The following is a 113,796-nucleotide window of genomic DNA, read 5'->3' as shown; positions in this document are numbered from 1 at the left end:
CCCTGTGGCGGGAGGCGCGTTCCCGCGGCATTGACGGCGTCTGGCTCACGACGACGGACGACGAGGCCCGCGATGCCGAGAACGCCGGGATCCCTCATGTGCCGAAGATGTCATGGCGCGGATTCTGGGCCACGGCCCGCGCCCGCGTCGTTGTCGTCACGCACGGCTTCGGTGACGTTCATCCTTATGCCGTCTCGGGTGCCTTCGTCGCGCAGCTGTGGCACGGCATCCCCCTCAAGCGCATCGGCCTCGACGCGCCCGAGACGGTCCGCAGCGCCGTCCTTCCGAACTCCGGCGCCGTTCGGGCGCTCCTCGCGTGGATGTACCGGCGGGCAGCGCAGCGCATCAGTCTGCTGCCGGCAGCGAGCCACCTCGTGCGCGGGCGTCTCGAATCGGCATTCGGGATCCCCGATGCGCGCATCGCGGTGACGGGTGAGCCGCGCGTCGACGTGCTCTCCCGTGGCACGGCGGAGCAGCGTCGTGACGCGGCGCGGGCGCTGCTCGAGCAGGTCGCGCCGGATCTCGACACCGATCGCCGCCTGCTTCTCTACGCGCCGACCTGGCGCGACGGGGATCCGGATCCGGCCGTTCCGAGCGACTCCGAATGGCGCGAGATCCTCGACCTGCTCGAGGACCGCGACGCCCTGTTGATCGTCCGCTCGCACCGCCTGGGCGAGGGAGAGTACGTGGCGCCGGCCGACACAGATCGCGTCGTGCGGCTCGGTGCTGATCGGCTCGCCGACGTCACGCCCGCGCTCCCTGCTTTCGATGCGCTCATCACCGACTACTCATCGCTCGTGTACGACGCGGCGCTTGTGCCGCTTCCGGCGCTGTTTCTCGCGCCCGACATCGACGAGTACGACCGCCGACGCGGGTTCTACGGCGCGTACGCCGACGTCGCTGGGCGGGACGTGCCGACGACATGGGGCGCACTGCTCCCCGAGATCGACCGTCTCCTCGGGCAGGATGAGGTGCGCGAACGGCGCATCGCGCGTGCACATGCCCTGAGTGAGCGCGTGCACGCCTTCCGCGACGGGCAGAATACCCGTCGGGTGCTCGATGAGATCCTCCGACGGATCGGGGAGACGAGGCCATGAGAACCGCAACTGTCCTGGAGATCGACCCGGACACCTCCGACCTCCTCATCCGGGGGAGGGGCGAGCGGCCGGGCAGTGCAGAACTCGTCGGGGCGCGAGCGCGTGTGTCGGGACGGCTGACGGGCGACGAACGCGAATGGACCGCGCGGGTCCCGCTGCGCGTCGCGCGATGGGGCGGGCCGGAGCTGCCGCTGCCTTCGGGAGAGTATCGGATCGAGATCCCCGGAGTGGAGATCGTCGGGACGTTCCCGATGATCCTCACCGAGCAGGTACGGGTCTCGGCGGAGGGTGCCGTCGTCGCGATCGGGCCGCCCGTGGATCCGTCGCTCGAGACGGGCGAGGCGCGTGCCGCGCTCGAACGCCGGTACGCGATCCACGCCGGTCCCCTCGAGGACGCGGTGTTCTTCGAGAGCTTCTACGGGCGCGTCGCCGGCGACAACCCGCTCGCCCTCGATCGCGAGATCGCGCGCGTGCTTCCTCACACCACCCGATATTGGAGCGTCGTCGATCTCTCCGTCGATGTTCCGGAGGGCGCTGTCCCGATCGTCGAGGGAACGGCCGAGTGGTGGCGTGCGCGAAGCGCCTCGCGTCTGCTCATCGTCAACGACTGGCTGCGGCACCGCTACGTGCCGCGGCCCGGCCAGCACGTCCTGCAGACCTGGCACGGTACGCCGCTGAAGCGCCTCGCTCTGCATCGTCGCGGCTGGGATCCACGCCGGTGGGGAGCGATCCTCAAGGAGTCGCGCCGGTGGGACGTCCTGCTCGCGCAGAATCCGTTCGCGGCTCGGATCCTGTCGAAGGCGTACGCCTTCCTGCGGCGTCCTGTCTGGGTTGAGGGATATCCGCGGAACGACGTGCTTGCGACGGGCGACGCGGGGCTCACGCGCCAGGATCTCGGGATCGGCGCCGACGAGCGCGTCCTGCTCTACGCGCCGACCTGGCGAGATGACCGCGACGAGATCGTCGATTTCGTGGATCCCGTCGCCCTCGCCGAGCAGACGGGATCTGTCGTCCTCGTGCGCGGGCACAGCCGAACACTGCTGCCGGGCGAGAACGCGTCAGGACCGCGCGTCGTCGACGTCACCGGCTACGCCGACGTGTCGCGGCTCATGCTCGCCGCCGACGCACTCATCACCGACTATTCGTCCGTCATGTTCGATTTCAGCATCACGGGCAAGCCCATGCTGTTTCTCGTGCCCGACATCGAGCATTATCGCGGCGAGCTGCGCGGATTCTATTTCGACCTCGCCGAGAGGGCTCCCGGCCCCCTCGTACGTACGCAGGACGAGCTCATCGCGGCGCTCGACGAGGATCCCGCCGCGTATGCGGAGAAGTACGCCTCATGGCGTGCGGTGTTCAACGCCCGCGACGACGGGCGCGCGTCCGAGCGGGTCGTCGCGCGGTTGATCGATCAGCGCCTTCTCGGGCGCTGATCACGGAAGCGGGGTGTTCCGGCCGGAAAGGCGGGACGTGTCGACGGTGTCGCGCGCGCCGCGGGTGACGCCCGCGAGGAAGCCGGCGCCCCACGCAAGATGCATCGTCGGCACGACCGCCGCGATCCACCCGCGTTCGGCGAGGCTCGCGCCGCGACGGGTCGCCGCGAAGACGGCGACGAGCCCCGAATAGGCCGCGACGGGCAGGAAGACGAGGCCCGCGATGGCGGCCGCGGCGCCCGTGAGCGCTCGGGTGCTCCGGAGGATCCCGACGAGCAGAGCAGCGACCAGCGTCGCCACGAGCGCCGGGGGAGCGAAGAAGCGCAGCGAGTTGCGGGTGCCGTAGCGACGCACGAGCTCCCCGCGCCAGCGGCCGGTCGCGAGGAACTGGCGGGCCAGACGGGGCCAGGTCTCGCGGGGCCAGTACGTGACCGACAGGCTCGGGTCGAACATCACCCGGTAACCGGCCTGCCGGATGCGCAGATTGAGCTCCCAGTCCTCGCCGCGGCGGATGGACTCATCGAAAAGTCCGACTTCCTCGAGCACGGCGCGGCGCATGACTCCGAGATAGGCCGACTCGGCCTCTCGCTCTTCCGCACCGCCGTGATATGCCCCGCCGCCGAGGCCGATCTTCGAGTTGTACGCGGTCGCGGCCGCGCGCTGGAACGGCGCGCGGCCCTCCGCGCGCATGATTCCTCCGACGTTCGCGGCACCGGTGCGATCGAGCGTCTCGAGGGCGCGCGCCGTGTAGCCGGCGCTGAGTTCCGAGTGTGCGTCGACGCGCACGATCGTCGGGTGCTGCGCGGCGCGGATCGCGAGATTGAGTCCGACGGGAATGTCGGCCGCGGGATTGTCGACGAGCAGGATGCGCGGATCCTCGGCCGCGAGCTCGCGGGCGAGTTCCGTCGTTCCGTCGGTCGACGGGCCGAGCGCGAGAACGAGTTCGAGAGGGCCGTCGACCTCCTGTGCGAGAGTCGACGAGACGGCGCGTGGAAGATATTTGCGCTCGTTGAGGACGGGCATCACGAAGGAGACGCCGGATCCCGGCGAGACGGCGGGGGCATCCCGGCGGATGTGCCCGGGCCGGACCGAGGCGGGATCGTTACGCATTCGTCGATCATCCCACGGTGACGTGTCAGCTCGCCTGGATAGCCTGGAGCGTGTGGCACTGCTGAACGACGCGAAGAACGCCGTAGCCCTCGTCCGAAGGGCGGCGAAGGCACGCAGCGCTTACCGATCCGTCACGGCGGCCGTCAGGGAACAGGGGCCCCTCGAACGCGGCCGGTTCCAGATCGCCGTCTACTTCGCCGACGGCGATGTCAACATGTATCAGATGCGGCAGTGGTATCGCCCGCTGCAGGAGATCGCGAAAACGTGGCCTGTCGTCGTGATGGCTCGCAACGCCACGGGGGCGCGGGCGCTCCTCGACGATGGCGCGCTGCCGGTCGCGTTCGTCCCCGAGGTGCGGAACATCGAGAAGTTCCTCGCGCGGCAGGACATCCGCATCGTTCTCTACGTGAACCAGAACACGCGCAACTTCCAGATGTTCCGTTATGGCGAGCGGTGGCACGTGTTCATCAACCACGGCGAGTCCGACAAGATGTACATGACCACGAACCAGTACAAGGCGTACGACTACGCGTTCATCGCGGGCCAGGCCGCGCGCGACCGCCTCGAGCGGACGCTGTGGGACGCCGACCTCGACCGGAAGGCGATCGAGATCGGCAGGCCGCAGGCCGACCACTATTCGGGCGACACGCCCTTCGAGGACGATGGACGCATCGTCGTACTGTATGCGCCGACGTGGGAGGGGGATCGCCCTGCCGCCGCGTACGGATCCGTGCTCACGCACGGAGAAGCACTCGTCGAGAAGCTGCTCGCGGATCCCCGTTTTCGCCTCATCTATCGGCCCCATCCGCGCAGCGGCGTCGTCGACCCCGCCTACGGCGAAGGCAACGAGCGGATCATCGCGGCGATCGCGGCGGCGAACGAACGCGAGCCGAGCGCGCAGCACGTCTACGATGACGGCCCCGCTCTCGGATGGCAGCTCGCCGCGGCAGATGTCGCTGTCGTCGACATCTCGGCGATGGTCTACGACCGACTCGCGGCGGGCAAGCCGCTCATGATCACCCGTCCCGCGGATCCCGCCGCCGCCGTCGACGAAGGCGGATACCTCGGCGCTTGCGAGTGGCTGACGAGTTCGAGGGCGCCGGAGATCATCTCGGAGATCACCCGGGTCAGTGAGGATCCCGAGACATCCGCGCGCCTCGCTCACTGGGTTCGACACTACTTCGGCGACACGAGACCTGGATCCTCCAGCGAACGCTTCCAGGCTGCGATCGAGCGCCTCATGTCGCGCTGGGACGAGTGGGCGGGGCGCGGAGCGAGCTGACGCCGGTCTCGAGGGGGAGATGCCGCCTGGTTTCCAGCCGTGGCATATAAGCGACCGTACGCATGCTTGGGGGTTCGAGCGGTGGTCTCGGCACGATCAAGGGATGGCCGCTACGCATTCCGCTGTGTCCGCTGAGGTCGGGAGGCGCATCGCGCAGTTCCGATCGAAGGCGGGGGTCAGTGCACGAGCACTCGCGGAGTGCGCCGACATGGATCTGACGAACTATCAGCGGATCGAACGGGGCAAGGGCAACCCGACCGTGTCGACACTGCTGCAGATCGCGACGGCGCTCGAGGTCGACGTCGGCGAGCTCGTCACGGGGCTCGACTCCGATGATCTGCAGAACGGACGCTATCCGTACGGGTACAGCGAGATCTCGACGCGACGTCGCAGCCGGGCGATCTACTGACGCATCGCCGCGTCAGAGCACGAACTGCCACAGAAGCTCCTCGTCGACACCGGCGCGCCGGAAGCTCAGCGTCACGCACAGATCTGATGTGTCGAGCCCACAGAGACAGACCTCGTTCTCATCGCCCGGCAGGACGATGCCCCAGCGCTCGGTCGTCACGCGGTCGCCGACGCGGATGATGGCGCGGGCGAACTCGAGCGGTTCATCGGAGATGTTCGCGACGACCGGGTGCGTGCCGTCTCGGTGCACGCGCCACGGCGTGGGGCGCACGATGGGAGGGGAGTCGTGAGGGCGGCTCGTCGTCATGCCGCGAAGATACGACGAACCCCCGACATGCGAAGCATGAGCTTCGAATGCCGGGGGCATCGGCGGTGTCGTTACGAGAGAACTTGGTTCGCCCGCTCGAGATCCTCGGCGAAGTCGACCTCGACGGCGTAGAGGTCGCTGATGTCCATCGCTGCGACGCGTACGCCGTTCTCGGCGATCGCGAGCTCGATGCCGCGCTCGAAGTAGTCCTGGTCGTCCACACGCTGCAGCTGCTGTGCGAGGACGCGCTTGTCATGTCGCGAGATGTAGTTGATGCCGACGGCCTCGCCGACGCCGCCTACGACGGTCTTCGACAGCTCTGCGACGAATCCGTTCTCGTCGAGCGTGTACTTGACCTCCTCGTCGCTGACCTGGGCGGTGTTCACCGTGACGAACGACTGCTCGCGCTCGATCATGCTGACCGCGCGTCCGAGCACGCGCGGATCGAACACGACATCACCGTTCATCCAGAGCACTCCGCCGCGTCCCGTTGCCGCGAGGGCGCGGAGGAGGCTCTTGGACGTGTTCGTCTGGTCGTAGCGCTCGTTGTGCACGTAGTCGGCATGCGGGAACGCGTCGATGATCGTCTCGGCGCGGTAGCCGACGACCGACGTGATGCGTGCGTCGGACCCGAACGCGGCACGGATGTTCTCGTGCTGTTGCTGCATGATCGTGCGGCCGTCGGACAGCGTCGTGAGCGACTTGGGGAGGGCGCGACCGAGGCGCGTTCCCATGCCGGCGGCGAGAATGACGGTCTGAATGGTCATGCGGAAGGCTCCTTGATCTGGGTGAGGGCACTGGCCCGAAGAACATTCGTGGACTGGCTGTCAGATACTCCGACGTTGCGTCAGATTCACGAAGAGTTCACCCCTGGTCTCTCGCGATGATACCTGCGCGTGTCGAGAAAGTCTGGGATCTCGGAGCGGATCGGGAGCTAATCGTGACGCTTGCGACGCTCCGGCGCACGAAATCCGGGTCCGTCGTGCGAGGTTGATAAGTTGGGCGGGTGACGATTGCGTCGGGGGAGAAGGAAGCGACCGTGCGCTCGGAGAGCGCAGCGGGCGCGGAAGGCAGCGAGCTGGCGCCTGCGCCGCCGAAGCCGTCCGAGTCGGCGGAAGACGCGGCTCGGCGCCTGGACGCGCCGGAGGGCGCGCCCGCCGGCCGGGATCTCGTGTCCGAGGAAGAAGACGCCCAGACAGTGGCGCTCGAGCTGCGCGGCGTCGCGAAGACCTATCGTGGTGAGCCTGCGGTCGCAGGAATCGACCTCACGGTCCCGGCCGGGGCGTTCTACGGTCTTGTCGGGCCCAACGGTGCGGGCAAGACGACGACGCTGTCGATGATCTCGGGCCTGCTTCGCCCGGATCGCGGCGACATCCGGGTTTTCGACGTCGACGCACGACAGCATCCGCGTGACGCGAAGCGACTCATGGGAGTGCTTCCCGATCGTATGCGGACCTTCGACCGGCTGTCCGGGCGCCAGCTGCTCCACTACGTGGGCTCGCTGCGCGGGCTACGACACGCCGATGTGCGCGAACGAGCCGATGAGCTCGCCGAGTCGTTCGACCTCGTCCCGGCGCTCGGACGGGCCGTGTCCGACTACTCGACGGGCATGACGAAGAAGCTCATGCTCGCGTGCGCCATGATCCACGCCCCCCGATTGCTCGTGCTCGATGAGCCGTTCGAATCGGTCGATCCCGTGTCGTCGCGAAAGCTGCTGGATGTTCTGCGGGCGTATGTCGACGGCGGTGGGACAGTGGTCCTGTCCGGGCACAGCATGAGCCTCATCGAGCGCATGTGCTCGCGCATCTCCGTCCTGGTCACGGGCCAGGTTCTCGCCGAGGGAACAGTCGACGAGGTTCGTGGTGAGATGACGCTCGAACAGCGATTCGTCGATCTCAGCGGCGGAGTCGAAGGGGGCGGCCTCGAGTGGTTGCACACGTCGTCCGACTGAGGCTGGCCGCGGCGTTCAATCCGCTGGTGCGGTCGTGGCGGGGACGCGTACGGGCGATGCTCGTGCTCCTCGCGGTGATCGTGGGCACCGGCTTCGCGAGTTGGGGAGCGCTCTCCCTCGCGGCGGCGCCTGCCGAGACGGCTCGGGTCGCGATCGTCTGCGCCGGTTCGATCCTCGCGGGCGGCTTCTTCATCGCGCCCTTCGCCTCCTCGCGCGCGGATCCTGTGGATCCCGCCGCCTTCGCGCTGCTGCCGGTCTCGCCGTGGCAGGTCGCCGCGTCGACGGTGATCGGAGGCGTCTTCGGGCTGCCGGTGCTGGCGGTGGTCTGCTTCGACATCGCCTGCGCCCTGGCGGGCATCGCGCACGGCGCACCGCCTCCGGCCGCGACGGCCGGTGCCGTGATGCATGTCATCACCTGCGTGCTCGCCGCGCGGCTCGGCTACGCGCTCGCGGTGCGCGTGCGTCTCGGAGGACGGTCTCGCGAAGGCGGGGCGCTCGGGGTGCTCCTCGGGCTCGCGATCGTGGTCCCGGCCACTGCGTACGCGTTCTCGACCTCGTGGCACGCGGGCGCGCCGGCGCTGGCTCTCGCGGTCGCGGATGCGCTGGCCTTCTCGCCTCTGGGGGCGGCATCGGCCGCGATGAGCGGCGCGGATCCGATCGTGCCCATTCTCCTTGCCGCGGTGACCGTCCTCCTCGCCTCTCTTGCCTGGTGGCTCACGGTGCGCCGCGTCTTCGCGACGCAGCCCGAGGGGCGCGTGCAGCAGGAGGCGGGGCTCGGCTGGCTCGCGCTCATGCCGCGCACCGCAGCGGGGGCCATCGGCGCTCGCGGGATCCTGTACTGGGCGACCGATGTGCGCTATCTCGCGAACATCGCCATCATCCCTGTGGCTGGCCTGCTGCCGGTGGTTCCTCTGGTGATCGCGGGAGTTCCGCCCGAGACGGCCGCGCTCATCCCGCTTCCAATCATCGCCGGCTTCCTCGGCTGGGTCGCGCACAACGATCTCGCGTACGATTCCGAGGCTCTCTGGATGCATCTGGTCTCGGGCGTGCGCGGCGTTTCCGATCGTGCCGGACGGCTGGTGCCGGTTGTGCTGGTGGCGATCCCGATGCTGTCGGTCACGATCGCGCTCACGGCCGCGTTCGCGAGTGCATGGGATTACCTGCCCGCGCTCACGGGGGTCGCGCTCGCCCTGTTCCTGTCGGGCCTCGGACTCTCGAGCATCTCGTCGGCGGCCGCGCCGTACGCGGTCGCGCGCCCGGGAGACAGCCCGTTCCGGCAGCCGCAGCGTGTCAGCGCGCGCGGTGCGATCGCTCCCGGCGTCGTGCTGTTCGCGACGTTCGCCGTGGCGATGCCCACGATCCTGTTCGCCTTCTCTACCGTCGCCGGATCCGGTGGCAGCAATGCAGGGACGCTGCTGCTCGGCGCGGCCACGGGCATCGTCGTGCTCGTCGGGGGCGTGCTGATCGGCGCCATCGTGTTCGACCGTCGCGGACACCGACTCGTCGAGGTCGGGCGCGCGGCCTGACCTCACGCGTCCCGAGGGGTGCGAATCCCTTTACACTCGGAGCATGAGCACGCCACTCGACAGCCCCGACCGGGGCGGAACCTCCGTCCTCGACCGCGAACTCGAAGAGCTCCTGGAGCAGGAGACGAGTGACCCGGGGGACCACGAGCGTTTCAGCCACTATGTGCAGAAGGAAAAGATCATGGAGTCGGCGATCACGGGCAAGCCCGTGCGCGCTCTCTGCGGCAAGAAGTGGACGCCGGGTCGCGATCCGGAGAAGTTCCCCGTCTGCCCGACCTGCAAGGAGATCTACGAGTCCCTCACCAAGTGAGGCCTCCCACCCCGTGACGCCGAGGCGGTCCGCACTGCTGCGGGCCGCCTCGACGCGTTTCAGGGCGTCGTCTGGATGGTGGGGATCGCGGGATCCGATTTGCTGAGCGCAAGGGCATGCACCGGCAGTTCGCTGCGGACGCGCAGGTGGTGCTCGCGCGCGGCACGGACGCCCTCGGCGCCCTCGTGGCCGGTGGCGAACTCGCCAGCCGTGACGTACGGAACGACGAGCGGGCGGTCGTCGGCATCGGGGTTCGGCCCGGAGGCGACGCTGTAGGAATCCGAAACGCGTACGATCTCGGCGGTCGCCGTGCCGTCATCGATCCGGCGGTAGGCCGTCTTGCGCCCACCCTGCGACCCCTTGTCCTGCGCCTTCTTGGCGACCGAGACCCAGTCGCCCGCGGCGTCCTCTCGGGCGACGAGCTTGTAGACGAGCCCGGCCGTCGGGTAACCCGATCCCGTCACGAGCGATGTGCCGACGCCGTAGGCGTCGACGGGAGACGCCGCGAGTGCCGCGATGGCGTACTCGTCCAGGTCGCTCGTCACGGTGATCCGGGTGTCGGCATTGCCCAGCTCGTCGAGCTGGTCGCGCACGGCGGCCGCGACGAGAGGCAGATCGCCCGAGTCGATTCGCACGCCGCCGAGTCGGCGTCCGCCGAGCTCGACCGCGTGGCGGACGCCCTCGGGGATGTCGTAGGTGTCGATGAGGAGCGTCGTGTCGTGGCCCATCGCGTCGAGCTGCGCGCGGAAGGCGTCGCGCTCTGTGTCGTGCAGCAGCGTCCACGCGTGCGCGGCCGTGCCCATCGTCGGCACGCCCCAGGCGCGCCCCGCCTCGAGGTTGCTCGTCGCGGTGAAGCCTGCGATGTAGGCGGCGCGCGCGGCCGCGACCGCGCCCTGCTCGTGGGCGCGGCGGGATCCCATCTCGGCGAGGGGACGCTCACCGGCCGCAACGCTCATGCGGGCGGCGGCGGTCGCGATGGCCGAGTCGTGATTGAGGACGCTCAGGGCGAGGGTCTCGAGGATCACGGCGTCGGCGAAGGTTCCTTCGACCGTGAGCAGCGGCGAGCCGGGGAAGTACAGCTCGCCCTCGCGGTACCCCTCGATCGAGCCGCTGAACCGGTAACGCTCGAGGAACGAAACCGTCTCCGGGCTCACGATGTGCTCGTCGCGGAGGAATCGGAGCTCGTCTTCGTCGAACCGGAACTCGCGCAGCAGGCTCATCAGACGGCCCTGACCCGCGACGACGCCGAAGCGACGCCCGCCCGAGAGGCGCCGTCCGAAGAGCTCGAAAACGCAGCGCCGGCGCGCTGTGCCGTCACGCAGGGCGGCGTCGAGCATCGTGAGTTCGTACCGGTCCGTCAGCAGGGCCGTCGAGGCAGACATGCTCGCCACTCTATCGGCGAGCGCGCACACGCGGCGCGTAGGGTGGGGTCGTGGACAACTCGCCGATCGGGATCTTCGATTCGGGCGTCGGCGGACTCACCGTGGCGCGCGCCGTGCGCGATCTGCTGCCGCGGGAGTCCCTCCTGTACGTGGGTGACACGTTGCACTCGCCCTACGGGCCGAAGCCCATCGCCGACGTGCGCCGGTACGGGCTCGAGGTGCTCGACACGCTCGTGGAACAGGGCGTGAAGATGCTCGTCATCGCCTGCAACACGGCCTCGGCTGCATTGCTGCACGACGCGCGCGAGCGCTATGACGTGCCGGTCGTGGAGGTGATCCGCCCCGCCGTGCGCACCGCGATCGCGACGAGTCGCACGGGGCGCATCGGGGTGATCGGCACCGCGGGCACGATCGGCTCGGGGGCCTATCAGGACATGCTCCAGATCAGTCCGGGAATCGAGGTGTTCTCGGCCGCGTGCCCCCGCTTTGTCGAGTTCGTCGAATCGGGTGTGACCGACTCGCCCGAGCTGTTCGCGGTCGCCGCCGAGTACCTCGCGCCCCTGCAGGATGCCGATGTGGACACCGTCGTTCTCGGATGTACCCACTATCCGTTCCTGAAGGGCGCGATCAGCTACATCATGGGTCCGGAGGTGTCGCTCGTCTCGAGCGATACCGAGACGGCGAAGGATGTCTTCCGCGAGCTCGTCGGCGGCGATCTGCTCGCCGGACCCGACTCGACGCCCACGCATACCTATGAGGCGACGGGGGCCGACTCTGCCGGCTTCGTCGCCCTCGCCAACCGCCTCCTGGGCACCGAGGTGCGCGACGTGCGCCTCCTGCGCACGGGGCAGATCGATCTGCGCGAACTGCGCGGCACACCAGACCTCAGCTCCTGAGAAGACCCGAAGGGATCCGATATGACCACGCGCGCCGACGGACGCACCCCCGACCAGCTTCGCCCCGTGACCATCGAACGCGGCTGGAGCGCGCAGGCGGAGGGCTCGGCGCTCATCAGCTTCGGCGAGACGAAGGTGCTGTGCACGGCAAGCTTCACGAACGGCGTGCCGCGCTGGCTCACGGGCAAGGGCAAGGGCTGGGTCACCGCCGAGTACGCGATGCTGCCGCGCGCCACGAACGAGCGCTCGACGCGCGAGAGCATCAAGGGCAAGATCGGCGGTCGGACCCACGAGATCTCGCGCCTGATCGGCCGCGCCCTGCGCGCTGTCGTCGACACGAAGGCCCTCGGCGAGAACACGATCGTCATCGACTGCGACGTGCTGCAGGCCGACGGCGGCACGCGCACCGCCTCGATCACGGGCGCCTACGTGGCGCTCACCGACGCGATCGAGTGGGGTCGGGAGAAGGGCTTCATCGCGAAGAAGGCGACGCCGCTGAGCGACAGCGTGTCCGCGATCTCGGTCGGCATCATCGACGGAGCGCCGATGCTCGATCTGCCCTATGAGGAAGATTCGCGTGCCGAGACCGACATGAACATCGTCATGACGGGATCCGGAAAGTTCATCGAGGTGCAGGGTACGGCAGAGGGTGCGCCGTTCGACAAGGACGAGCTCGACCGCCTGCTCGAGCTCGGCGCGAAGGGCTGCGCCGACCTCACGACGCTGCAGAAGAGCGCGCTCGAGGCTGCTCGATGACCCGAATCGTCCTCGCGACGCACAACGCGCACAAGGTTGCCGAGCTGCAGGGCATCGTCTCGCGCGTGCGCCCTGATATCGAGGTGATCGGATACGACGGGCCCGAGCCCGTCGAGGACGGCACGACGTTCGCCGAGAATGCACTCGTCAAGGCGCGGGCGGCGACGGCGCACACGGGCCTCGTGGCGCTCGCCGACGACTCGGGCGTGTGCGTCGACGTGCTCGGCGGATCGCCCGGCGTGTTCTCGGCCTATTGGGCCGGGCACGCGAAGGACGATGCGGCGAACCTCGCCCTGCTGCTCGACCAGCTCTCGGATCTCACCCGCCCCGAGGATCGCGCCGCCCACTACACGTCGGTCATCGCGCTCGTGACGCCCGACGGCGCCGAGCACACGGTCGAGGGGGTCTGGCCGGGCCGGCTGGCGACCGCGCCGCGCGGCGAGGGCGGCTTCGGATACGACCCGATCTTCGTTCCGGAGGGGTCGGATCGCACGGCCGCCGAGTTCATGGCCGCCGAGAAGAACGCCGTCTCGCACCGCTCGCGTGCCCTCGAGGCGCTCGTCCCGCTTCTCGAGACGCTGTAGCCCGGGCATCGGAGGGGGAGAAGTCTCGGGCCGACGTGCGGGCGGCGGGACTCGAACCCGCACAGCCGAGGCCACAGGAACCTAAATCCTGCGTGTCTACCAGTTTCACCACGCCCGCGCGGTCTCCAGTCTACGAGGGCATGGGAGCGTCGCCGCACCGGTCATAGGGTGGAGGGGTGAGTATCTCGACGATCGCCGTGGTCTGCACCGGAAACATCTGCCGTTCGCCGATGGGGGAGGTCGTGCTGCGCGACCGCTTCGCTGAGGCGGGGCTCGACGTCGATGTGGTGTCGTCGGGCGTGAGCGCCGAGGAGGTCGGGAATCCGATCGATCCGCGCGCGGCCGACGCGCTGTCGTCCCGCGGCTACGACGTTCCGCGGAGGACGGCGCGCTGGGTCGGCGACACGAACGACGTCGATGCCGATCTCGTGCTCGCGATGACGGAGCGGCATCGCGACGCGCTCCTGCGTCGCGGCGCGGATCCCGAGCGCACGCGCCTCTGGATGGAGTTCGTGCCGGGCGCGAGCGGGCGTGATGTCGCAGACCCGTGGTTCGGCGACCGAAACGGATTCGACGAGACGCTCGATCTTGTCGAGGCCGGCGCTGAGCGGATCGTCGAGGCGGTGCGCGACTCGCGATGAGCAATGCCCTGGTTGCGGGTGAGAGATCCGCGGCTGTGGATAACTTCGGGGGTGGATCCGCGAATTCTGCCACGCTGAGCGGGTGAGCCCCGAGCAGCAGAAGATCGTCGATCGCGTCCGCGAGCGGATTCGCAGTGAGCAGGCTGATCTGGGGCGTCGCGATGTGGCGGCGGTGGATGTGCAGCGCCTCGCGAAGGCCGAGATCGGGCGCCACAACGACTACGCCCTTGCGCGCGGTTCGCGGCCGATCGACGACATCGATGCATCGGTCCGGTCGGTCGTCGCTGCGGTGGCTGGCTATGGTCCGCTGCAGCCGCTCCTCGACGATGATGAGATCGAGGAGATCTGGCTCAACGGACCGAGCAGCGCCTTCGTCGCTCGCGCGGGGGTCTCCGAGCGTGTGTCGCTCGGGCTCGCCGACGATCAGGTGCGCGACATTGTCGAGCGCATGCTGCATCAGGCGGGCCGGCGCATCGACGTGAGTCAGCCCTTCGTTGACGCGTCGCTGCCCGACGGGTCGCGTCTGCATGTCGTGCTCGCCGGAATCGCGCGCGGGCATTGGGCTGTGAACATTCGCAAGTTCTTGCCGGGTGTTCGCTCTCTCGACCGTCTCGTCGCTCTCGGGTCCATGCCTGAGTACGTTGCCGAGACGCTGGGGGAGGCGATGCGCGATGGACAGTCGGTGCTCGTCTCGGGTGCGACGCACGCGGGCAAGACGACGCTGCTCGGAGCGCTCGTGTCGGCCTGCCGCCCTGAGCAACGGATCGTCACGGTCGAAGAGACGTTTGAATTGTCGATCGACGCGCCCGACCTCGTCGCGATGCAGGGGCGCCAGCCGAGTCTCGAGGGGACGGGCGAGATCACTCTGCGACGCCTCGTCAAGGAGGCCCTGCGCATGCGGCCAGATCGCCTGGTGGTCGGCGAGGTGCGCGACGCGGAGGCGCTTGATCTGCTGCTCGCGCTCAACACGGGCCTACCTGGTGCCGCGACGATCCACGCGAACTCCGCCGCGGACGCGCTCGTCAAGCTCTCGGCGCTGCCGCTGCTCGCCGGTCGCAACATCGACCGCGACTTCGTGCTGCCGGCGGTCGCGAGCTCGCTCGATCTCGTCGTTCATTGCGCACGCACGCCCGGGGGCGAGCGATTCGTCGAAGAGGTCCTCGCACCGACGGGGGAGATCGTCGCGGGGGCGGCCGTCGTCCGAACACTGTTCCGGGCACCGGAGGAGCGGCACCGTCCCGAGCGACGCGCGCTGCGCCGGTCGGAGCGTGCGGCATGACGGCACTTCTCGGGGTCGTCCTCGGAACGGGCCTCCTGCTCGCGATGTCGCCGTGGCTGTGGCCGCGCGACACCCAGATCCGCCAGGGCCGCGACGCGAAGTCGGGCGCGATCTCCCGGCATGCGGCGGTCGTGCTCGAAGCGGCGGGGTACGCGCACATCGCCCCTCGTGTGCTCGTCGTCGCGATGGCGGCGTGCTCCGCTCTGGCTGCGGCGATGGCGTGGCTCGCGACGAGTTCCGCGCCCCTCGCCGCTCTCGGCGGTGGCGCGGCCGCGCTCGCGCCGATCGTCTGGCTGCGATCGCGAGCCGCCCGGCTCGTCCGGCAGCGCCGCGCCCTCTGGCCCGATGTGTGCGATCTGCTCGTCGGATCCGTGCGCGCCGGCCTATCCCTTCCCGACGCGGTCGCCGTGCTCGGAGAGTCGGCCCCGTCGGCGCTGCGCCCGGCCTTCGGGCAGTTCGACCGCGATATGCGTGCATCCGGGCACTTCCCGTCGAGCATCGACCGGCTCAAACAGACCCTCGCCGATCCGATGGCCGACCGCATCGTCGAGACGCTGCGCATGGCGCGCGAGGTGGGCGGCACGGAGCTTGTCGCCGTTCTGCGTGCGCTGTCGGCGTCGATCCGCTCCGATGCGTCGGTCCGAGGCGAGGTCGAGTCCCGGCAGTCTTGGACACGTGGTGCCGCGGTGCTGGGGGCCGTGGCTCCATGGATCGTCCTCGGCATGCTTTCGCTCCGCCCCGAGGGGGCGGAGGCGTACTCCTCGCCAATGGGTCTCACACTCATCGTCGTCGGGGTCGTCGTCTCGTTCGTGTCGTATCGGGTGATGCTGCGCATCGGCCGTCTGCCGGAGCCGCGGCGGTGGTTCGCGTGATCCCTGCCACCACGGAGCTTGCGCTCGCGATTCTGCTCGGGGGTGGCCTCGGCGCGGGGATGTGGTGCATTTCGGCGACGCTTCCGTCCTGGCGCACGCGGACGCTCATCCAACGCATCGCCCCGTACATTCGGGACGTCACAGACCGGGGTGGAACGACGCTGCCGAACCTGGTCGGCGACCCGACTGCGGCGCTCGCGGGTGGTATCTGCTCGGTGTGGCACCGCGCGCAGAACCGCTTCGCGCGCTTCATCGGCGGGTCCGAGGCGCTCGAGAGGCGGCTCGCGCAGATCGGCCGAGGAGGCGAGGTCGCGTCGTTTCGCGGTCAGCAGCTCGCTTGGGCCCTCGCCGGATCCGGCGCCGGGCTCGCGCTTGCCGCCGTTCTCGTCGCCGCGGGGCGCTTCACGACACCGGGCGCGCTGCTTCCGATCGTCGGTGGCGTCGCGGGCGCTGTCGCGAGGGACGTCGTCCTCACCTCGCGGGCTCGTGCCCGTATCGTACGCATCGAGGAGGAGCTGCCGACGGTGCTCGAGTTCCTCGCACTGTGTCTGGCCGCGGGGGAGGGCGTGTACCGCAGCGTGCGCCGCGTTGCGGGCACCGGATCCGGCGAGCTCACGAGGGAGCTGCGCGCCGTCGTGATCGAGGTTGACACGGGGTCGAGCCTCGCGGACGCGCTCACCGCGATGACGAGGCGCCTTCAGGCACCTGTCCTCACGCGGGCGATCGATCACACGGTCGCGGCGATCGAACGCGGATCTCCGCTCGCCGAGACGCTTCAGGCGCAGGCGGCTGATGCGCGCGAGGACGCGAAGCGATCGCTGATCGAGACTGCAGGGCGCAAGGAGATCCTCATGATGATCCCGCTCGTATTCGGCCTGCTTCCGCTCTCCGTCCTGTTCGCCATCTTTCCGGGCATCACGATGCTCCGGCTTGGATTCTGACACCCCACGAAAGGAACTCCATGTTCGATCGACTCACGGCCCGTGCACTCGGCGTCGCCATCCGCCTCCGCACCTCCTGGGGCGAGGTGCGCGACGAGGAACGAGGCGACATCCCCGGATGGGTCTTGGTGACTTTGATGACCGCCGCGATCGTCGTCGCCGTCTGGGCCCTCGCCGGCCCCGCACTGACGGGGCTGTTCGGTCAGGCGATGGATCGCGTCACGGGCATGTGATGACGACCGAGGAAACCGCCGGGGAGAGGGGATCGGCTCCTGCCGAGTTCGTGCTCGTCAGCATCCTGCTCGCGGCCCTCACTCTCGCGGTGCTGCAGCTCGGGCTCGCGATGTACGCACGAGGCGTCGTGCGGGACGCCGCCGTCGAGGCCGCCTTCCAGGCGGCTCTCGCCGACACCTCCGCCGCCGAGGCGGAGGCACGCGCGCGCGAGATCGTCACGCGCGCGCTCGGCGGCGACATCGTCGACATCGCGCACGTCACGCGAGGCTCACTCGACGGCGTCGACACCGTCTCCGTGACCCTCCGCGCGACGCTGCCCCTCGTCGGTCTGCTCGGCCTGCCGCAGGGAACGGAGGCGACCGCGCATGCTCCCGCTGAGAATCACGGATGATCCCGGCGATCGCGGCAGTGCGTCCCTCGAGTTCCTCGCCGCCGGGCTCATCCTCCTCGTCCCGCTCGTCTACCTCATCCTCGCGCTCGGCGCGGTGCAGAACGCGGCCCTCGGCACCGAGGCGACGGCGCGCTTCGTCGCCCGCACACTCGCGTCGGGCGCCGAGGTCGGGCCGGATCTTGTCCGGGACAGCGTCGCGGCAGCGTACGATCTCGATCCCGACGCCCTCGATGTGCACATCTCATGCATTCCGGCGACGGACGACTGCCCGGCCGCGGGGACGACCGTCGTCGTCACGGTCAGCGACGCCGTCGCTCTGCCGCTCGTGCCCGAGATCTTCGGTCTCTCCGAGGCGGCGAGCATCCCGGTCGACGCGACAGGCACGTATCGGGTCGAACGTCTGGCGGAGGGGTGATGGACACCGACATCGCATCGGACGAGACCGGCAGCATCCTGCCGCTCGTCGTCGGCTACGCGGCGCTCGCCCTGGCAGTCATCCTCCTCTGCGTGAACGCGACCTCCCTCTTCCTCGCCCAGAAGCGCGTCGACGCCCTCGCCGATGCGGCGGCGCTCGCCGCGTCGGACGGGTTCGACATCGTGGACACCGAGGGGGCGGTCGCGCTGCGCGTGGATCCCGAGACGGCGCGCGGCCTGGCCGAGGAGGTCGTCGCCGTGTCGCCCGTCGAGGCCGATCTGGCCGCGATCGAGACGATCGGCGGCTCCACCGCTCGTGCCACCGTCGTCGCGACGTGGGAGCCGTTCCTCCTTGAGCTGTTCGTCCCCGACGGCGTCGCACTGGTCGCCGTCGGCACGAGCCGGGCGGCCCTCGCAGGGTGAGGGGCGGTCAGGGATGCGGAACGTAGCGCGGCACCCACCGGAGGAAGGCGGCCGCCCCGAGCAGGCCGATGAGCCCGACGAGGCCCGTCGCGACCGAGAGAGACGCGATCGCGGTCACGCCCGAGACGATGAGCGGCGTGATCGACGCGCCGCCGTCGGTCAGCGTGCGCCATGCGCCGAGGAAGGCCGCGGTGTTGCGCTCGGGTGCGACATCGGATCCGATCGTCAGCAAGGCTCCGGCCGAGAGGCCATTGCCGACGCCCACGACGATCGCGAAGGCCCCAAACCACATCGCAGCCATGTCGAGCTCGTGCGTGAACGCGAGGCTCACGAAGGCGAGGCCCATGAGCAGCTGCGAGGGCACCGTCGCCCAGATCCGGCCGAAGCGGTCCATCACCTGACCACTCGCGTAGAAGAGCGAGAACTCGACGGCCCCGGCGATGCCGACGATCAGGGCCGTATTCGCCGAATCGAGGCCGATGGAGAGCCCCCACAGGGGGAGGATCGCCTGTCGCCCGGCACGGACCGATGCGAGAGAAGCGGCGGCCAGGCCGAGCCGCGACAGCACGGAGCGATGCTCCCAGATGGTGCGGAACAACCCGGTGCGCTCCGCCGTCGGGATCGAACCTGTCACAGGCTCGCCCGTGTCCTCCGAATCCGCCTCGTCCTGCTGTGCGAGGCGAGCCGCGCGTTCCGCCGCGAGCGCCCGCTCCTCCGGATCGGGGCCGAACGTCACGAGCAGCCCCATACCCACGAGGCAGGCGGCGAAGAACCAGATGGTCGCGAGCTCGGATCCGGTCGCCCAGATGAGCGCCGCGGCGATGAGCGGACCGGTGAAGGTGCCGAGTCGGAAGGATCCGCCGACGAGGGCGAGCGCGCGGGCGCGCCGCGCGAACGGCACGCGCGCCGTCATGAAGGCGTGCCGCGCGAGGGCGAAGACCGAGGCGCAGATGCCGACGAGGAACGTGCCGAGGCCGAGCACTGCGATGTGCTCGGCGAAGAGCATCGTGGCGACGCCGACGAGCGAGACTGCGGCGGCGGCGATCATCGATCGGCGCTCGCCGAGTCGCGCGACAAGCCAGCCCGCCGGCAGGTTGCCGCACAGCTGACCGACGACGAGCGCCGCGGCGATGAGCGCCGCGACCGCGATATCTGCTCCCAGCGCGGTCGCGATCGACGGGAGCACGGGGATCACGGCGCCCTGGCCCATCGAATAGAGCGCCGTGGGTGCGTAGACCATCGGCCAGTAGCGCCGCATGGCGTCGGCCGCCGTCCCACGAGACGCAGAATCGTCACTCATCGCGTGCCACGCTACCGCGCAGGGGCGGTTTCTCCCCTGGGCGCGATAAGGTGAGGCGTCATGCTTGAACTCGATCTTTCCGCCGACATCCAGGCCCTGCGCACCACCTTCGACAACATCCGCGAGGTGGTCGATGTCGACGCGCAGCGCGCGGAGATCGCGAAGCTCGAGGAGCAGGCCGCCGACCCCGACCTCTGGAGCGATCAGGAGAACGCGCAGAAGGTCACGAGCCAGCTCAGCCACCGCAAGGCTGCCGTCAAGAAGATCGAGGAAGCGGGCCAGCGCCTGGACGACCTCGAAGTGATGGTCGACCTCGCGAACGAGATGGAGGATGAGGACGCGGCCGCGGAGGCGCGCGCCGAGCTCGCCGCACTCGAGAAGACGATCGCCGACCTCGAGGTGCAGACCCTCCTCGACGGCGAGTACGACGAGCGAGCGGCCGTCGTGACGATCCGCTCCGGCGCGGGCGGCGACGACGCGACCGACTTCGCCGAGATGCTCATGCGCATGTACCTGCGCTGGGCCGAACGCCATGACTACCCCGTGAAGGTGCTCGACACGTCGTACGCCGAGGGCGCCGGCATCAAGTCGGCGACCTTCGAGGTCAACGCGCCCTATGCCTATGGCGTGCTCTCGGTCGAGGCGGGCACGCACCGTCTTGCCCGCATCAGCCCCTTCGGCTCGGCCGACAAACGTCAGACGAGCTTCGCGGCCGTCGAGGTGATCCCCCTCATGGAGGAGGCGCAGGAGGTCACGATCCCCGAGACCGATATCCGCGTCGACGTGTTCCGGTCCTCGGGCCCCGGCGGACAGTCGGTCAACACGACCGACTCCGCCGTGCGCATCACCCACCTCCCGACCGGCATCGTCATCTCGATGCAGAACGAGAAGTCGCAGATCCAGAACCGCGCCGCGGCGATGCGCCTCCTGCAGACGCGGCTCCTCCTCCTGCAGAAGGAGGAAGAGGCCGCGAAGAAGAAGGAGCTCGCCGGAAACATCACGGCGAGCTGGGGCGACCAGATCCGGTCGTACTTCCTCTACGGCCAGCAGCTCGTGAAGGATCTGCGAACGGGCTTCGAAATGTCGCAGCCCGATCACGTGTTCGACGGTGACCTCGACGGTCTCATCAACGCGGGGATCCGCTGGCGCAAGCGCTCGGACGAGGACTGATCCGCATGTCTTCGCGCGACGACGACGGCCTTCGCTGGGACGGAGATGACGATCCGACCCTGCACGTGACGCCCGATGCGGAGCCCGACGAGCGACCCGCGCCCGAAGCAGACGACGAGAGCACGCCGCCGATGGAGCCCGAGCAGGTCTCCGAGGAGGATTCCCCGCCCGCGGGCGGAGGAAACGTCGCGCTCGTCGCCTACGGCGTCCTCGGTGGCGTCTACGCGCTGTGGACGCTCGGTTGGGTGCTCGGCACGCTGCGCCTGCGCGACTGGATCGAGCGCGCGACCGAGACGGTCGCCGACGTCATGTTCCAGGGGAGCATGGTGCTGGCGATCGCGGCGCCCGCGCTGTGGTTCCTCACGACGCTCGCAGCCACGCGCGGCAAGCGTACGTGGCAGCGCTTCGTCTGGCTCGGTGCGGGCGTCGTCCTGCTCATCCCGTGGCCGTTCGTGATGGTGGGGGTGATCGGGCAGTGAACACGCGCACGCGCCGCACGGCACCGACCTGGTTCGTCGCGACGATCGCAGGCTTCTTCGGCCTCTTCTATGCTTACGCCGTCTGGGCGGGCATCAGCTATCTCGTGGTCATGGCGCAGACGGCGTCAGCATTCGGCGGCGCTCTGACCCCTGTCTCGTGGGTTGCGATGATCATGACGATCGTCGTCCCGATTGCGACGTTCGCCGTCGCGGTCCTCATCGGACGTCGCCGCGAGGCGTGGAAGCTCATCCTGCTCCTCCTCGTCGGACTCGCGCTCACGGCGGTGTTCTGGCTGAACGTGCAGGGGTTCACCTCGACGCAGATCGTCTTCCAATGACACACGCGACAGGAGCTCTCTCCGAGCGGCGATAGGCTGGTGCCACGGCGGCGCCCGGCGGCGCGGTCGTCCCACCGCAGCGTCACTCCGAAGGATTCCACATTGTCGAAGCCCGTCGTCCTGCTCGCAGAACAGCTCTCACCCGCCACGATCGAGGCACTCGGTCCTGATTTCGATGTGCGCACGGTCGACGGAACCGACCGCCCCGCCCTGTTCGACGCGCTGAGCGAGGCGAACGCCGTGCTGATCCGCTCGGCGACGAAGATGGATGAGGAGGCGCTCGCGCACGCGCCGCACCTCAAGGTCATCGCACGCGCCGGCGTCGGCCTCGACAACGTCGACATCAAGGCCGCCACGACGGCCGGTGTGATGGTCGTCAACGCGCCGACGTCGAACATCATCTCGGCCGCCGAGCTCACCTGCGGGCACATCGTCAGCCTTGCGCGGAACATCCCCGCGGCGAACGCCTCCCTCGCCTCGGGCGAGTGGAAGCGCAGCTCCTTCACGGGGGTCGAGCTGTACGAGAAGACGCTCGGCGTCGTCGGGCTCGGTCGCATCGGCGCGCTCGTTGCCGCTCGCATGCAGGCGTTCGGGATGCGCCTGGTCGCCTACGACCCCTACGTCACGGCGGCGCGCGCGCAGCAGCTCGGCGTCGAGCTGCTCGAGCTCGACGAGCTCGTCGCGCAGGCCGACTTCCTCACGATCCACATGCCGAAGACGCCCGAGACGACCGGCATGATCGGCGAGGCAGAGCTGAAGGCGATGAAGAAGTCGGCGTACGTCGTCAACGTCGCTCGCGGCGGGCTCATCGACGAAGACGCCCTCGCCGCGGCGCTTGAGGCTGGCGAGATCGCCGGTGCGGGCATCGACGTGTTCACGAGCGAGCCGCCCGCAGACACCTCCCTGACGGGCCAGGCGCGCGCCGTCGTCACGCCCCACCTCGGCGCCTCGACGGAGGAGGCGCAGGAGAAGGCCGGTGTCTCTGTCGCCAAGTCGGTCAAGCTCGCGCTCGAGGGCGACCTCGTGCCCGACGCCGTCAACGTCGCCGGTGGTGCGATCGATCCGTTCGTGCGCCCCGGCATCGCGCTCGTCGAGAAGCTCGGACAGGTGTTCAGCGGCATCGCGCACGGCGCCCTCACGAGCCTCGAGGTCGATGTGCGCGGCGAGCTCGCTGACTACGACGTGAGCGTCTACAAGCTCGCGGCGCTCAAGGGGATCCTCACGAGCGTCGTGAGCGAGAAGGTGTCGTACGTCAACGCTCCCGTCCTCGCCGAGCAGCGGGGGATCGAGACGCGGATGACCGTCGAGCGCGAGAGCCCCGAGTTCCGCAACCTCACGACGCTCACGGGAACCCTCGCGGACGGCACCGTCCTGTCCGTCGCCGGCACCCTCGCGGGCACCCGCATGGTGCAGAAGCTCGTCGGGATCAACGGCTACGAGCTCGACGCGCCGCTCGCCGACCACCACCTCGTCATCATCTACAAGGACCGCCCCGGCATCGTGGCCGTGTACGCCGAGAAGTTCGGCGACAACGGCATCAACATCGACGGTCTGCAGGTGGCACGCAGCGAGAACGACGAGGCGCTGTCGGTCGTGACGGTCGACAAGCGCGTTCCTGACGAGGTCATCGACTCCATCGCCGACGTCATCGACGCGCGCATCATCCGGCAGATCGAGATCGTCGAGGACTGACGCACCCGACTCCGGCGCGCCCCGCTCACAGGACGGTGAGCGGGGCGCGCCGCGCTCTGCGTTCCCTCAGCACGATCGGCGAGGATCGGATCCCGTGAGCACTTCCACCGACGCGATCGCGACCGACGGACCGCGCGCCGACTGGCGGGGGTGGGCTGCGCTCGTGGTTCTCATGCTGCCGGTGCTGCTCGTGTCGATGGACAACACGATCCTGAACTTCGCTCTGCCGGCCATCGCGCGAGACCTTGAGCCGTCGGCGGCCGCGCAGCTGTGGATCATCGACGCCTACTCGCTCGTCCTCGCCGGCCTGCTCGTCACGGCGGGGAGCCTCGGCGATCGCATCGGCCGCCGACGGATCCTTCTCACGGGCGCGATCGGCTTCACGCTCGTCTCGGTCGCTGCCGCGTTCGCGCCCACGGCGGAGTGGTTGATCGCGGCGCGTGCCGCCATGGGCATCTTCGGGGCCGCGCTCATGCCGTCGACGATGTCGCTGCTCCGGTCGACGTTCCGCCACCGTGAGCAGCGCCGCATCGCGATCGCGGCCTGGGCCGGCATGTGGGCCGCCGGCGGCGCGCTCGGGCCGATCATCGGCGGATTCCTCATCGAGAATCTTCCGTGGCAGAGCGTCTTCCTCATCGCCGTGCCGATCCTCGCGCTCATGCTCCTGCTCGCGCCGTTCTTCGTCCGCGAGAGCCGTGACCCCCAGCCGGGACCCGTCGATGGGTGGGGCATCGTCCTGTCGATGTTCGCGCTCGGGCCGCTCGCCTACGGCATCAAGGAGATCGCGGTCGCTGGATGGATCGGCATCGTGCCGGTCTTTATCGGTCTCGTGTTCGGATGGCTCTTCGTGCGTCGTCAGCGCCGGATCCCGCATCCCATGCTCGACCTGTCCCTCTTCCGTCGGCCGAAGTTCTCGGGATCTCTCGTCGTGAACCTGTGCTGCATCATGGCGTACATCGGGTTCCTGTACTTCGTCTCGCAGCACCTGCAGATGATCGCCGGGCTGTCGCCGATGCTCGCCGGGATCGCGCTGATCCCGGGCGCCGTGATGTCGATCGCGAGCGGCTTCCTTGTCACCCCCTTCGCGAGCAGGTTCCCGGCCTCGCGGGTTGTGCCGGCCGTGCTCGTGATCGCCGTCGCCGGTCTGCTGCTCGTCGCCATCGCGGGAGCGGACGATGTGTGGATGCTCGTGTGGGCGTTCGTCCTCATGGGCGCGGGCGCGGGGGCCGCGCAGACGGTGTCCGGCGAGCTCATCATCTCGTCGGCGCCGCCCGAGAAGGCGGGCGCGGCGAGTGCGATCAGCGAGACGGCATACGAGTTCGGCGCCGTTCTCGGCACGTCGATCCTCGGCGGGCTCCTCACCGCCTGGTACCGGTCGACGCTCGTGATCCCCTCCGGAGTTCCCACGGACGCCGCCGCCCACGCGCGGGAGACCCTCGCGGGAGCCATGAACGAGGCCGACGAGCTCGGCGGATCCGTCGGTGCCGCTCTCCGGGAAGCTGCGACAGTGGCGTTCGACGGGGGCGTCGTCGCGACGTGTCTCATCGGCGCCGTGCTGCTGGCTCTGGCGTGCGTCGTCTCTGCCGCTACGCTGGGACGAAGCCGCCTGTCCGCGCCTCGCTGACGCCGGACGGCGGTCGTGACCGCAGAGCTGAAGGAGTCCTATGTCGCGTGTCGTGAAACTGGCCGTCATTCCCGGTGACGGCATCGGGCCAGAGGTCATCGCGGAGGCCGAGAAGGCGCTCGACGCCGTCACGGTCGGCAGCGACGTCTCCTTCGAGAAGACGCGGTTCTCGCTCGGAGCCGACCGTTTCCTCGCCACCGGTGACGTTCTCACAGACGAGGATCTCGCGGCGATCTCGGCTCACGACGCGATTCTGCTCGGCGCCGTCGGCGGCGTTCCCAACGACCCGCGGCTCGCCGGAGCGAACATCGAGCGCGGTCTGCTTCTCGGGCTCCGCTTCGCGCTCGACCACTACGTGAACCTGCGCCCGTCGAAGCTCTTCCCGCAGGTGCCGGGCCCGCTGAAGGATCCGGGTGAGGTCGACTTCGTCGTCGTCCGCGAGGGTACGGAAGGTGCGTACGTCGGCAACGGTGGCGTCCTGCGCCCGGGCACCCCGCACGAGATCGCGAATGAGCTGGGCGTCAACACCGCGCACGGCGTACGCCGCGTCGTCGAATACGCCTTCGACCTGGCCGAGAAGCGGCGGAAGAAGCTGACGCTCGTGCACAAGACGAACGTCATGGTCAACGCGGGCAAGCTGTGGAGCCGGATCGTCGGCGAGGTCGCGGAGCAGCACCCCGAGGTGGCCGTAGACTACATGCACGTCGACGCCGCGACCATCCACATGGTCGACGACCCCAGTCGCTTCGACGTCATCGTCACCGACAACCTCTTCGGCGACATCCTCACTGACCTCGCCGGGGCGATCACCGGCGGCATCGGTCTCTCCGCCTCGGGGAACCTCAACCCGGCGGGAGACTTCCCGTCGATGTTCGAGCCCGTCCACGGTTCGGCGCCCGACATCGCGGGCCTCGCGAAGGCTGATCCCACCGCCGCGATCAGCTCGATCGCTCTCATGCTCGACCACCTCGGGTATCCGGATGAGGCCGCGCGCGTCACGAGAGCGGTCGAAGAGGACATCGCCGCTCGCACCGACGAGGTGCGCACGACGACGCAGATCGGCGACGCCATCGCGGCGCGCCTCCAGCACTGACACGGTTTTCGCGCGAACCGACGCGCAGACAGGAAGAACACACGATCATGACCGACCCCGCATCGAACACTGAGCCCGGCCGTCTCGCGTTCCAGGTCACGAAGAATCTCGCGGCGGCGTCGCCTGCCGAACGCGAGGAGAAGCTCACGGACCCGGGCTTCGGGACCGTCTTCACCGACCACATGGTCGACATCTGCTGGTCCGAGAAGGGCGGATGGCACCGTCCGCGCGTGCAGCCGTACGGGCCGATCTCACTGGACCCGGCCTCCGCCGTCCTGCACTACGCGCAGGAGGTCTTCGAGGGGATGAAGGCGTATCGGCACGCGGACGGCGGCATCTACACGTTCCGGCCCGAGCAGAACGCGCGGCGCTTCAACCGCAGCGCGCGCCGCCTGTCGATGCCCGAGCTGCCTGAGGAGTACTTCCTGCAGGCGCTTCACGAGCTCATCGCGGTGGATGCCGACTGGGTGCCGGGTGGAGCTGAGCAGACCCTCTACCTGCGGCCCTTCATGTTCGCCAAGGAGGCCTTCCTCGGTGTCCGTCCGGCGAAGAAGTACGGCTTCTACGTGATCGGCAGCCCGGCCGGATCCTACTTCTCGGGCGGTGTCACGCCGGTGTCGATCTGGCTGAGTGAGAACTACGCACGGGCGGCCGAGGGCGGAACGGGCGCCGCGAAGACGGGCGGAAACTACGCCGCGAGCCTGCTCCCGCAGGCAGAGGCCGCCGAGCAGGGCTGCGATCAGGTGGTGTTCCTCGACCAGCACGGGAACGTCGAAGAGCTCGGCGGAATGAACATTGTGTTCGTGAAGAAGGATGGAACCCTCGTCACACCCGCGTCCGAGACGATCCTCGACGGCATCACGCGCAACTCGCTTCTTGAACTCGCGGCGGATCGCGGCCACGGAATCGAACGGCGGCCGGTGTCGCTGCAGGAGTGGCGCGACGGCGTCGCGTCGGGCGACATCGTCGAGGTGTTCGCGTGCGGCACGGCGGCCGTCGTGACGCCCATCGGCACGCTCACGGCCGCGGGATTCACCGACGAGCAGCCGCAGGGATCCCTCGGGCTCTCGCTGCGCGAGGAACTCACCGACATCCAGTACGGACGCCGTGAGGACACGCGGGGCTGGCTCCGCCGCCTCGACGCCTGAGACGCGTCTGCGCGGCCCGCACCGAACGCCCCGGTGCGGGCCGCGTTGTCGTTAGGCTGGACGGGTGAAGATCGCCAGGTTCAGCCACAACGACGCCATCAAATTCGGAATCGTGGATGGCGCCGAGCTCGTCGTCCTGCAGGGCGACCCCCTGTTCGCGGGGTACGACACGACGGGGGAGCGCGTCTCGATCGGCGACGTCGCCCTGCTGGCGCCGGTGATCCCGCGTTCGAAGGTCGTGTGCGTCGGGCGCAACTATCGCGACCACGCGGCAGAGCTCGGCAACGAGGTGCCGAAGGAACCGCTGCTGTTCTTCAAGCCGAACACCGCGGTGATCGGCCCCGGCGACGCGATCGTGCGGCCCCCGCAGTCTGAGGACACTCAGTGGGAGGGCGAGCTCGCCGTCGTCATCGGCAAGATCGCGAAGAACGTCTCGGCTGCCGACGCGCACGACGTCGTGTTCGGGTACACGGTCGCGAACGATGTGACGGCCCGCGATCTGCAGGCGCGTGACGGTCAGTGGGCGCGCGCGAAGGGCATGGACACGTTCTGCCCTGTCGGCCCGGCGATCGAGACCGAGTTCGATGTCGCGAACGGCGAGGTCATCACGCGTCTGAATGAAGAAGAAAAGCAGCGCGGGGCATTCCGCGACATGATCTTCGACGTGCCCGCGATCATCGAGTACGTGTCCGCGGCGTTCACGCTGCTGCCGGGCGACCTCATCCTCACGGGAACGCCCGCGGGCGTCGGCGCGTTCCAGGCGGGCGACGCCGTCGAGGTGGAGATCCCTGGGATCGGGATCCTGCGCAATCCCGTGCGGGACGCGAGCTGAGATGACCGGAGTCCCGGGGCCGGATCGCGTCGCCGCGATCCAGCGCCGCACCGTCGTCGTTCTCGGGATCGGGCAGATCCTCGGCGGCATCGCGGCAGGCGTCACGATTTCCCTCGGCGCGATCCTCGCCGCTCAGGTCTCCGGCAGCGACGCGCTCTCGGGGCTCTCGACGGCGGGGATGACGCTGGGGGCAGCCCTCCTGGCCGTGCCGCTCGCCATCCTCGCGCGCCGAGCGGGGCGCCGCGTGTCGCTCTCGGCGGGAATGGTGATCGCCCTGATCGGCATCGCGCTCGTCGTTCTCGCGACAGCGACCGGGGTGTTTCCGGTGCTCATCGCGGGTTTCGCGCTGATCGGTGCGGGGCAGGCCGCCAATCTGCAGTCGCGTTTCGCGGCGGCGGATCTCGCGACAGACGCCACGCGCGGTCGCGATCTGTCGCTCGTCGTCTGGGCGACGACGGTGGGATCCGTTCTCGGGCCCAACCTCACGGGCCCGGGGGAGGCGATCGGCCGTGTGCTCGGCATGCCCGAGCTCACAGGGCCGTACGTGTTCTCGATCGTGGCGCAGCTCGCGGCGGTCGTCCTGTACCTGGTCTTCCTGCGTCCGGACCCTCTGCGGGTGGCGGCCCAGCTCGAGACCGCGGCGTCGGGCGGGCACGGATCCGCGCGGCCGGATCGTCCCGTCGCCGCCCGCTACGCGATCCTCGCCGTCGCAGGTGCCCACGGCACGATGGTCGCCGTGATGGCGATGACGCCCGTGCATCTCGCGAATCACGGGGCGTCATTGAGCATCATCGGCTTCACGATCAGCCTGCACATCGCGGGAATGTACGCGCTGTCGCCCGTCTTCGGTCTCCTGGCCGACCGGATCGGTCGGGTGTCCACGATCCTCCTCGGACAGGGCATGCTCGGCGCGTCTCTCGTGGTGGCGGCTATCGGGCAGGATTCGAGCGCGGCGGTCACGATCGCCCTCGTGCTGCTCGGGCTCGGCTGGAGCGCGTCAACCGTCGCGGGCGCGGCTCTCTTGACGGAGGCGACGGAGCCTTCCCTGCGCACGCGTCGGCAGGGGCGCAGCGACCTCATCATGAACCTCGTGGGTGCCCTGGGCGCGGTGGGCGCGGGCGCGGTGCTGGCCTGGATCGGCTACGGCGGCCTGGCGCTTGTGTCGCTCGTCGTCGTTGCAGCCGTGACGGCGCTCGCGCCCCTCGGGCGCCAGGTGCGACGGGTCACAGCGAGCAACGGCGCCGACTAGACTCGAGGGGCTATGGCTACTCCCGATCTTCGCACCACGACCGCCACCGGATCTGACGTCCGCGTGCGTTTCTGCCCGTCGCCGACCGGCCTCCCGCACGTCGGCCTCATTCGTACGGCGCTGTTCAACTGGGCGTTCGCGCGCCACCACGGCGGAAAGCTCGTGTTCCGTATCGAGGACACCGACGCGAATCGCGACAGCCAGGAGAGCTACGACCAGCTGATCGACGCGCTCACGTGGCTCGGCATCGACTGGGACGAGGGCGTCGAGGTGGGCGGCCCGCACGCGCCGTACCGTCAGTCCGAGCGGCATGACCTTCATCGCGAGGTTCTCGACCAGCTGATGTCGAAGGGCCTCGTGTACGAGAGCTTCTCGACCGCGGAGGAGATCGATGCGCGCAACGAGGCGAATGGTCGCCCGAAGCAGCAGGGGTACGACAACTTCGATCGCGACCTCACCGACGAGCAGCGCGCCGCGTTCCGCGCTGAGGGGCGTCAGCCGGCGCTGCGCCTCAAGGTTCCGGACGAGGACATCACCTACGACGACCTCATCCGCGGCGAGGTGACGTTCCCCGCGGGATCCTTCAGCGACTTCGTCATCGTGCGCCCGAACGGGATCCCGCTTTACACGTTCGTGAACCCGGTGGATGACGCTCTCATGGGGATCACGCACGTGCTTCGCGGCGAAGACCTCATGCCGTCGACGGCGCGACAGATCGTGCTCTATCGGGCGCTCGTCGATGCGGGGGTGACGGACTTCATCCCGCGTTTCGGCCACATGCCGCTCGTGCTCGGCGATGGCAACAAGAAGCTGTCGAAGCGCGACCCCCGCGCCGACCTCTTCCTGCAACGCGAGAAGGGCTTCGTTCGCGAAGGCCTGCTGAACTATCTCGCACTTCTCGGGTGGTCGATCGCGCCCGATCGTGATGTCTTCACGCTCGACGAGTTCGTCGGGGCGTTCGAGATCGAAGCCGTGAATCCGAACCCCGCGCGCTTCGACCAGAAGAAGGCTGAGTCGATCAACGGCGATCACGTCCGGATGCTCGACGTCGACGACTTCGCGAACCGCCTCGTTCCCTATCTGCAGACGGCCGGGGCTCTGGGGGAGAAGCCATCAGAGGATCAGCTCGCGCTCCTGCGGGCGGCGGCGCCTCTCGTGCAGGAGCGCATGCAGATGCTCGGCGAGGCAGGCGACATGCTCGGCTTCCTGTTCACCGACGATCTCGCGTACGACGACGACGCCATCGCGAAGCTCAAGGACGCCCCGCGGATCCTGCAGGCGAGCGCCCAGGCGCTCGAGACGCTCGACGACTTCCGCGCGGAGCCCATCCAGGAGGCTCTCGCGGCCGCGCTGATCGAGGGGCTCGAGCTCAAGCCGCGCGTCGCCTATGCCGCGCCGCGCGTCGCGATCTCGGGACGACGCGTCTCGCCGCCGTTGTTCGAGTCGATGGAGCTGCTCGGCCGTGAGCGCACGATCGACCGGCTGCGCGCGCTCGCTGTACGCCTGGCTGAGTGAGCGCGACACGCCCCGGATGCACGGTCGAATTGGCGGCCATTCGGTGCTTCAGGTAAGCTAGTCACTTGTGACGGCGAAGGCCGGAGCGCCCTTGGGGTATGGTGTAATTGGCAACACAGCGGTTTCTGGTACCGTCGTTCTTGGTTCGAGTCCAGGTACCCCAGCAGAGAAAAACCCCCGCCTAGGCGGGGGTTTTCTCATGTCCATGGGTCGTATGATCTCCCCGGAGAGGGGAACCGTATGTCGCTGACGCTCGACCTCCTGGGCGTGTTCTTCTTCGCGCTCTCCGGATCGCTGCTCGCCGCCCGACGCGGCTTCGATATCGTCGGATCGCTGCTGCTCGGGTCGCTCACGGGTCTCGGAGGCGGGGTCATCCGCGATCTCGTGCTCGGCCTCACGCCGACAGCTTTCGAACGGCCGGTGTATCTCGTCCCGCCGCTCGTCGCAGCCGGGATCGTCTACCTCCTCCACGGTCATATGCGGAAGTTCACGCGTCCGCTCCTCGTCTGCGATGCGGCGGGGCTCGGCCTGTTCTGCACGACCGGTGCCGTTAAGGCGCTCGAGTACGGAATGAACCCGGTGGCCGCGGCCTTGCTGGGCGTGACGACGAGTGTCGGCGGGGGACTGCTGCGCGATGTCGTTGCGAACCAGGATCCGCAGCTGTTCGATCCGCGTGACATCTATGCGCTCCCCGCAATGCTCGGGGCCGCCCTGATCACCGTGAGCTGGATCGGCGGCTGGTACTCGGCCTGGATCACGCTCGCGGTCGCCGCTCTCGTGTTCGCCCTGCGGATCCTCGCCCTGTGGCTGCGCTGGCGGGTCCCGCATGCGTCGCGGAAGCCGCTGCCCGACGGCGAGTGAGGGAGTCGCGCACATCCGGCGGATTCGCAGGCACATCGATACCGAACCGGGCCTAGTCTGATCTCACCCGCCGCCGACAGAGGAGCGCGGGAGAAGGAGGGCGATCATGTCACAGGCCACCCACATCGGCATCGTGTTCAACCCGTCGAAAGGCGCGCGCGACGAGCTCGAGGCGGCCGTCGTCGCGGCCTCGGACGCGACGGTGACGTGGCATGAGACCGAGGTCGACGACCCCGGCGTGTCTGCGGCGCGCGAAGCGATCGCCGCGGGCGCCGACCTGGTTCTCGCCGCGGGCGGCGACGGCACCGTGCGAGCCGTCGCCGAGCACCTGGGCGAGAGCGGTGCGGACGTTGAGCTCGGGATCGTTCCGCTCGGAACGGGGAACCTGCTTGCGCGGAATCTCGACGTTCCGCTGGGCGACCTCGCGGCGGCCGTCGAACGGGCGCTCGACGGCGAGGCTCGTGACATCGATCTCGGATGGGCGGACGTCGCGGGCGAGGATGGACAGCGCCGCTGGGCCTTCGCCGTCATGGCGGGTTTCGGCATCGACGCGCACATGATCACCGAGACCGACGACGATCTCAAGGACAAGGCGGGCTGGATGGCCTACGTCGAGTCGCTCGGACGCGCCGTCTCGGCCAGCGAGATCATCCGCGTGACGCTCACCTTTGACGACGGTGAGACACAAGACGACGACGCGCACACACTGATCGTCGGAAACTGCGGGACGCTGCAGGCCGGGTTCACGCTGCTGCCTGACGCCGATCCCTCTGATGGAGAGCTCGACCTGTTTGTGCTGGACGCGGAGGGTGCCGAGGGGTGGGGTGATGTGGTGAAGAACGTCGTATGGGACAACGGCATCGCGCGAGCCTTCGGCGGAGGCCGGGCGAAGAGCAGCGACAGCGTCACCCATCGCCGTATCGCGTCGCTCGAGATCGACCTCGCCGAGCCGCGCGTCTTCGAGGTCGACGGCGACGAGATCGGCCAGATCACCCGAGCATCGATCTCGGTGCAGCCCGCCGCGATCCGTGTGCGCTGAGGCGCGTCACACGCCGCATGCCGGCGTGACGCGCCCCGCGCGGTTCGAGGTGCCAGGATAGGACACTGCGAAATCGCAGAGTCGAGGGAGTGTCCGTGGCGATCGATCCGATGGAAAGCTGGCGTCCCCTGGATGTCGCACCGCTCACGTCGGGCCGCGTGACTCGCGCCGACGAGGACGCCTATCGCGCGCGTCACGGGATCGAGCCCGCGCAGCGGATGGGCATCCAGGCCGCCGCCCAGAGCGCTCTCTCGCCGCTCGTCGCGACGCTGTTCGGAATGCTGCGATGGGGTGTGGGCAAGGCGGGCCCGCTGCGGGTGATCCTCGCGATCACGGGCGGATTCCTCGCCTCGTTCGGCTTCCTCGTGATCCTGGTGATGGTGGTGGCGCTGAGCATCGCCGCGGTGATCGGGCCTCTTCTGGCGGTGCTGGAGCTTTTGGCGCCGTCCCCGGACGGCTTCAGGCCGGACATGCTCTTGCTCGTCCCGTTCACCGCTCTCGCGTTCTTCCTCGTCTGGTGGTGGGGCGGGATGTTTCGTCGAAATCAGCGCCGCAGTGTGCGGCGAGGCGTGATGGTCGAGCGGCTGAGCGGGGCCAACGGCCTCGCGTACACGCACCGGCGCCATCTTCGGGACGAGCGTCCGGGCTCGCTCTTCACGGTCGGGGATCCGATGGGTGCGAGCACTCTCGTGACGCGCAGCGAGAAGCCGTTCTTCGAGATGGGTACGTGGACCTTCAACCGTTCCCGTGACCCGCGTCAGCGTACGTGGATCCTTGAGAACTGGGGCTTCGCCGCGTTGCGCCTTCCGACGCCGCTTCCGCATATCCTTCTCGACGGGCGCAGCGGCAACGGACTTCTCTCGTCGAGCCTGCCCGACCTGTCCGCGCCGGCGAACGCCCAGCGCTTCGCGCTCGAGGGCGACTTCAATCGGCATTTCACGTTGTACTGCCCCGCGGGGTACGAGACCGACGCGCTCTACCTCTTCACCCCCGACGTCATGGCGCGCTTCGTCGATCGCGCCGCGCGATACGACGTCGAGATCGTCGACGACTGGCTCTTCCTCTATTCGAAGGATGAGCTGGCGATCGATGAACCGGACGATTGGCGTGCGATGGACGAGGCTCTGCGTGCCCTCGCGGCGAAGATCGATCGCTGGGGTCGCTGGCGCGACGACCGGAGGCGCCTCCCCGTCGTGGCGGATCCGGAATCGACGGAGTCCGCCGTGGCGTCGCTCCGGCCCGCGCCGCGCGGGGTCGCGACGAAGGGACGCCGCCTCGCGAAGAGCAAGCCGATCGCCGCCATCGTGCTCGGCATCATCGCGACCGTGGTCGTCGGACTGATTCTCGTCGCGCGCGCCGTCGAGTTCCTTGCAGACAGTGGCTCGCTCGTGTCTTCGATCGGAGCGCTGACGTGAAGACGGGATCGCCGGGTGGCGCGTGGCCGCCGCTGCGGGTCGAGACGCTGCGCGAACCGATCACCCGCGAGGACGAGGCCGAGTTCGTGAAGCGGCACCAGATCGACAGGGCTGAACGGCTGGAGCCGAAAGCCGCGATCACGGATATCGTGACGGCGCCGGTGATGCGCTGGCGGCTCGTGCAGTGGGTCCTCGGGTGGAGCCGGGGCAAGCGCGGGGTGTGGCGCGCGCTCCTCTTCGTGCCGAGCATTGTCCTCGGCATCCTGCTCGCTGGGGTCGGTCTCCTGGCTAGCTTCCTGCTCGTCGTGTTCACTATGGTGTTCGCAGTCGTCCCGCTCTTCGAAGTCGTCTTCGTGCTCTTCTCCGGCTCCAACTGGGTCCTCGGTGCCGGATGGCTGGTGGGCCTCCCCGTCGTGCTCGCGGGAGGATTCGTGTTCTTCCGCGCCCGGGGGCGGCCCGTGCGCCGACAGCGTCGCGAGGTTCGGCGGGGCATCGCCTTTGGGCGCCTCGCGGAGGCGAACGGCATGCGATATCGGCCGCACCGCAGCGGGAAGAAGGACTCACGGGCGGGCGGGAGACTCTCCGCAGCGACTCACCAGGTGCGCCGGCGCGGATCTGCGCCCTTCGAAGCCGGCGTGCTCGGCGACGACCTCGACGGTGCCCTGTTCGGCGACGCACACGCACGCAGGGGGTACGCCGCGCTGCGCCTGCCGACGGGACTGCCGCACATCGTCCTCGATGCGCGCGGACCGAACAGCCTGCTGTCGTCCAGTCTTCCGGGGATCGACGCGCCCCACGCGAGCCAGCGGCTGGGCCTCGAGGGCGGCTTCGACCGCTATTTCACGCTGTACTGCCCGGAAGGCTACGAGCCTGATGCGCTGTATCTGTTCACGCCCGATGTGATGGAGCGCATGATCGACCGCGTTGCGCGATATGACGTCGAGATCATCGATGACTGGCTCCTACTCATCTCGAAGAAGCATCTCGGCACCACGAACCCCGACGACTGGACGGAGATGAACGAAGCCCTCGGCGTGCTCGCCGACAGGATCGACCGCTGGGGGCGCTGGCGGGATGAACGGCACTTCGACGACGAGCGCCGTGCGACTGGGGAAGCCCTGCCGACGCCACGGCGCGGAGCAGCGGACGCGGGTCGTCGTTTGCGGTTCGGATGGAGCGCCGCCGCTGTCTACGGCGGCATCGTCATCCTTCTGGCGTTTGGTGTGGCTGGGTATGCGTTCTGGGAGATGACCCGCGAGCTCCTGGCCGACATCGGCGCGGGGATCGCGTGGATCGGGTCACTGTTCTGAACCGTGAGCGTCGGGCCCGGTCACGGCCCGGCCCACGCGAGAGAGGCGCCGCCGTACTCGCCGACGTCGCGTTCGATGGTCCGCCGGTCGACCAGCAGGGGCGGGGGCACCGTGAGGAGCTCCCCGTGGGGTGACGAGACGTTCACGACGGGCACACCGAGCGGGATCTCCTCCTCGTGCGCGATGCGTTCCCGCCCGAGCAGTGTGCGCGCCGCACCCAGGAGGCTCGCGCGCACGAGGCCTCCGGAGCCGTCCGCCAGCAGCCCCATGATGCGGCCGGCGAGGTGCGCCCCGGTCGCGTAGTCGAGAGCCTGTACCGGGAGCGCGCCGGGGGATCCATCGGGGCGGGCGCAGACGTCCGCGATGCCGGTCGCCGCCTGCACGATGGAATCGAAGCCCTGCCGCGCTCCCCACGGGCCGCGCTCGCCCCACGCCGACAGCGAGCCGACGACGAGTGAGGGCGTGTCGGCGAGGAGATCCTCGGGCGAGAGGCCGAAGCGGTCGAGTGATCCGGGCCGGTACCCCAGGAGCACGACGTCGGCGGTGCGCGCGAGTTCGCGCACCTCGCGCCCGCGTTCCGAGAGATCCGCGATCGCCGACCGCTTGCCCATGCCCGTCGCGAGGTGCTGTTCGAGGATCTCGGGGCGCTGGGGAGGATCGATGCGGAGGACATCGGCTCCGAGGCAGGCGAGGATCTGGGAGCAGCTCGGTCCGGCAATGACCCGCGTCAGATCGAGCACGCGGATCCCGTCGAGGGGAGCGTCCGTGGCGGGCCGCACCGGTCGTGACTCCGTGCGCCGCACATCGACCCACGTCTCATCCTCGGTCGCGCGACCCTGAGGGTGTTCCCGCCACTCGCGCTCGGTCCGCACGCGGGTGGCGATTCCGCCCGCGTCGACGATCGCGGCATCGAGATCGTCCGCACGCCACGACGACGCGACGTCATCGAGGGAGGGGCGGTCGGCGGCGCCGGTCGCCCGACGGATCGCCTCTGCATGGTGTGGGTAGTTCGCATGGATCCGCACGGAACCATCGCGGGTGCGGACGAAGCCGGACAGGGGCGCCCATGCATCAGCGCCGCGCCCGTCGACGCGCAGGTGCGAGAGCACATCGAACGCCGCGCGCACGAGTTCGGCGGTCGTCTCGATTGTGACGGGACGTCCGCGCTCCGCCGACAGTCGGGCGGCCTCGTCGCCGGCGATCTCGACCGACGGGACAACGAGCGACTCGACGTCGAGCCGGCACCTCCACCACCTGCGCACAGTCACGCTCATGACGCCAGGCTACGTGCGTGCGCGGGTGCACGGGAGTGCCATGTGGCCGTTTCTGGTCGCGGGATCGACCAGACGGCACCCGCGAACCATGGAGTCAGATCTCCAGTGCGTCACCGGGGGAGAGAGGGTGGAACGTTCCGTTCGATTGTTCGGTCGCCCAGGCGAGACGCTGTCGGTGCATGCCGAGGCCGACATCCGACAGCGGGACGTCGTGTGTTCCGAAAGCGGCATGCGGGGCGACCGCGAGGACGAAGTCCATGGCCTCGCCGATCTTCAGCCACGGGGCGCCGGTCGGCGCCGCGAGCAGGCGGACATCGACGCCTTCAGGGACCGCGTATGAGTCGCCGGGGTAGTAGAGGGCGTCGTCGATGAGGACGCCGACGTTGTCGATGAGTGGGATCGAGGAGTGGATCTCGTTGTGCGTTCCGCCGAAGAAGCGGAGCGAGAAGGATCCCGCCGTGACGGTGTCGCCGGGGGAGACGACCGTCATATCGACGGGGGCGGCCGTGGCGGTCGCGGCCGTGGTGAACATCGGCGCCGCCGGGAACTCTTCGGCGAGTCGCTGCAGATGTGCGGGGGTCCAGTGATCCGGATGCTCGTGCGTGACGACGACGCCGACGACGTTCGCGAGCGGGCCGAGGTCGGGAGTGAAGCCTCCCGGATCGACGACCAGCGTTTTGCCGCTCTTCTCGATCGTCAGGAAGGCATGTTCGTGTTTCGTGACGCGCATGTCTCGAGGATGCCACCCGGCAGGGGTTCCGTTCGAGGGGCGCGACGAATATGCTCGCGACCAGGAAGACACGCCCGGGCGGCGCGATCGGGGTCGCCCGATTTTGTCCTGCGCCCGCGCCCGTTGTACAGTTATCTGGTTGCCGCGAGAGCGGGAGCAGAAAACAGAAGAGATGCGGCCCCATCGTATAGCGGCCTAGTACGCTGGCCTCTCACGCCGGTAACGCGGGTTCGAATCCCGCTGGGGTCACCGCACAACGAAAGCCCGGACTTCGGTCCGGGCTTTCGTCGTTCTCGCAGGAGTGGCCGTCCGCGCACGGTAGGCTGAATGCGCGAGAGGGAGTATCCCGTCTTTGCGTGATCCGTCAATACGTACCCCGTCGGTGGGGTTCCGGGCGCGCACCGCGATCTGACGCGGGGGAGAGACTTTCGGACGTCACTGCACCCCGAAAGGACCCTGCGTGGACATTCCCCTCTGGTTCGAGGTCGGCTCACTCGTCGTGCTGACTCTCATCCTGATCGCGGATCTGCTGCTCATCCTCAAGCGGCCCCACATCCCCTCCACTCGCGAGTCGGCCCTCTGGGTCGGCTTCTACATCACGCTCGCGCTCCTCTTCGCCGTCGTGCTGTGGCTCATCGGCGACACGGACCACGCCGTCGAGTTCGTCAGCGGCTGGCTGACCGAGTACAGCCTCTCGATCGACAACCTGTTCGTGTTCGTGCTGATCATGACGCAGTTCTCGGTGCCGCGGCGGCTTCAGCAGCAGGTGCTGATGGTGGGCATCATCATCGCGCTCGTCCTGCGCGCGGCCTTCATCCTCGTCGGCGCCGCGCTCATCGAGAACTTCAGCTGGATTTTCTACATCTTCGGCGCGTTTCTCGTGTACACCGCGGTCAAGCAGGTCTTCGAGAAGGATCACCAGGACGATGCGGACAAGGAGACCTTCCTCGTTCGGCTGCTGCGGCGCTTCATCCCGATTCACGACTCGTACGACGACGCGAAGCTGCGCACGGTCGTGAACGGCAAGAAGGTGCTCACGCCGATGGTGATCGTCTTCATCTCGATCGGCGTCACCGACCTCATCTTCGCGATCGACTCGATCCCCGCGATCTTCGGGATCACCCAGGAGCCGTTCCTCGTCTTCGCGGCGAATCTGTTCGCGCTCATGGGTCTCCGTCAGCTGTACTTCCTGCTCGGCGATCTGCTCGACCGCCTGCAGTACCTGAAGTACGGCGTCGCGTTCATCCTCGCGTTCATCGGGGCGAAGCTGTTCTTCCATGCACTGCACGTCAACGAGCTGCCGTTCATCAACGGTGGACATCATGTCGAGTGGGCGCCCGAGATCAGCAACTGGACCTCGCTCGGCGTGATCGTCGCTTCGATCGTCGTCGCGACGGTGGCGAGCCTCATCGCGAACGCGCGTGCGGGCAAGGACGAGTCCGACCCCGCATCGATCTCGGAGAAGTGATGCGGTCCCGCGATCTTCGATGAGCAGAGTGCTCACTGTCCGGCTCCGGGCGCGGGGCGGCGGTGAGCACTCTGTTATCGTCAGAGGGTGCGGTGCAACAGGCTTCTCCTTAGCTGCCGCGACGGGATCTCGCTCTAGGCCACCCGTCGCGGAGTCTGTCGACGGCCGACATTCCGACGTCAAGGAGCTTTCTACGAGCATGAGCGCCGCAACCGGCATCCCCGACCACCCCCGGACCCTGGCTGAGAAGCTGTGGGACGACCACATCGTCGTCCGCGGTGAGGACGGCCATCCCGATCTCATCTACATCGACCTGCATCTCGTCCACGAAGTCACGAGCCCGCAGGCCTTCGATGGACTGCGTACCGAAGGTCGCGAGCCCCGTCGCCTCGATCTGACGATCGGCACCGAGGACCACAACACTCCGACGCTCGACATCGACAAGCCGATCGCCGACATCACGAGCCGCACGCAGGTCGACACCCTGCGGAGGAACGCCGAGGAGTTCGGTCTGCGGCTGCACTCGCTGGGCGACGCCGAGCAGGGAATCGTGCACGTCGTGGGGCCGCAGCTCGGGCTCACGATGCCCGGCATCACCGTCGTGTGCGGCGACAGCCACACCTCGACGCACGGGGCGTTCGGCGCGCTCGCCTTCGGTATCGGCACGAGCGAGGTCGAGCACGTGCTCGCGACGCAGACGCTGCCGCTCAAGCCGTTCAAGACGATGGCGATCACGGTCGAGGGCGACCTCAAGCCGGGCGTCACGGCCAAGGACATCGTCCTGGCCGTCATCGCGAAGATCGGCACGGGCGGTGGGCAGGGGTATGTGATCGAGTTCCGCGGCAGCGCGATCCGCTCGCTCTCGATGGAGGGCCGGATGACGGTCTGCAATATGTCGATCGAGGCGGGCGCTCGCGCCGGCATGGTCGCGCCCGACGAGACGACGTTCGAGTACGTCAAGGGCCGGCCGCACGCCCCCACGGGTCAGGACTGGGACGACGCGGTCGCGTACTGGAAGACGCTGCCGACCGACGAGGGGGCGGTTTTCGACGCCGAGGTGTTCATCGACGCGAACGAACTCGAGCCGTTCGTCACGTGGGGGACGAATCCCGGACAGGGCGTGTCGCTCTCGGATCGCGTGCCGATGCCCGAGAGCTTCGACGACCCGACCGCCCGTCAGTCGGCGGAGCGGGCCTGCGAGTACATGGATCTCGAGCCGGGCACGCCGATGAAGGACATCTCGGTCGACGCGGTGTTCATGGGGTCGTGTACGAACAGCCGCATCGAGGATCTGCGCGCTTTCGCGTCGGTCATCGAAGGGCGCACCAAGGCCGACGGCGTGCGCGTCATGGTGGTCCCCGGATCCGCGCGGGTGCGCCTGCAGGCCGAGGCTGAGGGCATCGACAAGATCGTGACCGACTTCGGCGCGGAATGGCGCTTCGCCGGCTGCTCCATGTGCCTCGGCATGAACCCCGACCAGCTCGCTCCGGGGGAGCGCTGCGCCTCCACGAGCAACCGTAATTTCGAAGGGCGGCAGGGCAAGGGCGGCCGCACGCACCTCGTCTCGCCGCTCGTTGCCGCGGCGACGGCGGTGCGCGGCACGCTGTCGAGTCCGAGCGATCTCGAGCCGATCGATGATCGCGAACTGACGGGAGCAGAGGCCTGAACATGGAGAAGTTCACGACGCACACCGGAGTGGCGGCCCCGCTCAAGCGGTCGAATGTCGACACCGATCAGATCATTCCGGCCGTCTTCCTCAAGCGCGTCACGAAGACGGGCTTCGAAGACGCGCTGTTCTCGGCGTGGCGCCAGCAGGACGACTTCGTCCTGAACCAGGAGCCGTTCCGGAACGCCTCGGTTCTTGTCGCCGGGTCCGACTTCGGCACGGGATCGAGTCGCGAGCACGCCGTATGGGCGCTGCGTGACTACGGTTTCCGTGTCGTGCTTTCGACGCGCTTCGCGGACATCTTCCGCGGGAACGCGGGGAAGCAGGGGCTTGTCACGGGAATCATCTCGGAAGAGGCGCTCGAGCGCTTCTGGGCGGCGATCGATGCGGACCCGGGCGTGGAGATGACGGTCGACCTCGTCGAACGCACCGCCACGGTCGGCGACTTCACGGCCGACTTCGAGATCGACGATTACACTAGATGGCGGCTCCTCGAAGGGCTCGACGACATCGGGCTCACGTTGCGTCATCAGGACGAGATCACGCAGTTCGAGGCCCGCCGTGAGGCGTGGCGGCCACGGACCCTTCCGGTTCCGTGAGCTGAGGATCCGCTCCGACACGCGGGGCGGCCGGTTCGCCGGAAATGAGTGAGGATCCACAGGAATGACGCTCGTAGGCAGTGAACAGGCGCGAACATCGCCGACACTTGGTGACGTCCTCGAGATCCGCGGCGGCCGACCGCTGCGCGGACAGGTCGATGTGAAGGGCGCGAAGAATCTCGCGACGAAGGCGATGGTGGCGTCGCTCCTCGGGGAGACGCCGTCGACGCTGCGGGACGTGCCCGAGATCCGCGACGTCGAGGTCGTCCGCTCTCTGCTCGAGGTGCACGGTGTGTCCGTCTCCGAGGGTGAGGAGCCGGGTTCGCTCGTCCTGGATCCCGCGCGGGCGAAGTCCGCTGGCTTCGAGGAGATCGACGCCCACGCCGGATCGAGCCGCATCCCGATCCTCTTCTGCGGACCTCTGCTGCACCTGCTCGGCCAGGCCTTCATCCCCGATCTCGGCGGCTGCCGCATTGGTGACCGCCCGATCGACTTCCACCTCGACGCGTTGCGCAACTTCGGCGCGGTCGTCGAGAAGGAGCCGAATGGAATCCGCCTGTCGGCACCCGACGGGCTGCGCGGCGCGAACATCGAGCTGCCGTACCCGAGCGTCGGCGCGACCGAGCAGGTGCTGCTCACGGCTGTGCGTGCGAAGGGCGTGACCGAGCTGCGCAATGCGGCGATCGAGCCCGAGATCATGGACCTCATCGGCGTTCTGCAGAAGATGGGCGCGATCATCTCCTACGAGCCGAACCGTGTCATCTTCATCGAGGGCGTCGACGAGCTCCACGGATACGACCACCGCAGCCTCTTCGACCGCAACGAGGCCGCATCCTGGGCGTGCGCCGCGCTCGCGACCGACGGCGAGATCTTCGTCAAGGGTGCTCGCCAGTACGAGATGCTCACGTTCCTCAACGTGTTCCGCAAGGTCGGCGGATCGTTCGACATCACCGACGACGGGATCTACTTCCGTCGCGCGAAGAGCCCGCTCAAGCCCGTCATGGTCGAGACCGACGTGCACCCCGGGTTCATGACCGACTGGCAGCAGCCTCTCATCGTTGCGCTGACGCAGGCGAACGGCGTGTCGATCGTCCATGAGACCGTCTACGAGAACCGGCTCGGATTCACGTCGGCGCTCAACCAGATGGGGGCCGACATCGTCGTGCACCCGAAGGGTCTTGACGGCGCCTACCGACGCGTCGGACGCCGTGAGCTCGAGCAGGCCGCCGTGATCACGGGCCCGACGCCCCTGAAGGGCGCCGAGATCGTTGTTCCGGATCTGCGCGGCGGGTACGCCTACGTCATCGCCGCGCTGGTCGCCGAGGGGACCTCTCGCGTGTCCAACGTCGGCATCATCCGACGTGGCTACGAGAAGTTCTTCGACAAGCTGACGGCTCTCGGCGCCGACTTCGACGTCGTGGGCTGAGCGTGGCGAAGGCCTCGCGGGAGAAGACCCGCCCCAGTCTGTTCTGGCTGCTCGCAGCCATCATCTTGCCCGTCATGGGGTGGTTCACGAAGATCGAGCTGCGCGGCGCGGAGAACCTGCCTCGCGACGGCGCTTTCGTCATGGCGCCGAATCACCACAGCGAGATAGACCCTCTGACGGTCGCGGTCGCGACGTGGAAGCTCGGTCGCGCGCCGCGCTTCATGGCGAAGGAGAGCCTCTTCCGGATCCCCGTCGTGGGATCGGCGCTGCGAGCGACCGGGATGATCCCCGTCTCACGCACCGGCCGGGGGAAGAACGGTGCTTCGCAGTCGATCGCTCAGGCGACGGAACTCGTCGAGAACGCTCGCGGCGTCATCGTGTATCCCGAGGGAACTCTGACGCGCGATCCGGACCTGTGGCCGATGCGCGGGAAGTCGGGCGCGGCGCGCCTCGCGCTGGCGGGGGACATCCCGCTGATCCCTGTCGCCCACTGGGGCGAGCAGCAGTTCATGCCCCGCTATGGGCGTCTGCGGTTCTTCCCGCCGCGCCGACGTGTCGTGTTCTCGGTCGGCGAGCCCGTCGAGCTGTCGGATCTTCGCGGACGCGAGCACGAGAAGGGCGTGATCGCGGAGGCCACCGCGCGGGTCATGCAGGAGATCACGCGTCTGCTCGAGGAGCTGCGTGGCGAGAAGGCGCCCGCCGAGCGCTGGGATCCCTCGCAGCACGGCCAAGCCGAGACGGGGCGGCTGTGAACGCGCGCGTCACGGTCGTCGGCGCGGGCAGCTGGGGAACGACGTTCGGCAAGATCCTCGGCGACGGCGGCGCCGACGTCACGATGTGGGCGCGGCGCCCCGAACTCGCCCATGAGATCGATGAGGCGAAGCGCAACTCGCGCTACCTGCCCGGCATCAACCTGCCGCGGTCGATGCACGCGACGCATGAGCTGGCCGCGTCGCTCGAAGCCGCCGAACAGGTCTACCTCTCGGTGCCCAGCCGCTCCGCGCGCGAGACGCTCGCGCAGCTGCGGCCGATTCTCGCGCGGTCCGAAGCGCCGATCATCAGCCTGATGAAGGGCGTCGAGAAGCGCTCAGGGTTGCGCATGAGCGAGGTGATCGCTGAGGTCCTTGATTGCGATCCCGCGCGCATCGCGGTCGTGAGCGGCCCGAACCTCGCTCGCGAGATCGCTCAGGAGCAGCCGACGGCGGCCGTGGTGTCGTCGCACAGTGCGGAGACGGCCGCGACGATCGCGCGTACCGCGTCGAACTCGTACTTCCGCACCTTCGTCAACACCGACGTGGCCGGCACCGAGTTCGGCGGCGTCCTCAAGAACCTCATCGCGGTCGCGACGGGCATCGTGGATGGTGTCGGCTACGGCGAGAACACCAAGGCATCGATCATCACGCGCGGGCTCGTCGAGATGACCGATTTCGCGGTCGCCTACGGTGCGCAGTACGACACGATGCAGGGCCTCGCCGGAATCGGCGACCTCATCGCGACGTGCCAGTCGCCGCTGAGCAGGAACAACACCGCCGGGCGCCTGCTCGGGCAGGGATACACACTTGACGATGTCGTCGATCACATGGAGCAGACAGCCGAGGGGCTCAGCTCGGTCGAGCCGATTCTGCAGCTCGCGCACGCGAAGGGCGTCGACATGCCGATCGTGCGGCAGGTGAAGATGGTGCTGGATGGCACGATGGAGCCTCGCGACATCGCACCCCATCTCACGACCGACGACGACACTCCGCAGGAGGAGACGCAGTATGGCAGCAGCGACCGTGGCGGTGCTCTTCGGCGGACGCTCGAGCGAGCACGAGATCTCTTCGGCGACGGCGGGAGGCGTTCTCGGCGCGATTGACCGCGATCGCTACCGCGTGATCCCCATCGGCATCACGCGTGCGGGAGAGTTCGTCCTCGAAGAAGACGATCCGGCGCGATTCCGGCTCGAGGCCGGGTCGCTGCCGCGTGTGGTCGACAACGGGACGCGGATCCGCTGGCCGATGCCGGGGGGACCGCGCGAACTGCAGGTGGAGCGCGCTGACGGATCCGTGGAGTCACTCGGTGAGGTCGACGTGGTCCTCCCGATCCTGCATGGTCTGCACGGTGAAGACGGCACGATGCAGGGTTTTCTCGACATCCTCGAGATCCCGTACGCAGGAGGTGGCGTCCTCGACTCGGCGATCTGCATGGACAAGCACTTCATGAAGCTCGCCCTCGAAGCGGATGGCATCGCCGTCGCGCCGTGGGTGACGGTGAAGGCACGTCGATGGGAAACCGACGCCGATGCCGTGCGCGCAGACGTCTCGCGGCTCGGGTATCCCGTCTTCGTCAAGCCCGCGCGTGCGGGATCCAGCGTGGGCGTGTCGAAGGCCCATGATGCGTCCGAGATCGACGAGGCGATGCGGATCGCCCTCGCGGAAGACAACAAGGTCCTCGTCGAGCAGGCGATGACAGGGCGCGAGATCGAGGTGGCTGTGCTCGAGGGGCGCGGATCCGACGCGCCGCGCGCTTCCCTGCCCGGCGAGATCGTGCTGACGACCCGTGAGTTCTACGACTTCGAGGGCAAGTATCTCGGGGGCGATGGCGCCGACGTCGTCTGCCCGGCTGAGCTCTCAGAGGAGCAGACCGCGCGGATCCGGGCGGCGGCGACGCGGGCATTCGAGGCGGTGGACGGGCGAGGCCTGGCGCGCGTCGACGTGTTCCTCACCGAATCGGGCGAGATCGTCGTGAACGAGCTCAACACCATGCCGGGCTTCACCCCGATCTCGATGTACCCGAAGTGCTGGGTGGCGTCGGGGCTGAGCTACGCCGACCTCATCACGGAGCTGGTCGAGCTCGGCCGCGCCGCCTGATCAGGAGGTGCGGGGGGCCTCGGTCGAGTCGGGGTCGGCCTCGTCGGGAGTGGTGCACTCTCCGTCCTTCGGCAGAACGTTCGCCGCATTGCTCAGGGCGCTCAGCACATCGTTGCTGGTGGTCTCTTCGGTGTCGACGTACACCTGAGCTGCGGGCGTGCGCCCGTAGGTCGTCATGCGCAGATTCGGGAATTCGGTCTCGTCGACGATCCAGTCGACGCCGCCGACCGTCACGCACTGCATCGTCGTCGGAGCGGGCGGTTCGAGGCCGCAGCGGAACAGCACGACACTCGGATCGCCCCACGCGGCGGTCGCCTGCGCGTCGGTCCACACGCGGGACAGGTCGCCGATCGATTCGGGAACGCGCACGCTCACATCGGCGCAGATGGGGTCGTTCGCCGACGCGGCGGGCTCGAGATGGACCGTGGGGGTGCACCCCGTAGCGACGAGCGCGATCACGAGGGCGACGGGCGCGAACAGGCGTTTCACGATCCACAGCCTATTCCTGTGCTCCTGGACGGGTGGGGAGAAGATCGGGCCGCGCCGACTGCCCCATAGGCTGGTCAGATGCACGATGACACGACGGTCGGAGATCTGACCGAGGGCGAGATCCTCCGCCGCATCGCGGCGCGCACCGGTCGCGCGCAGGCCACGCTCGTCGGCCCCGGCGATGACGCGGCCGTGATCCGCACGACAGATTCGGTCGTCGCGACGACCGACACGCTGATCGAGGGTCCCGATTTCCGTCGGGCCTGGTCGAGCGGATACGACCTCGGGTGGAAGGCGGCCGCCGTCAACCTCGCCGATGTGGCGGCCATGGGGGCGCGTCCGACGGCGCTGCTCGTCGCGCTCGCGATGCCGAACGACACGCCCATCGCCTACGTCGAGCGTCTGGCAGACGGGCTGCGCGACGCATGCGACGCGCTCGCCCCCGGAAGCGCCGTCGTTGGGGGCGATCTGACCCAGTCGGCGAGCCTGACGGTCGCCGTGACAGCGCTCGGCGACTCCGAAGGACGGGATCCGGTCCTGCGATCCGGTGCACGCGAGGGCGACGTCGTCGCGATCGCGGGGGAGATGGGTGTTGCCGCCCGCGGACTCGGCGTGCTCTTCGACCGTTTCCGCGACGCCGACGGCGAAGCGGTCCCGGTGCGGGTCGCCGAGCTCGGCGAGAGCGAGCGCGCCGCCGTCGACCTGCAGCTGCGCCCGCAGCCGCCGATCGGCCTCGGCCCCGTCGCTGCCCAGGTCGGCGCGACGGCCATGCTCGACGTGTCGGACGGTCTCGCGCTCGACGCGGCCAGACTCGCCGACGCGTCGGGGGTGACGGTGGACCTCATTTGGGGCGAGCTGGGATCCGACCCCGATCTCGCCCTCCGGGGCGGCGAGGATCATGCGCTCCTCGCCACATTCGCCCCGGGCGTCCTTCCTCCCGGATTCCGCGAGATCGGCGTCGTGGTGGCGAGGAGCACGGATCCCGTGCTCGTCGATGGCGCGCCCTATGCGGGACGGACGGGATGGGATCCCTATCGGGACTGGGACGGCCGCGCGGGCGCCTGACGGGCGCGATCAGATCGCGGGCTCTCCCCACCAGAGTGAGGTGTCGCCGAAAGAGCGATCCCGGAGCGGACGCAGATCGGCGGCAGCCCAATCGGGCGCGCCGGATCGCGTTGCGCGCTCGACAATGACGATCGCGTCGTCGGCGAGGAGGGGGCGCAGCTGCGCGAGATCCTCGGTGAGGACGTCTGGGGAGATGTCGTAGGGCGGGTCGAGGTACGCGACGTCGTAGATGCGCGTGGCTCCGCGGAGGAACGCGCGCACCCCGATCGCGTGGACGTCGGCGCTCGCGCCCGTCGCCCGGGCGACGCGCTCGGCGTTGTTGCGCGCGATCTGCGCCGCCTTCTGGCCCTTCTCGACGAGATCGCAGTGTGCGGCGCCTCGGCTGATCGACTCGAGCCCGAGGGCGCCCGATCCTGCGTACAGGTCGACGACGGTCGTGCCGTCCAACAGCCCCGTCGTCTCGAGGGAGGCGAAGAGAGACTCGCGGACGCGGTCGCTCGTCGGCCGCGTACCCGATGGCGGCACGTCGATGCGAAGGCCGCCGGCACGGCCCGAGATGATGCGCGTCACGGGATCCAGCCTACGGTGGCTGTGCTCGTCGTCCGGCGGTGCGGAAAGCCGTGTCGGTGTTCGAAACTATGCTCGACGCATGACGTTTGCGCTCGAGACCCCGCTCGCGGAGGCCGTGGGGGAGAAGCTGGCGAAATCACTTGCTCGCGCCTTCGAGATGCAGACGGTCGGCGACCTCGTCTCGCACTACCCGCGTCGCTACGCCAAGCGCGGTGATCTCACGCCGATCCTCGACCTGCCCGTGGGGCAGCCGGCGACGATCGTCGCCGAGGTGCAGAGCGTGCAGTCGCGCCCGATGCGCAATCGCCGCGGCACGCTGCTCGAGGTCGTGATCGGAGACGGCGTCGGCGAGATGAGCCTGACCTTCTTCGGGCAGGCTTGGCGCGAGCGCGAGCTGCGACCGGGGGTGCGCGGTGTCTTCTCGGGAAAGGTGGGAGAGTACCGCGGAGAGCTCCAGTTCTCGCACCCCGACTACCAGCTGTTCGAGGACGAGCTCGCCGCGCGGGAGAGCGCGGAAGAGTATGCGGAGCGGCCTTTGCCGTTCTATCCGGCGACATCGACGCTGCCGACGTGGAAGATCCAGAAGATCATCGGCGAGGTGCTCGACGGGCTCGGGCCGGTGACGGATCCCCTCACCGAGGAGATGCGCCGCGAGCACAAGGCGATGGGCGCTCGCGAGGCACTCGAGAAGATCCATCGACCGCGTGCCGACGCAGACGTGCATCGCGCTCGGCACACGCTGCGGCTGCACGAGGCGCTCGTGATGCAGACGGCCCTCCTGCAGCAGCGCTGGTTCGTGCGGGCGATGGCGACGACGCCGCGCCGGGCGGCAGACGGAGGGCTTCTGTCGCGTTTCGACGCCGTGCTGCCGTTCGATCTCACACCGGATCAGGAAGCGGTCGGCGCGCGCATCGCGAGCGATCTCGCGGCGGAGGCGCCTATGAACCGCCTCGTGCAGGGAGAGGTCGGCTCGGGCAAGACGCTCGTCGCCCTCCGCGCGATGCTGCAGGTGGCCGAGTCGGGAGGGCAGTGCGCCCTCATCGCCCCGACCGAGGTCCTCGCGGGGCAGCACCTGCGGTCGATCACCAAGATGCTCGGCCCCGATCTCGCGGCCGAGCTCATGCCGACGCTCCTCACCGGTCAGATGTCGACGCCCGAGCGCCGGAAGGCATCACTGCGGGTCGCCTCGGGGCAGGCGCGCATCGTGGTCGGCACGCACGCGCTGCTCAGCGACAAGACGACGTTCGCCGATCTCGGGTTCGTCGTCGTCGACGAGCAGCACCGCTTCGGTGTCGAGCAGCGCGAGACGTTGCGCGCCAAGGGCAGCAATCCGCACGTGCTCGTGCTGACGGCGACGCCGATTCCTCGCACGGTCGCGATGACGGTTTTCGGCGATCTCGATGTGTCGACGATCCGCACGATGCCCGCGGGGCGGGCGGGCATCTCGACGTTCGTCGCGCCGATCGCAGAGAAGCCGGGATGGTTCGGCCGCGTCTGGGAACGTGCGGCTGAGGAGGTCGCGAAAGGGCATCAGGTATTCGTGGTCTGCGCCGCGATCGATGCCGAGGCCGAGGGAGCCGCGGCTGTTGAAGAAGGCGATCTCGACGAGGTTCCGGCCGATGTGGCGGCCGAACGCCAGGGCCCGCGATTCGGAGTGGAACAGGTGGCCAGCACGCTGTCGCGTCAGCCGAGCACGAAGGATCTGCGCATCCAGACGCTGCACGGACGCATGCCCGGCGACGAGAAGGATCAGATCATGCGGGCGTTCGCGCGCGGCGACATCGACATGGTCGTCGCGACGACCGTGATCGAGGTCGGCGTCGACGTGCCGAACGCCTCGACGATGATCATCCTCGACGCCGACCGCTTCGGCGTTTCGCAGCTGCATCAGCTCCGCGGCCGCGTGGGCCGCGGCGGCGTGCCGGGGCTGTGCCTGCTCGTGACCGAGGCCCTCGAAGGCACGCCCGCCCGCGAGCGTGTGGAGGCGGTCGCGGGAACTCTCGACGGCTTCGCTCTCGCCGAGGTCGACCTCGAGCTCCGCGGCGAGGGCGACGTGCTCGGTGGCGCGCAATCGGGATCCCGCTCCTCGCTGCGCCTGCTGCGGGTCATCAAGGACGCGTCGCTCATCGAGAAGGCGCGCACGCTCGCCGAGAGCATCCTCGAACGGGATCCGACGCTCGCTGCCCACCCGGGCCTCGCGACGATCCTCGATGCGCGCCTGGGCACTGAAGAGCGCGCGGCCCTGAGGAAGAACTGAAAGAGTCTCAGCATCCGGGACAGGACGGGTTCGGAGAGCGACCCGATCGATAGGGTGAGGCCATGAGCAACCGGATCGCGGTCGTCCCCGGGTCGTTCGACCCGCCCACGCTCGGCCATCTCGACATCATCCGTCGAGCGGCGGGCCTGTACGACGAGCTCCACGTGCTCGTCGTCCACAATCCCGACAAGGAGGGGATGCTGCCGCTCGCGCTGCGGCTGCGTCTGCTCGAGCAGTCGATCGCCGACGCCGAGCTCCCGGGCAAGATCGTCGTGGGCAGCTGGAGCGTCGGCCTGCTCGTCGACTATGCCGAGGAGGTCGGTGCCGGCGTCCTCGTGAAGGGGATCCGCGCGCAGCAGGACGTCTCGTACGAGACGCCGATGGCCGTGGTGAACAATCACCTCGCGGGGGTCGAGACCGTCTTCCTCCTCGCCGACCCGGCGAACTCGGTCGTCTCGAGCTCTCTCGTTCGCCAGGTGGCGGGCCTTGGGGGAGATGTGTCGCCGTACGTCCCGGGGGCCGTCGCACGCTATCTCGACCAGTCGACGCCCAGCGACTTCTGAGAACGGCCTTCACCCGACGCTGAGCGCAGGGCCCTACGCTGGAGACGTGAAGAACCGACTCTCCGGACCCTTCGTCCTGCCGGTGCGCGACATCGTCCGCAAGACCGGCGAGATGCGCGAGCATGAGCTCACGATCCCGACTCCCGAGCGGTGGGGGGAGGGCATCGTCGCGATCGAGAAGGATCGCCCGCTTCGCTTCGACGTGCGGCTCGAATCCGTCCATGAGGGGATCCTCGTCAGCGGAACCGTCGACACGGTCGCCGACGGGGAGTGCAGCCGTTGCCTGCGAGCCATCTCCCAGCCTGTCGAAGTCGAGTTCCAGGAGCTTTTCGAGTACCCTGGTGATGAAACCCCTGACTTCGTGCTTCAAGACGACCACGTGGATCTTGAAACTCTGGTCAGAGATGCGATTGTATTGTCGCTTCCGTTTCAGCCGGTCTGTCGGCCGGATTGCCCCGGCCTTGATCCAGCTACGGGCGAGCAGCTGACGGAATCTCCCGGCGTGGCGCAGGACCCCATCGATCCGCGATGGGCAGCGCTCCAGAAACTCACAGAAACCGAGTCGGCGCCCGGCGCCGTCCAGAGCAGAGAAGAGAGCTAGCCATGGCAGGTAACCCCCCGAAGCGCCGGATGTCGCGCTCGAACACGCGCTCGCGTCGTTCGCAGTGGAAGGCCGAGGCCCCCGCGCTCGTCAAGACCGTCGAGAACGGCAAGGTCACCTACAGCCGTCCGCACCAGGCCAAGGTCGTCACCGACTCGCAGGGAACCGAGCTGTTCCTCGAGTACAAGGGCCGCAAGGTCGCTGACGCCTGACACCCGAGATGGCACTGCGCACTGACGAGCGCGCGCAGGTGTCGCTGACCGAGAAGCTCGGCGTCGAGATCGACGCCGAGCTTCTCGCGTTAGCGCTCACGCATCGCTCCTACGCCTATGAGAACGGCGGTATCCCGCACAACGAGCGTCTCGAGTTCCTCGGCGACTCGGTGCTGGGTCTCGCCGTGACCGCGATGCTCTACGAGCGGTTCCCCGACGTTTCAGAGGGTGACCTCGCCAAGCGCCGTGCCGGCGTCGTATCGACGCTCGCCCTCGCCGATGTCGCGCGCGGGATCGGCCTGGGTGAGTATCTCCAGCTGGGCCGCGGGGAGGAGCAGACCGGCGGCCGCGACAAGGACTCGATTCTCGCCGACGCGATGGAGGCGGTCTTCGGTGCCGCGTTCCTCTCGGTGGGACGCGAAGCGGCCGATGCCCTCGTGCTCCACCTCATCACTCCGCTCATCGAGGATCCGGCGCGCTATGGTGCGGCCGTCGACCCGAAGACGAGCGTCCAGGAGCTCGCCGCGCACCGTGGGGTCGATCCGCCGTCGTACGAGATCACGAGCTCCGGGCCCGATCACGATCGCCGGTTCACGGCCGTGGTCACGGTTGGCGAGGACAGAGCCTCGGGTTCGGGAACGAGCAAGAAGCAGGCCGAGATGGCGGCGGCGCTCACGCTCTGGCGGGCGCTGAATCCATCCGCCGGTGCCTGAGCTTCCCGAGGTCGAGGTCGTTCGCACGGGTCTCGCCCCGGCCATCGTCGGCGCGCGGATCGCGGGAATCGAGGTGCTCGACGAGCGCGCGTTGACGCGTCATGACGTGTCGGCACGCTCCGTGGGCATCGGGCCAGGTTCGCGCGGCGCCGACTTCGCTACGAGACTTACGGATCGCGTCGTACGCGCCGCGGTGCGGCGGGGGAAGTTCCTCTGGTTCCCGCTCGACGGATCCGACGAGGCGATCGTCGCGCACCTCGGCATGAGCGGACAGATGCTCCTGCGTGCTCCCGGAGCCCCGCGGGAGCGCCACGAAAGGATCCGCCTCTCGATCGAGCACCCGGAACACGGTGAGCTGGCGGTTGTCTTCTCGGATCAGCGCACGTTCGGCTCGCTCGCGATCGACGCGCTCGTCGCCACCCCCGATGGCGCGGCGGGTGGCCACGGCGATCCGCTGCCGCGCGTCGCATCGCAGGCGGCGCACATCGCCCGGGATCCGCTGGACCTCGCCTTCGACGACCGCGCGTTCCGCGACCTTGTCGCGGGCAGGCGCTCCGCGATCAAGCGCGTGTTGCTGGATCAGTCCGTCGTGAGCGGGATCGGCAACATCTACGCCGACGAGGCGCTGTGGGCGGCGCGGATCCATCCCGAGACGCCCGCATCGTCGCTGTCGACGCGCGCCGTGAACCGCCTTCTCGCGGAGGTGCGCGCGGTCCTGGCCAAGGCCCTCGCCGAGGGTGGAACGAGCTTCGACGCGCAGTACGTGAACGTCAATGGGCAGGCGGGTTATTTTGCGCACTCCTTAAATGCCTATGGTCGTACCGACCAGGCATGTGCACGATGTGGATCACCCATCCGCCGGGTGAAATTTATGAACCGATCCTCGTTTTTCTGTCCTCAGTGTCAGCGCAAGCGCTCTTCGTAGTCACAAGCCTATGCGATCATCGGAGGCAGTTTTTTCCCTGATCAAGAGCAAGTTCGTTCGAGTATCGCCTATTACTCGCTATGGTCGCTCAATACGCACAAGACCGGCGTCCGCGACGAGGAGCTCGCCGAGATCCCGGTGCCCAGCATGTCGCCCGAGAGCGCAGCCCTGCTCAAGGCCGTGCTGAATTCCCACCAGCGCTACGAGCTCGCGCTGTCGAAGTTTCCGAATCTCGAGGCTCTCCAGCGGATCGAGCCACCATCGCAGTACCAGGGCTTCGATCAGTATCCGGCCGCCGTGCAAGCGCTGCTGTGAGTCAGCGCGCTCAGCGGAGCTGTGCCGGACGCGAAGAGGAACAACACCCTTCCGGGCACCAGGAGCACCCCATGCGCCCTACTGCGCCCTCTACCGACCAGCCAGCACTCTTCGAGGTCGTCGGCGCTTACACCGCCACTCAGCGTGCCACCGACCGCCGCACCTGCCGCGCGTACCTGAAGCAGTGGGCCGCGAGCTTCAAGCGCCAGCGACCAGCCGGAGATCTCCCTCGACGAGTTCGAGAGAGCTGCAGCGCGCCTCAGTCTTGGAAGTTCGCGTCGATGAGCTGCTTGCAGGCCGCGACAACGTACTCAGGCACCGCGTCGAACTCCTTCGGATTGAGCTGCATCACGTACTCGTTCTCGATGTGGTACGTCTCGTTCACGAACTTCGTGAAGATCTTGTCCCGCGTCAAGGTTGTCGGGCTCAATTCCGTGAACACCCGGAACAGCTGAACCTTCTCGTATCCGACATCGGTCGCATCGAATCTTGCCTTGACCGCCTGCGGATCCTTCAGATCGGCGAGAAGCGTCTGATAGTCGAAGTTGCGAAGCCACTCTCGCACTTCCTCAGTTCCTTCATCGATCTCAGACTGAGTCATCGGGGCTTCAGCATCCGTGTGCGGATTCAGAAGCGGGACGTCACGCACGTGCAGTAGGTTCGACAACAGCTCGTAGCCCATGTTCCTCGCACCACGGACTTCCAGAAGCCGCCGCGCATATATGCACTGGATCACCGGGTCACTTGCATTGGCGATGTTCTGCTTGCAGACCTCGGAGAAGGTAATGATGTCCTCCGACGTGATCGGAAGCTCAGAGATCACGCCACTGCGTCCCGCGAGGAAATGAACCACTGGGGTCGCAGACGTCCGCACGACATCGATCGCGGGTTCAAGATCATGAGTGAGTAGCAGGCAGGTGACGTCCTTGAAGCTGTTCTGACCGTGAAAGAGCTGGTGCAGGATCGCGAACTTCTTCGTCTTGTCGAAGCTCGACACCGGGTCGTCCAGCACGACGAGGTCCGGTTGGCGGCGTCTCGCGTCGTACATGAACAGCACCAGCGCGAACGCGTTCTTCTCGCCGTAGCTGAGATGCTGACCCGCTGACTCCAGGTGGCCGGCCTTGTCCTGGTGCTCGAGAAGCATCCGATAGGAATCACCGTTCTCCTCGATGCGGACCGCGTACTTGTATCCCGCCGAGCGCAAGAAGTCATTGATCGCGCGCTGGTTCTCCTGAATCAGCTGCCCGACCGTGCGCTTCTGCCGCGAGATCCGCTTGTTGATGTCGATGACGCGGGCCTCGACGTCATCGAGCTTGGCGTTGATCGAGGTCACGATGTCCTGCGTCGCGTTGGATCTCAGCCCGTGCAGCAGGCTGAGATCGATTCGGAGGTCGTCGAGGAACTTCTTCACATCTCCGGCTTCACGCAACGCATGGAACGAGACATTGCGAGCAGCCGTCAGTTTGCTCAAGAACGTGACGATCTCTCCGTGCAGGTTGACGAGGAACCTCTCCTGCTCGGCGGTCATGTCCGTGAGTAGCTTCGTCAGCGTCTCCAACTGCTCACGGTGCTCCGGATTGAGGTACCCGCCGAGCTTGTCGATCACAGCTCTCAGACTGCTCATGTTCTTCACCGCGGCCGAGTTGTACTCGGCGGATACCTTTTCCGCGGTCGTCTTGTCGACGCTAACCGTCGAGCAGAATGGGCAGTTATCCGAGAGGCTGAGATACTCCTTGCCTTGCGCCTGCCACGTGATCCACTTGGCAGGATTGTCACTCTTGATGAACTCCGAATAACCCTGGAGCGCTTCCGGGATCACATCGAGCTTGCCGCCCACGCTCAGTGCCTTCGAGCCCCGGCTGGCCTTCGACAGCTTCCCAGCTGCGGTCACACCGAAGGCGTCTCGAAGCTCAGTGAAGTGACCAATCGCTTCGTTGAGCTCAACGCCCTCGAGAAAGGTCTCCTTCAAGGACTCGAAGATCTCGTCGATCTCTGCGAGACCGGCGCGGTACTCGTCCGTGTTGATGAAGATCTCGAAGCTGTTCTCGACAACCTCGTCCTTGCGGAACACGAAGCTGGAGACGTACTCGTCGTCGAACGTGAGCACAGTCTTGATCTCGTCCGCGCCCTCCACCGCGGGCAGTACCGCCGGCGTGACTCCCAGGTGCTTGAACGGCGTTAGTTCACCCAGGCGCTCAGCGCTTTCAGCTCGGTACGTCAATGCTCGTGCAATGGTGCTCTTCCCGAGGCCGTTGGGCCCGTACTTGATGTTCAGCGCGCGGGGACGCAGCGTGATCGCGGCTTCAGCGATGCTGTTGCAATCGCGGATCACCACCGCGATGTCTTGCACGGCCTCAGGCACTGAAGTCTGATCTTCGGCTACGGGAATGGTCACGGCGAACCCCTTCGTCCAATTGGGCATGCCGGTAGGCACGCAGAGTGCCCGTCCCCTCAGACGTGTTCCTCTGCGTCGAATATGCCACAGAACGCAGACACTCAGGGATCGGAGCGATGCTCGCTGGTGTGATCGGCCACGTGGCCAGCACTCACGCCTCGGACGACATCATGCGCGCAGCGTCATAGGTGGTCAGCTCCGCGTGCCTCAGCTGCGAGACGTCGATGATCGTCAAGGCCGGAAGCGGGAGAACGCCTGCTTCGACCGTCTCAAGGCGCTTGTAGGGGTCAGCCAAATGAAGCAGTCCGCACCTGAAATCGGTGCGCCCATCAATAGACTGGGCCCTGCTCAGCCCGCCCGCGGATACGGCCCTCTGCCCTCCGGATGAAGCAGGCACGACCCACGGAACTGCGAGGATGAGATGGCGACTGGAACGGACACGGACGACCCTCTGATCATCGCCTGCGACGAGTCGGGCAACGACGGCGAGAACAACCTCAGCGGCAACTCCTCGGTGTTCGTGCACGCGAGCGTGGCGATTTCAGAAGAAGTCGCGCAGGCGCTGATCGACGAAGTCCGCGCGAGGACGCACAGCAGGACTGACGAGCTGAAGTCGAAGACTATTCTCCAGCCGAAGAACCAAGCCGTCGCGCAGTGGTTGCTCCAGCATCCTGAGCTCGAGGGTCGCTGCTCCCTGGTCTTAGTGCACAAGCAATTCTTCACGGTCTCGAAGCTGTTCGACTCGACCGCCGAAGAGATGCTCCATTCACTCGGCGAGGACATGTACGAGAACGGGGCGGCGCTGTGCGCTGCCACGATTCTGTTCTTCGCCGCTCCTGGTGCGTTCGGGCGGCAGTGGCCCGCGCTGCTGCACGCGTTCGAAGCCTTCTTGCGGTCGTCGGACGCCGTCGTCGCTCGGCAGCGGCTGGGTGCTCTGGTCGCGAGGTTCATCGACATCCAGACGACGAGCGATTCACCGATCCTCGATTTCGTCGGGATGGCGTTCGCCGGCATTGAGCACCTCGAACAGTTGTCCCAGTTCCAGCTCGGCGAGGGCATCGCGGAGAGGCTTCGGACGGCCGACCCGCTCCTCGCGGGCGTAGGCGGGAGCATCAACGAATGGAAGATCAGATCCGGTCGCCCGGTCTCGGTGGTCCATGACGAGGCGAAAGAGCTGACTCCGGCCCGCATCGAATGGCTGAAGGACTCTCTTCGTCACCCCGAGCGAGTCGCGGCGTCCATGGCGGGAACCGGGGTCGACGTCGCCGACTTCATCCTCGTTGACTCCAGATTGGACGCCCGGGTTCAGGTCGCGGACCTACTGGCCGGCCTCGGCCGTGTCGTGGCCGAGGACATCGTACGAGGAAAGGAGCATCCGCTCCTTTCGGGCGTGGGCTCGCTCCAGAGCCGCTTCTCCGTTTGGCCCGTGCGTGACCACATGGATCCGCACAAGGCCCGCGCGACCATATCCGAATCCCGCCAGCTCCTCGTCGGCGACTAGTAGGAAGCGATACGCCGGATACGGCAGAACCCCGCTAGCACCCACGCGCGTCGAGGGTTTTGCATTTGCTGTGCTGTTTCTCCGCCTAGCGACGCCACCAACTGGGCCGATCGCGCATGCCCGGATGCCACGCCCGCGACTCAGGTGCATGCTTGGCTTGAGCCTCGTGCGAGTCGCGACCGATGCTGTAGTCCTTGTGCGGCGCTGAGGGGTCCCAGCCCTCCATGTGCGGTCGCAGGTCCTTCGCCGACGGCTCCGCGTCGAAGACTCCGTCATCGAGATGGTCGAGGTTCACGATCGGGTCGAACTCGTCCGCGCGGCTGCGCGCCCATTCCAGCCACTCCCGCAGCCTGGGCCGATCTGCCAGCAGCCTCTTGGCGGTTGCTTCCGCCTCGAGCTGCCTAGCGAAGTCTCGGAGCTCCTGCGCCCCTCGCCAGCTCTCGAATGCTCGCGCGAAGATGAGCTCCCGCTGAACCAGCAGGGCCTTGGCGCGAGCGCGTTCGCGCACCTCTTCCCACGCTCGCCGCTCGGCGGCCTTCTCGCGCTCGTAGGCTTCATGCGCCTCGGCACGTCTCTGCTTCTCGCGCGCGGCCGCGTCGGCGTCGTCGACCACGCCCTTCTTGATCGCGCGTGCGATCTCGCGGACTCGAGTCTCGAGAGCCTTCTTCTTCTCATCCGACCAGCTGTCGCTGTTGCGCTCGTACCGATAGCTCTGGCCCCCGAGAGGAACCTCGTGCGATCCGTCTCGTTCGATCTTGAGACACAGCTTTCCGGACGGCACGCTGTCGAACTTCGGGATCTGCTTCCATGGCGAGCGCCGGAGCTCGCGCTGCTCAGCGTCCGTCGGGAAGTGGGGCACCTCCTCCAAGAGCTCCGTCAATTCGATGCTCCGTCGGCGGGTGTCGACCTGGATGAAAAGCTTCGGGGTCTTGAGCTTGACGTTCACCCCGAGCCTCAGCTCATGCGCGCGCAGTTCCTCGGCGAGGCCGAGCACCACCTCGATCGCGCGAGGACGAAGTCCTTCGCTGACCGAGTCCAGGACCGTCGTGGTCTCCAGCGCGCTGCGGAGCGCCTCGAGGTTCGTCGTGACAGTTCGCGCCGTCGTCCGGATGCGGTCCCAGTTCGAAGCGTCCGCGCGGGAGCCCGTGCCGAGCAGGATGACGATGTCGCCGGAGCTGCGCCCAGTGAAACGCAGCTCCTGTCCATCTGGCACCAGATGGTGGACCCTGCACGCGTGCAGCACTCGTCGATAGCGGGCCCGGACCGACTCCTCTGGGTCGGTGACTGTGAGTTGCCCTTGTTCCTGGACCTGCTTGATCAAGGCCTTCGCCTCGGCGAGCGTGTCCGACGCGCCATCGCCCAGATCGAGCTTCGGTGATGTCTTGCGGAGCGAGTGCCTGGCAGCGGTTACTGCTACCGGCGGTTCGTCGCTTGGCGGGTAGCTCCCGTGGGCGAGGTAGTGCGTGCCAGCGTCGGTGATCGAGGCCCTCCAGGTCCTTCCGTGACCTGTCACGGTTGCGAGGCCGCGAGACTTGAGCGCGGCGGCACTGATCTTGTGAACGTTGTCGTCCTCGGGCCACTTACCCGCGGGGCACCCGTCAGCGATCCACCGCAGGACGTCTATCTGTCGCTCATTGACGGGCCTATTCATATGAGCACCGTATCGGCAGCACCTGACCTTTGATGCATGCGATGAGACCTCATCACATCGACGATCCTCGCTTGGATCTGCGTCGTCGACGCGAGTTGCCTGTCGCGTGATACAGACAATCTAAACGGTCAGGGCGCGATTGGCCGTTTCTCAGTCGATTGCTTCTGATCTGGATGCGTTGTTTCGAGGCGAAGCTATGGGGCTCCGTAAGGTATGTCGAGCATTCGTTGCTCGACCTGCGCTCTCGAGAGGAACCTGACGAACAGGTCCGAGTCGTCGGCTAGCGCATTGAGCATCTCAAGCGGAACGTCCGGATTCAGCGCCACCAGCACCGCCAGCTCGGCACTTCGGCCAGCCAAGTCGGCCATCACGTCAATCGGCGCGCCTGGATTGAACGCTATGGACATGAGCGTGTCCGCATCGTCCCTGGCTGCCAACGATCTGAGAATCTCCGGTGGCGTCTTCGGGTGTGCGGCAATGGCCCGCCGAACTTTCGCGCTGCGTCGCTCGCCTCCGAGAAACGCCAGGATGTCTGGTGTCGCGTGCTCGTTGTAAGCGACGCGGATGCGCACCTCGGCCCTCGTGTTCGCGGCCATTTCCTGCAGGTCGGCGACCGTCGGGACCGTAGGCCGAGCGGCGACGCTCACCTCCGTCGACAGTGCAGGTTCGTCGTCGGTCTCTTCCTTCGGGTCGGGCTCCCGGTAGGCCGCGATGCGGACGTCAACGTCGTCGTCGAGTAGGAGAACGTTCAGCAGATCCTGCGGCAGACGGTCGTTGCATGCGACCGCTCGGCGGACTTCCGCGTCTGCGTCGAGAGCCAGTGCTTCCAGGACGCTCTGCGGGGTGCGAGGGTTCTCGGAGACCGCCATCCTCACGTCTGCGTTTTTGCTTTTGGCGAGGCGTTCCAGAGTGCTGATACCGGTTCTGTGGTGCGTCGCCGCGTAGTGCCGGAGATCGGGGTCGCGGACTCTGCTCTTCGACAAGCGGGCGAGCGCAGTCTCCATCAGGCCATCAGGCACAGCCAGCTCCTGTCTTTGCTCTACTGCGACGACCACCGAATGCAGATCGAGGTTCTCCGAAGAGGCCAGTAGTTCCTCCGCGATGGAAGCAGCAAGCCCGCTGGGGACCAGGGGGTTCGTCATGATCGCCAGTCGGACATCGGCCGAACTGTCCTGCGCCAGCCGTGACAGGACGTGCAGCGGCGCAGAGCGATTGGCCGCCACCGCGGCGCGGAGATAGCTCCTCCTATCCGTCGACAGCCCTTCAAGAACCACGACCGGTGTCCGATCGGATTCGGCGAACAGCTCGCGCGCGGCCTCGGTCCGCATGCTCGTCATCCTTTTCGTCAGCGACTTCAGCGAGCCCTCGCTAAGGGAGGGGTTGCCAGCCAGGGCGATCAGCACTTCGGGCGACTTCTCGGCGACCAGGCCTGCCAACGCCTCGCTCGGCGTCGCGGGGTGACGCGCAATGAGCCGCGCAACCTGGTCGCTGTACTCGGTCGGCGTCTGCCAGCGCTCGTGCGGCTCGAGCCCTCCCGTGGCGAACTTGATCCGTGCTTCACGAGAGCCCGCGAGCTCGGTGAGGACTTCGCCGAGCTGCGGGTCGGGATTGTCTATCGATCGCTCGAGTGCGTTCCAACGGATTCCGGGGTCCTCGTCCGCGAAGAGCGCCCGGCGGGCGGCGGTGTCCGCGATGGGAAGCATTCTCGCCGCGATCCGGCGCACGTAAGCCGTCCGCTGTTCCGAAATCAGGTCCGCGATCACCTCGATAGGGAGGTCCTGTGATGCCTCCGTTGGGAGGCGGAGGGATCTGTCGGATTTCCAGGACCAGATACGGCTGGCCTCCGGCAAGCAGCTGTCGAGAGCTCGACCGCCGGCCCCGTGCAGCATCGCCAACAGAATCGATCCGAGCGCGACTCCCGGAGTTGCCTCGGGATCGCGGTCCTGGTTGATCTCGACGCGGCGCGTATCGACCTCGTACGCTTGGCGCTCGTCAAGCTTAACGATCTCGCCCTTGCCGGATTCGATAGGAGCCGCACCATCGGTGCGCCCTACGATCTGCGTCTGTTGCTGCGCCGATGCGGTGCCTGACGAAGGGTTCGCGGCCACCGCGCGGCGCACCATAACGCTGCTGTCCCCGGCGAGGCTCCGCAACACCTCGGCTGGCGCTGCCGTGTTCATGGCGACGCCTTCGCGCACGCGGGCGTAATGATCTGTAACGAGCTGCTTCACGACGTCCGTCGGGGACGAGGCGTTGCGTCCGACGCGGAACCGTAGATCGATGTCGTCGCCCGCCGCGAGCGCCATGAGCATGGCGTGCGGGGTGTGCCGGTTGTCGGCGAGGAGCTGCAGCTTGCGGCGCTCCGACACTGGCACGTGCACGGCGATCTGGTTGCGTGCGGTCGCGCCGACGAAGCCCTCGCGCAGCTTCGGCAGGAGCGTCTCGGGATCGTCGCCGAGCAGTTGCCCGAGCGACCAGGTCTTCAGCTCCTGCTGCCGCGGAAGCCAGACGCCGACTTCTCGGATCCTCAGCGCGTCCTCGAGGTCCAGCATGACGTAACCGAGGAGCTGGCGGAGGAAGTCGCGCAGCTTGGCGATGCTCAGCCCGCCGTACACCTTGCAGTCGATGAGTGTCTCGCCGATAATCCAGTCGCCGTCGGCCCCGCCCAGGAGCCTCGCACCGCTGAAGCCCGGGTTTGACTCGAAGCGCGTTCCGGCCGCGATGCGCTCGCTCCAGGCATCGATCTGCGGGCGGGCCGCTTCCAGCAGAGCTTCGACGTCCTCGAGCGCAGCGTCGGGAATCGTCTGAGCCAGCCCCAGCCCGTCCTCCACCTCGTCGCAGGCCGCTCCGAGCACGCCGGTCAGAGCGTCGGCACCGCCCCTGTAGACCTGCTCGCAGTAGGCGAAGAGAACCGAGGCCCGCGTCAGGTCGGAAGCATCCGCGGGCTGCCCGAGCAGTTCGTCGCCGACGCGGAACGCGTCGCTGAGAACAGCCGCCCGATGCTCGCCGTTCTCGACGAGCGCGGCAACGCGTGGCAGCGTGTCGACGCCGGCGGCGGATGTCGAAGCGGCTGGGTCGAAACCACCGAGCTCGATCCGTGCTCTGATGTCGAATGCAGTTCCCGACAGTGGTCTGTCCACAGCATCGCCAGCGGGCACGAGCAGCGGCCTCTCGGCGAGCTCGACAAGGCCAAGGGTGGCAGCGGCCTGCCGCGCGGTGCTGCTGCTGCCGCGCGTCGCAGCCAGAACGGGCGAGACCCCGTCGAGGTACGCGCGGATCGGAGATCCCGCGTCACGCAGTTCACTCGTCAGGCTCATGGTTCGATCCTCCCTGATCCGATGATGTCGCGCCGGACACTTTCGATCGCACGTGCGGGAATGTCGTCGACAGCCAGCCGGTACATTGCGTTCATCCGCGGGTTGAAGATCCCTAGGCGAGTCTGCGTCTGGAACTGGGGGAGTCCGGAATCCTTGCCCATCAGGTAGTGCACCAGCAGCCTCAACAGGTGGTCCTTGCTCGGAGGCGAGCTTCGGGCCTTGTAGGCCCACACCGCTTCTTCGGTGATGAAGTCCCCGTCCCCGGCATCGAGGGCGATCAGGTATCCGTCTGTCTCTTCATCCTCATCCTCTTCATATTCGCTGGCGAACGAGAACTCGACCGCCGTGGCTGGGCCGTGCTCTCGGAGGAAGTCGTGCGTCCTCTCCGTCATCATGATGATGTGCGAAAGCGTTTTCGCGTCGGGGGAGCGATCAGTATCGGCGGGGTCGTAACAGGCGACGCCTGCGTGCTGGGCGATCTCGTAGGACGCGAGCCGGCACGCAGCGCGTACAGCTCGTTCGTCCAGCTCGAACGACGCCACGCCGTCGGCATACATCGACAGACTGAAGTCGCTCAACGACTCGAGTGCATCATCATGCGCTTCGGGACAAAGGCCCTCGTCGCTGAGCCTCTGTGCACCGGCGAGCGATGTCCGGAAGATTGACTCCGCAGCCTCTCTCGCTTCTGCCTGCGAGGCGACGAGCGCGCCAGTCAGGCGGCTGAGGTAGCGGACCACCGGCCCGACGTTGCGGATGTTCTCCACCGTGGAGTCCAGCTCAGCGCACCCGTCGTCGAGCTGTGTCACGGTCAGTAGTTGGGGACATACCAGCCCGCCGCGCGGCTGGCCGACTTCTCTGTTGTACTGCGCGATGCGCTGGGTCACTGAGGTCAAGAGAACCCCGCCTGTTCAGTTGTAGTGCGCCAGTCAATGGCCTTGGATCTAAGTCTACGCGAGTGGGAAAGACAATACCTGTTCAGAAGCTAAAACTGGCATAGTGCGTCGCTGCACCCGCGGGACCCGTCGCCCGGGATACCGTGGAGCCTGGCGCAGGCGATTAGAGGCCGGACTGAGCTGCGAAGTCTTCCGCATACTTGCGAAACGTAGGGTCGAAGGTCAGCACGCCCCAGCCTTCCCATGGGCCCTCGTATCGTCTCGTGGTGAAGACTCGCGCGGCCGGCGTCTGCTCCATGCCGACATGTGGACCGTTGCCGCTCCAGGGGAACTGATCGAGAGTGGCGTCGATCGTAAGGAGACGAGTGCCATCATCGTTCCGTAGCTCGAGCCACGCATGCCCGTTCGGTGCTTCGGGCAGGCCTGCATCGACGAACGTCCATGAGACCGAATCATTCCGCTCCAGGAGCTCCGCAATGACGATGGATGCGTACTCGCACCACATCGACGGGAAGATTGTCTTGCGGTTTCGGCTCGGTTCCGCGTCGATGGTGCGGATCGCTGCGCGCACGCGGTGCACGAGGTCCTCGAGGTCAGAGATGCTGCGCACTGCTCGCTACTCGACCGTCGCTAGGAGGTCCGCTGGACGGACTTCCAGTGCGTGGGCCAGCTTCACAATGACGTCCAGCGTCGGGTTCCGGCGGCCGCGCTCGATGGAGCTGATGTAGGTCCGGTCGAGCCCCGCGTGATGCGCGAAGGCCTCCTGTGACGCCCATCCGCGCGAACGGCGCAGATCGCGCACGTGCTCGCCGAAAGCGATTCGATGCGCGAGGGTGGTCACTCTCCAACGATCGTGTTTAAGTTGACTAAACGTCCACGGACTATGAGTCACATGCGCTACGTCGCCATCAGTGAATCGATCGGCCGAGGAAGGGGACTAGTCATGCCCGAGGATCGGGAGCGCCTTGACATCCGTGAAGCGGCCGACCGGAAAGGGTGCAGTCCCAACACGATCTACCACCTCGTTCAGACGGGCGCGCTGGCGTCGGAACTGGCCTTCGTCGTGGGGCGGCGCGGTCGTGTCCGAAAGCACTTGATCCGCGTGGAAGACTTGGAGGCGCACTTCTCGACTGAGGAAACCGAACGCTACATTGCAGCGATCGACGCGTCTGCTCCTCCGCTCACAGCGGAGCAGAAGGCGCGTGTCGCGGCCGTGTTCAAGAGTGCGCGTCGTCGTTGATTCGTGCGGCTCTGCCTGCGATTACCGGGCTTGATCACGCATCATGGCGACTCAGCCTTGGGAGCTCGATCACTCGGCCCTTGCCGCCGCATGAGTGTCCATTAGTGCGGTAGTCCGGGTACTTCGCGCACAGCCTCAACGCGTACGGCCGCGGGGGAGAGTCCTGCCCGCGGTGCGGCACCCCCATCCGGCGCGAGGCGTTCACGAACCGGTCGAGTCACTTCTGTCCGAGGTGTCAGCGGAAAAGGTAGCGGCACGGAGATCCAGCCGGGCTGACCGGACGCATTGACCAGGAGCACGATCGCGACGACCGCTCCGCATAGGGGCTGCAGTCCACAGAGCCCTGATGTGACCTTTTTCGCACATTGGCTCCGATGTGATAGTTTCCGCACATCACTGACTATGTGAGATATGACTCACATGAAGGGATGAGCATGCTGGTCAATACCGCGAGGGGCTGGGGCAACGTCGTGCGCGACCGACGCCTGGAGCTGGGCATGACCCAGGAGGATCTCGCCAAGCGGATCGGCAGAACCCGATGGTGGGTGCTGAGGTTCGAGGCAGGGCACGCCGGCAGTGGGAGCATCGAGAACCTCTTGAAGATGCTCGACGTGCTCGAGCTCTACATCGACGTCAAGACCGAGCCCGGGTACGACGACTCCGACCCGATGCTCGCTGACCCGAGTGGCCCTGATCCGTGGGGTGGCCGTTCATGAAGCTCACGACGTATCTCAACGGGACTCGGGTCGGCTGGTTCGAGCAGCTGAAATCCGGCGCGGTCGTCCTCGAGTACGACCGCGCCTGGCAGGAGGCTGCCGGTCGGCGCGAGCTCTCCTGGTCGCTTCCCAAGAGCCGTCGGCGGCACACCGGCCGCGAGCCGGTGAACTACCTGTGGAACCTGCTGCCTGACAACGGTGATGTTCTCGAGCGTTGGGGCCGGCGGTTCGGCGTCTCGCCGTGGAACCCGATGGCGCTGCTGGCCTACGTCGGCCTCGACGCGGCAGGCGCTGTGCAGCTGGTCGACAGTGAAGGGCACGACGACCCCGAGCCTTCGAGGTGACGCTGTTCAACTGGGCATCGCTGGGCACAGACGCCCATGCGAAGAACTACGCGATCAACTACGGACTCCATCGCACCTCCCGGGCGGAACTCGCGCCGTTGTACGACCTGGGGTCGGCGCTGCCGTTCCCCGAGATCAGCGAACGCGATGCCAAGTTTGCGATGTCGTACGGCGGGCACTATCGAGTCTTCGAAATCGAGCCGCGTCACATCGTGCGCACGGCCGCCGGGCTCGGCCTCGATGCCGATTGGACGATGACCCGCGCGCGAGAGATCGTTGCCGGACTGTCCGACGCATTCAGCACCGCCGCGACGAGCCGTTCGGCCGGGCTTCTCAAGCAGTTGGATCGAGGGGTCTGAGCTCGTGACCGGTCACGATGTCTCGTCCTGCGGCCGGGGTGCGGGAGTCGAGTTCACGGCCTGACCACCGAGGTGGCGAAGCGCTCGATGGCTTCGGTCCATTCGGCGGGCTCGTCGATCGTGAAGGTCGACGCGAGGTGGCTGAGAGTGAAGAGCAGCCAGTGCCAGTTCTCGCACTGCAGTGTCACACGCGTCCGGTGCTCGCCCAGGACCTCGAGCTCCATCGACTCGAAGCTCAGCGCGGAGGCGACGTCATCGGCTGAGGCTTCCACTGTCACCACGGCCTTCCGGCGCGAGCGCTTCACCCCGGCCTTGACGAAGTTGAGCGCCGCATCGTGCGGGAGCGGGCGCGGTTCGAACTCAGAGGTACGGACGCGGAGCTGGCTGATCCGATCGGTGCGGAACACCCGCCAGTCCTCCCGGCCCAGATCCCATGCGACCAAGTACCAGCGCAGGAGATGATGCACCTGGCGGTGCGGTTCGACTCGCCGTTGGGTGGCCCGCTCGTTTCGGCGGTAGTTGAACTCCAACTCGCGCCGCTCATGGATGGCCGTCGCGATCCGCGTGATGTCGGCGATGTTGATCGGCGGCGCGTGGAACGCTTCCGCCTCAACACTCGCTCTCACCGCCGCTGCGCCTATCGCGTGGCGTTCCGGGAGAACCTGATCGAGCTTCCCGTACGCGCGCGTCATCGCCTCGCCGATGCTGCCGGGACCACCCGGATCGGCGCTCGCACTCGCTGCCAGCGCGAGCATGATCGCGACGGCCTCGTCATTGTCGAACATCAGCGGAGGGAGCGCTCGCCCCGCGGAGAGCCCATAGTGTCCGCCGGGCCCGGGGGCAGCATCAACGGGATAGCCGTACATCCGGAGCCGGTCGATATCGCGGCGGACGGTGCGCTCGCTTACGTCGAGGCGCGTGGCGAGCTCCGCGCCTGTGAACCGTCGTTTCGTCTGCAGCAGAGTGAGCAGATCGAGCATCCGTCGAGTCACATCGGCCATGCCTCCACGATCGCATGAATCGCGGACAAGATCTGTCCGCATTTGACCATACGGTCGACACCATGACGGAGCAGAGCATTCGCGTTCGACAGGCTGTGACCAACAACCTCGACCATCTCGACCTCGACATCCGCAGGAGGCGACTCGTCGTCATTGCAGGCGTCTCCGGATCGGGAAAGTCCTCGTTGGTGTTCGACACCATCGCAGCCGAGGCGGGTGCAGAGCTCAACGAGACCTACCCGCCGTTCACCCGCAATCGCCTGCCGAAATGGACGCGGCCCGATGTCGGGAGCATCGAGGGGCTCTCACCCGTCATCGTCGTCGACCAGCGACGCCTCGGCGGCAATGTGCGCTCAACGGTCGGTACGATCACCGACAGCTGGACCTATCTGCGTCTCCTCTTCTCCCGGCTGAGCGAGCCGCACGTCGGTGAGTCTTCGGCATTCTCCTTCAACGACCCTTCGGGCATGTGCCCGAGGTGCTCAGGAGTCGGGGAGGTCGTGGCGCCCGACGTCGAGAAGTTCCTCGACCAGGATCGTCGCCTCGACGAAGGAGCGATCATTCTCCCCGGTTTCGGGGAGGGCCAGTACTGGTATCGGAAGTACGCCGAGATCGGTGTCTTCGCCGTCGACTCGCCGTTGCGAGCTTGGCCCCGCGAGCATATCGACGCTCTGCTCTACGGCGGGCAGAGCGCGAGGGACCTCGCCGTCGAGGTGCCGAAGGACTACGAGGGGGTTGTCGAGCGATTCGAGCGGATCTACCTGCGGACCTCGGCCACCATCTCCGATCGCAAACGGAAGACGATCGCCGAGTTCACCCGCTCGGCGACGTGCCCCGACTGTCACGGGGAACGCCTCAACGAAGCCGCCCGCGCCGCGATCGTCGGCGACCACACGATCGGAGAGCTGGCCCGTCTCGAGATCCCCGAACTTCGCGACGTCGTCGCGCGGATAGATCGGCCCGAGGTGAGCACCGTTGTCACCGCGCTTCTCGAACGACTCGACGCGATGGACACCATCGGACTCGGATACCTCCACCTCGCCCGCGCAACCTCCTCCCTCTCGGGTGGTGAGTCTCAGCGCATCAAGCTTGTCAAGCACCTGGGTTCGAGTCTCATCGAGATGCTCTACGTCTTCGACGAGCCGACGGTGGGCCTTCATCCCCACGATGTGGAGGCGATGGTCGGTCTCCTCTGCCGACTCCGCGATCGTGGGAACACCGTCCTCGTTGTGGAGCACGATCCCGCCGTCATGGCCTGTGCTGAGGAGATCATCGAGATCGGCCCCGGTCCGGGAAGCGCGGGAGGCCGTCTCGTCTTTCAGGGAACGTTCGACAGCCTCCTCGACTCCGACGGGCCGACGGGCCGAGCCCTCAGGGCGCAGACCCCGGCGACCTCGTCGCCCAGGCAACCGACCGGTTGGGTCACGATCGCGCACGCGGGGACGAACAACCTCCGCGACATCACCGTCGACATCCCGTGCGGTGTGATGACCGTCTTCACGGGAGTCGCCGGATCGGGAAAGTCGAGCCTGGCCACCGAACTCGTCGCCCAGCACGGGGCGATCACGATTGACCAGAAGCCGGTATCGGCGAATCGCCGATCGACTCCGATCACCTACACCGGCATCGCGCAGGCCCTGCGGAAACACTTCGCGAGGATCACCGGTGCACCGGTAAGCCTGTTCAGCGCGAACTCGGACGGTGGCTGTGCGACGTGCACGGGCCTCGGAACCATCCACACCGACCTCGCGTTCATGGATGGGCAGGAGACGACGTGCCCGACGTGCCAGGGGACGAAATACTCTGCCGAGGCGCGCGCCCACCATGTCGACGGGCTCTCCATCGCCGACGTCGAGCTCCTGACCGTCACCGAGGCGATCGAGCGGCTCGATGAACCGGCGATACGGTCGCGACTCGTCCCACTCGATCGGGTCGGACTGGGGTATCTCCGACTCGGACAGCCGCTCAGCACGGTCTCGGGCGGCGAGGCTCAGCGGGTGAAGATCGCAAAGGAGCTCAGGGACGCGACGGGGCCGAGCATCTACCTCCTCGACGAACCGACGACGGGACTCCACCTCAGCGACATCGCACGACTCGTATCGGTACTTGGCGAACTCATCGAGCACGGTCACACCGTCGTCGTCATCGAACACAACCTCGAGGTGATCCGCGTGGCCGACTGGCTCGTCGACCTCGGGCCCGGTCCTGGACGCCACGGGGGTCGGGTGCTCTACTCCGGGCTCGTCGACGGCATCGGCGAGACCGCGACAGGACGGGTCCTGCGAGAGACACCCTGGGGTCGCGTGGCCACATCGTGAAAGGCTGCGACGGGGCTCGACGATGACGCCGAGACGGGAATGAGCCGATCGGCACGGGAGTGAACGGCGTCAGAGCGAGAGGTCGCGCACGAGATCTGCGACCGCCTCGCGGCCGGCGCGATTGGCGCCGACGGTCGACTGGGAGGGCCCGAAGCCGATGAGGTGGACGCGCGGCTCACCGAACACGGCCGTGCCGCGCAGCGCGACCCCGCCGAGCTCGTTGACGAGGAACAGCGGTTCGAGGTGCCGAATGTCGGCGCGGAAGCCCGTCGCCCAGAGGATCGCGTCGACGGGAACAACGGATCCGTCGGCCTCGCGCACACCGTTCGGTTCGATGCGCACGAACATCGGGCGTCGCTCGAGTGCGCCGCGGTCGTGCGCCGCCCGGGCGTCTTCGTTCCAGATCAGGCCTGTGTAGCTGACGATGCTGCCGATCGGGCGCCCCGCCTCGGCGTCGGCCGTGACCTTCGCGATCGTCTCGCGCCCCGTCGTTTCGGGCTGGAAGTGGCCTTCGATGAACGTCGGTTCGCGCCGGGTGTACCAGAAGGTCTCGGCGACGCGAGAGATCTCTTCGAGCAGCTGAATCGCTGAGATCCCGCCGCCGACGATCGCCACACGCTGCCCCGCGAAGTCTTCGAGGCGCGTGTAGTCGCGGGCGTGGAGCATCCTGCCCCCGAAGGATCCCGCTCCGGGGAAGTCCGGGATCCGGGGAGTGTTCCACGTGCCGGTCGCATTGATGACGGCCCGCGTGCGCCACATCCCTTCGCGGGTCTGCACGAGCAGCTCGCCGTCCTCCTCGTCGTCGGCGTACTCCACACTCTCGACCGACATGGGGCGGACGATCGGCAGTCTCGTCTTCTGCTCGAAGTCCGCGAAGTAGCGCGGGACGGCGTCGCGGCTCGGCTCAGCGGGATCCAGCTCGGGCTGCCGTGTGCCGGGCAGACCGAAGATGCCGTTGAGCTTCGCGACGGCCAGCGATGCCCAGCGATGCTGCCACGCGCCACCGGGGGAGTCGTTCGCGTCGAAGACGACGAACGTGCGCTCCGCGCGCGGATCCTCGAGGGCGCTCACGAAGCCGCGGTGGGCGAGGTGGAAGGCCGCCGAGAGCCCCGCCTGGCCGGCGCCGATGACGATGACCGTGGCGAATCGAGAGGCGGCGGTCACACTCTCGACAACCGGCGTCGAGCCCGCGCTATTCCACGGCGGTCAGCGCGCGATTCCCGAGGCGAGCGCAAGCGCGTCGCGCGCGAGCTGGGCCGAAGAATCCGCGTCGCGCATCCAGAGTGGAACCGCGCGCGTGGTGATGCCGAGCGCGCGGAGCGGATCTGCGGCCGCAACGTCCGTCTCGTCGACGAGCCAGCCGTCGAGGATCCCGCCGCTAGCGCGCGCACCGTAGTGCTCGGCGACGGCGCGCGCCGATGTCTCGACGCCGATCGCGGTGAGGCAGGCATCGGCCATGCCGCGCACGACAGATCCGTCGATGATCCCGGAGACGCCCACGATCGGAGCCCGACTGTCCGAAAGGAGATCGCGTATGCCGGGCACGGCGAGGACCGGGCCGATCGACACGACGGGGTTCGAGGGGGCGAACAGCACGACGTCGGCGTTCGCGATCGCATCGCGCGCCCCCGCGGACGGCGCCGCCAGCTCGATGCCGCGCTGCGTGAACCCGCGGGCGGGCAGCGCCGAGCGGTGTCGTACCCACCACTCCTGGAAGTGCATCGATCCGTCGTCGGTGTCGACATGCGTGTCGATCTCGGCGTCGGTGGCGGGGTGCAGGGTCGCGCCGAGCGGCCAGCGGGATCCGAGGCGCGCATACACCTCGCTCACACTCGCGCCCGCGCGCAACCACGCGGTGCGCGCGATGTGGGTGCCGAGATCGAGATCGCCGAGGGTGAACCAGTCGGGCACCGTGCCCCATGCGGCGAGCTCGGCGGCGACGCGCTCGCTCTCACCCGCGCGGCCCCAGCCGCGCTCGGTGTCGTTCACACCGGCGAGCGCGTAGAGCAGGCTGTCGTGGTCGGGCGCGATGCGGAGGCCGGACAGCCACCAGTCATCGCCCGTGTTGACGACGACATCGATCGTGTCGTCCGATCCTGTGCGCCGCACGTGCTCTCGGAGGCCGAGCACGAACCGGGCACACCCCACGCCGCCGCCGATCACCGTGATGCGCATCGTTCTACCGTATAGGCCGTGGGGTGATCGATCGGCGCGCTGACGCGGTCTGGTGATCCATCGCTCACGTGAGGTGCTTGTGCCATGAGCCCTCCCAGAACACGGGGCGGAAGCCGACCGCTTCGTTGACATCCAGCATGTGCCGGTTCTCCTCCGCGTTGAACGTGACCACCGCGGGAGACTCGGAGAAGAGCTCGTGCCAGCGCAGAAGGCCGAGGCACTTGACGATGGTGCCGAGGCGGCGGCCGCGGTGCTCCGGCACGACGAGCGTGCCGTAGTTCTCGGTCGGCTTCGTACGATCCGGAGCGACGACGAGCTCGTTGAATGCGGCGACGGCTCCCGTCGGCCGGTGCACGACGGCCGTGATCGCCCACACCTGGCCCGTCGCCGCGGCGCGCAGCTCGCGGGCGCGGATGCGCTCGGCATCCCAGACCTCCGGCTCCCACTCATGGTCGCCCGACGGTACGTCGGTGCCCATTCGGGCGATCGCGGCCGCGTATCCGTCGACGTACGCCTCGGGAGTCGGGCCGGACCACCACACCGGTTCGTATTCGGGACCCGCAGCGGCGAGCGCCTCGTCGAGGCGCTCGCGGAGCGCGTCCGGATCCGATCCCTGGAAATAGGCGCTCGCGCGCTCGACCTGTCCGAGCTCATAGCCACGTCCCACAAGCGTCTGGGCGTGCTCGTCGTCGCGGGGAATGCCCCCGATGCCGGAGGAGGGGCGGAGCACCGCGTCGGGCGTGAGCCCCGCCGGGTCGAGGGGTGACGGAGCGTAGACCAATGCGTACGACCGGCCCAGATCGCGCGCTTCGCGTTCGAGTCGCGCGCACACCGCGTCGCCCACCCCGCGGCCGCGCGCGTCCGGGTGCACCGACACCATGAACTCGACGTCACGATTCGTCGAGCGGTCGTAGGTGAGCTCGCCCGCGCCGACCACGGTGCCGCCGGAGCGGGCGAGGAAGGCGCGGACGACTCGATGCTCGTGAGACCGTGCCGCCGCGAGTGTGACCGCCGGGTCCGATTCGAGCAGGTCGGACCCTGCGTCGTGCTGATACGACGCGTTGATCGTGTCGATGTACGCGCGCCAGTCGCCCGCGTCAGGCGCGTCGACGGATGCCGGGACGTGCACGGTGTCGATTGCGAGATTCACGAGCGACTCCTTTCCGAGGGTCGCCAAAAAATGTGGGTCGAGGGCGTCGCGCATCGACATTTTCTGGCGACCCTTCGTGTGGTCATCGGCCGAAGGGGTGGTTCGGCGCGCCGTGCAGCAGCGCGTGACGGGCGAGCGATGCGTCGACCGCGTGCCGTGCGTACAGCGGTGCGCGAGGGTCAGCCCGATAGCCCGAGACATCGGGCGCGGACGGCCGTTCGGGGCGCGTGCCCCAGATGAGCAGCGCGAGGCCGATGCGCATCGCGATCCGGTCGAAGAGAGCGGTCCGCGGGGCGCGGCGCCGCAGGATCGCCGCGGCGGCGGCCGTGGTCTGTGCAGCGGACCGCTGCGCAGACGGGGGACGGGTGGGAACGGAGAGGTTCACGATGAACTCCAGGAAATGAGGATGAATGCAAGAAGGATCCGCGCGGACGGCGCGGCAGAATGGCCTCGTCCGAGCGCGGCGCGAAGCGCCGCGGAGGCAGGGCGGGGAGTGAGCCCGGTCGCGCCGAGAAGCGGCGCCGGAGGGGCGGGGACGGATCCGTCAGGCGAGCGTCAGAGACAGACGCGTCGCGGAGCGGACGCGTGAGGAGATCGTGGCTCTAGTGAACCGTCGTTGATCCCTGCACAGCCGTCCCGCGACGTCGCGCATCTCGCAGAGCGGGGACGGACGTCCATGGCATCGAATTCGTGATCGTCATGGGCCTCCTCCTCTCGGACCTCTGCGGGCGATCTCACCCGGAACGGAAATGTGTGCGAACTGAAACTATGCGCAATTCACACCGCACGTCAAGCAGACATGCAGAATCCGGCGTGTCCCGTGCCGTTCCGCGGGCTCGGAGGGCCAGCCGAATAGGGTGTGTCGAGGCGCATCGCGCGGCGTGCGAGACGAGGGAGGCGGTTCGACGTGCACCTGAAGAGCCTCACCCTCAAGGGTTTCAAATCGTTCGCTCAGCCGACGACGTTCGTCCTCGAACCCGGCGTGACCGCGATCGTCGGGCCGAACGGATCCGGCAAGTCGAACGTCGTCGACGCGCTTGCCTGGGTCATGGGGGAGCAGGGTGCCAAGAGCCTGCGCGGCGGCAAGATGGAGGATGTCATCTTCGCGGGCACGGCCACGCGCGGGCCGCTCGGGCGCGCCGAGGTGCAGTTGACGATCGACAACGCCGACGGCGCGCTGCCGATCGAGTACAGCGAGGTGTCGATCCGCCGAACCCTGTTCCGCACGGGGCAGAGCGAGTATGCGATCAACGGCGAATCGTGTCGGCTGCTCGACGTGCAGGAGCTGCTGAGCGACTCTGGTCTCGGCCGCGAGATGCACGTCATCGTCGGGCAGGGTCGCCTCGACACGGTTCTCCGGGCGACGCCTGAGGAGCGCCGCGGCTTCATCGAGGAGGCGGCGGGGATCCTCAAGCATCGGCGACGCAAGGAGAAGACGCTCCGCAAGCTCGAGGCCATGGAGCAGAACCTCATGCGCCTGAGCGACCTCGCGGGCGAGATCCGGCGCCAGCTGAAGCCCCTCGGGCGCCAGGCGGAGATCGCCCGGCAAGCGCAGACGATCGCGGCCGTCGTTCGCGACGCCAAAGCCCGCCTCTATGCGGATGAGGTGGTGCAGCTGCGCACCCAGCTCGCCGAGCACGCGCGCGGCGAGCAGGAGCGGCATACGGAGCGCATCGCGCTCGAGGAGCAGATCTCCGGCGTACGTCTGCGCATCTCGCAGCTCGAGCGTGAGCAGTCGTCGAAGGCCGTCGACGAGGCGCAGCGTGTCGTGTTCGGACTCGAGCAGGTCCAGGATCGCCTCCGCGGCCTGTTCACGCTCGCGAACCAGAGGCTGGCGCTGCTCGGATCCGACGACGACGCCGACCGCCCGCAGGTGACCGTCTCGCAGCAGGCGATCGATGCCGCGCACGAGGAGGTCACCCGACTCTCCGACGGCGTCGGCGAGGCGCAGGACGCCGTCCAGACGGCTTCGCGGGAACTCGCGCGGGCGCGGTCCGAGCTCGACGCCCTCGATGTCGAGATCGCCGAGCAGAGCGCCCTCGTGAGCGAGTACGACATGCGCGTGACGACCTTGCGGGGCACCGCCGAGGCGGCCGCCCAGACACTGGAAGCGGTGCGGGGCGCCGTCGTGCGGCAGCAGGAGGCACTCGACGCGGCCGACGGGCGTCGGCGCGAGGCGCAGGAGGCATTCGAACGACTCGAGATGGCCGAGATCGGCGAGCAGGCGTCGGCCCAGCTGCAGGAGGCATACGAGCACGCGCAGCGCGAGGTGACGGCGGCCGAGAAAGCGCTCGAGGAGATCCGGGAACGTCACCGCGCCGCCGAACGCGAGGCCGACGCCCTGACGGCGAAGTCGTCGGCGCTGAGCTCGGCGCTCGATGTCAAGAACGCGGCGAGCGAGATCGTCGCGCGCGGAGACGAGGGCGTCCGGGGCCTCGTGAGCGAATCGGTGCAGGTGCGCGCCGGGTTCGAACAGGCAATCGAAGCGGTTCTCGGGCCGCTCGCAGAGGGCGTGCTCGCGGAGGATCGCGAGGCGGCATTCCGGATCGCGGACTCCACCGGCGACGCCGGCGTCGTCGATGTCGCGATCGCCGATGCTCCCGAAGGAGATCCGATTCCGTCCCCGGGCGCGGGACTCGAGCGCGCCGTCGACGTCGTCACCGCGCCGGACGGTGTCCGTGGCCTGCTGCGTTTCGTGCTCATCGCTGAGGATCTCGGCGCCGCGCGCACGCACGGCGCGCGCCTCGACGAGGGCGTCGCCGAGCGGGCGACCATCGTCACTCGGGCGGGCGAGATCGTCACGGCCCGCACGATCCGCGCCGGATCCGGCGGGGGACAGTCTCGCCTCGCGCTGCAGGCCGAGCGCGATGACGCGGCCGAGCGGCTCGCGGCCGTGCGCGAGGACGTCGAGGGGCTCGGGATCGAGCGTCGCGAGCAGCAGGACCGCGTCCAGGACGCACGGCGTGAGCAGAAGGAAGCACTGCAGACGCTCCGCGCGCATGATGCCCAGCTCGCGCAGCAGGCCGAGCACGTCAATCGCGTCACGGTGCGCTACGAGGCGGCGATCGCAGAATGCGAGCGACTGACGGCCGACCTCGACAAGGCGAAGGCCTCCGTCGCCGATTCGGAGGAGCGCGCACGACGGGCCCAGGCCGAACTCGACGCGGCGCGCGAGGAACCGCGCCCGATTCTCGATGCATCGGCCCGTGACGGTCTGCTTGCCGAGGTGGAGAAGGCGCGCGAGGCCGAGATGACCGCGCGCCTCGAGGTCGAGACCACGCGGGAGCGTGTGCGCGCCGCGGAAGCGCACGCGGCGGGTCTCGAACGGCAGCGCACGCGGGAGCAGGAGGCCGCAGAACACGCGGCGCGCCGCGCCGTGCTCCGGCGTCGTCAGCGCGAGATCGCGCAGGGCGTCGTCGAGGAGCTGCCCGCAGTGCTCGATTCAGCCGGCCGGTCCGTGTCCGAAGCCCGCTCGGCCCTCGGCGAGGCCGAGCAGGCCCGGAGCGCCGTATCGGCCGAGCTGCGGAAGCTGCGCGAGCAGGAGAGCTCGATCCGCGAGCGGCTCGCGCGCCTGACCGAGAGCGTGCACGGGATCGAGCTGCAGATCCACGAGAAGAAGCTGCACCTGGCGAGCCTGACCGAGCGCGTGCAGTCTGAGCTCGGCATGGGGGAGGAGATCCTCGTCGCCGAATACGGACCGGAACAGCCCGTGCCACTCGACGACGTGCTCGTCGAGCAGGCGGGAGCGGCGGCGGACGCAGGCTCGGGTCCGGAGAACGGCGAGAGCGAGACGGACGCCCCCGACGTCTCGGCGGGTGACGACGGACCGGGGTCTGAGACGATCCCGTACGATCGCGCCCAGCAGGAGAAGCGCCTGCGCGCCGCCGAGCGCAAGCTCAGCCAGCTCGGCCGCGTGAATCCGCTCGCGCTCGAGGAGTTCGCCGCGCTCGAGCAGCGGCACAAGTTCCTCACCGAGCAGCTCGACGACCTCACGCAGACGCGTCGCGATCTCCAGACGATCATCTCGGATCTCGACGAGCGCATGCAGACGATCTTCGCCGACGCGTTCGAGGACACGAAGCGCGCGTTCGGGGAGATGTTCCCGATCCTGTTCCCGGGCGGAACCGGCTCGATTTCGCTGACGAATCCCGACGATCTGCTGGCGACGGGGATCGACGTCGCAGTCAAGCCCGCCGGCAAGAAGATCGAGCGGCTCTCCCTGCTGTCCGGCGGTGAGCGGTCGCTTGCCGCGGTCGCCCTGCTCACGGCCATCTTCAAGGCGCGGCCGAGCCCGTTCTACATCCTCGACGAGGTCGAGGCCGCACTCGACGATGCGAACCTCGGCCGCCTGCTCGGGGTATTCGAGAAGCTCCGCGAGAACAGTCAGCTGCTCATCATCACCCACCAGAAGCGCACGATGGAGATCGCCGACGCGCTCTACGGCGTCTCGATGCGCCAGGACGGCGTCTCGGCCGTGGTGGGGCAGCGCGTGGGCGATCGAGCGAGCGCATGACCCCCGAAATCGCATACGACGAACTCGCCCCGCGCCTCAGCAGATGGCCCGACGTCGAGGCGCACGATCTCGTCGCGGCCGACGCGAGCGATCGACTGATCCTTGCCGAGGCGGGGCCCGTCGCGGGCGAGATCGTCGTCATCGGGGATCGCTACGGTGCGCTGACGCTGTCGCTCCTGCGTGCGGATCCGGACCTCCGTCTGCGCGTGCACCAGGATCCCCTGACGGGCGAGCGCGCGCTCGCCGCGAACGCCGAGCGCATCGGGCAGGACCTCACCGGCCGCGTCACCTGGCACGATCTCGACGCCTCACTGACCGCCGGGGCGAAGCTCGTGCTGCTGCAGCTTCCGCGCGGGCTCGACGCGCTCGACGAGATCGCGGGCGTCGTCGCGGACCACGCCGATTCGGATGTCCGGATCGTCGCGGGCGGGCGCGTGAAGCACATGACGCGGTCGATGAACGATGTCCTCGGCGTGCACTTCCGCTCCGTGCGGGCGAGCCGAGGCGTGGGTCGGTCGCGCGCCCTGCACGCGTCCGAACCGATCCGAGGTGCAGGCGAGGCCTGGCCGCGGTCCGTCCACACCGATATCGACCTCACCCTGTGCGCGCACGGCGCAGCGTTCGCGGGCGCCTCGTTGGACGTCGGAACACGCTTCTTCCTCGAATTTCTCGATGGTATGCCGCATGCGGAATCCGTGATCGATCTCGGCTGCGGCACCGGCGCAATCGCGGCCGCGTACGCGCGGTCCCGACCGGCCGCGCGGGTGATCGCGAGCGACCGGTCGAGCGCGGCCGTGGCCTCGGCGCGCGAGACGATGCGCGCGAACGGGCTCGCAGACCGGGTCGATGTCGTGCGGGACGACGGGCTGGGCTCCCGCCCCGACGGATCCGCCGACCTCGTCCTGCTGAATCCGCCCTTCCACTCGGGCGCCGCCGTGACCGATGCGATCGCGCCGCGCCTCTTCGCCGACGCCGCACGGGTCCTGCGCCCGGGCGGCGAACTGTGGACGGTGTGGAACAGCCACCTGCGGTATCGACCGCAGCTCGAGCGGCTTGTGGGGCCGACCCGCCAGATCGGCCGGAACCGCACCTTCTCGGTGACGGCGTCGCGGCGTCGCTGACGGTTCCCGATAGGCTGGAGTCCATGGCGGAGAAGTGGTCCCTCGGTCGCGCGCTGCGCGGCATGTTCGTGAAAGAGACGATCGACGAGAACACGTGGGACGACCTCGAAACGGCGCTCATCACCGCCGACTTCGGGCCGGACATCACCGAGGAGATCGTCGACGATCTGCGCGACAAGGTCGCCCGTTTCCACACGGAGGATCCGAAGGACCTCAAGCGGATGCTCATCGAGAGCCTCGAAGAGCGTTTCGCGAGATTCGATACGACCTTGAAGCTCACCGAGCGACCGGCGGTCGTGCTCGTTGTCGGAGTCAACGGCGTCGGTAAGACGACGACGATCGGCAAGTTCGCCCACTTCCTCGGCCGTTACGGCCGCTCGATCGTGGTCGGAGCGGCCGACACGTTCCGCGCTGCGGCGGTCGAGCAGCTGGCCACGTGGGCCGAGCGCGGCGGCGCGGCGATCGTGCGTCCCGAGAAGGAAGGGCAGGACCCTGCATCGGTCGCCTTCCAGACGATCGACTACGCCAAGCGCACCGGAACCGAGATCGTGCTCGTCGACACGGCTGGTCGTCTGCACACGAAGGCGGGCCTCATGGACGAGCTCACGAAGGTCCGTCGTGTCATCGAGAAGCAGGCGCCGATCAGCGAGGTCCTGCTCGTCCTCGACGCGACGACCGGCCAGAACGGCGTCATGCAGGCCGAGGCCTTCCTCGAGCACGCCGGGGTCACCGGTCTCGTCATCACGAAGCTCGATGGGTCCGCGAAGGGCGGCTTCGTGCTGAGCGTGCAGGAGCGCACAGGGATCCCCGTCAAGCTCCTCGGGGAGGGCGAAGGCATCGGTGATCTCTCCGGTTTCACGCCGCACGCCTTCGCCGCTCAGCTCGTCGGCTGACTCCCGCGGGCGCGCCCCCTCCCCGCGCAGGCCCTCGAAGTGGTTGAGTAGTCGTATGGCGATCGAACACGACTACTTCGGGCTCCTCGAGTCGGGTCCCGACGGCGCGATCTTCTGGTCGGAGAACGTCGATCTCGGCGATATGCGCGTCACCGTCGATCTCACGGCACCCGATCAAGAAGACGTGACGACCGACGCGCTCGACGCCGCTGCGTCTCTCGTCACGGCGCTCGACGAGATCGATCGCCGTGCGCGCGACGCGATGCTGGCCGAGGTGGACAATCGCGCGAGCGACGTGACGGAGTTCATCCTCATGATGACCGACCGCTACGGCGACACCATCGAGGACATCCTCATCGATGTGTCCGGCGACGCACCCGTCGACATCATCCGGTCGCTCGAGCTCATGAGCATGACGATCCTGGCCGATGAGCACGGTGGATCCGATCCCTTCGCGGTGCTCGAGTACGCACTCGACCCCGACGAGACCGACGACGTCCTTCTCGTGAACTTCGCGGGCGACGGCACGGTGCAGTCGGTCACGAGCGCCGACTGAGCGCCGATACACAACGACGCCAATTCTGTGCGGAGAAGCCCCTGGGCCCGGCGTGTCGCGCGCCCGGACGCAGAATTGGCGTCGTCGTGCAGGAGGGGGATCGGTCGGGACTACCGCGACGCCGAGATCAGCTCGCGCGTGAAGGCACTGGCCGGGTTCGCGTAGACGTCTTCGGTGTTCCCGGAATCGACGACCTGGCCGTCCTTCATCACGGCAACCCGATCGGAGATGCGGCGGACGACCGCGAGATCGTGCGAGATGAACACCATGGAGAGGCCCTCGCGCTCCTGAAGGCCGAGCAGCAGATCCAGGATCCCCGCCTGCGTGGTCACGTCGAGGGCCGAGACGGGCTCGTCGCAGACGAGGACGTCGGGATTCGCCGCGAGCGCGCGGGCGATCGCGACGCGCTGTCGCTGACCGCCCGAAAGCTGCGCGGGGCGGCGGGTGAGCAGCCGCGCGTCGAGTTCGACGCGGCGCAGCAGCTCCTCGGGTGACGGCGCGCCGTCGCGATGCGAGAGGCGGAGGATCTGGCCGACCGAGTGGCGCGGATCGAAGGATCCGAGCGGATCCTGCGGCACGAGCCGCACGCGAGGAGTCCCGTGGCGGGAGACGGCCCCGGAATCGGGGTGTTCGGCGCCGATGAGCAGGCGCGCGAGGGTGGACTTCCCGGACCCGGACTCGCCGACCACGCCGAGTGTCTCGCCCGCTTCCAGGGAGAACGAGACGTCGTCGACGGCGGTGACGTGGCCGTAGCGTCTCGTCACCGCGTCCGCGCGGAGGATGGGGGTGCGCGGGCGGTGCGCGGGGCGAAGGGGCGGTTTCGGGCCGCGGGGCACGGCGTCGAGAAGGGCGCGCGTCGTCGCGTGCGCTGGCTCGGCGAGGACGTGCGCGGCGGATCCGTCCTCGACCACGCGTCCCGCCTCGAGGACGGCGACCCGGTCGGCGACGCGGCGCACCGCGTGGAGGTCGTGCGTGATGAGGAGGACTGCCGCGCCGTCGTCGGCCAGGGAGCGCAGCAGATCCAGCACCCGGGCGGCGACCGTCGCATCGAGCGCCGTCGTCGGCTCGTCCGCGATCACGAGACGGGCACCGCCGACGAGCGCCGAAGCAACGAGGACACGCTGGCGCATGCCGCCTGACAGCTCGCCCGAGCGCTGCCCGAGTCGCGCCTCGGCATCGTGCAGGCCGGCGCGGTGGAGCGCTGTGACGATTCGCTGTCGTCGCTCCGTTCGCGCAACGCGTCGCACAGCGAGCGTCTCGCCCACCTCGGCCGAGACCGTGCGGAGGGGGTCGAGCGACTGCAGGGCGTCTTGCAGGACGAGCCCGATCTCGGATCCCCGCAGCCGTCGCCATGCCCGGCGACCGGCCCGTGTCATGTCCGTCCCATCGAAGGTGAGGGTCGAAGCGGCGACGCTCGCACGCGGGTCTTCCCGCGTGAGGCCGATCAGCGTGCGGGCGAGGACCGACTTGCCCGCGCCTGACTCGCCGACGACTCCGAGCACCTCGCCCGGCGACAGATCGAGCGAGACGCCGTCGAGCACGCGCCCCGCGCCGGGAAGATCGACCGTGAGATCACGGACTGTGAGAAGAGTCATCGCGTGCCTCCCGAGGAAAGCCGTCGCCCGAGGACGGTGAGCGCGGTCGCCGTGACGACGATCGCCAGGCCGGGGAAGAACGTCATCCACCAGGCCGTGCCGAGGTAGACGCGACCGGCGTTGAGCATCGAACCCCATTCGGGACTCGGCGGCTCGGCGCCGAGACCGAGGAAGCTCAGGGCCGACACCCACACGATCGCCTGACCGATCCCGAGCGTGATCATCGCGATGAGCGGCCAGAGCGTGTTCGGCACCACGTGCCGCGCGAAGACCGTCGGGGCGGAGACGCCTTCGTGCCGCGCGTACGAGACATAGTCGCTCCCGGCGACCTGCCGCACGCGGGCACGGATCATGCGCGCGTATCCGGGCGCCGTCGCGAGGCCGATCGCGAGGATCGAACTGCGCGGGCCCGGCCCCAGAACCGCGACGAAGAGCAGCGCCATGACGAGGGTGGGGAGGGCGTAGAGCACCTCGACGACGCGGGAGAGGGCTCCGTCGACGAGTCGTGTGCCGAGGCCGCTCGCGAATCCGATCAGGAGACCGAGGCCGATCCCGATAGCCGTCGCGGCGAGCCCGATTCCCGCGGAGGCGGCAGCGCCGTGGACGACGCGCGTGAGGACGTCCCGGCCCGACTCGTCGGTTCCGAACGGGTGCGCCGGCGACGGGGCCTGGAACCCCTCGGCGGGGGAGACCGCGAGAGGATCACCGGGGGCCAGGAGTCCTGGGGCCACGACGGCGACACCGATCAGCACGGCCACCAGGGTCGCGAGGATCCCCGATACGCCGAGTGCCCGACCGCGCGCCGCGGCCCTCATGCTCCCACCGCCACGTCCGGCGCGCGGAGCGACTGCGGGCGCCGCCGGAGGCGCGGATCCACGAGAAGCTCGAGGGCGTCCGTCGCGATCACGACGGCGACGTAGAGCAGCGCGACGATCACGACGGCGCCGATGACGACGGGCACGTCGCGGGCGAGGGCCGCCTCCTGGAGCAGGCGTCCGAGACCCGGCCGGGCGAACAGCACCTCGACGACGACCGCGCCGCTGAGCAGGCTGCCGAACGCCCAGCCTGAGAGCGAGATCGCAGGCAGGCTCGCGTGTCGCAGCGTATGGCGGAGCAGGACGCGCATCTCGCCCGCGCCGCGTGCGCGAGCGGTCGTCGCGAACGGCGCGGCGTCAGCGTCGTCGAGGGCGTCGTGCGAGACCTGAGACAGGAAGCCCGCGATCGGCACGGCGAGCGTGACGACCGGCAGGACGAGCGAGGCGGGGTCCGACGATGCGCTCGTGGCGGGCAGCCAGCCGAGCGACGATGCGAACACCATGATGAGCACGGCACCGAACCAGAACTGCGGTGCGACGCTCGCGACGACCTCGACGGACCTCAGCCCGGCGCGGACCAGGGCGCCGAGCCGACCGCGCGCCACGGCCTGCACGAGTGCGCCCGCGACCGTGAGGGCCCACGCGAGGGCGAGGGCGAGCACGGCGAGGAGCAGCGTCGACGGCAGGTGAGCCGCCAGCAGATCCATGACGGGCAGGCGCCGGGAGTACGAGTCGCCGAACTGCAGAGTGGCGATGTCGCGCAGCTGGAGCAGGTATTGGACGACGAGCGGCTCATCGAGCGCGTAGCGATCGATGGCGGCCTGCACGGCCTCCTCTCCGGCCTGCGAGCCCGGGCCGCCGAGGATCGCCTCGAGCGGATCGCCCGTCGCCCGCAGCGCGAAGAACACGAGCGTGCCGACGAGCCACACGACGCCGATGGCGGCACCGAGCTTCCCGGCGATCCACCGGAGCGAGACCGCCCACCGGCGCGGAGTCATTCGGTCAGCTGCGCGTTCACGAACGTCGGGGTCGAGATCGTGTGGATCGCCGTGACCCCCGTGACGCCGTTCGTGAGGAAGTGGTTCTGCTGGTCGTACAGCGGCAGCACCGCGTGAGTGTCGAGGATGATCCGCTGCGCCTGCGTGTACAGATCGGCGCGTTCATCCGGATCGGTCGTCGCGAGTGCCTCCTCGAGGAAGGCGTCGAGGTCCGGATCCGTCAGCTGCGCGTTGTTGGCGAAGTAGCCGGACGGCGCGGGGACCGTGCTGTCGGAGTGGTACAGGATGCGCAGCACGTCGGGGCCGACGGTCGTATACGGGGCCGAGACGGCCTCGTAGTCGTGGGCCGCGAGAGCGCCGTACCAGCTCGAGAGGTCCATCGGCTCGAGCTGCAGATCGAAGCCGACCGCTGCCGTGTTGGCCTGGATCTGTTCGAATAGCGACTGCTCGGCCGCCGTCGACTGGTTCGTCGAGACAGGGAAGCGCGCTGTGAGCGTCTCGCCGTCCTTCATGCGCGTGCCACTGTCGGTGCGCTCCGTCCACCCGGCCTCGTCGAGCAGCGCGTTCGCGGCGTCGGCGTCGGTGCGGAACAGCTCCTCATCGGACAGCCGCACGGGCTCCTCCGATGAGAGAACCGAGAACGAACGGGTGGCCGTGCCGGCGAAGAGCGTCTCGATGCCGGGGGAGGGATCAGCTGCCCGGAGGAATGCCTCACGCACCCGGTCGTCATCGAACGGCGGCTGCGCAGTGTTCAGCTCGATACGATTCGACGCGGCCGGTCGCGGCGCATCGAGATGCCCGAACCCCTGCCCGTCCGCGGCGGCGATGTCGGTCGGGAGCGGGTTGTCGATGACGTGCACCTCGCCCGAGGCGAGGGCGGCCTGGCGCGTCGCCGCATCGGGGATGAAGCGCCACTCGATCTGCTCGACGTGCGCCGGGCCGTCGTGGTCGATCTCGGGGTTGGTCGGCACATAGTCGTCGTTTCGCGTCAGGGTGACCGACTCCTGCGGCGACCAGCTCTCGACCACGAAGGGACCGGTGCCGATGGGTGCCTGGCAGTTCTCGTCGTTGCCGCGCGCGATTCCCTCGGGTGACTCCATCGCTGCCCACTGCTGGCTCAGGACCTCGAGCATGGCCGACTTCGGGGTCGACAGGTGCAGGCGCACATGGGAGTCGTCGACGACCTCGACGCTGTCGACCTGCTCGACGGCGAGATAGCCCGTCGACGAGGCAGTGTCGGGATCCTGCAGATGCTCGATGTTCGCCTTGACCGCCTCCGCGTCGAATGGCGTGCCGTCGGTGAAGGAGATGTCGTCGCGCAGCGCGATGTCCCAGGTAAGGCCGTCGTCGGACGCCTCGCCCGACTCGGCCAGCCAGGGGACGATCTCGCCCTCTGCGTCACGGCCGAAGAGCGGCTCGAGGTACTGCGTCGAGAGCAGCCCCTGCGGGTAGTTGCCGCCGACGTGCGGGTCGAGACAGCTCGGCTCGGCATCGCCGGTCGCGTAGACGAGCGTTCCCCCGGAGACCGGCTCGGGGGATCCGCCCCCGTCGGACGGGGCGCATCCGACCGCAAGGAGTGCGGCGGAAGCGAGAGCGGCGGCGGGCAGGACGCGGCGGAACGGGAGCATGGATCCCCTCGGGAGACGAGTATGGACGCGGTCCAGAAATGGACCGTCGACCAGCCTAACGCGCGATCACGCGCCCGGATTCCCGGGATCCGCGATCCGCGCGAGATCATCCTCCTCGCGGGGACACCGGATCCGGAACTCTCTCACGGGAGGATCACACCGCCTGGGCGAACTCCGCGGGCGCGCTGTCGGCGATGTGCTGCAGGTGTGCGGGGATCTCGCGACCCTTCTCGCGCATCGACTGCGCCCAGAGGCGTCCGGCACGGTACGACGAACGCACGAGCGGGCCGGCGAGGACGCCGAGGAAGCCGATCCCTTCCGCGATCTTCTTCAGCTCGACGAACTCGTCGGGCTTGACCCAGCGCTGCACCGGCAGGTGGCGCGGTGAGGGGCGCAGATACTGCGTGAGGGTGATGATGTCGCACCCGGCGTCTCGAAGGTCCTGCAGAGCGCCCACGACCTCGTCGGGTTCTTCCCCCATGCCGAGGATGAGGTTCGACTTCGTGATGAGCCCCGCCTCGTGTCCCTGCGTCAGCACGCCGAGCGAGCGCTCGTAGGTGAACGCGGGGCGGATCCGGCGGAAGACGCGCGGCACGGTCTCGACGTTGTGCGCGAACACCTCGGGGCGCGCCTCGAAGATCTGGCCGAGGTGGGCGGGATCCCCACCGTGATCGTTGGCGAGAAGCTCGACGCCCGTGTTCGGGTTGAGCGCGTGGATCTGCCGTACCGTCTCGGCGTTCAACCACGCGCCCGTGTCGTCGAGATCGTCGCGAGCGACGCTCGTCACGGTGGCGTAGCGCAGTCCCATGCGCCGCACCGACTCGGCCACGCGGCGCGGCTCGTCCGTGTCGTACTCGGCAGGCTTGCCCGTGTCGATCTGGCAGAAGTCGCAGCGCCTCGTGCACTGGGATCCGCCGATGAGGAACGTCGCCTCGCGGTCTTCCCAGCACTCGAAGATGTTGGGGCAGCCCGCCTCCTGGCACACGGTGTGAAGGTCCTCGGTCTTCACGAGCGACTGCAGCTCGCGGTATTCGGGCCCCTGTCGCACGCGGGTCTTGATCCACTCGGGCTTCTTCTCGATCGGCGTCGACGCATTGCGCACCTCGAGCCGCAGCATCTTGCGGCCATTCGGAGCGGTCGTGTTCGCGACCCCGGTTCCGCAGGCGCTCACGCGGGAACCTCCTCGAAGACGCTGCGGAACGCGGTGACGGCGGCTCCGGAGATGTCTGCGGGAGAGACTTCGCGCCCGATCTCGCGTGTGATCGTCGTCACGCCGGCATCGGTGATTCCGCAGGGGATGATCTCGTCGTACGGCGCGAGCGAATTGCTGCAGTTGAGGGCGAAACCGTGCATCGCGACGCCCTTCTCGACGCGCACGCCGATCGCCGCGATCTTGTTCGGCGAGCCGCCCGTCTCGACCCAGACGCCCGTACGGCCCTTGACCTGCGTGCCCTCGATGCCGAGGGGGGCGAGCAATTCGATGAGCATGCGCTCGAGCCGGCGCACATGGCCGACGACCTCGCGCTGCTCGCCGACGCGGATGATCGGATAGCCGACCAGCTGACCCGGGCCGTGCCACGTGATCTTGCCGCCGCGATCGACGTCGACGACCGGAGTGGCGCCGAGGCCGGGACGCTCGTGGTCCTCGGTGCGCGATCCGGCGGTGAAGACTGCTTCGTGTTCGAGCAGGATGAGCGTCTCCTCCCGCGTTCCGGCGACGACGCCGTCGTGGATCCGGCGCTGCAGATCCCAGCCGTCGCGATACGTGACGAATCGCGGGGCGAAGCCCGCCTCGAACACATCGATCATCTCTGCTCCTCGAATTCATGGACGGAGTCCAGGAACACCTTAGCGCGCCCATCGAGGTTGCAGGCCTCTACGCTGAGGGCGTGGCGACGACAGGAGGACGGCCGGGCCGGCCGAAGGCGATCTCGCGCGAGATGCTCGCCGAGGCCGCCTGTGAGCTGTTCCTGGAGAAGGGGCACGACGCGACGAGCGTCACCGAGATCGCGACGCGCGCGGGCATCAGCCGCTCGAGCTTCTTCAACTACGCCGCGAGCAAGGCGGAACTGCTCTGGGGGTCGTTCGATGAACGGATCGCCGGGGCCGACCGCGCGGTCGACGACGGGGCTTTGCCGGAGGAGGCGCTGCGATCCATCGCAGCGGGATTCGCGCCCGATACCCTCGCGCTCATCATCGGCAACGCGGAGGCCATGCGGATCGAGGAGGACCTCGAACGTGAAGCCGCGGTGCGGATGTGGCGGATCACGGCACTCGCCGGTCGCTCCCTGCGGCGTGCCGGATACTCCGATGCGGCGGCCGCCGTGCGTGGCGGCGCCTACGGGGCGGCGATGATGTCGTCCATCTGGGCGTGGGCTGGCGCGGGCGCGGGAAGCGCACCGCTCGTCGCGCACCTCGACGCGGCCCTCGCGGAGGTCGCGTCGCCGCGATCACGGTAGAATCGGGAGAATCATGGCTACTTTCGGCACGCTCTCCGACCGTCTCACCGAGACCTTCAAGAATCTCCGCACCAAGGGACGGCTGTCGGCGGCCGACGTCGACGGCACCGTGCGTGAGATCAGGCGTGCCCTGCTCGACGCCGACGTCGCGCTCGAGGTCGTCAAGGAATTCACATCGCACGTGCGCGAGCGCGCACTCGGCGACGAGGTGAACAAGGCTCTCAACCCGGCCCAGCAGGTCGTGCAGATCGTCAACGAGGAGCTCGTTCGCATCCTCGGCGGCGAGCAGCGCAAGCTGCGCTTCGCGAAGACGCCGCCGACCGTGATCATGCTCGCGGGCCTGCAGGGGTCGGGTAAGACGACGTTCGCGGGCAAGCTCGCCAAGAAGCTGCAGAAAGACGGCCACACGCCGATCCTCGTCGCGGCCGACCTTCAGCGACCGAACGCCGTGAATCAGCTGCAGATCGTCGCCGAGCAGGCGGGTGCTGCGGTCTACGCCCCCGAGCCGGGCAACGGCGTCGGCGATCCTGTCAAGGTCTCGGAGGCGGGCGTCGAGCTCGCCAAGCAGCGCCAGCACGACATCGTCATCATCGACACGGCCGGCCGCCTCGGCGTCGACGAGGAGCTCATGAAGCAGGCCTCGAAGATCCGTCGCGCGACGGATCCAGACGAGGTCCTGTTCGTCATCGACTCGATGATCGGTCAGGACGCCGTGAACACGGCGAAGGCCTTCCTTGAGGGCGTCGACTTCACGGGCGTCGTCCTGTCGAAGCTTGACGGAGACCAGCGCGGCGGCGCCGCGCTCTCGGTCGCTTCCGTGACGCAGCGCCCGATCATCTTCGCGTCGACGGGCGAGGACCTCGATGCGCTCGAGGACTTCCACCCCGATCGCATGGCGAGCCGAATCCTCGATCTCGGCGACATCCTCACGCTCATCGAGCAGGCCCAGCAGGCCTTCGACGAGGAAGAGGCGCAGAAGGTCGCCGACAAGCTCGCGAAGGAGGCCTTCACCCTCGACGACTTCCTCGAGCAGATGCAGCAGCTCAAGAAGATGGGCTCGATGAAGAAGATGCTCGGCATGCTCCCCGGCATGGGCGGGCAGATGAAGCAGCAGCTGCAGGACTTCGACGAGAGCGAGATCGGTCGCACCGAGGCGATCATCCGCGGCATGACCCCTGCCGAGCGTCATAACACGAAGATCCTCAACGGTTCCCGCCGCGCGCGCATCGCTCGCGGATCGGGCGTGACCGTCACCGACGTCAATCAGCTCGTGAACCGCTTCGAGCAGGCCGCGAAGATGATGAAGAAGGTTGCGCGCGGCGAGAACGCGGGCGTCCCCGGCATGGGGGCGATGCCGGGCGCGAAGCCGGGCGCCTCGTCGAAGCGCGCCAAGAAGGGCAAGAAGGGCAAGTACCAGGGCGGACGCTCGGGAAACCCAGCCAAGCGCGCGGTGCAGGGCGACGAGGCCGCCACGGCGCAGCCGACGGGATCCGGCTTCGGGCTGGGCGCATCGGCCCCGCAGCCGAGCGAAACCGACATGGCGGAGATCCAGAAGCTGTTCGGGAAGAACTGACCCCGACAGCGAACGAGGGCCGGGAGCCAATCGGCTCCCGGCCCTCGTTCGCGTGTGCGAGCGCTCAGATCACGTCTTCGTCGACCCAGTCCATCGACTTGGCGACAGCCTTGCGCCAGAGGCGGAGCGTGCGCTCGACCTCGTCCTGAGGCATCTGCGGCTCCCAGCGCGCGTCTTCCTGCCAGTTCTTCCGGACCTCGCCGAGATCCTTCCAGAACCCGACCGCGAGACCTGCCGCATACGCGGCTCCCAGCGCGGTCGTCTCGGCGACGACAGGGCGCACGACGGGCACGCCCAGCACATCGGCCTGGAACTGCATCAGGGTGTCGTTGGCGACCATGCCGCCGTCGACTCGCAGCTCCGACAGATCGACGCCCGCATCCGCATTCACGGCGTCGAGGACGTCGCGCGTCTGGAAGGCGACGGCTTCGAGCGCGGCGCGCGCGATGTGCCCCTTGTTGACGTAGCGGGTCATCCCGACGATCGCACCGCGAGCGTCCGGGCGCCAGTAGGGAGCGTAGAGGCCCGAGAACGCCGGCACGAAGTACACCCCGCCGTTGTCGTCGACGTCCTTCGCGAGATCCTCGACCTCGGGAGCCTCACGAATGATCCCGAGCTGGTCGCGGAGCCACTGCACGAGCGACCCCGTCACCGCGATCGAGCCCTCGAGCGCATACTGCACGGGCTGGTCGCCCAGCTTGTATCCGATGGTCGTGAGCAGACCGTTCTTCGAGAGGATCTTCTCCTCGCCCGTCTGGAAGATGAGGAAGTTGCCCGTGCCATAGGTGTTCTTGCTCTCACCCGCTTCGAATGCCGCCTGACCGAAGGTGGCGGCCTGCTGGTCGCCGAGGATGCCGGCGATCGGCGTCTCGCGCAGCAGCGAGGAGTCTTCGGCATAGCCGTAGATCTCGGACGACGAGCGGATCTCGGGCATCATCGAGCGCGGCACGCCGAACTCGCCGAGGATGTCGTCGCGCCATTCGAGTGTCTCGAGATCCATGAACAGGGTGCGCGAGGCGTTCGTGACGTCGGTGACGTGCGCCCCTCCATCGACGCCGCCCGTGAGGTTCCAGAGCACCCACGTGTCGGTCGTGCCGAACATGAGATCTCCGGCCTCGGCCTTCTCGCGCGCGCCGTCGACGTTCTCGAGGATCCAGGCGATCTTCGTCCCCGAGAAGTACGTCGCGAGGGGGAGACCCACGACGCTCTTGAAGCGCTCCGGTCCTTCGTCGCCGGCGAGTCGGTCGACGATGTCCTGCGTGCGCGTGTCCTGCCACACGATGGCGTTGTAGACGGGCTTGCCGGTGGTGCGATCCCACACGACGGCCGTCTCACGCTGGTTCGTGATGCCGATCGCCTCGATGTGATGGCGCGTGAGGTCGGCGCGGCTGAGGGCGAGGCCGATGACCTCCTGGACGTTGTGCCAGATCTCGTTCGCGTCATGCTCGACCCAGCCCGGACGGGGGAAGAACTGCTCGTGTTCCTTCTGCCCGACCGAGATGATCGAGCCCTTCTTGTCGAAGATGATCGCGCGCGACGAGGTCGTGCCTTGGTCGATGGCGAGGATGTAGTCGCCCATGGGTGCTTCTCCTTTGAATGCTTGGTGATGGTCGGGGGACGTCAGGCTGCGAGTCCGAGCAGCAGGGGCGCGGCGAGCGCGGCGAGCACGCCGCCGACGAGGGGGCCTGCGACCGGCACCCACGAGTATGCCCAGTCGCTGGATCCCTTGCCGGGGATCGGGAGGATTGCGTGGGCGATGCGCGGACCGAGGTCGCGGGCGGGGTTGATGGCGTAGCCGGTCGGGCCGCCGAGCGAGGCGCCGATGCCGACGACGAGGAGGGCGACGGGGAGTGCCGCCAGCGGTCCGAGGCCCCCGGGGACGCCGACCGTGATGTCGCCATAGTCGGCGAACGCGAAGATCACGAACACGAGAACGAAGGTCCCGATGACCTCGGTCAGGAAGTTGAGACCGTAGGAGCGGATCTCGGGGCCGGTCGAGAAGACGCCGAGCTTCTTGCCCGCGTCTTCTTCCTGGTCGAAGTGCTTCTTGTAGGCGAGATAGCAGACGATTGCGCCGATGATGCCGCCGAGGAGTTCGGCGGCCGTCGCGATGAGGAACATCGGGAAAGTGATGGATCCGGCGACGAGGAGCCCGATTCCGACGGCGGGGTTGATGATCGCGCCTGAATAGGCCGAGACGAGAACACCCGCGAAGACCGCGAGTCCCCAGCCCCAGTTGACCATGAGGAAACCGCCGCCGAAGCCCTTGTTCTTCGCGAGCACCACGTTGGCGACGACACCGCATCCGAGCAGCACGAGCATAGCCGTGCCCACGAGCTCCGACGTGAAGTAGAGCCCGTAATTCAGTTCTTCCATGTCTTCATTGACCTTTCTTCGCCGGCAGCTCTTGCCGGCGCGCTCGCGTGACGACCCTGGGGGCGGGCGGATCCCGGCCCCAGGGGAGCGTCTCGCGCGTCAGGAGGCGAGGGCGACGCCGTGGCGGTCGCCCAGCTCCTGTCGTATCTGTGTCGCCTCTTCGTGGCGTCGGGTGGCGTCCCAGCCGAGGAGGGAGGCGAGGGCGTCTGCCAGCTCGTCGATGACCTCGGACGACGCGTCGCCCGTGAAGGCGAGGCTCGTTCGCCGCAGGATCACATCGCGCAGGTGCACGACGAACTCGTTTTCAACCATCCATGCGAGTTCGCGCGTCGAGACGGCGCCGTCGGCGAGCGGCGCATCTTCGCCCTTCTGGATGTGAGCCCACACCTCGGACGCCCGTGTGCCGTAGCGCGCGAGGAGCACGTCGGCGCGGTCACCCGCACCTGCCAGATGGGCACCGATCCATTCCCGGCGCTCGGCGTCGCTCGTGGGGAATCCGCGTCCGCCTCCGATGGGGCGGTCGGTCGTCGAGGCGGAGCGCCCGCGCCCGAGGAGTTCGAGCACCTTCGTCGAGAGGGATTCGCCAAGCGCTCGGAACGTCGTCCACTTGCCGCCGACGAGGCTCACGACAGGCGTCGAGCGCGAATCGTCGATTTCGACGCGATAGTCGCGCGAGACGAATCCGGGTGCTGTGTCCTCGTGTCGCGGGAGTGGCCTGATGCCGGAGAATCGATACACGATCTGGTCGCGGTCGACCGCAATCTGCGGGAAGACGTGGTGGATGAGGTCGAAGAAGTAGTCGATCTCCTCCTCCGTGCACACAGCCGGCTCCGAAGGGTCGGCGTCGATGTCGGTGGTCCCGACGAGCACGCGATCCTTGAGCGGGTAGATGAGCACGATCCGTCCGTCCGAGTGCTCGAAGAAGATCTCGCGACCCTTTGTCGCCGCGAGCAGCTCGGGGTGGTCGAGGACGATGTGGGAGCCCTTCGTCCCGCCCATGAAACGCGTCTGCTGGCCGAGCTGCGCGTTCGTGAGGTCCGTCCACGGACCGGAGGCGTTGACGACGACATCCGCCGAAACCGTGAACTCTTCGCCCGTTTCGCGATCACGCAGCGTCACGCCGTCTTCGGTGCGGCCGACGGCCTCGACGTAGTTGAGGGCGCGCGCACGGTCATTCGCGGCGAGGCCGTCGAGAAGGACGTCGAGGGCGAGGCGTTCGGGGTCGTGCATCGACGCATCGAAGTAGGTCGCGGTGTACTTGACGTTCTCGTCAAGTGCGGGAAGTTCGGCGCGGGACTTCTTCCGCCCGAGGAAGCGGTGCCGGGGCACCGATCCGCCATCACGCGAGAAGGTGTCGTAGAGCGTCAAGCCGATCTTGATGAGGGCGGCGCCACGCTCCTGCGGCTTGCCCGAGCGATGCGTCAGGAAGCGCAGGGGCGCCGCGAGGATCCCGGAGAACGTCGAGTAGATCGGGATCGTCGTCTCGAGCGGCTTGACGAAGTGCGGTGCGAGCCGGAGCAGTCGGTTGCGCTCCTGAACGGACTCCTTGACGAGGCGGAACTCGCCGTTCTCGAGGTAGCGGACCCCGCCGTGGATCATGTGACTGGAGGCCGAGGAGGCGCCGCCGGCGAAGTCGCCGCGCTCGACGAGAACGACGTCGAGGCCCTGGAGGGCGAGATCGCGGAACGTCGCGATTCCGTTGATCCCGCCGCCGATGACGAGGACGGTGGCGCGGCCGGCGTCGCGGACGGAGCGCACCGCGGCGCGCATGCTGTGGGGGGAGTGCTCAGACATCTTCGGCCTCGTTTCTCTCGGGTGACTTTCACCTTGACCCAGCGGTCACATACGTACAAGCTGGGTGCACATATGTGCACATCGGCGCGCGAGGTGCGCCGTACGAGGAGGTCGGAGCGTGTCGCAGAGCGACAGGCTGTCGCAGGCGTTCACCGCCGCGCAGCTCTACTACATGCAGGACAAGACGATGGCGGCGATCGCGCATGAGCTGCGCATGTCGCGATCATCGGTCTCGCGCCTGCTCAGCTTCGCGCGTGAGCGGGGCATCGTCGACATCCGGCTTTCGTCACCGCACGCGCACGGGGAGGAGCTCGAACGACTCGTCGACGAGCGCTTCGGAGTCGCCGCGCACGTCGTCCCCGTCCCGGAGAACGTCAGCGAGGCCGACCGGCTCGAGCGCGTGGCACTCACGGCGGCACGCCTGCTCGCGCAGTTCGTCGAATCGAACATGGTCGTCGGGCTGGCGTGGGGGTCGACGTTGAGCGTCGTGAGCCGCATGCTGCCCAAGAAGGACACGCACAACACGACGTTCGTCCAGCTCAACGGCGCCGGCAACACGCAGACGACGGGGGTGGAGTACTCGAGCGAGATCCTGTTGCGCTTCGGCGATGCGTTCGGGGCCGTGGTGCAGCAGTTTCCTGTTCCCGCATTCTTCGACGATCCGGCAACGCGCGACGCCATGTGGCGAGAGCGGATGACCCGGCGCGTTCTGGGGCTGCAGGCGCGCATGGATATGGCGCTGTTCAGCGTCGGTTCACCGTCCGCTGACGTGCCGAGCCATGTGTACGTGGGCGGCTACCTCGACGAGGCCGACTACGCGAGTCTCGCGGAGGACCAGGCGGTCGGCGACGTGGCGACTGTGTTCTTCCGCAGCGACGGATCCTGGCGGGATGTGCGCCTGAATGCGCGTGCGACGGGCCCCTCGATCGATCGCCTGCGGCGCGTTCCCCGCCGCGTCTGCATCGCGGCCGGTCAGCACAAACTCCGCGCACTCCGCGGCGCGCTGGCGGCGGGCGTCGTCACCGACGTGGTGCTCGACGAAGCGCTTGCCGGCGCTCTCGTCGAGCACGGCTGAGGTCGCTCAGCTCCCCTCCGCGCGCCCCAGCCGCCAGTAGCCCATGAAGGCGACGGCGCGACGGTCGACGCCGACGTCGCGGACGAGGTGGCGCCGCAGTGCCTTCACGGCCCCGGCCTCTCCGGCGATCCACGCGTACAGGGGCGCGCTCTTGAGCGCCGCCCCGCCCTTGGCCGTTCGCGGCACCTCCCAGAGGAGATCGTGGTCTATGTCGATCTCCTCGACGTCGCCACCGCGCCCATCGGGGCACAGCACGCCGGCGTGTGCCTCGACGACGCGCACGAGATGATCGTGCCGCTCGCCCGCGCCGCGTCCGGACGCGTAGACGCGGAATCCCGGATGCGGCGGAAGATAGGCGGCGTCGCGATCGTCGGGCACCTCGAGGACGACGATGCCGGTCGCGGTGCGTGGCAGCTGCTCGAGGATGACGGCGATCGCGGGCGCGGCGGTCTCATCGCCGACCAGCAGCAGCTCCTCCGTCGTGGCGGGTGGGACGAAATCGACCCCGAGCGGCACGCCCGCAGCGTGCACGGTCGGCGCAAGGATGAGAACCTCATCGCCGACGGCCGCGCGGTCGATCCACGCAGATGCCGGGCCCTGCACGTCGTGCGCGACCATGTCGATGTCGACTTCACGAACCGCGGGGCGGACGGCTCGCGTGGTGTAGGTGCGGAACGGCGGTCGCTCCGCCTCGGGTCGCGCCCGCCACTCGACGTACCAGTCGTCGCCCGTGGGCATCTCATCGAGCGCCAGTCGCTCGCTCGGGAACACGATCTTGACGCGCTGATCGAATCCGGGGTCGCCGTATTCGTCGAGATCGTCACCCGTGAAGGTGAACCGTCGGAAGCTCGGTGTGAGGTTCTGGATCGCGGCCACCTGCACGCGGAAGAAGCGCATCGGACGGGTATCGGTCGAGGGTGCGATCGTGCTCATACGGAGGCTCCTGTCGCGGGGGTCTGCGGTTGCGGCTCGCGCACGTGGTGGCGGCCGCGGGGAAGAATGAGAGGGGTGCCGGAGACGGGGTCCGGGATCACGTCGCTGTCGAGTCCGAACACCCGGTGCATCAGCTCGGCTGTCACGACGTCGCTCGGCGCGCCACTCGCGACGAGCTCACCGTCGCGCATCGCGAAGAGGTGGTCGGCGTAGCGGGACGCGAGGTTGATGTCGTGGAGCACCATCGCGATCGTCGTGCCGCGGTCGCGGTTGAGATCGGTGATGAGGTCGAGCACCTCGACTTGATGGGCGAGATCCAGGTAGGTGGTCGGCTCGTCGAGAAGAAGCAGCTCGGTCTCCTGCGCGAGTGCCATCGCGATCCACACCCGTTGTCGCTGCCCGCCGGACAGTTCGTCGACATCGCGGTCGGCGAGCTCAGCGGTGCCCGTTGCCGCGAGCGCCGAGGCGACGGCGCGCTCGTCGTCTCCCGACCAGGAACGGAACAATCGCTGATGCGGATGGCGACCGCGGCCGACGAGATCGGCGACCGCGATTCCCTCGGGGGCGAGCGGCGCCTGCGGCAGGAGGCCGAGAGTCTGTGCCAGCTGCTTCGTGGGCGTGCGGTCGATGCGCTCGCCGTCGAGCAGAACCGCGCCCGCGGCGGGCGAGAGAAGGCGCGCGAAGGTCTTCAGCAGCGTCGACTTCCCGCACGCGTTCGCACCCACGATGACGCTGATGCGTCCGGGCGGAAGGGTGAGGTCGACGCCGGAGACAACGGTGCGCGCTCCGTAGCCAGCCGAGAGGGCACGGGCTTCGAGGGAATGATGCGCGGTCACGAGGAGGCTCCGTTTCGGCTCGTGCGGATGAGCAGGGCAAGGAGGTACGGCGCGCCGAGGATCCCGGTGATGACCCCGACGGGGAAGCGTGTGCCGAAGGCGAACTGTCCGAGCAGGTCCGCTGCGAGCACGAGGCAGGCGCCGACCAGCGCGGACGGGATCACAAGCGAGGATCCCGATCCGACGATTCTCTGAGCGATGGGGCCGGCGAGGAAGGCGACGAACGCGATCGGCCCCGTCGTCGCCGTGGCGAAGCAGGCGAGGGCCACGGCCGAGATGACGAGAAGGACCCGGGTGCGATCGACGCGCACGCCGAGCGCCGTCGCGGATGCGTCCCCCAGCTCGAGTGCGCGGAGGTTCCGCGACAGCAGAAGCACCAGGGGGACGAGGACGAGGACCGCGGCGGCGAGGGGCGGCAGGCTCTCCGTGCGGGAGCCGTTGAGGCTGCCGGTGAGCCATCGCATCGCGACGGCCACATCCCATTCGGCGGCGCGCTGGATGAGGAACGCGACGACGGAGTCGAGCATCGCGCCGATTCCGATGCCGATGAGGATCAGACGCCCGCCCGTCGCCTCGCCGCCGCGGGAGGCGGCGTAGATCGCGGCGGCCGTCGCGATGCCCACGATGAGGGCGAGCAGCGTTGTCGCGCCGATCGAGAGATGCAGGACGACGAGGGCGAGAACGGCCGCGGCGCTCGCGCCCGAGGTGATGCCGATGACGTCAGGACTCGCGAGGGGGTTGCGGAGCATCGTCTGGAAGGTGGATCCGGCGACGCCGAACGCAATGCCGGCGAGTATGCCTGTGATCGCACGCGGAATCCGCAGGGTGCCCACCGTGAAGGAAGCGCCGGGCACACTCTCACCGGCGATCACGGCGACGACGTCTGAGAGGGGGTAGACCGTCTGCCCGAGCACGAGCATGGCGCCGGTGAGCACGACGAGCAGCGCGGACAGCAGGACGACGCCGACGGCGCGGCGGCGCAGCCGCCGGCGGCGGCCCGCGCGGAGGCGGGGGAGGGCGGCAACGGTCGCCGCCGTGTCGGTGATCGTCGACATCACAGTGCCCTCATCCGCGTGCGGCGGGCGATGATCACCAGGACGGGCGCGCCGAGGAATGCCGTGACGACCCCGGCCTCGACCTCGCCCGGCGAGCCGATGACCCGGCCCACCGTGTCGGCGACCGTGAGGAGGACGGCTCCGCCCATCGCCGAGATCGGCAGGAGCCATCGCAGATCGGGGCCCGAGACCAGGCGCACGACGTGCGGCACCATGAGGCCGACGAAGGCGATGGGGCCGGCGACGGAGGTGACGGCGGCGCACAGCACGACGCCGGCGATGGCGGCGATGGCACGCGTGCGTCCGACGCGCACGCCCAGCCCGACGGCGACCTCGGTGCCGAGGGCGAGGACGTTGAGGGCCGGGGCCACGGCGAATGCCGCGACCGCAGCGGCCGCGAGGAGGGGGACCACGACCGCCATCGATTCCCAGGTGGCCCCGCCGACGCCCCCGACCTGCCAGAAACGGAACTCGTTCATCGCTTGCGCGCGCGGGAGCAGCACGGCGCTCACGAGGGAGGAGAGGGCCGCGGTTGTCGCGGCGCCCGCGAGGGCGAGCTTGATGGGCGTGGCGCCGCCCGGGCCCACGGAACCCACGAGATAGACGAACACTGCAGCGACGGAAGCGCCCGCGAGCGCGAGTCCGAGGAACTCGAAGGTCGACGACATGCCGAACAGTGCCATACCGCACACGACGAAGAGTGCCGCGCCGGAGTTGACGCCGAGGATGCCCGGATCGGCGACCGGATTGCGCGTGATCGCCTGCATGACCGCGCCCGAGAGAGCGAGGGCGGCTCCGGAGACGACGGCGAGCACCGTGCGCGGGATTCTCTCCTGGACGGCGATCGCGCCGATGCCGTCTGCGATCTCCCCGCGCATGAACGCCGTGATGCCCGTGAGGATCTCTTCGACGCTGACGAACCGCGACCCGAAGGCGAGGGAGACGACGGCTGCCGCCACCACACCGGCAACGCCCGCACCCAGCAGCAGGGCACGCCGAGCCGCCCCGACGGAGGGAGTCGGGGCGGCGGTGCGGGCGACGGTCGCGGTCACTCTGCGGCGGCAGCGTCGTTCAGCAGGCCGACGTACTCGTCGAGCACCCACGGAATCGACAGGGCGGTCGGGCTCACGGCGCCGCTCAGAGGGCTCCCGGCGCCGACCGCGACGACGGCACCGTTCTCCACAGCGGGGACGGTGCTCCACAGCGGGTCGGCTTGGAGCGTCTCGAGGAGGCTGTCGTCGCCGTAGGCGACGATGACGTCGACGTCGGAGAGCTGATCGACCTTCTCCGCCGAGATGTCGGCGTAGAACGATCCGTCTTCGCCGGCCACGACGGCGGCCTCGGGAGTCTCGAAGCCGAGGTCGTTGAGGAAGGCCGCTCGGGAGTCGCCCTCTGCATAGATGGACGCGGTCGAGAGATCCGAGGGAACGAAGGAGAAGAAGGCGGCGGTCCTGCCTTCGATCGCGGAGGCGTCCGCGGTGGCGTCTTCGATCTGCTTTTCGATGTCGGCGACGAGCTGATCGGCTTCGTCGGCGAGACCAAGCGCCGTGCCGTCGACGCGGATCGTCTCGCGCCACGGTGTGTACCAGGGGATGTCGGGATGTGCGACGACGGGAGCGATCTCGCTGAGCGTGGCGTAATCCTCATCGGTGAGCCCGGACTGCGCGGCGATGATGAGGTCGGGCGCGGTGTCGGCGATGGCCTCGAAATCGACGCCGTCGGTCGTGTCGAAGATGACGGGCTCGTCGGCGCCGAGCTCGGCGTACGCATCGATCGACCACTCGTAGATGCCGAGACCGTCGGACCCGTCCATGGACCAGGTCTGGTCGTCGACACCGACGGGAGCGACACCGAGCGCGAGGGCGGCGTCGTGATTGCCCCAGCCGATTGCGGCGACACGCTCGGCACCGGAAGGGATGACGGTCGTCCCGAGCGCATGCTCGATCGTGATCGTGTCTCCGGCTCCCTGAGCGGATTCGGCGTCGCCTTCGCCGGAGGGGGAGGAGCTTTCGGACGCACAGGACGTGAGGGCGAGGGCTGTCGCCGCGGTGGCCGCGAGGAGGAGAGCGCGCTGCGAGTGCACGGGGCCTCGTTTCGTTCGGGGGATCGGGTGGGCGAAGGTAAGGCTCACCTAATTCCTTCGGAATTGCAAGCCGTGTGACGTTGTGAGGCCCCGACACGGTGGTCTCACGCGTTCGCGAACCCCGTCGACATCTGGCAGAATAGGGCGCTGGAGCACGTGCTCGACCCTCTATCCAGCACGGTGATCCACCATTCAGAGCTTCCGCCGGCGTGCATCACCCCACGCGCAGGGCGACTGGTTCGTTCACTCTTTCCAATCCACAGGAGAATCGTGGCTGTCAAGATCCGTCTGAAGCGCCTGGGCAAGGTCCGTGCGCCCTACTACCGCATCGTCGTCGCCGACTCGCGCACCAAGCGCGATGGTCGCGTGATCGAGGAGATCGGCAAGTACCACCCCACCGAGGAGCCCTCGTTCATCGAGGTCAACTCGGAGCGCGCGCAGCACTGGCTGTCCGTGGGCGCTCAGCCCACCGAGCAGGTGCGCGCCATCCTCAAGATCACGGGCGACTGGGGCGTCCACAAGGGCGACAAGGATGCGAAGAGCACCCTGAAGGTCGCGGACGACAAGAAGGCCTACGAGGTCGACTCGTCGAAGAAGTCCGTCGTCAAGCCCCAGGCGAAGAAGAAGGCCGAGGAGCCGACCGAGGCTCCGGCCGAGGCGGCAGACGCCTCCGCCGCCGACCAGGCAGAGTAATTCCGATCGTGCTGGCTGCCGCACTCGAACACATCGTCACGAGCATCGTCGACGCCGATGACGAGGTCCGTATCGTCGAGACGTCGACCCCGCGCGGAGAGGTGCTGGAAGTGCACGTCTCCGCCGATGACCGCGGACGTGTGATCGGGCGCGGCGGCCGCACGGCGAAGGCCCTGCGCACGCTCGTCTCGGCGCTGGCCGACGGGCGTCGCGTGCGCGTCGACGTGGCCGACGACTGATGGCCCCGGCGGCGTCGCCCAAGAATCAGCTCCGCGTCGGTCGTGTCCTCAAAGCACACGGCCTGAAGGGCGCGTTGAAGCTCGAGCTGTACACCGACGATCCCGATGGGCGCTTCGCGCCCGGGGCCTCGTTCACGCTCCAGGTGCCGGAGCACTCGAAGTGGCACCGCAAGACGATCACGGTCCGCGAGTTCCGCTGGATGAACGCGAGCCCGGTCGTCTTCTTCGAAGGGGTCGACGATCGCAATGAGGCCGAGACCCTCGTGCGTGCGATCCTCTGGGTCGACCAGGATGATGCCGACGTCGTCGGCGAGCCCGACGCCTGGTACGACCACCAGCTCATCGGGCTTGAGGCGGTGCGTGACGGGGCCGTGATCGGTCGTGTCGCGCGCGTGGACCACCTCCCTTCGCAGGACCTCCTGATCGTCCGTGTTGACGAGCGCGAGGTGATGGTGCCGTTCGTTCAGGCGATCGTCCCCGAAGTCGACCTGCCGAACGGCCGCATCGTGCTCACACCGCCGGCTGGCCTGTTCGAGGATCTGGCCGACGAGGACCAGTAGGGTGCGCGAGCCGAGCGAGAAGGAAACTGCGGGCGCCGCCTCGGCCGCCCTCCTGCCGCTGTGGGCTGCTGTTCTCGCGGCCGCCGCGGGAGGACTGGCGCTCGTCGCGGCATTCCCCGCGCTGGGGATCTGGCCACTGAGCTTCGTCGCCGTGGCGCTCTCCCTGCTGTCGCTGATCGGTCGCCGCGCCGGAGGTGCGCTTCTCGTCGGGGCGGTCTTCGGCGCGTCCTTCTATCTGCCGCACATCGACTGGGCCGCGAGCTTCCTGGGCGACCATCCGCTCCGCTGGGTGCCGTGGGTTGCCCTCGCGGGCGTCGAGACACTTTTCACCGGGCTCGGCGCGATTCTGATCTCGCTGGCCTATCGGTGGGTGCAGGCTCTCGTGGCGCGCCCGCGGCTCCGGACCGCCGTGACGACCCTGCTCGTCGCCGGAGTCTGGACCTCCCGCGAGCTCGTCATGGGATCGTGGCCGTACGGGGGCTTCCCGTGGGGCCGGATCGGAATGAGCCTGGGCGAGAGCCCTTTCGCGCCCCTCGCCTCGTGGGTCGGCCCATCGGGCCTGACCTTCCTCCTCGTCCTCGCCGTCGCTCCCGCGATCGAGTCCGCCAGGCATCTCGCTGCCGCGCGTCGCGAGAACCGGCGGGCCTGGCGCACGGCGGTCTGGCCCGTTGCACTGCTGATCGTGATGGCGATCGTCCCTCAGTTCCCGACGACGGCGACCGGCTCGATCCGCGTCGCCGCGGTACAGGGGGACGGTCCGGCCGCCTATCTCGACGAACGCGAGCGCTACGACGTGCTTGAAGCCCAGCTCGCGGCCTCGGAGCCCGCTGCGGACGAGGCCGTGGATCTCGTGCTCTGGCCCGAGGGCGGGGTCGACGCGGATCCGCTCGCAGATGCGAACGCCGCCCTCGTCCTCGATCGTGCGGTGAACGCGCTCGGTGCGCCGATCCTGATGAACGCGGCCGTCGCGGACGGCGATCTCGTCTACAACACGTCGATGCTCTGGACCGCCGACGGCGCCGAGCAGTCGCATGCGAAGCGTTATCCCGTTCCGTTCGGCGAATATGTGCCGCAGCGCGAGCTATATGAGCGGATCGCGCCCGGCCTCATCGGCATGATCCAGCGCGAGTACACGCCGGGTGACGATTCGCCGACCGTCGACGTGGACGGCACCACGGTGGGTCTCGCGATCTGCTTCGATGTGCTTTTCGATCAGCTCGTTGCCGAGGGAATCGACGACGGTGCGCAGGCCCTCATGTTCCAGACCAACAACGCCGATTTCCGGGGGACCGACGAGAACCTGCAGCAGCTCGCGTTCGCGCGGATGCGCGCGATCGAGACGGGACGAAGCGTCGTCAACGTCTCGACGGTCGGCACGAGCCAGGTGATCGCCCCTGACGGTCGCACACTCGAGCAGATCCCATCGGATGAGCCGGGGGTGATCGTCGCCGATGTGGAGCTCCGGGACGGCACGACGCCGGCAGTCGCGGCCGGCGAGGCGATCCGCTCGCTGCTGCTGTGGATCCCGCTCGTCGCCATCGCGGTGCTGGGGGCGGCACTCGACAGGATGAGGCGTATGCGCGCGGAGGCGAATGCCCGGGGCTAGTCTGGCCGCATGGCTGACAGCTATTGGTACAACCTGACCACGGGCGAGGTCGAATACGGGCCGGAGTCGCCGGCCGTTGACCGCGCAGGGCCGTTCGAGACCGCTGACGAAGCGGCGCGCGCACCGGAGATCATGCGTGAACGCTCGAAAGCGTGGCAGGAAGAGGAGCGTCGCGAGGCCGAGTGGGGGAGCGGAGACTCCTGATCCGGGCGTGTCGATGCGCGGCCAGCCGCTAGGCTGACAGGCATGGACAAGCAGCAGGATTTCGTGCTCCGCACGATCGAGGAACGAGGCGTGAAGTTCGTGCGCCTGTGGTTCACCGACGTGATCGGCACCCTGAAGTCCGTCGCGATCGCCCCGGCTGAGGTCGAGGGGGCGTTCAGCGAGGGGATCGGGTTCGACGGCTCGGCCATCGAGGGGCTCACGCGAGTCCAGGAGAGCGATCTGCTCGCTCACCCTGATCCGACGACGTTCCAGCTGCTGCCGTGGCGGGGGGACGTCGACCCCACGGCGCGAATGTTCTGCGACCTCACCACACCCGACGGCCAGCCAGCCGTGGCCGACCCGCGCAATGTGCTCAAGCGCACCCTCTCGAGAGCGGCCGAGGCGGGCTTCACCTTCTACACGCATCCCGAGATGGAGTTCTACCTCTTCAAGACCGGGGCAGGAGACGGCCCGCCTGTCCCTGTCGACTCGGCGGGGTATTTCGACAACGTTCCGGGCGGCACGGCACACGATTTCCGTCGTCGCGCCGTTCGAATGCTGGAAGACCTCGGCATCTCGGTCGAGTACAGCCATCACGAGGGTGGCCCGGGGCAGAACGAGATCGATCTGCGGTACGCCGACGGCCTGACGATGGCCGACAACATCATGACTTTCCGCACGGTCGTCAAAGAGGTCGCGATCGAGCAGGGTGTGCATGCGACGTTCATGCCGAAGCCGCTCGCGGGCGCGCCCGGAAGCGGAATGCACACGCACATGTCGCTCTTCGAGGGCGACACGAACGCCTTCTATGAGGCGAGCGCACCCCATCAGCTCTCGACGACGGGGCGGCGTTTCATCGCGGGCCTGCTGCGGCACTCCGACGAGATCTCGCTCGTGCTCAACCAGTTCGTCAACTCGTACAAGCGGGTCTGGGGCGGCGACGAAGCGCCGAGCTACATCACCTGGGGGCACAGCAACCGTTCTGCTCTTGTCCGCGTCCCCATGTACAAGCCGGGCAAGAGCCAGTCGGCGCGTGTCGAGCACCGGGGCATCGACTCGGCCGCCAACCCCTACCTTGCGTACGCGCTCATGCTCTCGGCCGGTCTGAAGGGCATCGAAGAGGAGTACGAGCTGCCCGAAGAAGCCGAGGACAACGTCTGGGCGCTCAGCGAGGCAGAGCGCCGCGCGCTCGGGTACCGTTCGCTTCCGTCGAGTCTCGACCACGCGATCGCGCGCATGGAGGACAGCGAGCTCGTCGCCGAGACTCTCGGCGAGCAGGTCTTCCGCTACGTCCTCGCGAACAAGCGACGCGAGTTCGAGCAGTACCGCGCGCAGGTGACGGAGCTCGAACGGCAGACGACGTTCGACGTGATCTGAGGCTGCGGTGGCACCGTCCGGGCGGCAGTCCACCCGTTCGCGGCTCGCGCGGGCGGGATTCGCCGAGCTGACCGAAGCTGCGCAGGCGATCGACGAACTTGCGGAGCTCACGGGGCGCGGACGCGAGGAGCTCATCGTCGGCAGCGCGCGCAGCGCCGATCCCGACAGTGCCGTGCGCGCCCTCGTCGGCGTTGCGCGGCGCGAGGTCGATCCCGTGCGCGACGTCCTCTCGGACGCGGCAGCTGCGCGACTGATGTGGCGCGTCCTCGGCGCGTCCGCGGGATTCGGCGAGTTCTTCCTCCGCCACCCGGGGTTGCTGCGCGACCTCCTGGAAGGGGCGCGAGCCCTGCCGACGTCGGAGGCCATGCGCACGCATCTGCTCGAGGCCGTCGGGGCCCAGGGCGGAATCGCGGCGCGGGGCGAGGATTCCGCCTGGAACGATCTGCGCATCGCGTACCGGCGAGAGCTGCTTCGTATCGCCGCGTATGATCTCTCGGCTCCGGATCCCGTCGAGGCGGTGCGCGCAGTCTCGTGTGCGCTCTCCGAGGCTGCGGCGGCGGCTCTGGAGGCGGCGCTCGCGGTTGCGCGTGCGTCGATCTCGTCGGGCCGCGGCTCCCAGGGGCAGTTTCCGGACGAACAGGTCGCGGCGACGCGCCTGGCGATCATCGGCATGGGCAAGGCCGGTGCGAACGAGCTCAACTACGTCTCCGATGTCGACGTGATCTTCGTCGCCGCTGCGGCCGAAGGCGCGGAGATCGAGGACCACCGCATGATCGACATCGCCTCGAGACTGGCAGTGCAGACGATGCGGGCGATCAGCGCGTTCGAGACGGAGCCCCCGCTGTGGGAGGTCGACGCGAATCTTCGTCCGGAGGGCACGCAGGGCGCGCTCGTGCGGACGCTGGACTCGCACCTCGCCTACTACGAGCGATGGGCGCACTCGTGGGAGTTCCAGGCGCTTCTCAAGGCGCGTCATCTCGCGGGCGACTCGTCTCTCGGCGAGGCGTATGTGGACGCGACCCGCCCCCTTGTCTGGGCGAGCTCAGAACGCGACGGGTTCGTCGACAGCGTGCAGGCGATGCGTGAACGTGTGAGTGACAACATCGCGCGCGACGAGGTCGATCGGCAGTTGAAGCTCGGTCCCGGCGGGCTCCGTGACGTGGAGTTCACGGTGCAGCTGCTGCAGCTCGTGCACGGGTGGTCCGATGAACGCGTGCGCGAACGAGGAACGCTCGCGGCGATCGATGCGCTCGTGGAAGGCGGATACATCGGCCGCGACGACGCGGCAGCGTTCGCGACGGACTATCGGATGCTGCGGCTTCTTGAGCATCGACTGCAGCTCCAGCAGCTGCGACGGACGCACCTGATGCCCGACGACGAGGAGTCCAGGCGGGTACTGGCGCGCGCGACGGGGCTGTTCGACCCCTCGGAAGAGCTCGCCGGCGGGACATCGAAGGACGTCTCAGCGACATGGGAGCGCGTGCGCGCCGATGTGCGCGACATCCATGTGCGCCTGTTCTATCGGCCCCTGCTTTCGGCCGTTGCAGCGACAGATTACGACGCCCGAGCCCTCACGGGCAGCGAGGCGCACGATCGTCTCGCCGCGATCGGGTTCCGCGACGCGAAGAGCGCTCTCGCGCACATCGGCGCGTTGACGCGTGGAGTCAGCCGGAAGGCGACTGTGCAGCGCACGCTCATGCCCGTGATGCTCCGCTGGTTCGCGGAGGGTGTGGATCCCGACTACGGGTTGGTCGCGTATCGGCGGATCAGTGAGCGTCTCGGCAACAGCCCGTGGTTCCTGCGGATGCTGCGCGACTCGGCGGGCGCCGCCGAGTCGCTGACGATGCTGCTGAGCGGATCCCGTTACGTCGGCGAGCTGATGGAGTGGATCCCGGAGTCGGTGGCGTGGCTCGACTCGGCGGAGCAGTTGCGCCCGCGTGCCCTGGAAGTGCTCGATCAGGAAGCCCGCGCAATCCAGAAACGTCATGGTGCGCTGCAGGACGCGGCACGCGCGATCCGTGGAATGCGGAGACGGGAGCTGCTGCGGACGGCGATCGGATCGATGCTGGGGGTCCTCTCGATCAAAGACGTCACGACGTCGCTCACGACGATCACCGACGTCACCCTGCAGGCCCTCCTGCGAGCCGTGCGTCGTGATGTCATCCCGTCCGAGCACGACGACGTCGAGTTCGCCATCGTCGGCATGGGGCGCTATGGCGGCGCCGAGATCGGCTTCGGCTCGGACGCGGACGTGCTGTTCGTGTATCGCCCGGGGAGCGTCGATCCGCAGCTCGCGGAGAAGTACGCACGTGGCATCGTGGGTGGCCTGCGCGAGGCGTCGCAGGACCATCGTGTACCGCTGGAGCTCGACGCGGAACTGCGCCCGGAGGGACGCAGCGGCCCGATCGTGCGCACGCTCGACGCCTATCGCGCGTACTACGCCCGCTGGTCCGTCTCATGGGAGGCTCAGGCTCTGCTGAGGGCACGTGCCGTCGCGGGCACCCCTGCCCTCCAGGACGAGTTCATGAAGCTGGTCGACGACGTCCGCTATCCGGAGATCGCCGAGGTCTCAGACGTGCGCGAGATCAAGCGGATCAAGGCGCGCGTCGAGTCGGAGCGGATGCCGAAGGGGGTGGACCCGACCCGGCACCTGAAGCTCGGGCCAGGTGGGCTGAGCGATGTCGAGTGGCTGGTCCAGCTGATCCAGATGAAGCACGCCCACAGCGTCGACGGTCTGCGCACTCCCCGCACGCTGCATGCACTTCAGGCTGCGTTCGACGTGGGTCTGCTCAGCGAGGAACAGGGGCGCCAGCTCGGCGCCGCGTGGCGACTCGCCACGCGGCTGCGTTCCGCGAACACCCTTCTGACCGGAACGACGAGCGATGTTCTCCCGACCGACTATCGTGCACTCGACGGCATCGGCCGTATCCTCGAACATCCTCCGGGATCGGCGTGGGAGGTCGAGGAAGACTGGCTGCGCACTGCCCGCCGCGCGCGCCGCACGTACGAGGACGTCTTCTACGATCTCTGACGCGTCGCGGCGTGCTCTGCGACCGACATCGATTGTGAACAATATGATCGATGGAATGGACGATTCGCGCGCCCGCTCGCAGACTCCGTGAGCGACGCGGGAGGGAGAAAGATGGTCATCAGGACAGGCACGGAGCCGAAGCTCGACAGCGACGGCCTCTCAGCGATGCTTCGTCGTGAGATCAGTGCCGGTGAGCTCGCTCCCAATCAGCGTCTCATCGAGGCCGACATCGTGGAGCAGTACGGCGTCAGCCGGAGCGTCGTGCGAACGGCCCTGGCGAATCTCGCCGTCGAGGGAATGGTCGAGAGGGTGCAGAATCGCGGCGCCCGGGTGCGAGCGATCGACGCCGACGAGGCGCTCGAGATTCTCGAGCTCCGCGCCGCAATCGAGTCGGTCTGCGCGGCGCACGCCGCTCGCCATGCGAGCGACGAGCAGATCGCTGAGCTCGTGTCCATCGGAGAGCGCATGCGAGCGTACGTCGACGACGGCGACGTCGAAGGATACTCGGCGTGCAATCGTGCCCTCCACGATCAGGTCCTGGAGCTCAGCGGCATGCAGCTTGCGCCGACCATCGTGAACCGCCTGCGGGCACAGCACGCGCGTTTCCGCATCAAGCTCGCGCGCACGCACAATCGGCCCCGGGTGTCCTTCCCGGAGCACATGGCGATCATCGACGCGATCCGCGCGCGCGACGCCGATGCGGCGGCGCAGGCGATGGAGGCGCACCTGCGGAGCGTTCAGTCGGCGACGCGAGAGCACTTCGTCGAGGAGTGACGCGCGCCCGTCAGAGGTGCGCGACGGTCTGCCAGAGCGCGGAGAAGGCGTGCGCCGCGCCCGACGAGGCGGCGAACTCGCCGATCGCGGCTCGCCTCTCGGCCATGCGTTCGACGATGACGGAGGCGGGGACGACGATGTCGCTGATCGCGCTCGCCCGGGAGGGCAGCTCTTCGACAGCCTCGCGGTGGCTCTTCTTCCTTCGATCGACCATGTTCAGGAACGCGACGAGCGAGGGCGATTTCTTCTGCGCATCGACCAGCTCTCGCACCTGCGCATGGGCCCGGAGCGACAGGAGCGCGGGGGCGAGGGGCGAGACGACGACGCCCGCCGCTCGCAGCGCGTTCTCGGCGACGAGCGAAGATCCGGGCGGGCAGTCGAGCACGATGACGTCGTAGTCAGCCTGGAGCGGATCGAGCGCGCGTCTGAGGCGCGATGAGGACTTCTTCGAGGCGTCGAGCGCGATGTCCAGTCCGCGGTAGGAACTGTCGCCGGGGAGGACGTCGAGCCCGCGGACGGAGGAAGGGCGGACCGCCTTTCCCACGCGCTTGTCGCCCGCGAGTACGGCCTCCGCGCCTCCGCGCAGCTTCTGGCGGACGTCGAGCAGCCACGTCGCGCTCGCCTGTGGATCGAGATCCCACAACAGGACGCGGTTGCCATCGGCCGCGGCGAGCCACGCCAGGTTGACGGCGGTCGTCGTTTTGCCGACGCCTCCCTTGGTGCTGTACACCGAAATGACTCGTGAACCCACGGTGAACATCCTCGCAGGATCCGTTCGCTGCGTGTGGAGATTCGGCGCGCGAAAAGGCCGCCCCTCCGGACGCGAGACGTCGGGAGGGGCGGCCTTCGGTGAGCTAAAGCGGTCTTACACGCCGTAGTAGAGCTCGAACTCGAACGGGTGCGGGCGCTGGGCCAGCGGGATGATCTCGTTCTCGTACTTGTAGTCGATCCAGGTCTCGATGAGCTCCTCGGTGAACACGCCGCCCTCGAGGAGGAAGGCGTGGTCCTCGCGGAGCGCCTCGAGCGCCTCGGCGAGAGTGCCGGGCACCTGCGGGATGTCCTTGGCCTCCTCGGGCGGAAGCTCGTAGAGGTCCTTGTCGACGGGCTCGTGCGGCTCGATGCGGTTCTTGATGCCGTCGATGCCGGCCATCAGCTGGGCCGCGAACGCGAGGTAGGGGTTGCCCGACGAGTCGGGGGCGCGGAACTCGATGCGCTTGGCCTTCGGGTTCGATCCCGTGATGGGAATGCGCACGGCGGCCGAGCGGTTGCCCGCCGAGTACACGAGGTTGACGGGGGCCTCGAAGCCCTTCACCAGGCGGTGGTACGAGTTGATCGTCGGGTTCGTGAACGCGAGGACTGCGGGGGCGTGCTTCAGCAGCCCGCCGATGTACCAGCGCGCGACGTCCGAGAGCTGCGCGTAGCCCTGCTCGTCGAAGAACAGCGGCTTGCCGTCGAGCCACAGCGACTGGTGCGTGTGCATGCCCGAGCCGTTGTCGCCGAAGATGGGCTTCGGCATGAACGTGGCGGTCTTGCCCCACTCGTCGGCGACGTTCTTGACGATGTACTTGAACTTGAGGATGTCGTCCGCGGCGTGGACCATCGTGTCGAACTTGTAGTTGATCTCGGCCTGACCGGCGGTGCCCACCTCGTGGTGCGCGCGCTCGAGCTCGAGACCCGCGTCGATCAGGCGCAGCGAGATGTCGTCGCGGATGTCAGCGTGCTTGTCGACGGGGGAGACGGGGAAGTAGCCGCCCTTGAAGGGCGTCTTGTTGGCGAGGTTTCCGCCCTCTTCCTCGCGGCCGGTGTTCCACGCGGCCTCCTCGGAGTCGACCGAGTAGAAGCTCTTGCCCTGCGAGACCTCGTAGCGCACGTCGTCGAAGATGTAGAACTCGGCCTCCGGCGCGAAGAACGCGGTATCGGCGATGCCGGTCGACGCGAGGTACTTCTCGGCCTTCTTCGCGACCTGGCGGGGGTCCTTCGAGTAGATCTCGCCGTTGCGCGGGTTGTAGATGTCGAACACGATCACGAGCGTCTTGTGCTCGCGGAACGGGTCGAGGTAGGCAGTCGTCACATCCGGGATGAGCTGCATGTCGGACTCGTTGATGTTCGCGAATCCGCGGATCGAGGAGCCATCGAACATCTGCCCGACGGTGAAGAAGTCCTCGTCCACCGTCGACGCGGGGATGTTGAAGTGCTGCTGCACGCCCGGGAGGTCGGTGAAGCGGATGTCGAGGAACTTGACGTCCTCATCCTTGATGAACGCGAGCACCTCAGAAGAGTCTTTGAACATGGAGGCTCCAGATATCGGGGTCGTCGGGTCGCCGCCCGAAGACGGGTGACCCATCGAAACTAGCCGCGGGCCATTGCCCGAGAATGTCTCGAATGTTTCCTGGAGGTTACGTGGACATCGACGTCGGGCACAAACCGGGGCCCGCCTAGGCTGTCAGGGTGACACCCGACGCAAACGAGCCCGACTACCCTGGCAAGTCCCTCGGCCTGCCACGATCCGGCCCTGGGAGCATCGCGCCGCTGTCGCGACGCATCGGCGCCTTCGCCACAGACTGGGCAGCGGTTGTGCTGCTCTCGGTCGCGTTCTTCGACTATGCCTGGTGGTCGACGCTCGTCCTGTTCGTGCTGATTCAGGCGATCTTCGTCACGACGGCGTCCGGCAGCCCGGGGCACCGCCTCTGGGGATTGCGCGTCGTCCGAAGCGACGGCTCGTGGGCGGGGCCGTGGCGGCCGCTTCTTCGAGCCGTGTTGATCGCCGTGGTGATCCCAGCCGCGATCTGGGATGAGAACCAGCGCGGATTGCAGGATCTCCTCGTCGACACCGTCATCATCCGGGCGTAACGCAGACGACGCCCCGCCCGCGGGTGCGGTGGGGCGTCGTCGAGAAGCGGGTGAGGGATCAGCGCGGCTTCGGAGCGCGCACCTTCGTCGGATCCACGCCCTTCGGGATCGGCAGCGACGCCGCCCCGCCCTGCGAGATCGACTCGGTGCGCGCGATGAGCTGGCTCATCCCGTTGCGGTCGACTGCCTTGGGCAGCTTCTTGATGGTCTTGGCGAGCTGGTCGATCGGCACCTCGTCTTCACCGCGACCGATGTAGAACACCGAGACGGGGACCGAATCGTGCGTGATGCGGCGCGCGGTCGTCTTCTCTTTCTTGACGAGCTTCTCGAGGCGTTTGCGCGACCCCTCGCCGATGAGCGCGACACCACCTCGACCGACGGCACGATACACGGCGTCCTGCGTCTTGGGGTTGATCGCGACGGGCATCTCTTCGCCACGCCACCGACGGCCGAGCATATTCGAGACGACATGGCCGGCTCCGCCTGGCATGCCCTCGATCTTCTGGTACATCGCCTTCGTCGCGAGGCGGTTCATGATGAGCATTGCGGCGATGAGGCCGATCATCACGCCGAAGATGCCCCAGAGGATGTATCCCCACCACGGCTGGGCGGTGAGCAGCGCGATCGCGATGCCGACGAGGACGCCCGCGACGAGGACGAGCGGGAGCACCCACGCGACCCACGGGTAGGGCTCGCGCGTGAACGTGAACAGGTTCTTGATGGTCGCGAAGAACCCGGGGCGCTTCTCGGAGTCGGACGTGCGTGATGCCATGAGATCCAGTTTACCGGGGCGCCCCCGTGCTCACGTCCGCCCTCAGCGTGCGCACATGGGCGAGATGTTGCGATCCATCCACAACGGGGGGTCTCGGACGTGAGCAGGATCCGGCGTGGCGAGGCAGGCTGTCCGCATGACCCGCGCAGCTCACGTCGCCTCCCGGACCGACCCGCTCGGAGCCGATGTGCGTCGCATTCGGCGGGTCGCGAGTCCGGATGCCCCGTACTCCGCCATGCGCGCGGTCGTGAGCGGAGAAACGGCGTTGCTCGTCGACATCGACGAGATGCGCGGTTGGGCCGGATGGCGATGTGCGGGCGCGCAGCACCTGCTCGCGCCGCTCGACATCGTTCGCCGCGTGGACGGGCATGACCTGCTCCTCCCGGATGTGCGGGAGCCGGTCGTGCGGGCGTGCGGAGCACGCGAACGCGTCGGTGAGGGGTGGCACCGCGGAGAGGCTGTGACGCTCATCGTGTCAGGACTGCGCGGCGTCGTCGAGGCGGAGGAACGTTCCCTTGCGGGGGACGAGACGGGAGTGTGGTGGATCGCGGGTGACGGCCGCCCGGTCTTCGCCTTCTCCGCGGGACCGGGGGCGGGTGAGACGATCGTCGAGGCGACCCGCTCGCTCGTGCGCCGCGTCGCGAACGCATGCGACGACCGTGTCATCGCACGCGCTGCGGACGAGGCTCTTGTCGCCCTCGAACGCCCGCACGGACTCGAGCGACGCCTCGATGAGATCGAGGGGGCGCTGTTCGACGCGGCGGCGCCGCGCCCACTCGTCGGCGCGGAGCCTCTGCGGAACGGCGCTCCGAGGGAGATGCGAGTCTGCGAAGGAGAGCCGGACGACGCGGCGGTGGGGATGCTGGACCGCGTCCGGCGTGCAGTCGAGCGACACGTCGACGGCAACATCGCGTCCTTGGTCGCCGACGCTGCGCGCTCGTTCGTCCGACGCGCCGCGACACACGGGCGAGGAGGGATCCGCAGACGGCAGGGCGGCGACCATCCGGGGGCGGGGCCGCGGGGCCGTCTGGAGCCAGAGAGAGACCGCTCGGGACGGAAACGGATCGCCGTGGTCGGTGCCCTCGCGGCAGGAGCCGTGATGGTCGTCGGCGTCGCCTGGCCGAGTGAGAGGGGCGAACTCCCTACAGCCGGTGTCCCCGAACGTGCGTCGACGCCCTCCCCTATGGCGCCGACGGTGGCTCCGACTCCGACGGTCACTCCGACGGCATCTGGTGAAGATCTGGCGATCGCGGGAGACGACCCGGTGCAGGCAGCGGGCGCGCTGCTCGCGCAGCAAGGTGAGTGCGCGGAGGAGTGCTCCGCGCCGGCCGAGCTCTCCCTCGAAGGCGCCGCCGCGGATCCGCGGCGCACGCTGTCGCTCGTCGACGACTACGGTGCGGTCGCGCTCCTCTCCGTCGACGCGCCCGGTGTCGAACGGCAGCTTCTCGTCCTCGAGCGGAGCGACAGCGCATGGCGGATCCGCGAGCTGTACCGAGCGCCCGATCCCTGATGCGCGAAAGGGGGCCGCGCCCACGGCGCGGCCCCCTCACGTCGACACGGTGTCAGACGCCGAGATCGGCGGAGAACTCCGCCTCCTCCAGACGGTTCTTGACGGCCGTGAGGTAGCGCGCAGCGTCCGCGCCATCGATCGTCCGGTGGTCGTACGACAGAGCGAGATAGACGTACGAGCGGATGCCGATCGCCTCCACACCGTCGACCTTCACGACGCCCGGGCGCTTGAACACGATTCCCGTCCCGAGGATCGCCGACTGCGGCAGGAAGACGAGCGGCGTGTCGAAGAGGGCCCCGCGCGATCCCGTGTTCGTGATCGTGAACGTTCCCCCGGCGAGGTCGTCCGGCTTCAGCTTGCTGTCGCGGGTGCGCGCAGCAAGGTCGGCGATGCCGGCTGCGATCTCGGCGAGGTTCTTCGACGACGCATCGCGAAGGACCGGTGTGTACAGGCCCTTCTCGGTGTCGACCGCGATCGACAGGTTCTCGGCGTCCGGGTAGACGATGTTCTCGCCGTCGACCGTCGAGTTGATGATCGGGTACGCGCGGAGAGCCTCGACCGCTGCCAGCGAGAAGAAGGGCAGGAAGGAGAGCTTGTTGCCCGTCTTCTCGAGGAACTCGCCCTTCTTGGCATCACGGAAGGCGGCGAGCTTCGTCACGTCGACCTCGACGACCGTCGTGAGCTGCGCGGTCGTGTTGAGCGACTCGACCGCGCGCGAGGCGACGACCTTGCGCAGACGGGTCATCGGCTGCGTCGTGCCACGCAGCGGCGAGGTCTCGAGCTTCGTCGCAGCCGGTGCGGCCGTCGGAGCTGCTGTCGGCGCGGCGGCAGTGGCGTCCGGAGTCGACTTCGCGGCCGCGAGGACGTCGTCCTTTCGGATACGTCCGCCGACGCCCGTTCCCGACACCTTCGCGAGGTCCACTCCGTGCTGCGCCGCGAGCTTTCGCACGAGCGGCGTGACGTACAGCTTTCCGTCCGACTCAGCGGCCGGAGCCGCAGGAGTCGACGGGGCGGGCGCGGGGGCCGGTGCCTCGGCGGCTGGCGCCGCCTGCGGGGCGGGCTCCGCGGGTGCCTCGGGGGCGGGCTCTTCAGGTGCCTCGGCCGCGGGTGCCTCGGCCGCGGGTGCTTCAGCTGCGGGTGCCTGGCTCGCGGGGGCGCCGGATCCGACGCGGGCGAGCACGGCTCCGACATCGACGGTGTCGTCTTCGCCCGCGAGGAGCTCGAGGACGGTGCCGGCGACGGGCGACGGGACCTCGGTGTCGACCTTGTCGGTCGAGATCTCGAGGAGCGGCTCGTCGACGTCGACGGTGTCGCCGACCTGCTTCAGCCAGCGAGTGATGGTTCCCTCGGTGACGCTCTCGCCGAGCTCGGGCAGCGTGACGTCGGTCGCGTCGCCCGAATCTGCGGGGGCGGCGGCCGGAGCCGCGGGTGCCTCGGGGGCGGGCTCTGCAGGTGCCTCGGCCGCGGGTGCTTCAGCTGCGGGTGCCTGGCTCGCGGGGGCGCCGGATCCGACGCGGGCGAGCACGGCTCCGACATCGACGGTGTCGTCTTCGCCCGCGAGGAGCTCGAGGACGGTGCCGGCGACGGGCGACGGGACCTCGGTGTCGACCTTGTCGGTCGAGATCTCGAGGAGCGGCTCGTCGACGTCGACGGTGTCGCCGACCTGCTTCAGCCAGCGAGTGATGGTTCCCTCGGTGACGCTCTCGCCGAGCTCGGGCAGCGTGACGTCGGTCGCGTCGCCCGAATCTGCGGGGGCGGCGGCCGGAGCCGCGGGTGCCTCGGGGGCGGGCTCT

General features: G+C 68.2%; 109 protein-coding genes, 3 tRNA genes and 1 pseudogene (1 of these 113 only partly in view). 73 read left to right on the top strand and 40 right to left on the bottom strand.

Features of this window, described 5'->3' with window-relative positions:
• Together C0012_RS00550 and C0012_RS00545 are read left to right on the top strand one after the other, a co-directional pair.
• A protein-coding gene (locus tag C0012_RS00550) for a CDP-glycerol glycerophosphotransferase family protein (protein WP_110588689.1) crosses the window boundary here: on the top strand, positions 1 to 1,097 show its 3' portion. It extends 148 nt beyond the left edge of the window; only the last 1,097 of its 1,245 coding nucleotides appear in the window; its start codon lies off the left edge, out of view; it ends in the stop codon at positions 1,095 to 1,097.
• The gene (locus C0012_RS00545) at positions 1,094 to 2,530 is read left to right on the top strand and encodes a CDP-glycerol glycerophosphotransferase family protein (protein ID WP_110588690.1); all 1,437 of its coding nucleotides are present in this window, start codon (positions 1,094 to 1,096) and stop codon (positions 2,528 to 2,530) included. The genes C0012_RS00550 and C0012_RS00545 overlap by 4 nt, the downstream gene beginning before the upstream one ends.
• Here C0012_RS00545 and C0012_RS00540 read toward each other — a convergent pair whose 3' ends face one another.
• Positions 2,531 to 3,640: a glycosyltransferase family 2 protein gene (locus C0012_RS00540; protein ID WP_198411032.1), complete on the bottom strand. Its 1,110-nt coding sequence runs from the start codon at positions 3,638 to 3,640 to the stop codon at positions 2,531 to 2,533.
• Between the two features lie 52 nt (positions 3,641 to 3,692).
• Between C0012_RS00540 and C0012_RS00535 the strand changes: the two genes are divergently transcribed.
• Both C0012_RS00535 and C0012_RS00530 read left to right on the top strand, forming a co-directional pair.
• Positions 3,693 to 4,922: a CDP-glycerol glycerophosphotransferase family protein gene (locus C0012_RS00535; RefSeq protein WP_110588691.1), complete on the top strand. Its 1,230-nt coding sequence runs from the start codon at positions 3,693 to 3,695 to the stop codon at positions 4,920 to 4,922.
• Between the two features lie 103 nt (positions 4,923 to 5,025).
• Entirely contained in the window at positions 5,026 to 5,331 is a 306-nt protein-coding gene (locus C0012_RS00530; RefSeq protein WP_162621818.1) for a helix-turn-helix domain-containing protein, read from the top strand.
• A gap of 12 nt (positions 5,332 to 5,343) precedes the next feature.
• Here C0012_RS00530 and C0012_RS00525 read toward each other — a convergent pair whose 3' ends face one another.
• Together C0012_RS00525 and C0012_RS00520 are read right to left on the bottom strand one after the other, a co-directional pair.
• Positions 5,344 to 5,637: a hypothetical protein gene (locus C0012_RS00525; protein WP_162621819.1), complete on the bottom strand. Its 294-nt coding sequence runs from the start codon at positions 5,635 to 5,637 to the stop codon at positions 5,344 to 5,346.
• A gap of 71 nt (positions 5,638 to 5,708) precedes the next feature.
• On the bottom strand, positions 5,709 to 6,404 hold the full coding sequence (locus tag C0012_RS00520; protein ID WP_110588694.1) for a phosphocholine cytidylyltransferase family protein: 696 nt from the start codon (positions 6,402 to 6,404) through the stop codon (positions 5,709 to 5,711).
• A 239-nt stretch (positions 6,405 to 6,643) separates the two neighbouring features.
• Between C0012_RS00520 and C0012_RS00515 the strand changes: the two genes are divergently transcribed.
• Genes C0012_RS00515 through C0012_RS00505 form a run of 3 tightly spaced genes read left to right on the top strand, consistent with a single transcriptional unit; the run spans position 6,644 to position 9,424 of the window.
• Positions 6,644 to 7,588 (top strand): ABC transporter ATP-binding protein, encoded by a 945-nt coding sequence (locus tag C0012_RS00515; protein WP_110588695.1) that lies wholly within the window; start codon positions 6,644 to 6,646, stop codon positions 7,586 to 7,588.
• The gene (locus C0012_RS00510; RefSeq protein ID WP_110588696.1) at positions 7,564 to 9,114 is read left to right on the top strand and encodes a hypothetical protein; all 1,551 of its coding nucleotides are present in this window, start codon (positions 7,564 to 7,566) and stop codon (positions 9,112 to 9,114) included. Before C0012_RS00515 ends, C0012_RS00510 begins: the two co-directional genes overlap by 25 nt.
• A gap of 43 nt (positions 9,115 to 9,157) precedes the next feature.
• Positions 9,158 to 9,424, top strand: a complete 267-nt coding sequence (locus C0012_RS00505) for a DUF3039 domain-containing protein (RefSeq protein ID WP_110588697.1) — start codon at positions 9,158 to 9,160, stop codon at positions 9,422 to 9,424.
• A gap of 59 nt (positions 9,425 to 9,483) precedes the next feature.
• On the opposite strand, the gene C0012_RS00500 is transcribed toward C0012_RS00505, so the two are convergent.
• Positions 9,484 to 10,806, bottom strand: a complete 1,323-nt coding sequence (locus tag C0012_RS00500; protein WP_110588698.1) for a nicotinate phosphoribosyltransferase — start codon at positions 10,804 to 10,806, stop codon at positions 9,484 to 9,486.
• Positions 10,807 to 10,856: 50 nt separating this feature from the next.
• On the opposite strand from C0012_RS00500, the gene murI reads away from it, so the two are divergent.
• From murI to rdgB, 3 genes are read left to right on the top strand one after another with little or no spacing between them, the layout of a single operon-like run.
• On the top strand, positions 10,857 to 11,702 hold the full coding sequence (gene murI / locus C0012_RS00495) for a glutamate racemase (protein ID WP_110588699.1): 846 nt from the start codon (positions 10,857 to 10,859) through the stop codon (positions 11,700 to 11,702).
• Between the two features lie 21 nt (positions 11,703 to 11,723).
• Complete coding sequence (rph, locus tag C0012_RS00490) at positions 11,724 to 12,458, top strand: ribonuclease PH (protein WP_110588700.1); 735 nt, start codon at positions 11,724 to 11,726, stop codon at positions 12,456 to 12,458.
• Positions 12,455 to 13,042: an RdgB/HAM1 family non-canonical purine NTP pyrophosphatase gene (gene rdgB, locus C0012_RS00485; RefSeq protein WP_110588701.1), complete on the top strand. Its 588-nt coding sequence runs from the start codon at positions 12,455 to 12,457 to the stop codon at positions 13,040 to 13,042. Before rph ends, rdgB begins: the two co-directional genes overlap by 4 nt.
• A 36-nt stretch (positions 13,043 to 13,078) precedes the next feature.
• Here rdgB and C0012_RS00480 read toward each other — a convergent pair.
• Positions 13,079 to 13,160: transfer RNA gene (locus tag C0012_RS00480), tRNA-Leu, on the bottom strand.
• 58 nt (positions 13,161 to 13,218) lie between these two features.
• Here C0012_RS00480 and C0012_RS00475 point away from each other — a divergent pair.
• From C0012_RS00475 to C0012_RS00440, 8 genes are all read left to right on the top strand, one after another.
• Positions 13,219 to 13,683, top strand: a complete 465-nt coding sequence (locus tag C0012_RS00475; RefSeq protein ID WP_269777912.1) for a low molecular weight protein-tyrosine-phosphatase — start codon at positions 13,219 to 13,221, stop codon at positions 13,681 to 13,683.
• A gap of 82 nt (positions 13,684 to 13,765) precedes the next feature.
• On the top strand, positions 13,766 to 14,962 hold the full coding sequence (locus tag C0012_RS00470; protein WP_232527719.1) for a CpaF family protein: 1,197 nt from the start codon (positions 13,766 to 13,768) through the stop codon (positions 14,960 to 14,962).
• Positions 14,959 to 15,834 (top strand): type II secretion system F family protein, encoded by an 876-nt coding sequence (locus C0012_RS00465; protein ID WP_110588702.1) that lies wholly within the window; start codon positions 14,959 to 14,961, stop codon positions 15,832 to 15,834. The genes C0012_RS00470 and C0012_RS00465 overlap by 4 nt, the downstream gene beginning before the upstream one ends.
• Positions 15,831 to 16,775, top strand: coding sequence for a type II secretion system F family protein (locus C0012_RS00460; RefSeq protein ID WP_232527718.1), 945 nt, complete (start codon positions 15,831 to 15,833; stop codon positions 16,773 to 16,775). The genes C0012_RS00465 and C0012_RS00460 overlap by 4 nt, the downstream gene beginning before the upstream one ends.
• A 20-nt stretch (positions 16,776 to 16,795) precedes the next feature.
• A complete protein-coding gene (locus C0012_RS00455) occupies positions 16,796 to 17,008 on the top strand; it encodes a hypothetical protein (protein WP_110588703.1) in 213 nt (70 codons plus the stop codon).
• Entirely contained in the window at positions 17,008 to 17,400 is a 393-nt protein-coding gene (locus C0012_RS00450) for a TadE/TadG family type IV pilus assembly protein (protein ID WP_110588704.1), read from the top strand. The genes C0012_RS00455 and C0012_RS00450 overlap by 1 nt, the downstream gene beginning before the upstream one ends.
• On the top strand, positions 17,375 to 17,815 hold the full coding sequence (locus tag C0012_RS00445) for a TadE family protein (RefSeq protein WP_110588705.1): 441 nt from the start codon (positions 17,375 to 17,377) through the stop codon (positions 17,813 to 17,815). Before C0012_RS00450 ends, C0012_RS00445 begins: the two co-directional genes overlap by 26 nt.
• Positions 17,815 to 18,237 (top strand): pilus assembly protein TadG-related protein, encoded by a 423-nt coding sequence (locus C0012_RS00440; RefSeq protein WP_110588706.1) that lies wholly within the window; start codon positions 17,815 to 17,817, stop codon positions 18,235 to 18,237. The genes C0012_RS00445 and C0012_RS00440 overlap by 1 nt, the downstream gene beginning before the upstream one ends.
• 7 nt (positions 18,238 to 18,244) lie before the next feature.
• Here the strand turns inward: C0012_RS00440 and C0012_RS00435 are convergent, their stop codons facing one another.
• The gene (locus C0012_RS00435) at positions 18,245 to 19,537 is read right to left on the bottom strand and encodes an MFS transporter (protein WP_232527717.1); all 1,293 of its coding nucleotides are present in this window, start codon (positions 19,535 to 19,537) and stop codon (positions 18,245 to 18,247) included.
• Positions 19,538 to 19,597: 60 nt separating this feature from the next.
• Here C0012_RS00435 and prfB point away from each other — a divergent pair, with 60 nt between their 5' ends.
• The 15 genes from prfB (at position 19,598) to C0012_RS00360 (ending at position 35,302) form a co-directional block, all read left to right on the top strand.
• Positions 19,598 to 20,707, top strand: coding sequence for a peptide chain release factor 2 (prfB, locus tag C0012_RS00430; RefSeq protein WP_110588707.1), 1,110 nt, complete (start codon positions 19,598 to 19,600; stop codon positions 20,705 to 20,707).
• A 5-nt stretch (positions 20,708 to 20,712) separates the two neighbouring features.
• A complete protein-coding gene (locus C0012_RS00425) occupies positions 20,713 to 21,186 on the top strand; it encodes a DNA polymerase III subunit gamma/tau (RefSeq protein ID WP_110588708.1) in 474 nt (157 codons plus the stop codon).
• Positions 21,183 to 21,524 (top strand): hypothetical protein, encoded by a 342-nt coding sequence (locus C0012_RS00420; RefSeq protein WP_110588709.1) that lies wholly within the window; start codon positions 21,183 to 21,185, stop codon positions 21,522 to 21,524. The genes C0012_RS00425 and C0012_RS00420 overlap by 4 nt, the downstream gene beginning before the upstream one ends.
• Before the next feature lie 102 nt (positions 21,525 to 21,626).
• The gene (gene serA, locus C0012_RS00415) at positions 21,627 to 23,216 is read left to right on the top strand and encodes a phosphoglycerate dehydrogenase (RefSeq protein WP_110588710.1); all 1,590 of its coding nucleotides are present in this window, start codon (positions 21,627 to 21,629) and stop codon (positions 23,214 to 23,216) included.
• Between the two features lie 94 nt (positions 23,217 to 23,310).
• Positions 23,311 to 24,840 carry an MFS transporter gene (locus tag C0012_RS00410; protein WP_232527716.1) on the top strand — a complete coding sequence of 510 codons (1,530 nt, stop codon included), beginning with the start codon at positions 23,311 to 23,313 and terminating at the stop codon, positions 24,838 to 24,840.
• A 40-nt stretch (positions 24,841 to 24,880) separates the two neighbouring features.
• Entirely contained in the window at positions 24,881 to 25,933 is a 1,053-nt protein-coding gene (locus tag C0012_RS00405; RefSeq protein ID WP_110588711.1) for a 3-isopropylmalate dehydrogenase, read from the top strand.
• Positions 25,934 to 25,980: 47 nt separating this feature from the next.
• Entirely contained in the window at positions 25,981 to 27,081 is a 1,101-nt protein-coding gene (locus tag C0012_RS00400; RefSeq protein WP_110588712.1) for a branched-chain amino acid aminotransferase, read from the top strand.
• A 64-nt stretch (positions 27,082 to 27,145) separates the two neighbouring features.
• Positions 27,146 to 27,913, top strand: a complete 768-nt coding sequence (locus C0012_RS00395) for a fumarylacetoacetate hydrolase family protein (RefSeq protein WP_110588713.1) — start codon at positions 27,146 to 27,148, stop codon at positions 27,911 to 27,913.
• Position 27,914: 1 nt separating this feature from the next.
• Complete coding sequence (locus tag C0012_RS00390) at positions 27,915 to 29,162, top strand: MFS transporter (RefSeq protein ID WP_110588714.1); 1,248 nt, start codon at positions 27,915 to 27,917, stop codon at positions 29,160 to 29,162.
• Positions 29,163 to 29,174: 12 nt separating this feature from the next.
• On the top strand, positions 29,175 to 30,677 hold the full coding sequence (gene gltX, locus C0012_RS00385) for a glutamate--tRNA ligase (protein WP_110588715.1): 1,503 nt from the start codon (positions 29,175 to 29,177) through the stop codon (positions 30,675 to 30,677).
• A gap of 92 nt (positions 30,678 to 30,769) precedes the next feature.
• Positions 30,770 to 30,841, top strand: a tRNA-Gln gene (locus C0012_RS00380).
• Between the two features lie 76 nt (positions 30,842 to 30,917).
• Positions 30,918 to 31,538 carry a trimeric intracellular cation channel family protein gene (locus tag C0012_RS00375; RefSeq protein ID WP_110588716.1) on the top strand — a complete coding sequence of 207 codons (621 nt, stop codon included), beginning with the start codon at positions 30,918 to 30,920 and terminating at the stop codon, positions 31,536 to 31,538.
• 106 nt (positions 31,539 to 31,644) lie between these two features.
• Positions 31,645 to 32,577 (top strand): diacylglycerol/lipid kinase family protein, encoded by a 933-nt coding sequence (locus C0012_RS00370; protein ID WP_110588717.1) that lies wholly within the window; start codon positions 31,645 to 31,647, stop codon positions 32,575 to 32,577.
• Positions 32,578 to 32,672: 95 nt separating this feature from the next.
• The gene (locus C0012_RS00365) at positions 32,673 to 33,992 is read left to right on the top strand and encodes a hypothetical protein (protein ID WP_162621820.1); all 1,320 of its coding nucleotides are present in this window, start codon (positions 32,673 to 32,675) and stop codon (positions 33,990 to 33,992) included.
• Complete coding sequence (locus tag C0012_RS00360) at positions 33,989 to 35,302, top strand: hypothetical protein (RefSeq protein WP_110588719.1); 1,314 nt, start codon at positions 33,989 to 33,991, stop codon at positions 35,300 to 35,302. Before C0012_RS00365 ends, C0012_RS00360 begins: the two co-directional genes overlap by 4 nt.
• A 20-nt stretch (positions 35,303 to 35,322) precedes the next feature.
• Here C0012_RS00360 and C0012_RS00355 read toward each other — a convergent pair whose 3' ends face one another.
• Entirely contained in the window at positions 35,323 to 36,576 is a 1,254-nt protein-coding gene (locus tag C0012_RS00355; RefSeq protein ID WP_110588720.1) for a CoA transferase, read from the bottom strand.
• A gap of 94 nt (positions 36,577 to 36,670) precedes the next feature.
• Positions 36,671 to 37,306, bottom strand: a complete 636-nt coding sequence (locus C0012_RS00350) for an MBL fold metallo-hydrolase (RefSeq protein ID WP_110588721.1) — start codon at positions 37,304 to 37,306, stop codon at positions 36,671 to 36,673.
• 176 nt (positions 37,307 to 37,482) lie between these two features.
• Between C0012_RS00350 and C0012_RS00345 the strand changes: the two genes are divergently transcribed.
• From C0012_RS00345 to C0012_RS00310, 8 genes are all read left to right on the top strand, one after another.
• A tRNA-Glu gene (locus C0012_RS00345) sits at positions 37,483 to 37,555 on the top strand.
• Positions 37,556 to 37,766: 211 nt separating this feature from the next.
• On the top strand, positions 37,767 to 38,774 hold the full coding sequence (locus C0012_RS00340) for a TerC family protein (protein ID WP_110588722.1): 1,008 nt from the start codon (positions 37,767 to 37,769) through the stop codon (positions 38,772 to 38,774).
• A 199-nt stretch (positions 38,775 to 38,973) separates the two neighbouring features.
• A complete protein-coding gene (leuC, locus tag C0012_RS00335; protein ID WP_110588723.1) occupies positions 38,974 to 40,440 on the top strand; it encodes a 3-isopropylmalate dehydratase large subunit in 1,467 nt (488 codons plus the stop codon).
• Between the two features lie 2 nt (positions 40,441 to 40,442).
• A complete protein-coding gene (leuD, locus tag C0012_RS00330) occupies positions 40,443 to 41,039 on the top strand; it encodes a 3-isopropylmalate dehydratase small subunit (RefSeq protein ID WP_110588724.1) in 597 nt (198 codons plus the stop codon).
• Positions 41,040 to 41,103: 64 nt separating this feature from the next.
• Positions 41,104 to 42,465, top strand: coding sequence for a UDP-N-acetylglucosamine 1-carboxyvinyltransferase (gene murA / locus C0012_RS00325; RefSeq protein ID WP_110588725.1), 1,362 nt, complete (start codon positions 41,104 to 41,106; stop codon positions 42,463 to 42,465).
• Positions 42,462 to 43,217, top strand: a complete 756-nt coding sequence (locus C0012_RS00320; protein WP_408631129.1) for a lysophospholipid acyltransferase family protein — start codon at positions 42,462 to 42,464, stop codon at positions 43,215 to 43,217. The genes murA and C0012_RS00320 overlap by 4 nt, the downstream gene beginning before the upstream one ends.
• Positions 43,214 to 44,320, top strand: coding sequence for an NAD(P)H-dependent glycerol-3-phosphate dehydrogenase (locus C0012_RS00315; RefSeq protein ID WP_110588726.1), 1,107 nt, complete (start codon positions 43,214 to 43,216; stop codon positions 44,318 to 44,320). Before C0012_RS00320 ends, C0012_RS00315 begins: the two co-directional genes overlap by 4 nt.
• Complete coding sequence (locus C0012_RS00310; RefSeq protein WP_110588727.1) at positions 44,226 to 45,314, top strand: D-alanine--D-alanine ligase family protein; 1,089 nt, start codon at positions 44,226 to 44,228, stop codon at positions 45,312 to 45,314. The genes C0012_RS00315 and C0012_RS00310 overlap by 95 nt, the downstream gene beginning before the upstream one ends.
• On the opposite strand, the gene C0012_RS00305 is transcribed toward C0012_RS00310, so the two are convergent.
• Positions 45,315 to 45,803 carry a DUF3515 family protein gene (locus tag C0012_RS00305; RefSeq protein ID WP_232527714.1) on the bottom strand — a complete coding sequence of 163 codons (489 nt, stop codon included), beginning with the start codon at positions 45,801 to 45,803 and terminating at the stop codon, positions 45,315 to 45,317.
• A gap of 78 nt (positions 45,804 to 45,881) precedes the next feature.
• Between C0012_RS00305 and thiL the strand changes: the two genes are divergently transcribed.
• The gene (thiL, locus tag C0012_RS00300; RefSeq protein ID WP_110588728.1) at positions 45,882 to 46,868 is read left to right on the top strand and encodes a thiamine-phosphate kinase; all 987 of its coding nucleotides are present in this window, start codon (positions 45,882 to 45,884) and stop codon (positions 46,866 to 46,868) included.
• A gap of 9 nt (positions 46,869 to 46,877) precedes the next feature.
• Here the strand turns inward: thiL and C0012_RS00295 are convergent, their stop codons facing one another.
• Positions 46,878 to 47,438, bottom strand: coding sequence for an RsmD family RNA methyltransferase (locus C0012_RS00295; protein WP_110588729.1), 561 nt, complete (start codon positions 47,436 to 47,438; stop codon positions 46,878 to 46,880).
• Between the two features lie 79 nt (positions 47,439 to 47,517).
• On the opposite strand from C0012_RS00295, the gene C0012_RS00290 reads away from it, so the two are divergent.
• From C0012_RS00290 to C0012_RS15320, 7 genes are all read left to right on the top strand, one after another.
• Complete coding sequence (locus C0012_RS00290) at positions 47,518 to 49,695, top strand: ATP-dependent DNA helicase RecG (RefSeq protein ID WP_110588730.1); 2,178 nt, start codon at positions 47,518 to 47,520, stop codon at positions 49,693 to 49,695.
• 62 nt (positions 49,696 to 49,757) lie between these two features.
• The gene (gene coaD, locus C0012_RS00285) at positions 49,758 to 50,258 is read left to right on the top strand and encodes a pantetheine-phosphate adenylyltransferase (protein ID WP_110588731.1); all 501 of its coding nucleotides are present in this window, start codon (positions 49,758 to 49,760) and stop codon (positions 50,256 to 50,258) included.
• Positions 50,259 to 50,370: 112 nt separating this feature from the next.
• Positions 50,371 to 50,859 (top strand): YceD family protein, encoded by a 489-nt coding sequence (locus tag C0012_RS00280; RefSeq protein ID WP_110588854.1) that lies wholly within the window; start codon positions 50,371 to 50,373, stop codon positions 50,857 to 50,859.
• A gap of 2 nt (positions 50,860 to 50,861) precedes the next feature.
• Positions 50,862 to 51,071, top strand: a complete 210-nt coding sequence (gene rpmF / locus C0012_RS00275; protein ID WP_110588732.1) for a 50S ribosomal protein L32 — start codon at positions 50,862 to 50,864, stop codon at positions 51,069 to 51,071.
• 8 nt (positions 51,072 to 51,079) lie between these two features.
• Positions 51,080 to 51,784: a ribonuclease III gene (gene rnc, locus C0012_RS00270; RefSeq protein WP_111466928.1), complete on the top strand. Its 705-nt coding sequence runs from the start codon at positions 51,080 to 51,082 to the stop codon at positions 51,782 to 51,784.
• Entirely contained in the window at positions 51,777 to 52,709 is a 933-nt protein-coding gene (mutM, locus tag C0012_RS00265; protein ID WP_110588734.1) for a bifunctional DNA-formamidopyrimidine glycosylase/DNA-(apurinic or apyrimidinic site) lyase, read from the top strand. Before rnc ends, mutM begins: the two co-directional genes overlap by 8 nt.
• A gap of 147 nt (positions 52,710 to 52,856) precedes the next feature.
• Positions 52,857 to 53,024, top strand: coding sequence for a hypothetical protein (locus C0012_RS15320; RefSeq protein ID WP_162621821.1), 168 nt, complete (start codon positions 52,857 to 52,859; stop codon positions 53,022 to 53,024).
• Between the two features lie 259 nt (positions 53,025 to 53,283).
• Here the strand turns inward: C0012_RS15320 and C0012_RS00260 are convergent, their stop codons facing one another.
• Positions 53,284 to 55,419, bottom strand: coding sequence for an AAA family ATPase (locus tag C0012_RS00260; RefSeq protein ID WP_162621822.1), 2,136 nt, complete (start codon positions 55,417 to 55,419; stop codon positions 53,284 to 53,286).
• Positions 55,420 to 55,570: 151 nt separating this feature from the next.
• Positions 55,571 to 55,714 carry a hypothetical protein gene (locus C0012_RS15315; RefSeq protein ID WP_162621823.1) on the bottom strand — a complete coding sequence of 48 codons (144 nt, stop codon included), beginning with the start codon at positions 55,712 to 55,714 and terminating at the stop codon, positions 55,571 to 55,573.
• 126 nt (positions 55,715 to 55,840) lie between these two features.
• On the opposite strand from C0012_RS15315, the gene C0012_RS00255 reads away from it, so the two are divergent.
• Entirely contained in the window at positions 55,841 to 56,920 is a 1,080-nt protein-coding gene (locus C0012_RS00255) for a DUF3800 domain-containing protein (protein WP_110588736.1), read from the top strand.
• A gap of 85 nt (positions 56,921 to 57,005) precedes the next feature.
• Here C0012_RS00255 and C0012_RS00250 read toward each other — a convergent pair whose 3' ends face one another.
• The 5 genes from C0012_RS00250 to C0012_RS00230 all read right to left on the bottom strand — a co-directional run bounded on the left by C0012_RS00250 (position 57,006) and on the right by C0012_RS00230 (position 63,622).
• Complete coding sequence (locus tag C0012_RS00250; protein WP_110588737.1) at positions 57,006 to 58,133, bottom strand: hypothetical protein; 1,128 nt, start codon at positions 58,131 to 58,133, stop codon at positions 57,006 to 57,008.
• Between the two features lie 632 nt (positions 58,134 to 58,765).
• A complete protein-coding gene (locus tag C0012_RS00245; RefSeq protein ID WP_110588738.1) occupies positions 58,766 to 61,888 on the bottom strand; it encodes a hypothetical protein in 3,123 nt (1,040 codons plus the stop codon).
• Positions 61,885 to 62,772 (bottom strand): hypothetical protein, encoded by an 888-nt coding sequence (locus tag C0012_RS00240; RefSeq protein WP_110588739.1) that lies wholly within the window; start codon positions 62,770 to 62,772, stop codon positions 61,885 to 61,887. Before C0012_RS00240 ends, C0012_RS00245 begins: the two co-directional genes overlap by 4 nt.
• Positions 62,773 to 62,944: 172 nt before the next feature.
• Positions 62,945 to 63,352, bottom strand: a complete 408-nt coding sequence (locus C0012_RS00235) for a hypothetical protein (RefSeq protein ID WP_162622930.1) — start codon at positions 63,350 to 63,352, stop codon at positions 62,945 to 62,947.
• A 45-nt stretch (positions 63,353 to 63,397) separates the two neighbouring features.
• Positions 63,398 to 63,622, bottom strand: a complete 225-nt coding sequence (locus C0012_RS00230) for a helix-turn-helix domain-containing protein (protein WP_110588741.1) — start codon at positions 63,620 to 63,622, stop codon at positions 63,398 to 63,400.
• A 51-nt stretch (positions 63,623 to 63,673) separates the two neighbouring features.
• Here C0012_RS00230 and C0012_RS00225 point away from each other — a divergent pair, with 51 nt between their 5' ends.
• From C0012_RS00225 to C0012_RS00205, 5 genes and pseudogenes are all read left to right on the top strand, one after another.
• Positions 63,674 to 64,021, top strand: coding sequence for a helix-turn-helix domain-containing protein (locus tag C0012_RS00225; RefSeq protein WP_162621824.1), 348 nt, complete (start codon positions 63,674 to 63,676; stop codon positions 64,019 to 64,021).
• 113 nt (positions 64,022 to 64,134) lie between these two features.
• Positions 64,135 to 64,272: pseudogene (locus C0012_RS00220) on the top strand (zinc finger domain-containing protein); the annotation flags it as partial.
• A 177-nt stretch (positions 64,273 to 64,449) separates the two neighbouring features.
• Positions 64,450 to 64,737, top strand: coding sequence for a helix-turn-helix transcriptional regulator (locus tag C0012_RS00215; RefSeq protein ID WP_110588743.1), 288 nt, complete (start codon positions 64,450 to 64,452; stop codon positions 64,735 to 64,737).
• Positions 64,734 to 65,081, top strand: a complete 348-nt coding sequence (locus tag C0012_RS00210; RefSeq protein WP_110588855.1) for a HipA N-terminal domain-containing protein — start codon at positions 64,734 to 64,736, stop codon at positions 65,079 to 65,081. Before C0012_RS00215 ends, C0012_RS00210 begins: the two co-directional genes overlap by 4 nt.
• The gene (locus tag C0012_RS00205; protein ID WP_110588744.1) at positions 65,078 to 65,440 is read left to right on the top strand and encodes a HipA domain-containing protein; all 363 of its coding nucleotides are present in this window, start codon (positions 65,078 to 65,080) and stop codon (positions 65,438 to 65,440) included. The genes C0012_RS00210 and C0012_RS00205 overlap by 4 nt, the downstream gene beginning before the upstream one ends.
• A gap of 53 nt (positions 65,441 to 65,493) precedes the next feature.
• Here the strand turns inward: C0012_RS00205 and C0012_RS00200 are convergent, their stop codons facing one another.
• Positions 65,494 to 66,441 (bottom strand): helix-turn-helix transcriptional regulator, encoded by a 948-nt coding sequence (locus C0012_RS00200; RefSeq protein WP_110588745.1) that lies wholly within the window; start codon positions 66,439 to 66,441, stop codon positions 65,494 to 65,496.
• 62 nt (positions 66,442 to 66,503) lie between these two features.
• On the opposite strand from C0012_RS00200, the gene C0012_RS00195 reads away from it, so the two are divergent.
• Entirely contained in the window at positions 66,504 to 68,759 is a 2,256-nt protein-coding gene (locus tag C0012_RS00195; RefSeq protein ID WP_110588856.1) for an ATP-binding cassette domain-containing protein, read from the top strand.
• A gap of 69 nt (positions 68,760 to 68,828) precedes the next feature.
• On the opposite strand, the gene C0012_RS00190 is transcribed toward C0012_RS00195, so the two are convergent.
• The 4 genes from C0012_RS00190 to C0012_RS15310 form a co-directional block, all read right to left on the bottom strand.
• Complete coding sequence (locus tag C0012_RS00190; RefSeq protein WP_110588746.1) at positions 68,829 to 69,923, bottom strand: flavin-containing monooxygenase; 1,095 nt, start codon at positions 69,921 to 69,923, stop codon at positions 68,829 to 68,831.
• Between the two features lie 42 nt (positions 69,924 to 69,965).
• On the bottom strand, positions 69,966 to 70,934 hold the full coding sequence (gene cofD / locus C0012_RS00185; RefSeq protein ID WP_110588747.1) for a 2-phospho-L-lactate transferase: 969 nt from the start codon (positions 70,932 to 70,934) through the stop codon (positions 69,966 to 69,968).
• A gap of 64 nt (positions 70,935 to 70,998) precedes the next feature.
• Positions 70,999 to 72,084, bottom strand: coding sequence for a GNAT family N-acetyltransferase (locus C0012_RS00180; RefSeq protein WP_162621825.1), 1,086 nt, complete (start codon positions 72,082 to 72,084; stop codon positions 70,999 to 71,001).
• 82 nt (positions 72,085 to 72,166) lie between these two features.
• Complete coding sequence (locus tag C0012_RS15310) at positions 72,167 to 72,469, bottom strand: hypothetical protein (protein WP_162621826.1); 303 nt, start codon at positions 72,467 to 72,469, stop codon at positions 72,167 to 72,169.
• 522 nt (positions 72,470 to 72,991) lie between these two features.
• On the opposite strand from C0012_RS15310, the gene smc reads away from it, so the two are divergent.
• The 4 genes from smc to C0012_RS00160 are packed head-to-tail and all read left to right on the top strand — an operon-like array spanning position 72,992 to position 79,167.
• Positions 72,992 to 76,597, top strand: a complete 3,606-nt coding sequence (smc, locus tag C0012_RS00175; RefSeq protein ID WP_110588749.1) for a chromosome segregation protein SMC — start codon at positions 72,992 to 72,994, stop codon at positions 76,595 to 76,597.
• Positions 76,594 to 77,718: a class I SAM-dependent methyltransferase gene (locus C0012_RS00170; RefSeq protein ID WP_110588750.1), complete on the top strand. Its 1,125-nt coding sequence runs from the start codon at positions 76,594 to 76,596 to the stop codon at positions 77,716 to 77,718. The genes smc and C0012_RS00170 overlap by 4 nt, the downstream gene beginning before the upstream one ends.
• A gap of 23 nt (positions 77,719 to 77,741) precedes the next feature.
• The gene (gene ftsY / locus C0012_RS00165; protein WP_110588751.1) at positions 77,742 to 78,611 is read left to right on the top strand and encodes a signal recognition particle-docking protein FtsY; all 870 of its coding nucleotides are present in this window, start codon (positions 77,742 to 77,744) and stop codon (positions 78,609 to 78,611) included.
• Between the two features lie 55 nt (positions 78,612 to 78,666).
• A complete protein-coding gene (locus C0012_RS00160; RefSeq protein WP_110588752.1) occupies positions 78,667 to 79,167 on the top strand; it encodes a DUF2004 domain-containing protein in 501 nt (166 codons plus the stop codon).
• Positions 79,168 to 79,277: 110 nt separating this feature from the next.
• Here the strand turns inward: C0012_RS00160 and C0012_RS00155 are convergent, their stop codons facing one another.
• The 6 genes from C0012_RS00155 to lipB form a co-directional block, all read right to left on the bottom strand.
• Positions 79,278 to 80,762: an ATP-binding cassette domain-containing protein gene (locus C0012_RS00155; protein WP_110588753.1), complete on the bottom strand. Its 1,485-nt coding sequence runs from the start codon at positions 80,760 to 80,762 to the stop codon at positions 79,278 to 79,280.
• Positions 80,759 to 81,577, bottom strand: coding sequence for an ABC transporter permease (locus C0012_RS00150; RefSeq protein WP_110588754.1), 819 nt, complete (start codon positions 81,575 to 81,577; stop codon positions 80,759 to 80,761). The genes C0012_RS00155 and C0012_RS00150 overlap by 4 nt, the downstream gene beginning before the upstream one ends.
• On the bottom strand, positions 81,574 to 82,575 hold the full coding sequence (locus tag C0012_RS00145) for an ABC transporter permease (RefSeq protein WP_110588755.1): 1,002 nt from the start codon (positions 82,573 to 82,575) through the stop codon (positions 81,574 to 81,576). Before C0012_RS00145 ends, C0012_RS00150 begins: the two co-directional genes overlap by 4 nt.
• The gene (locus C0012_RS00140) at positions 82,572 to 84,203 is read right to left on the bottom strand and encodes an ABC transporter substrate-binding protein (RefSeq protein WP_110588756.1); all 1,632 of its coding nucleotides are present in this window, start codon (positions 84,201 to 84,203) and stop codon (positions 82,572 to 82,574) included. The genes C0012_RS00145 and C0012_RS00140 overlap by 4 nt, the downstream gene beginning before the upstream one ends.
• A gap of 154 nt (positions 84,204 to 84,357) precedes the next feature.
• Complete coding sequence (gene lipA, locus C0012_RS00135) at positions 84,358 to 85,320, bottom strand: lipoyl synthase (protein ID WP_110588857.1); 963 nt, start codon at positions 85,318 to 85,320, stop codon at positions 84,358 to 84,360.
• Positions 85,321 to 85,370: 50 nt separating this feature from the next.
• Complete coding sequence (gene lipB, locus C0012_RS00130) at positions 85,371 to 86,012, bottom strand: lipoyl(octanoyl) transferase LipB (protein ID WP_110588757.1); 642 nt, start codon at positions 86,010 to 86,012, stop codon at positions 85,371 to 85,373.
• 80 nt (positions 86,013 to 86,092) lie between these two features.
• Between lipB and C0012_RS00125 the strand changes: the two genes are divergently transcribed.
• Complete coding sequence (locus C0012_RS00125) at positions 86,093 to 86,662, top strand: TetR/AcrR family transcriptional regulator (protein WP_162621827.1); 570 nt, start codon at positions 86,093 to 86,095, stop codon at positions 86,660 to 86,662.
• A 13-nt stretch (positions 86,663 to 86,675) separates the two neighbouring features.
• Complete coding sequence (gene ffh / locus C0012_RS00120) at positions 86,676 to 88,235, top strand: signal recognition particle protein (RefSeq protein WP_110588759.1); 1,560 nt, start codon at positions 86,676 to 86,678, stop codon at positions 88,233 to 88,235.
• Positions 88,236 to 88,299: 64 nt separating this feature from the next.
• Here the strand turns inward: ffh and glpK are convergent, their stop codons facing one another.
• From glpK to C0012_RS00105, 3 genes are all read right to left on the bottom strand, one after another.
• Complete coding sequence (glpK, locus tag C0012_RS00115; protein ID WP_110588760.1) at positions 88,300 to 89,814, bottom strand: glycerol kinase GlpK; 1,515 nt, start codon at positions 89,812 to 89,814, stop codon at positions 88,300 to 88,302.
• A 41-nt stretch (positions 89,815 to 89,855) separates the two neighbouring features.
• The gene (locus C0012_RS00110; protein WP_110588761.1) at positions 89,856 to 90,611 is read right to left on the bottom strand and encodes an MIP/aquaporin family protein; all 756 of its coding nucleotides are present in this window, start codon (positions 90,609 to 90,611) and stop codon (positions 89,856 to 89,858) included.
• Between the two features lie 99 nt (positions 90,612 to 90,710).
• Positions 90,711 to 92,405, bottom strand: a complete 1,695-nt coding sequence (locus C0012_RS00105) for a glycerol-3-phosphate dehydrogenase/oxidase (protein ID WP_110588762.1) — start codon at positions 92,403 to 92,405, stop codon at positions 90,711 to 90,713.
• A gap of 172 nt (positions 92,406 to 92,577) precedes the next feature.
• Here C0012_RS00105 and C0012_RS00100 point away from each other — a divergent pair, with 172 nt between their 5' ends.
• Positions 92,578 to 93,480 carry a sugar-binding transcriptional regulator gene (locus tag C0012_RS00100; protein ID WP_110588858.1) on the top strand — a complete coding sequence of 301 codons (903 nt, stop codon included), beginning with the start codon at positions 92,578 to 92,580 and terminating at the stop codon, positions 93,478 to 93,480.
• A gap of 6 nt (positions 93,481 to 93,486) precedes the next feature.
• On the opposite strand, the gene C0012_RS00095 is transcribed toward C0012_RS00100, so the two are convergent.
• The 5 genes from C0012_RS00095 to C0012_RS00075 are packed head-to-tail and all read right to left on the bottom strand — an operon-like array spanning position 93,487 to position 98,387.
• Complete coding sequence (locus C0012_RS00095) at positions 93,487 to 94,413, bottom strand: siderophore-interacting protein (protein ID WP_110588763.1); 927 nt, start codon at positions 94,411 to 94,413, stop codon at positions 93,487 to 93,489.
• Complete coding sequence (locus C0012_RS00090; RefSeq protein WP_110588764.1) at positions 94,410 to 95,249, bottom strand: ABC transporter ATP-binding protein; 840 nt, start codon at positions 95,247 to 95,249, stop codon at positions 94,410 to 94,412. The genes C0012_RS00095 and C0012_RS00090 overlap by 4 nt, the downstream gene beginning before the upstream one ends.
• The gene (locus C0012_RS00085; RefSeq protein ID WP_110588765.1) at positions 95,246 to 96,304 is read right to left on the bottom strand and encodes a FecCD family ABC transporter permease; all 1,059 of its coding nucleotides are present in this window, start codon (positions 96,302 to 96,304) and stop codon (positions 95,246 to 95,248) included. The genes C0012_RS00090 and C0012_RS00085 overlap by 4 nt, the downstream gene beginning before the upstream one ends.
• Positions 96,304 to 97,356 (bottom strand): FecCD family ABC transporter permease, encoded by a 1,053-nt coding sequence (locus tag C0012_RS00080; protein ID WP_110588766.1) that lies wholly within the window; start codon positions 97,354 to 97,356, stop codon positions 96,304 to 96,306. The genes C0012_RS00085 and C0012_RS00080 overlap by 1 nt, the downstream gene beginning before the upstream one ends.
• The gene (locus C0012_RS00075) at positions 97,353 to 98,387 is read right to left on the bottom strand and encodes an iron-siderophore ABC transporter substrate-binding protein (protein ID WP_110588767.1); all 1,035 of its coding nucleotides are present in this window, start codon (positions 98,385 to 98,387) and stop codon (positions 97,353 to 97,355) included. Before C0012_RS00075 ends, C0012_RS00080 begins: the two co-directional genes overlap by 4 nt.
• A 270-nt stretch (positions 98,388 to 98,657) precedes the next feature.
• Between C0012_RS00075 and rpsP the strand changes: the two genes are divergently transcribed.
• From rpsP to C0012_RS00035, 8 genes are all read left to right on the top strand, one after another.
• Positions 98,658 to 99,080 carry a 30S ribosomal protein S16 gene (gene rpsP, locus C0012_RS00070; protein ID WP_110588768.1) on the top strand — a complete coding sequence of 141 codons (423 nt, stop codon included), beginning with the start codon at positions 98,658 to 98,660 and terminating at the stop codon, positions 99,078 to 99,080.
• Between the two features lie 8 nt (positions 99,081 to 99,088).
• Complete coding sequence (locus C0012_RS00065) at positions 99,089 to 99,319, top strand: KH domain-containing protein (protein WP_110588769.1); 231 nt, start codon at positions 99,089 to 99,091, stop codon at positions 99,317 to 99,319.
• Positions 99,319 to 99,879 (top strand): ribosome maturation factor RimM, encoded by a 561-nt coding sequence (gene rimM / locus C0012_RS00060; protein WP_110588770.1) that lies wholly within the window; start codon positions 99,319 to 99,321, stop codon positions 99,877 to 99,879. The genes C0012_RS00065 and rimM overlap by 1 nt, the downstream gene beginning before the upstream one ends.
• 1 nt (position 99,880) lies before the next feature.
• Positions 99,881 to 101,485 (top strand): apolipoprotein N-acyltransferase, encoded by a 1,605-nt coding sequence (lnt, locus tag C0012_RS00055; RefSeq protein WP_110588771.1) that lies wholly within the window; start codon positions 99,881 to 99,883, stop codon positions 101,483 to 101,485.
• A 9-nt stretch (positions 101,486 to 101,494) separates the two neighbouring features.
• Complete coding sequence (locus C0012_RS00050) at positions 101,495 to 101,689, top strand: SPOR domain-containing protein (protein WP_110588772.1); 195 nt, start codon at positions 101,495 to 101,497, stop codon at positions 101,687 to 101,689.
• Between the two features lie 42 nt (positions 101,690 to 101,731).
• Positions 101,732 to 103,066: a glutamine synthetase family protein gene (locus C0012_RS00045; RefSeq protein ID WP_110588773.1), complete on the top strand. Its 1,335-nt coding sequence runs from the start codon at positions 101,732 to 101,734 to the stop codon at positions 103,064 to 103,066.
• A gap of 7 nt (positions 103,067 to 103,073) precedes the next feature.
• On the top strand, positions 103,074 to 106,097 hold the full coding sequence (locus C0012_RS00040) for a bifunctional [glutamine synthetase] adenylyltransferase/[glutamine synthetase]-adenylyl-L-tyrosine phosphorylase (RefSeq protein WP_110588774.1): 3,024 nt from the start codon (positions 103,074 to 103,076) through the stop codon (positions 106,095 to 106,097).
• Between the two features lie 111 nt (positions 106,098 to 106,208).
• Positions 106,209 to 106,871, top strand: coding sequence for a GntR family transcriptional regulator (locus C0012_RS00035; protein ID WP_110588775.1), 663 nt, complete (start codon positions 106,209 to 106,211; stop codon positions 106,869 to 106,871).
• Positions 106,872 to 106,881: 10 nt separating this feature from the next.
• Here the strand turns inward: C0012_RS00035 and C0012_RS00030 are convergent, their stop codons facing one another.
• Both C0012_RS00030 and glnA read right to left on the bottom strand, forming a co-directional pair.
• The gene (locus tag C0012_RS00030; protein ID WP_162621828.1) at positions 106,882 to 107,622 is read right to left on the bottom strand and encodes a ParA family protein; all 741 of its coding nucleotides are present in this window, start codon (positions 107,620 to 107,622) and stop codon (positions 106,882 to 106,884) included.
• Positions 107,623 to 107,736: 114 nt separating this feature from the next.
• Positions 107,737 to 109,161, bottom strand: a complete 1,425-nt coding sequence (gene glnA, locus C0012_RS00025; RefSeq protein ID WP_110588777.1) for a type I glutamate--ammonia ligase — start codon at positions 109,159 to 109,161, stop codon at positions 107,737 to 107,739.
• Positions 109,162 to 109,319: 158 nt separating this feature from the next.
• On the opposite strand from glnA, the gene C0012_RS00020 reads away from it, so the two are divergent.
• Positions 109,320 to 109,721, top strand: coding sequence for an RDD family protein (locus tag C0012_RS00020; protein ID WP_110588778.1), 402 nt, complete (start codon positions 109,320 to 109,322; stop codon positions 109,719 to 109,721).
• 58 nt (positions 109,722 to 109,779) lie between these two features.
• On the opposite strand, the gene C0012_RS00015 is transcribed toward C0012_RS00020, so the two are convergent.
• Positions 109,780 to 110,493 carry a DUF4191 domain-containing protein gene (locus C0012_RS00015; RefSeq protein WP_110588779.1) on the bottom strand — a complete coding sequence of 238 codons (714 nt, stop codon included), beginning with the start codon at positions 110,491 to 110,493 and terminating at the stop codon, positions 109,780 to 109,782.
• A gap of 136 nt (positions 110,494 to 110,629) precedes the next feature.
• Between C0012_RS00015 and C0012_RS00010 the strand changes: the two genes are divergently transcribed.
• Positions 110,630 to 112,003 (top strand): hypothetical protein, encoded by a 1,374-nt coding sequence (locus C0012_RS00010; protein ID WP_110588780.1) that lies wholly within the window; start codon positions 110,630 to 110,632, stop codon positions 112,001 to 112,003.
• Positions 112,004 to 112,055: 52 nt separating this feature from the next.
• On the opposite strand, the gene sucB is transcribed toward C0012_RS00010, so the two are convergent.
• Positions 112,056 to 113,723: a 2-oxoglutarate dehydrogenase, E2 component, dihydrolipoamide succinyltransferase gene (sucB, locus tag C0012_RS00005; protein WP_111466939.1), complete on the bottom strand. Its 1,668-nt coding sequence runs from the start codon at positions 113,721 to 113,723 to the stop codon at positions 112,056 to 112,058.
• Positions 113,724 to 113,796: the final 73 nt, after the last annotated feature.

The organism is Microbacterium suaedae (assembly GCF_003254645.1).
Classification (GTDB): Bacteria; Actinomycetota; Actinomycetes; order Actinomycetales; family Microbacteriaceae; genus Microbacterium; species Microbacterium suaedae.
The sequence above is the reverse complement of the archived record's forward strand: the minus strand, read 5'-3'. Positions and strand labels throughout refer to the sequence as shown.

Excerpts from the sequence above, each read along its gene's own strand:
- C0012_RS00545 (WP_110588690.1), top strand. The coding sequence starts at position 1,094 with ATGAGAACCGCAACTGTCCTGGAGATCGACCCGGACACCTCCGACCTC.
- C0012_RS00540 (WP_198411032.1), bottom strand. The coding sequence starts at position 3,640 with ATGCGTAACGATCCCGCCTCGGTCCGGCCCGGGCACATCCGCCGGGAT.
- C0012_RS00530 (WP_162621818.1), top strand. The coding sequence starts at position 5,026 with ATGGCCGCTACGCATTCCGCTGTGTCCGCTGAGGTCGGGAGGCGCATC.
- C0012_RS00525 (WP_162621819.1), bottom strand. The coding sequence starts at position 5,637 with ATGACGACGAGCCGCCCTCACGACTCCCCTCCCATCGTGCGCCCCACG.
- C0012_RS00520 (WP_110588694.1), bottom strand. The coding sequence starts at position 6,404 with ATGACCATTCAGACCGTCATTCTCGCCGCCGGCATGGGAACGCGCCTC.
- C0012_RS00505 (WP_110588697.1), top strand. The coding sequence starts at position 9,158 with ATGAGCACGCCACTCGACAGCCCCGACCGGGGCGGAACCTCCGTCCTC.
- C0012_RS00500 (WP_110588698.1), bottom strand. The coding sequence starts at position 10,806 with ATGTCTGCCTCGACGGCCCTGCTGACGGACCGGTACGAACTCACGATG.
- rph (WP_110588700.1), top strand. The coding sequence starts at position 11,724 with ATGACCACGCGCGCCGACGGACGCACCCCCGACCAGCTTCGCCCCGTG.
- rdgB (WP_110588701.1), top strand. The coding sequence starts at position 12,455 with ATGACCCGAATCGTCCTCGCGACGCACAACGCGCACAAGGTTGCCGAG.
- C0012_RS00465 (WP_110588702.1), top strand. The coding sequence starts at position 14,959 with ATGACGGCACTTCTCGGGGTCGTCCTCGGAACGGGCCTCCTGCTCGCG.
- C0012_RS00455 (WP_110588703.1), top strand. The coding sequence starts at position 16,796 with ATGTTCGATCGACTCACGGCCCGTGCACTCGGCGTCGCCATCCGCCTC.
- C0012_RS00450 (WP_110588704.1), top strand. The coding sequence starts at position 17,008 with ATGACGACCGAGGAAACCGCCGGGGAGAGGGGATCGGCTCCTGCCGAG.
- C0012_RS00445 (WP_110588705.1), top strand. The coding sequence starts at position 17,375 with ATGCTCCCGCTGAGAATCACGGATGATCCCGGCGATCGCGGCAGTGCG.
- C0012_RS00440 (WP_110588706.1), top strand. The coding sequence starts at position 17,815 with ATGGACACCGACATCGCATCGGACGAGACCGGCAGCATCCTGCCGCTC.
- C0012_RS00435 (WP_232527717.1), bottom strand. The coding sequence starts at position 19,537 with ATGAGTGACGATTCTGCGTCTCGTGGGACGGCGGCCGACGCCATGCGG.
- prfB (WP_110588707.1), top strand. The coding sequence starts at position 19,598 with ATGCTTGAACTCGATCTTTCCGCCGACATCCAGGCCCTGCGCACCACC.
- C0012_RS00425 (WP_110588708.1), top strand. The coding sequence starts at position 20,713 with ATGTCTTCGCGCGACGACGACGGCCTTCGCTGGGACGGAGATGACGAT.
- C0012_RS00405 (WP_110588711.1), top strand. The coding sequence starts at position 24,881 with ATGTCGCGTGTCGTGAAACTGGCCGTCATTCCCGGTGACGGCATCGGG.
- C0012_RS00400 (WP_110588712.1), top strand. The coding sequence starts at position 25,981 with ATGACCGACCCCGCATCGAACACTGAGCCCGGCCGTCTCGCGTTCCAG.
- C0012_RS00390 (WP_110588714.1), top strand. The coding sequence starts at position 27,915 with ATGACCGGAGTCCCGGGGCCGGATCGCGTCGCCGCGATCCAGCGCCGC.
- gltX (WP_110588715.1), top strand. The coding sequence starts at position 29,175 with ATGGCTACTCCCGATCTTCGCACCACGACCGCCACCGGATCTGACGTC.
- C0012_RS00375 (WP_110588716.1), top strand. The coding sequence starts at position 30,918 with ATGTCGCTGACGCTCGACCTCCTGGGCGTGTTCTTCTTCGCGCTCTCC.
- C0012_RS00370 (WP_110588717.1), top strand. The coding sequence starts at position 31,645 with ATGTCACAGGCCACCCACATCGGCATCGTGTTCAACCCGTCGAAAGGC.
- C0012_RS00355 (WP_110588720.1), bottom strand. The coding sequence starts at position 36,576 with ATGAGCGTGACTGTGCGCAGGTGGTGGAGGTGCCGGCTCGACGTCGAG.
- C0012_RS00350 (WP_110588721.1), bottom strand. The coding sequence starts at position 37,306 with ATGCGCGTCACGAAACACGAACATGCCTTCCTGACGATCGAGAAGAGC.
- leuC (WP_110588723.1), top strand. The coding sequence starts at position 38,974 with ATGAGCGCCGCAACCGGCATCCCCGACCACCCCCGGACCCTGGCTGAG.
- leuD (WP_110588724.1), top strand. The coding sequence starts at position 40,443 with ATGGAGAAGTTCACGACGCACACCGGAGTGGCGGCCCCGCTCAAGCGG.
- murA (WP_110588725.1), top strand. The coding sequence starts at position 41,104 with ATGACGCTCGTAGGCAGTGAACAGGCGCGAACATCGCCGACACTTGGT.
- C0012_RS00310 (WP_110588727.1), top strand. The coding sequence starts at position 44,226 with ATGGCAGCAGCGACCGTGGCGGTGCTCTTCGGCGGACGCTCGAGCGAG.
- thiL (WP_110588728.1), top strand. The coding sequence starts at position 45,882 with ATGCACGATGACACGACGGTCGGAGATCTGACCGAGGGCGAGATCCTC.
- C0012_RS00290 (WP_110588730.1), top strand. The coding sequence starts at position 47,518 with ATGACGTTTGCGCTCGAGACCCCGCTCGCGGAGGCCGTGGGGGAGAAG.
- coaD (WP_110588731.1), top strand. The coding sequence starts at position 49,758 with ATGAGCAACCGGATCGCGGTCGTCCCCGGGTCGTTCGACCCGCCCACG.
- C0012_RS00280 (WP_110588854.1), top strand. The coding sequence starts at position 50,371 with ATGCGCGAGCATGAGCTCACGATCCCGACTCCCGAGCGGTGGGGGGAG.
- rpmF (WP_110588732.1), top strand. The coding sequence starts at position 50,862 with ATGGCAGGTAACCCCCCGAAGCGCCGGATGTCGCGCTCGAACACGCGC.
- rnc (WP_111466928.1), top strand. The coding sequence starts at position 51,080 with ATGGCACTGCGCACTGACGAGCGCGCGCAGGTGTCGCTGACCGAGAAG.
- C0012_RS15320 (WP_162621821.1), top strand. The coding sequence starts at position 52,857 with ATGTCGCCCGAGAGCGCAGCCCTGCTCAAGGCCGTGCTGAATTCCCAC.
- C0012_RS00255 (WP_110588736.1), top strand. The coding sequence starts at position 55,841 with ATGGCGACTGGAACGGACACGGACGACCCTCTGATCATCGCCTGCGAC.
- C0012_RS00245 (WP_110588738.1), bottom strand. The coding sequence starts at position 61,888 with ATGAGCCTGACGAGTGAACTGCGTGACGCGGGATCTCCGATCCGCGCG.
- C0012_RS00225 (WP_162621824.1), top strand. The coding sequence starts at position 63,674 with ATGCGCTACGTCGCCATCAGTGAATCGATCGGCCGAGGAAGGGGACTA.
- C0012_RS00215 (WP_110588743.1), top strand. The coding sequence starts at position 64,450 with ATGAGCATGCTGGTCAATACCGCGAGGGGCTGGGGCAACGTCGTGCGC.
- C0012_RS00210 (WP_110588855.1), top strand. The coding sequence starts at position 64,734 with ATGAAGCTCACGACGTATCTCAACGGGACTCGGGTCGGCTGGTTCGAG.
- C0012_RS00200 (WP_110588745.1), bottom strand. The coding sequence starts at position 66,441 with ATGGCCGATGTGACTCGACGGATGCTCGATCTGCTCACTCTGCTGCAG.
- C0012_RS00195 (WP_110588856.1), top strand. The coding sequence starts at position 66,504 with ATGACGGAGCAGAGCATTCGCGTTCGACAGGCTGTGACCAACAACCTC.
- cofD (WP_110588747.1), bottom strand. The coding sequence starts at position 70,934 with ATGCGCATCACGGTGATCGGCGGCGGCGTGGGGTGTGCCCGGTTCGTG.
- C0012_RS00170 (WP_110588750.1), top strand. The coding sequence starts at position 76,594 with ATGACCCCCGAAATCGCATACGACGAACTCGCCCCGCGCCTCAGCAGA.
- ftsY (WP_110588751.1), top strand. The coding sequence starts at position 77,742 with ATGGCGGAGAAGTGGTCCCTCGGTCGCGCGCTGCGCGGCATGTTCGTG.
- C0012_RS00160 (WP_110588752.1), top strand. The coding sequence starts at position 78,667 with ATGGCGATCGAACACGACTACTTCGGGCTCCTCGAGTCGGGTCCCGAC.
- C0012_RS00155 (WP_110588753.1), bottom strand. The coding sequence starts at position 80,762 with ATGACTCTTCTCACAGTCCGTGATCTCACGGTCGATCTTCCCGGCGCG.
- C0012_RS00150 (WP_110588754.1), bottom strand. The coding sequence starts at position 81,577 with ATGAGGGCCGCGGCGCGCGGTCGGGCACTCGGCGTATCGGGGATCCTC.
- C0012_RS00145 (WP_110588755.1), bottom strand. The coding sequence starts at position 82,575 with ATGACTCCGCGCCGGTGGGCGGTCTCGCTCCGGTGGATCGCCGGGAAG.
- C0012_RS00140 (WP_110588756.1), bottom strand. The coding sequence starts at position 84,203 with ATGCTCCCGTTCCGCCGCGTCCTGCCCGCCGCCGCTCTCGCTTCCGCC.
- lipA (WP_110588857.1), bottom strand. The coding sequence starts at position 85,320 with ATGCTGCGGCTCGAGGTGCGCAATGCGTCGACGCCGATCGAGAAGAAG.
- lipB (WP_110588757.1), bottom strand. The coding sequence starts at position 86,012 with ATGATCGATGTGTTCGAGGCGGGCTTCGCCCCGCGATTCGTCACGTAT.
- ffh (WP_110588759.1), top strand. The coding sequence starts at position 86,676 with ATGGCTACTTTCGGCACGCTCTCCGACCGTCTCACCGAGACCTTCAAG.
- glpK (WP_110588760.1), bottom strand. The coding sequence starts at position 89,814 with ATGGGCGACTACATCCTCGCCATCGACCAAGGCACGACCTCGTCGCGC.
- C0012_RS00110 (WP_110588761.1), bottom strand. The coding sequence starts at position 90,611 with ATGGAAGAACTGAATTACGGGCTCTACTTCACGTCGGAGCTCGTGGGC.
- C0012_RS00105 (WP_110588762.1), bottom strand. The coding sequence starts at position 92,405 with ATGTCTGAGCACTCCCCCCACAGCATGCGCGCCGCGGTGCGCTCCGTC.
- C0012_RS00100 (WP_110588858.1), top strand. The coding sequence starts at position 92,578 with ATGCAGGACAAGACGATGGCGGCGATCGCGCATGAGCTGCGCATGTCG.
- C0012_RS00095 (WP_110588763.1), bottom strand. The coding sequence starts at position 94,413 with ATGAGCACGATCGCACCCTCGACCGATACCCGTCCGATGCGCTTCTTC.
- C0012_RS00085 (WP_110588765.1), bottom strand. The coding sequence starts at position 96,304 with ATGTCGACGATCACCGACACGGCGGCGACCGTTGCCGCCCTCCCCCGC.
- rimM (WP_110588770.1), top strand. The coding sequence starts at position 99,319 with ATGGCCCCGGCGGCGTCGCCCAAGAATCAGCTCCGCGTCGGTCGTGTC.
- C0012_RS00050 (WP_110588772.1), top strand. The coding sequence starts at position 101,495 with ATGGCTGACAGCTATTGGTACAACCTGACCACGGGCGAGGTCGAATAC.
- C0012_RS00045 (WP_110588773.1), top strand. The coding sequence starts at position 101,732 with ATGGACAAGCAGCAGGATTTCGTGCTCCGCACGATCGAGGAACGAGGC.
- C0012_RS00035 (WP_110588775.1), top strand. The coding sequence starts at position 106,209 with ATGGTCATCAGGACAGGCACGGAGCCGAAGCTCGACAGCGACGGCCTC.
- glnA (WP_110588777.1), bottom strand. The coding sequence starts at position 109,161 with ATGTTCAAAGACTCTTCTGAGGTGCTCGCGTTCATCAAGGATGAGGAC.
- C0012_RS00015 (WP_110588779.1), bottom strand. The coding sequence starts at position 110,493 with ATGGCATCACGCACGTCCGACTCCGAGAAGCGCCCCGGGTTCTTCGCG.
- C0012_RS00010 (WP_110588780.1), top strand. The coding sequence starts at position 110,630 with ATGACCCGCGCAGCTCACGTCGCCTCCCGGACCGACCCGCTCGGAGCC.